The following is a 115,343-nucleotide window of genomic DNA, read 5'->3' on the forward strand; positions in this document are numbered from 1 at the left end:
GCCGTTTGTTGCTGGCGGATGTTTTTCAGCTCTTCCATCATTTCCGGCAGCGTGGTGATGGTGTTTTTCGTCAGTTGCTGGATGCTGTCCTGATGGCTTTGCCAGTATTCGGGCAGATAATCTTCGCTGCCCCAGGCCATAAAAATCTTGCCCATCGCCGAGCAGTACAGCGGCATATGCTGGCCGATATAGGCGCGGGTGCGCATCATCCCGGTGGTGGGTTCCAGCTTATAAATCAGGATCACATGGTCATCTTCGCGGCTGGAGAAATTGACCGTTTCTCCCACTTCTAAGTTCAGTTTTTCCAGATGCGGGGCCGCAACATGGATGATGTTGAGTGAGGAGAGCGCCTTCTGCCCGACTGAAATAAATTTGGTGGTTAAGCGATAGCTGCCGGGCGAAGGGGCCTGGGTGACATAACCACTGCTGTGTAACCCCTGCAACAGGCGGTGCACGGTACTCTTGTTCATGCCGGACAGCTCGGAAAGATGGGCCAGCGGGCATCCGTTGGGGTAATTGCTTAACAGTTCAATCAGTTGCAATCCACGAAACAGGCTCTGCGTCCCCAACGGCTTGTCACTCTTTTCTTCCTTTGCTTTATCCACTTTAACCACCATCCACGCTTCCTCTCAGTTTTCCTGCTCCGGTAAAAGAGCAGTCGCCAGATGTTAACTCAGACACTTCAGCCTGGGAATCCTTCGCCAGTTTTAGTGTGACTTTTCGCGAAAATCCACCCCGCAGGAAGTGAGTGATGCATCACAATTCCGCAACAGAAAATATAACTACCTGTTTATTAATGGATTATATCCCGCTCACTTCTTTGCTTTTCGTGCGCGTCAGGAATAGTATTTTTTGGAATCGTATTTCGCATGTTGAAATTTAGCGGTGTTTTCAGGTTGTCGCCGCTTTTGATGCTCACCAGGAGTTTGCAGGAGGCTGTAATGCAGCATAGCCCGGGAACACCGGTTCTTACTCTGAGCCATATCACCAAACGCTTTGGCGGCAATCCCGCCGTGAATGATGTCAGCCTGGCGGTTTATCCCGGCGAAGTCGTTGCCCTGCTGGGAGAAAACGGCGCCGGAAAATCCACCCTGATTAAAGTGCTGGCCGGTGTCTACAACCGTGATGAGGGAGATATCCGTTTTCACGATACCAGTATCGGCTCTGCCGCCAGCCTGAAAACGGCGACGCACCAGCCGATTGCGTTTATTCATCAGGATCTCGGTCTGATCGAATGGATGACGGTGGCGGAAAATATGGCGCTGGTGATGGGGTTTACCCGTCGTCTGGGGCTGATTGACTGGCGTGCCGTACGTGAACGTTCACGGGCCGCGCTGGAGGAAGTGGGCATCGTACTGGACCCGGATGCCCGCGTGTTCGAACTGTCGCGTACCGAAAAGTCACTGCTGGCGATTGCGCGTGCCGTGGCGGTCAATGCGGAAGTGCTGGTGCTCGATGAACCGACCGCCTCGTTACCTGCCAATGATGTGCGCCATCTGTTTGACGTGATTAACCGGCTGAAAAGCCGCAAGGTCGGCATGATCTACGTGACTCACCGCCTCGATGAAGTGATCGAAATTTCCGACCGTATCTGCGTGATGCGCGATGGCAAACATGTGGCGGAAGGCAACACCGCTGACTATCAACTGCATGATCTGGTGGAGATGATTGTCGGTGAAGCGCTGGAGGGCAACCAGCGGCAGCCGTTACCTGAGGCGCAAAAACCGGTGCTGGTGCTGGACCAACTGTGTATTGATGAAGTGGGGCCGGTCAGCTTCAGCCTGCAACCCGGCGAAATGCTGGCGCTGGCAGGTTTACGCGGAGCCGGGCAGGAGGAGATTGGCCGCCTGCTGTTTGGTTTGCGTCAGGCCACCGCAGGCAGCATCCACTTTCGCGATCAACCCTATCAGCCACAAACCCCGCAGCAGGCAATGGCGGCTGGCGTATCGCTGGTGGCAGGCGACCGTACCGGCGAAAGCCTGGTGATGTCGATGAGTGTGCGTGAAAACCTGTTTCTTAATCCCTGCGCCAGTGGCCATCGGCTGCTGTCACGCTACGGACGTCGCGCCGAAATCGGGGCCAGCTGGTGGAAGGTGCAGCTGTTCGATGTGCGGCCTAAAGACGTCAACCTGGATATCAGCGCCTTGTCCGGCGGCAATCAGCAGAAAGTGGTGATGGCGCGCTGGATGCACCTCAACGCCCCGTTATTGATTCTGGAAGATCCGACCGCTGGTGTGGATGTCGGTGCGCGGGAAGAGATCTATCACCTGCTAAATAAGGCGCTGGCTGATGGCATCGCGGTGCTGGTGATTTCCAATGACCTCGAAGAGATCGCCCATATCTGCAACCGCGCACTGGTGTTTAACCGTGGCCAGGTGGTGGGCGAATTAAAAAATGAACAGGTGACCTTTGCCGGTTTGCTGGAGCTGGCCTCTGCCAGCAGCGCTGCCCCATTAACCACCGTCTGAAAAGGAAGGCAGGAGAAAAATTATGTCGAAAACATCCGTAAAATCCACCGCGCTGGAGCAGCGGGTAAACCTGGCTCAGCATGGCTTTGCCCCCTGGTCGATGCAGATTATGACGCGCTATGGCCTGCTGTTGCTGTGCGTGCTGCTGACCCTGCTATTTTCCGTGCTGTCACCGTCGTTCGCCACCATGCTGACCTTACAGGCGATTCTTGCCAGTAAAGCCAAAATTGCCTTACTGGCACTGGCTGCCACGCTGCCGATGATCGTCGGCAAGATCGACCTTAACGTCGGTTTCGGCATTGTGCTGTGGCACATCCTCGCCATCACCTTACAGGTGGAATATGGCTTCTCGTGGCAGATGGCGGTGCTGACGGTGCTGGCGATCTCGGCGTTGTATGGCCTGCTTAACGGCATTCTGGTGGCGTTAGCGGATATCGATAGCTTTGTCGCTACCCTCGGTTCCGGCACCGTACTGTACGCGGTGGCGTTGTGGCACTCCGGTGGACGCCAGATTGTTGGCGATCTGCCCGATGCTTTCAGCGCGCTGCACCATACCGAGCTGTTCGGTATCCCGATTGGCGCGTTCTATGTGCTGGCTGTGGCAATCGTGCTGTGGCTGATCACCGAACATACCCCGCTGGGTCGTTGCATGTATGCGGTCGGCGGCAATCCCACGGCGGCGCGCCTGAACGGTATCGCGGTGAACAAATACATCATCGGCACCTTTATCGCCTCCAGCGTCCTCACCGGTTTCAGTGGCGTACTGATTGCTGCCGAACAGGGTGTCGGCCAGGCCAGCGTCGGGATGGATTATCTGTTGCCTGCGCTGGTGGGGGCGTTCCTCGGCAGTACCACCATCCGTCCGGGACGGGTGAACGTCTGGGGCACCGTGGTGGGTATTGCGATTCTCGCCATCGGTATTGCCGGTATTCAGCAGTTTGGCGGTGACTTCTGGGTCGAACCGTTGTTCAACGGGGCTACGCTGCTGCTGTCGATCACCCTTGCCGGTTACGCCCAGCGTCGCCGCATGTTGAACCAAAAAGCGGTGGTGCGCAGCCAAAGCGCGCCTGCCTCTGCACCTGACCATAAACAAAAAACCATCACACCAGGGAATTCATTATGAAAAATAAGGTATTGGGTCTGACATTTGCCGCCATGCTGGTGGCATCAGCGACCGCGCACGCAGACAGTTACCTCGACCAGGCGACCGCGGCAGTGGCAAAAGCCACCGCCAGCTCCAGCACCTGGGATGGGCCGACCACCGGACCAAAACTGCAGGCCAACAAGAAAATCATTTTTATCGCGTCCGACATGAAAAACGGCGGGGTGCAGGGAGTGCAGCAGGGATTAAGCGAGGCGGCTAAGGTGGCGGGCTGGAAGCTGGAAACCCTCGATGGCGGCGGCTCGGTCAAAGATCAGCTCGCGGCGCTGAATCAGGCGATTGCCCAGCGTCCGGACGGCATTGTGATTGGTGGCTGGAACCCGAACGTGGCGAAAATCCCGCTGAAAAAAGCCAGGGAACAAAAAATCGTGCTGATGGCGTGGCATGCCGAACCGCAACCGGGACCGATTGAGAAATACGGCGTGACGGACAATATCACCTCGGATTCCAACGAGGTTGCGCGCCTGGCGGCGCAGTATGCCGTGGTGCGTTCGGGAGGCAAGGCGCAGGTGCTGATCTTTACCGATTCGCTCTATCAAATCGCGCTGGATAAGGCCAACACCATGAAGCAGGAAATTGAAAAGTGCAGCGGTTGTAAGGTGGTTGAGTTTATCGATACGCCGCTGGCCGATACCGCCAACCGTATGCCGTCCATGACCTTCAGCCTGTTGCAGAAGTACGGCGATCATTTCCAGTATGCATTGTCGATCAATGATCTCTATTTCGACTTTATGGCACCGGCACTGAAAACCGCTGGCAAAGGCGGCAAAAATGCGCCGTTTAATATCTCGGCAGGAGACGGTTCCATTTCTGCCTTCCAGCGCATCCGCAATGACGACAGCCAGATTGCCACGGTAGCAGAACCGCTCAAGCTGCATGGCTGGCAATTGCTGGACGAATTTAACCGTGCCTTTGCCGGACAGCCGTCATCGGGTTATGTCACGCCAGCACATCTGATCACCAAAGAAAATATCGCCAATGACGGCGGGCCGCAGAACAACTATGACCCGGCCAATAACTACCAGGGTCATTACAAAGCCATCTGGGGCGTGCAGTAACGGAGGCCAACATCATGCAGGTCGAAAAACTCTGTTCTCCTGCCATCTGGGCCGAAGGCCCGGTGTGGCTGCCACAGCAGGATGCGGTGGTGTTTAGTGATGTGAAGGGCAACCGCATGTTCCGCTGGCAGCGCAACGGCGAACTCAGCCTGTGGCGTGCCAGCTCCAGCTATGCCAACGGCAACGCCCGCGATCAGGCGGGCCGGGTGGTGAGCTGTGAACATGGTCGTCGCGGCATCAGCCGTACTGAACATGACGGCAGCGTTACCATGCTGGTGGATCGGGTTGAAGGGAAGCGCTTCAACTCACCTAATGATGTGGTGGTGCGCTCGGATGGCACCATCTGGTTCACCGATCCGCCTTACGGCATCATCAACGATGAAGAGGGGTTTCACGCCCATAGCCAGGTGATTGGCTGCTATCTCTACTGCTTCGATCCGGCCAGTGGACAGCTCAGTATTGCCGCCAGCGATTTGCAACGCCCGAATGGTCTGGCGTTTTCCCCGGATGAAAGCCTGATGTATGTGGCCGATATGTCCATCGTGGATTTCCCGACACTGGGCCGCCGTCAGCTGCGGGTGTACCAGGTGGATGGCCGGGAACTGGTGGCGGGGAGGTTCTTTGCTGACGTGGCTCCGGGTTTCCCCGATGGCTTCTGTGTCGATAGTAATGGCGATATTTACTGTAGCTGCGCCGACGGGGTGATTATCTTCGACCGGCACGGTGAGACCATCGGCAAGATTCCGCTGCCGGAACGGGTATCGAACTGCACGCTCGGTGGCCCGGAAGGTAACGAACTGTATATCACCGCCACCACGTCGTTGTATCGGGTGCATATCCGGATGTAATGCGGCACGTTCCGTAGCGGCGCGATTTATCGCGCAATATCGTGCGCGATGTCCGAAAACCTGCGCGATAAATCGCGCCGCTACCAATATGTGCCAGTCTGTATGCGTCGGGTCATGTTCCCCCTTGATCCGGCTTCCCCACGCCTGAAGATCGGCCAGTTTGCGGGCGATCACAAAAGCAGATTAAATTTTTATTTCATTGATTTTTAAGTAAAAAATTCCCACCCATTTCTTTGACTCTCCACGGCTTTCCCCATACGATTTATTTGAAATGACATTCCAACATATGAAATTTAAAGCATAGCGCTGGGGAGTGAGTGCCGTATGAGAATCAGTTATCAGCAGTTGTATGAGGAATTCCTGCGTGTCCTGTTAAGCCGCAAGGTGCCACAGGATAAGGCCACCGACTGTGCGGCGATGTTTGCCGAAACCAGTCTCAACGGCGTCTATTCTCATGGCGTAAATCGGTTCCCGCGTTTTATTCAGCAGCTGGATGCCGGGCATATCGTGGCTGACGCCACGGCAAAAAAAGTGCTGTCGCTGGGGGCTATCGAGCAGTGGGATGCACAACGCGGCATCGGCAATATCACCGCTCGCAACATGATGGATCGCGCTATCGAGCTGGCCAGCGATCACGGCATTGGGCTGGTGGCGCTGCGCAACGCGAATCACTGGATGCGTGGCGGCAGCTACGGCTGGCAGGCGGCAGAGAAGGGGTTTGTCGGCATTTGCTGGACTAACTCGATTGCGGTGATGCCGCCGTGGGGCGCGAAAAACTGTGCTATCGGCACCAACCCGCTGATTGTCGCAGTGCCTGGCGAGCCGATCACCATGGTGGATATGTCCATGTCGATGTTTTCCTACGGCATGTTGGAGGTGAACCGTCTGGCGGGCAAAACCCTGCCGGTGGATGGCGGTTTCGACGATGAAGGCAACTACACCCGCGATCCTGGCACCATCGAAAACAACCGCCGCATCCTGCCGATGGGCTACTGGAAAGGCTCGGCGCTGTCCGTGGTGCTGGATATGCTCGCCACGTTGCTCTCCAACGGCGCATCCGTCACCGAAGTCACCGAAGACAACGGCGACGAATTTGGCATCTCGCAGGTGTTTATCGCCATCGATGTTGACCGCCTGATCGATGGCGAAACCCGCGACCACAAACTGCAACGCATTCGCGCGTCAATTACCGGCGCGGAACCTGCTGACAGCCAGCAGGCGGTGCGTTTGCCGGGCGAAAGATTCCCGGTGCTGCGGGCGGAAAACCAGCGCCTCGGCATCCCAGTGGATGAGCGTGTCTGGACACGCATCCAGGCGCTGTAACGGAGGAGCTACCGATGATTACCGGACATATCGCGAACACTGACGCCCGTCATTATCCACCGGCAATCGCCCAGGCGATTGCGTATCTCGCCAGTCACGATCTGGCAAACATCGCCGCCGGACGCTACGTAGACAGCGCCACCGGCTGGCAGGTGCAGGTGCTGGATCTGCAAACCGCCCCGGCGCAGGAAAACTACCCGGAAGCCCATCGCCACCATATTGATGTGCAATATCTGGTGTCGGGTGACGAGGTGATTGGCGTGGCGAATCAGCCTGCCAGTCTGAGCATCCATCAACCCTATGATGCAAACCGCGACATCATTTTTTATCAGCATGCGCCGGATGAAACCCTGATCCGCATGGTGCCCGGCACCTTTGCGGTGTTCTTCCCGCAGGATATTCACCGCCCTAACTGCGCGCCGCACCAGCCTGCGGCGATCCGCAAGGTGGTGGTGAAGATCCCGACTACCGCACTGGAGGGAACAGCATGAGCCTGACGTCTACCGCACTGACCCGTGAAGGCGTACCGTCGCTGCGCTGGCTGCGTATCATTCCGCCGATTCTGATCACCTGCATCATCTCGTATATGGATCGCGTCAATATTGCTTTTGCCATGCCGGGCGGGATGGATGCCGAGCTGGGCATCAGCGCCTCAATGGCAGGGCTGGCAGGCGGCATCTTCTTTATTGGTTATCTGTTCCTGCAAGTGCCGGGCGGCAAGCTGGCGGTGTACGGCAACGGCAAACGTTTTATTGGCTGGTCGCTGCTGGCCTGGGCGGTGATCTCGATTCTTACCGGGCTGGCGACCAGTCAGTATCAGCTGCTGGCGCTGCGCTTTGCCCTTGGCGTGGCGGAAGGCGGCATGCTGCCGGTGGTGTTGACGATGATCGGCAACTGGTTCCCGGATAAAGAGCGAGGCCGTGCCAATGCCATCGTCATTATGTTTGTGCCGATCGCCGGGATCATTACCGCGCCGCTGTCTGGCTGGATCATCACCAACTGGGACTGGCGCATGCTGTTCTTTGTTGAAGGGGTGCTGTCGGTATTCGTCATGGCACTGTGGCTGTTCACCATCAGCAACCGCCCGCAGGAAGCCAAATGGATCTCTCCGGCGGAGAAGCAGTACCTGATCAAGACCCTGCATGACGAACAGTTGATGATCAAAGGCCAGAATACCCGCAAAGCCTCGCTGAGCCGGGTGATGCGCGAGCCAGTGATGTGGCGACTGATTCTGGTGAATTTTTTCTATCAGACCGGGATCTACGGCTACACCCTGTGGCTGCCGACCATCCTCAAAGGGCTGACCAACGGCAATGCTGAGAAAGTGGGGATGCTGGCGATTCTGCCGTATGTCGGGGCGATTTTTGGCATGTTTCTGTTCTCATCGCTGTCCGATGCCAGCGGTCGCCGCAAGATCTTCGTGGCACTGCCGCTGGCGGGCTTTGCCCTGTGTATGGCGCTGTCAGTGCTGTTGCAGGCTCATGTCTGGTGGTCCTATGCCGCGCTGGTGGGTTGCGGGGTGTTTATCCAGTCGGCTGCCGGGGTGTTCTGGAGCATTCCGCCGCGTCTGTTTAATGCGGAAGTGGCGGGCGGCGCGCGTGGCCTGATCAATGCGCTGGGCAATCTCGGCGGTTTCTGTGGCCCGTATATGGTGGGCGTGTTGATTGCTGAGTACAGCAAGGATGCCGGGGTTTATAGCCTGGCGATCTCGCTGGCGATTGCTTCCGTGCTGGCATTGACGTTACCGGCACGCTGCGACTCCGTGAAGCGGGAGGCGGCATGAACAGCTGGTTAGGACTGGATTGCGGCGGCACCTTTATCAAGGCCGGGTTGTACGACGCGCAGGGCCGCGAACTGGCGGTGGCGCGGCAAAATTTGCCGGTGCTGGTGCCGGAACCGGGCAGAGCCGAACGCGATATGACCCAGCTGTGGCAGCAGGCGGCGGCGGTGATCCGCGAGGTACTGACGCAAAGCGGGCAGGATGCGGCGCAGGTGGCGGGTATCGGCATCTCCGCGCAGGGCAAAGGGCTGTTCCTGCTGGATAAGCAACATCAGCCACTCGGCAATGGCATCCTGTCATCCGACCGACGTGCGCTGGCGTTGGTGCAGCAGTGGCAACGTGACGGTATGCCGCAACAGCTTTATCCGCAGACGCGTCAGACGCTGTGGACCGGCCACCCGGTGTCGCTGCTGCGCTGGATTAAACAACATGAACCCCAGCGTTATGCCGCCATCGGCAGCGTGTTGATGGCGCATGATTACCTGCGTTTCTGTCTGACCGGGGAGCTGGCGTGTGAAGAGACCAACATCTCTGAATCCAATCTGTATGACATGCAGAGCGGTGGCTGGTCAGCGGCGCTGGCACAGACGTTAGCCATCGATGAAATCATCCCGGCGCTGCCGCCGATTATTGGTCCGACGCAGATTGCCGGTCATGTCACCGCCGGGGCGGCAGCGCTGACCGGCCTGCGTGCGGGCACGCCGGTGGTAGGTGGCTTGTTTGATGTGGTCTCCACCGCGGTCTGTGCCGGGTTGCATGATGAAACCCGGCTGAACGCGGTGATGGGCACCTGGTCAGTCACCAGTGGCATTACCGACCGCATCATCGATGAAGTGCATTACCCGTTTGTCTATGGCCGCTACGCCATTGATGACCAGTTCATCATCCATGACGCCAGCCCGACTTCGGCGGCGAACCTGGAATGGTTTTGTCAGCAATGGGGCATTGAGGATTACCAGCAGCTGAATAACTGGGTGGCGGAATTGCCCGCAGCCAGCAGTTCGTTGCTGTTCCTGCCGTTCCTGTATGGCTGCAACGCCGGGGCCGATCTGCACGGCAGTTTCTTTGGCATCCAGGCGGGCCATAGCCGGGCACATCTGGTGCAGGCGATCTATGAAGGGGTGGTGTTCTCGCACCTGACTCATCTCAACCGTATCCGCCAGCGTTTCCCGCGTGCCACCGCCCTGCGCCTGAGCGGCGGCCCGACCCGTTCCGCCCCCTGGATGCAAATGTTCGCCGACGCCAGCGGGATGCCGGTCGAAGTGCCGCAGATCGCCGAGAGCGGTTGTCTCGGTGCGGCGCTGGTGGCCCTGACCGGCACCGGTGCGTATGCCTCGCTGCAACAGGCGCAGCAGGCGCTTAACCCGGAAATTGTCACCTGGCAACCGGACAGTACCCGACACGCCCGTTATCTACAGAAATATCAACGTTATCAGCAGCTGGTGCAGGCTCTGGCGGCTGTACAAGGAGAGACCCCATGAGCCTTCCTTTGCTCCAGCTGGCGCTGGATCACACCGACCTCGATGCCGCACTCAGCACCGCGCAGCAGCTGCATCAGCAGGTCGATATCATCGAAGCCGGCACCATTTTATGTTTCAGCGCGGGCATTGAGGCGGTACGCCGTCTGCGTCAGCAGCATCCAGGCAAAACCCTGGTGGCCGATTTCAAAGTGGCGGATGCCGGGGCCACGCTGGCCCGCATGGCATTCGATGCCGGTGCTAACTGGATGACGGTAATTTGTGCCGCGCCGCTGGCGACCTTCGCCACCGCACTGGAGGTGGCGCGCGAGTATCAGGGCGATATCCAGATCGAGCTGTTTGGTCACTGGACGCTGGATGATGCGCGGCAGTGGCGCAGTCTCGGGCTGACGCAGGCTATTTACCACCGGGGCCGCGATGCGCAGGCCAGTGGTCAGCAGTGGAGCCAGCAGGATCTCGATGCGATGCAGGCGTTATCGGATATGGGGTTTGCGCTTTCCATTACCGGGGGGATCACCCCGGCCGAACTGCCGCAGTTTCGCAATATCGACGTAAAAGCGTTTATCGCCGGGCGCGCGCTGAGTGACAGTGTCACCGGTGTCGAGACCGCCAGCCAATTTCATCAGGCCATTGCCAACATCTGGGGAACACCATGAAACGCCAGCATCCACTGGGAATCTATGAGAAAGCGCTGCCCGCCCATCTGACCTGGCCGGAACGCCTCGCGTTGGCGAAAGCCTGCGGCTTCGACTTTGTCGAAATGTCGGTCGATGAGACCGATGAACGGCTGGCACGGCTGGACTGGAGCAAAGAGCAGCGTCTGTCGCTGGTTAACGCGATGATTGAAACCGGCGTCACCATTCCGTCGATGTGCCTGTCCGGGCATCGCCGCTTTCCGTTCGGCAGTCACGATGCGGCGACGCGTCAGCGTGCCGATGACCTGATGGATCGGGCGATCCAGTTGGCAAAGGATGTCGGCATTCGCACTATCCAGCTGGCGGGGTATGACGTCTACTACGAACCGCACGATGCCGGGACGGTGGAGCGCTTTGCCGCCGGGTTATCGCGCGCGGTGGAACGCGCGGCGGCGGCCCAGGTGATGCTGGCGGTGGAAATTATGGATACCGAATTTATCAACGCCATCAGCAAATGGAAGGTGTGGGAGCAGCAGCAGGCTTCGCCGTGGTTCTCGGTCTATCCCGATGTCGGCAACCTCAGCGCCTGGGGTAATGACGTCACCGCCGAACTGACGCTGGGCATTGATCGTATCGCCGCCATCCATCTGAAGGATACCCAGCCGGTAACCGCCGATTCGCCCGGCCAATTCCGTGATGTGCCATTTGGTCAGGGCTGCGTCGATTTTGTCAGCGTGTTCCGCACGCTCAAACAGCTGAACTATCGCGGTGCGTTTCTGATTGAGATGTGGACGGAAAAAGCCGAGGAGCCCGTGGCGGAGATCGTGCAGGCGCGGCGCTGGATTGAACAGAAAATGCAGGAAGGGGGATTATTATGAGCTTATCAACGTTGAAACAACAGGTGCTGGACGCCAATCTGGCGTTGCCGCGCCATCACCTCGTCACCTTTACCTGGGGCAATGTCAGCGCCATCGATCGCGCCAGTGGCCTGGTGGCGATCAAACCTTCCGGCGTGGAGTATGACGGTATGACGGTGGAGGACATCGTGGTGCTGGAACTGGAAAGCGGACGCATCGTTGAAGGTAGCAAGAAACCGTCGTCGGATACCGCCACCCATCTGGCGTTGTATCGTGCTTTTACTGATATCGGCGGCATTGTGCATACCCATTCACGCCATGCCACCATCTGGTCACAGGCCGGGCAGGACTTGCCCGCCTGGGGCACCACCCACGCCGACTACTTCTATGGCACCATTCCCTGTACTCGTTTGATGACCGAACAGGAAATCGTCAATCAGTACGAACACAACACCGGCGAGGTGATTATCGAAACTTTCCGTTCGCGCGGTATCAGCCCGACGGCGATCCCGGCAGTGCTGGTCAATGCTCATGGTCCCTTCGCCTGGGGTAAAGACGCGGAGAACGCGGTACACAACGCGGTGGTGCTGGAAGAGATTGCTTATATGGGGATTTTCTCGCGTCAGCTGACGCCGGGGATAAAAGATATGCCGCAGGATTTGCTGGATAAGCATTTTCTCAGGAAACATGGCGCTAACGCCTATTACGGGCAGTAAAACGGTACGGATTGGTAGAGGCGCGATTTATCGCGCCACTACTTGATTATTTCAGCCGATCCGCCGATCCACACACCAGAATTTTATCGCGTACTACTGCTTTCATCGCATCCATTCCCACCCGCAGATAATAGCGGGGATCATTACCTTGTGGATTCTCGCCAAACCAGTTCTTTACCGCACCGGCAAAGGCGATTTTCAGTTCAGTGGCGACATTGACTTTGCACACGCCCAGCCCGATGGCGCGGCGGACATAGTCATCCGGCACGTCGCTGGCACCGTGTAACACCAGCGGGATATCGACGCGCTGCTGAATTTTTGCCAGCCGGTCGAAGTCAATTTTCGGCGTTTGCGTATAAAGACCATGCGCGGTGCCGATCGCCACCGCCAGGCTGTCAACCCCGGTTTGTTCGACGAACTGCAGGGCTTCGTCGGGATCGGTGAGAAATGCGCTTTCATCACTGACCGCCATATCATCTTCTACGCCACCGAGGCGTCCCAGTTCCGCTTCGACGCTGCAATCGTGGCGATGACAGAAGTTCACCACTTCACGCGTCAGACGCACGTTGTCGGCAAAGGGCACATGGCTGCCGTCAATCATCGCACTGCGTACCCCGGCAGCGACTTTATTGCGGATGTCATCAAGGGTTTCATGATGGTCGAGGTGCAGCGCCAGCGGCAGGCCGTAACTGGTGGAGTAAGCCTCGCACAGGGCAAATATCTCCTTAAACGCAATATGTTTAAAGGTGCCCGGCGTGCCCGCCAGAATCACCGGCGATTGCATTTCCTTGCAAACATCAAGGATCGCCTGAATGGTTTCGGCGTTATGGATATTAAAGGCGGGCACGGCATAGCCGCGCGCCTGTGCATCCAGCAACAGATATTTGGTCGAGATGATGCCCATCAGTGTGCTTCCTTCTGTTGCTGCCACGGATGGATCACCACGCCCTGAACCACGCGATTCACCGTGCCGCTGGCGGAAGGGGTATCCGGGGTAATACCGGATTTCAGCGATGCCGTCAGCGCAAAGATCTGCGCATAGATCAGGAAGCAGAAGGCCAGCTCAATATCGTTTAGCGTCTGGGTGGTGGGTAAATAGAGATGCGGCCCCGCTGCAACCTCGGCAGCAGGCTGGCTGGTGATGGCGACCACGCGCAGGGCGATCTTTTCACGATGCAGCTCGGTCAGCAGGTCAAGGTCGTACTGACGAGTATAGGGATGGCCGGAGACGAACAGCACCACCAGGGTTTTATCATCAACCAGCGATTTAGGACCGTGGCGGAAGCCAACCGGCGATTCGTAGAAGGCGGCCAATTGTCCGGCGGTGAGTTCCAGCACCTTCAGCGCTGATTCGCGTGCCGCGCCCTGCAGGCTGCCACTGCCGAGATAGACCACCCGTTGCCAGTCAAGATCGCCAAAGGCTGACTGGCTGAAATCACCGTGGCTTTGAATGATCTTTTCGCAGCACTCGGCAACATGGCTGAAGCGCGGAGTATTGAACTGCTGCGGCGCAAAAATAGCCAGGCAACTCAGCATCATGGTGCTAATGCTGCTGGTCATGGCAAAACCACGGTCATGGGTTTCCGCTGGCATCAGACGCGCCCTGGCGTTGTCATGCTCACTGGCAAAACGATACAAATCACCGGTGGCGTTGCAGGTAATGATCAGATGGCGGCAGTCGGGCACAAACTGATTGGCAAGTTGTACCGCCGCTACGCTTTCCGGGCTGTTGCCGGAGCGGGCAAACGACACCAGCAGAAGGGGTTGATCGTCCGGGAAGTAGTCCATCGGATTGGTGACTAAATCGGTGGTGGGGATGGCGACCACATTGGTCCTGAGCTGACGCGCCAGATAAGGGGCGATGATATCGCCGATAAAGGCTGAGGATCCCGCACCCGTGAGGATAATCCGGCCATTGGGCTGGGCGTAGAAGGTAGCTAGCCAGTCATCCAGTTCGCCACGCTGCGCGTCGAGATGTTGCAGGGCGCTCATCCAGCTTGCCGGTTGCTGTCGAATCTCTTCCTCGGTCCAGGTTTGGGTTCCCGACATGTTGGCCGCAAGGGTTTCATTCATCACAATATCCTTAAGATTAAGCCGTTACTGAAAGCCAGTCCGATAGTTTCACTACCTTTCTTTTTGCTGTCGTTTGGTTATATAAACTGATAAGGCAATCTACAAGAAAGGAAATGAAACTTCAACATGAGAAAGAAAGAAAAGGAAAGGTGTGCGTCGTTACGCGATAAATCGCGTCGCAACAAATTCGTGCAGAGGTGTTGGATTTTATTCAGAAGAAAGGAAGATAACGGGCAGAAGAGAATGGCGAGGGATATTTAACGGAAAAAAACAAAGCGGTAATAATATTTACCGCATTAACCAGAAATAAACATCAACCAGCCGATGATGCTCACAGCGGACGTTAAAATATAGCCGACACCTTCACCTGTCATATAACGACGCATGGTCATATCTAACTGACCTACTTTAATTTTTTCACGCTGTTCGTCGTCAGTGGCGTTCAGGATAGTACGAAATGCCGCGATACCATTGGTGAGAAACAGCGAGCAAATAGCGGCAACAGTCAGGGTTAATACGTTATGCATGGTCATAGGCTTCAATCAGTTTGTCTGTCGAAGTTTTATTCTATGGCAAAAGCTGAAGCGCTTCAGTTCAAATTTAGCTATCAATGTTATTGATCAAATTTTATTTGAACATCGCGGGAAATCGCGCGATAAATCGCGCCGCTACGGCTCGGTGCGGTTATTGGCCTGGTCGGCATGAATGCCGCCCCTACATCTGTAGGGTGCGAATTTATTCGCACCAGGGATTGACGCTCAAGACGGTAGCTACCCTACCGCCACACCCTTAACCCATAGCTGCTGGGGATACAGCTGGTCATTCAGCGCCAGCAGATTGGCCTGTTTCCCCGGTGCGAGGGTGCCCAGCTGATGCGCTATGCCCAGCAGGCGCGCCGGATGCAGGCTGGCCATCTCAATCGCCTGTTGGCTGCTGACGCCGCCGTGGGCGACCATATTGCGTACCGCGGCATCCAGCGCCAGCGTGCTGCCAGCCAGACCCCCTTGCGCCGTGCGCACCACACCCGCCCGCATCTCCACATCGTGACCACAAATTGAGTACAGCCCATCGGGCATTCCGGCGGCTCGCATGGCGTCAGTAATCAGAATGATGCGTTGCTGCGCGCATTGGCAGGTGAGGCGCAGGACCGCCGGATGGACATGATGACCATCGGCGATCAGCTCCAGCCAGGCGCGCGCGTCGCTTAATCCCGCGCCCGTCATGCCCGGTTCGCGATGATGCAAACCGCGCATACCATTGAAGCAATGTACCAGGCCATCGGCACCGGCATCCAGCGCTGCCAGCGTCTGGTCATAACTGGCGGCGCTGTGCCCCAGCATCACGCGAACTCCCCGTGCTTTCAGATGACGAATGGCCGCCAGCGCCGCAGGTTTTTCCGGGGCCAGCGCTACCATGCGCAGCGTGCCTTGCGCCACCTCGATCAGTTGATCGATCTCGTTGATATCCAGCTCGCGGAACCATTCGGGCAGGTGTGCACCGCGATTTTCGGCGGTAAACCAGGGGCCTTCAAGGTAACTGCCCAGCAGCTGAGCACCGGACGGATGATGGCGATAAGCAGCGACGCGCCTTAACGCCTCGACGATTTCTGGCAGCGGGGCGGTGACGGTGGTTGCCAGCCAGGCACCGACTCCTTCGCCTGCCTTATGTTGTGCCAGCGTCAGCAACGCCGAGGGATCGTCATCCATCACATCCACGCCCGCACCGCCATGCACATGGGTATCGATATAGGCCGGGCACAGCAGCTCCGCATCCCGCCGCGTCTCGCCGGGGGCGATGGGCTGGATGGCAGTAATGATGCCATCTACCAGGTGCAGCTGCTGTTCATCGCGCCAGCCTTCCGCGCACAGTAAGCGCTGCGCCCGAATAATCTGTTCCATCTCTCCGGCTCCTTTAAGCAGGCTGGCAGGCGTAATGATACTGTTGCAGCACATCCTGAATATGATCGATTAACAATGCATGGGGAGTGGCAGGCAGCTGACCCTGGCGCACTTTGTTGTATTGCAGCGGCAGATACTGGCTGATCAGCGGCAACGGGAGTGGGGTATCCGCCAGATTGCGGATCAGCACCTTAAACGCATCGGCAATCTGCGCATCCGGCCAGTAGTAGCGCACCCGGTCCGAATAGCTAAAGCCGCGCGCCAGGCGGCGAGTGTAGCTATCGCCGTGATAATGACTTTGCCAGTAGCCGGGTTTGTCGAGCATCACATCCTCCAGCACGGTGCGCAGGTGGGAACAGGCTTTGGCACTCAGCAGTTCCTCTTCGATGCTGGCGAGGGAAAACAGCGCTTCGCGCAGGGCAAAGGTTAACGCCGGGCCGACTTTCAGAATGGCGAAATGGTCGATAACCAGCTGGCGCAGCGCTTCAGGGGTTTGATAGTCGGTGGAGTGGGCTTCGAACAGCGGCCGTCCGGCGGCTTCCGCCCACTGGCGCAGTTGCTGCGCTTTTTGTGGTTGATAATCAATGATGTGCGTATGGTCAAACTCTACGCCAGGCTGCACCACCAGACCGATAATGCGTGGCCATAGCTCAGACAACCCCTGTTGCTCAAAGGCATGGTGGTGCGCCAGTAGCGTGGCCTGCGCCGCTTCCGGGGTGGTGACGGCCAGTTCGGTCAGGGTTTCGTGAGCGCCACCGGGTACCGGGACTTCCGTGCCGATGACATACACCAGATCACGGCAGCCGAAATGCTGCTGGCAGGTTTCCTCGGCAATCGCTGCCAGTCGCGCGGCGCGTTGCGCCACAATGGCATCGGTCAGCGGCACCGGATCATCGGCACAGGACATGCTGCAATCGAGATGGATTTTCTTAAAGCCCGCCTGCACATAATGGGCAATTAACACCTCGGCATGTTGCATCGCCACCCCGGCAGCTTCCTTTTGCCAGCGATTAGGGCCGAGATGGTCGCCGCCGAGAATCAGCTGTTCACGCGGAAACTGGCAGGTATCCGCCAGCTGCCAGAGAAAATCACGAAAGTCTGCTGGCGTCATGCCGGTATAACCACCGGTCTGATCCACCTGGTTGGAGGTGGCTTCGACCAGCAGCGGTTGCTGGCGATCGCGGGCAAAGCACAGCGCGGCCTCCAGCACTAACGGGTGAGCAGAGCAAACGGAGAAGAGTCCATTTTGCTCTCCTTGCTGATGACGGGTGATAATTTCAGTCAGTAGTTTCACTTTCAGCTCCACAGGGTAAGATACCACCCATCAATCTTTCACAATCTTTCTTTTGTGTCGGGTGGCGATTGATGAAAACATAATGAAAGCTACCAGATGCGTAAAATGAAAGGCAAGAAAAAGATAACGCAAGGTTAAAAAGCGTTTTGTCCGTCACTCGTGGATGGCAAAGGTTGCATTTGCCCGAAAGAAAGGTGTTAATAGCCCAATCGAAATAAAACGAAAGCAATGAATGGCAGGCTAACCTTATGCAGCATTCTGATAATCCGATGGAAAAAAGCGTGGCGGCGACCAGCGAGCGCCGCGAGCAGATTATTCAAAAATTACGCCAGCAGGGTAGCGTGCAGGTGAATGATCTCGCTGCGCTTTACGGGGTTTCCACCGTCACCATTCGTAACGATCTGGCGTTTCTGGAAAAGCAGGGGATTGCGGTTCGCGTGTACGGTGGGGCGCTGATCTGTGATAACGGCCAGGGAACAGCGGAGCCTTCGGTGAAGGACAAAAGTTCGCTGAATATTTCGGCGAAACGCAGCATCGCCAGCGTGGCTGCCGAGCTGATTAAACCGGGCCATCGGGTGATCCTTGATTCCGGCACCACCACCTTTGAGATTGCCCGCCATATGCGCCAGCATCAGAATGTCATCGCCATGACCAACGGGATGAACGTTGCCAACGCCCTGGTGGAAGCGGAAGGGGTGGAAGTGCTGATGACCGGCGGCCATTTGCGCCGCCAGTCGCTGTCGTTTTATGGTGACCAGGCCGATCATTCGTTGCAGAACTACCATTTTGACCTGCTGTTTCTCGGCGTCGATGCCATCGATCTGGATCGCGGCATCAGCACCCATAACGAGGATGAAGCGCGCCTGAATCGTCGCATGTGCGAGGTGGCGGAACGCATCATTGTGGTCACCGACTCCAGCAAATTTAACCGTTCCAGCCTGCACAAAATCATCGATACCCAGCGTATCCATATGATCATCACCGACGACAGCATTCCGCAGAACAGCCTCGAAGGGCTGCGTCGGGCGGGGATTGAAGTGGTGCTGGTCAGCCAGTAAGCATTGCGGGCGCTGATACGCCCGCATCAAAACTCATGCGGTTTGCGCCGGAGTGAGCAACCGATCAAGTTTTTCCCATACCGGCGCTAAATCCACCAATTTGCGCTGCTCACGGGCTTCATCCATCGCCAGCGCCAGAATCCCGGCTTCAATCGCATCCTGCGGCGAAACCGGCAGCGGGCCGCCGTGCAGCACGTGGTCTATCACCTCACGCGCCATTTGTTCATCGGCACCATAATGCTGTGACAACGCGGTACGGGTAGCGTACTGCTTATCCACGGTTTTGTTGCCGCTCATGACATCGTGTACCCACAGGAAACCACGAATAAAATCGCCTTCCGCCTGGCCGCGCGACCCCATGATGCAGAAACGGCGGAATTGGTCCGGTGCGTTGATGTTGGTATGGAAATTCATCGCCACGCCGTTGGCGTATTCAACAATCGCCACCTGGTGGTCAACGATGTCGCCATCGCTGTCGAACACTTTATCGTCCCCCAGCCAGCCAGACGGCTTCTGGTGAAACAGCGTCATATCATCCACCCCGTGCTGGCGCGGATCATTTTCTGGCACAAAATTACGCCGCCCGCCAAAGCTGGCAACGCGCATCGGCCGGGAACCAATCAAGCTATTGTAGAGATCGAGATCATGGCAGCATTTTTCCAGCATAAAGCTGCCGGAATAGCGTGAATAGCGCCGCCAGTCGCGCATAAAAAAGGCCCCGTGGTACGGGTAGATATGTTCCGCGGCTTCTACCGAAACGATATGACCCAGCGCGCCGGACTGCCGTGCCTGCATCACATCGCGGTACATCGGCGCATAGCGCAGGACCAGGCCAATCAGCAGCTGTTCCTGACCATACTGCGCCAGCAATTCAGCCAACTGATAACTTTGTTCAAGGCTTGCCACCACCGGCTTTTCGCAAAACACTTTCACGCCCGCTTCCAGACCAACGCGGATATGCTCCAGATGCAGGTGATTGGGAGAGCCGATCATCAACAGATCGAGCTGATGCGCCGCCAGCAGCGCCTCGGGCGTGTCATAGACATCACCGGCTGCGATGCCATGCTGTTGCAGGGTCGCCAGCCCGGCCGGGGCCGGATCGACGTAACCCACGATGGTGAAGTCTGGCAACAGGCTACTGAACACATGCCCGAGATAACCGAGACGGAACCCTAATCCAATAATGCCTACTTTCATGAAGCTACTCTCCCGCGGTATTAGCGATCGGCGATGATGATTTCGACGCCCATTTTTTCCAGGGCGCGCACGTACTGCTCGGATATAGCACTGTCGGTGACCAGCCGGTGGATACGCTCCACCTCGCGGATCAAACAGAAACTGGTGCGACCAAACTTGCTGGAGTCGGCCACGGCAATGATCTCGCGTGAGACATCGCACATGGCGCGGTTAATCTGCGCCTCTCCCAACTGGGGCGTGGTAATGCCGGAGGTCAGGTCAAAACCATCGACACCGAGAAACAATTTGTCGAAGCGGTACTGACGGATATGCTGTTCCGCCGTCGGGCCGTCGATTGACCAGGAAGCGCTGCGCACGTTGCCGCCCAGCACCATCAAATGAATGTTTTCGCGGCTCGCCAGTTCATAAGCGATGTTGATGGCGTTGGTCATCACCACCAAATCCTTCTGTTTGTCCAGATGTCGGGTCATCAGGCTGGTCGTGGAACCGGAATCGATAATCACCGCTTCCCCGTCATTGATCAGTGCGGCAGCGGCTTTGGCGATGGCGAATTTCACGTCGCGATTGATTTTGCCTTTGTCTTCCAGCGGTCGATCAAAAACAAACTGACGATTCAGTTGTGCACCGCCATAGCCACGAATGGCACAGCCGCTTTTTTCCAGCCAGCGCAGGTCATTGCGGATAGTGACCGAACTGACGTTGTACAGGGCGCTGAGATCTTCCACCCGCACCACGCCCTCGCGCCTTAGCTGCTCAATAATCGATTCACGGCGTTGCTCGGTATTGATCATAAAGCTCCCTCCTGAACAGAGTTGAGTAGCGCTGCGCCACGCACGCCGCTGCTGTCGCCAAACACCGGTGGCAGAATCACCGCCGGTGGGCTGACGGCAAATAACCCTTCACGCATGGCATCCGGCAGGCGCGGATAGATTTCAGGAATATTGGACAACCCGCCGCCCAGTACAAAGGCGTCAATGTCCAGCATCATCTGTAACCCCGCCAGCGCACTGGCAAGAATCGCGATAAACATGCTAAACAGCTGCTGGGCCAGAGGGTCCTGTTGCCGGAAACTGACCATCAACGCGGGCAGATCGCGGGCCGGATGACCAAAATGCTGGCTTAGCGCCAGCAGACCGCGTCCGGAAACATAACGTTCGTAGCAATCCTTCAGGCCACAGTTACAGGCAAATGAGGGCAACTGATAGCGCTGAATCAGGCGCGCAGGTACCGGTAAATGCCCCCATTCGCCCGCCATGCCATGCTTACCGCTGAACAGTTGTTTATTCACCACCAATCCGCCGCCCGCGCCGGTGCCGATGATCACGCCAAACACCACCGAATAATCCAGCGTTTGCGGCGAATGCGCTTCGGATAGCGCAAAGCAGTGGCAATCATTGCCTATCGCCACTGGGCGGTTAAGCAGGGTTTCGATATCCCGCTTCAGGTTGCGGCCGGTAAGGCAGGGGACATTGGCCGAGAGCTGCTGCTGCGTGCGCGGATCGGTGATACCGGGCAAACCGATGCCTACTTTTCCTTTGCAGCCAAACTGCTGATCGGCCTCCAGGGTGAGCTCCACCAGGCAGTTGAGAAAGGCGGTGTAATCTTCACCGGGGGTTGCCACCCGCTGGCGAAACAGCTGCTGCATCCTGTCGTCATAGGCGGCGATTTCAATTTTTGTCCCGCCGATATCAAATCCGTAACGCATAGGGTTATCCTGGGATTAGAGGCTCGCCGGGCGCAGCACACGCCCATGGGTGATATCAAACAAATGAGCATGGTCCAGCGCCAGTTGCAGCCCGATGCGTTCGCCCGGTTGTGACGCCCAGCCAAGGGAAGAAGGGAAGCGCGCGACAAAGTGGCGGCCTGCCACATCGCAATGCACGATCTCTTCATTGCCCATATGTTCCACCGTCTGCACCGTTGCCGGTAACGCCCCCGGCGCATCCGCCGTGGTGATCAGCACATGCTCCGGGCGGATACCGAGGCAGATTTGCGCCTCAGTGTAGCCGTTCAGACGCGCCGCCACGCTGGCAGGCAGCACCAGCTTGCCGGCATCGTCAAATGACAACGCAGGCTGGCCGTTATTAGTAGTAATAGTTACATCATGCAGGTTCATAGCCGGGCTGCCGATAAATGCGGCCACGAATTTGTTTGCCGGCTGATGATAGAGGGTCACCGGCTTGTCCACCTGTTGAATCACGCCGCGATCCAGCACGCAGATGCGATCGCCCATGGTCATGGCTTCCACCTGATCGTGGGTGACATAAATCATGGTCGAGGGTAAGCCCTCCGCTTTGAGTTGCTGATGCAGATTGATCAGTTGCAGGCGCATCGAGACACGCAATTTTGCATCGAGATTGGATAGCGGTTCATCAAACAAAAACACGCGCGGACGACGCACAATCGCACGCCCCAGCGCCACACGCTGGCACTGCCCACCTGAAAGCTGTCCTGGTTTTCGCTCCAGCAAATGGCTGATCTCCAGGTTCTCTGCCGCTTCGCGTACCCGGCGATCAATCTCCTCGCGGGGCATTTTGCCGCTCAGGCTAAACGCCATGTTTTTATATACCGTCATATGCGGGTACAGCGCGTAGTTCTGGAACACCATCGCCACTTCCCGGTCTTTGGGTAACACCTGATTGACGCAGCGATTTTGAATCACGATTTCACCTTCGCTGATGCTTTCCAGCCCGGCAATCATGCGCAGCAAAGTTGATTTTGCGCAGCCCGATGGCCCGACAAACACCATGAATTCACCTTCCTGAATCGAAAGGTCAATACCGTGCAGCGCCTGGAAGCCGTTGGGATAAATTTTCTTCACATCATGTAGTTGAATGCCAGACATAGCTGCTTCCTCATGTTGGGGGGCAATTACCCTTTAACTCCGGCGCTGGCGATTCCCTGGATGAAATAGCGCTGGAAAAAGATGAATAACATCAGCATCGGCAGCACCGCCATCAGCGCGCCAGCCATCAGCATCGGATAGGGCACGCCCGCACGACTGGCGAGCGACGCCAGCCCCACCGGCAGGGTTAACTTATCGACGCTGGTATTAACGATTAATGGCCACATCAGGTTATTCCAGGCCCACAAGCCATTAATAATGATGCAGGCAATCAATCCCGGACGGATCAGCGGCAGCAGAATGCGCCAGAAAATCGCGAAATGGTTGTAGCCATCAAGCAATGCGGCTTCTTCCAGCTCGCGCGGCACGCCAAGGAAGAACTGCCGCAGCAGAAAGGTGGCGTAGATACTGAAAATGCCGGGCAGGATCAGACCACTCAGGGTGTTCACCAGGCCGAGTTTCTGCACGATAAGAAACTGCGGAATCAGGAAAGCCTGGGCGGGCACCATCAGAATCGACACACACAACATAAACACCGTGTCGCGGCCACGAAATGTCAGGCGCGAGAAGCCATAAGCGGCCATTGCCGCAATCAACATTTGCAGGGTGACGGTGAAAAAGGTGTAAAGAAACGAGTTGATATAAAAGGTGGTGAAGGGGATCTCAGTCAGAATACGGTGATAAGCCTGCAACGAAGGATGCTGAGGCAAAATCGCCAGCGGAATCTGGATGCTTTCCGGCTGGGTTTTCAGTGAGGTCAGCAACATCCAGATAAACGGCACCAGCGAGATAAGGCTGGCCAGCGTCATCAACGCGTACACCGTCAGACGGCGGATTTTTTCCTGATGCTGACGACGAAACCACGCCAGTTCTTCTGATTGGGGTAATGTGCTCATGGCGGGTTTCCTCAGGTAACCTTTATTTTTTTACCAATAAACATCTGCACCAGGCTGATCACCAGGGTCACGATAAACAGCATCACGGCGATGGCAGAGGCATAACCTTTTTCCTGTAAATAAAAGGCGTATTTATAGAACAGGAACGTCACCGTCATGGCGTCACTTTCAATCATCGAACGGTCGAACATTAAAAAGATCACGTCGAAGATTTGTATCACTTCAATGAAACTCATGATCGACACGAAAAATAATGTCGGCAACATCAGCGGTAATGTAATAAAGAAGAAGCGGCGCAGGGTGCCAATGCCGTCAATATCAGCGGCTTCATACACCTGACGGGGAATATTTTGTAACCCGGCCAGCAGGATAATGATTTTTAACGCCAGCGATGACCAGATAATAATGATAGACACGCTGAGGTGCACCACTTTGGGATCGGAGAGCCAATCAACCTGCGAAATGCCTATAAATCCCAGCATATGGTTAACCAGGCCAAAATCACCGTTAAACAGCCATTGCCACACCATCGCCACCGCCGCAGGCATGGTGATAGCGGGTAGAAACAGCAGGGTGCGGAACAGCGTCTTGCCACGAATCGGCTGGTTCAGGCCGATTGCCAGCAGCAGCGAAAGAGCAAGGCTGACCGGCACGCACACCACCACATAGAACAGGGTATTGAGCGTAGCGGTATAAAAATCATCATCTGTGAACAGGTCACGATAATTATCCAGACTGACCTCGGTCCAGTTCATAAACTGATTGAGATCGGTAAAGCTATAAAAAAATGTCTGGAGAAAAGGAATGAAATAAAACACCAGTAAGCCGATAACCAGCGGAGCGATCATTATCCAGCCCCAGAAACGCTCGGCTCGTTCCAGACTACTGACATTTTTTACCGTTTTCACACGCGGGATAACGGTAGCGGGGGAGATATTTTCCATCTTTATCGGCTCCGAAGCGGCGCAATTTATCGCGCGGGACCTGATAGCAGCGCGATAAATCGCGCTGCTACAGAATTATTTTTCCATCACACGGCTGATTTTCTTCACCGATTTATCCATTTCTTCTTTGGCATCTGCGCCCATAAAGATTTTCTTCAGGCTGCTGATCCACATATTTTGCCACTTCGGTGTATTGGTCCCGGCGGTGGGATAAGCGGTGGCGTGATCCAGCGCATTCAGATAGGCGGTGACGTCAACCTGCTTCACATTGGCAGCCCAGGCTGGCATCGCCTGTTTGTTGGCCGGAATGACCGCGGCTGCCAACTCCTCCTGCGATGATTTCTGCGCCATAAAGGAAACATAACGCCAGGCGGCATCTTTATGTTTACCGTTGGCGTACAAGGCAAAACCGAGGCTGTGTGCCACACCGGCTTCTTTATCGATGCGCGGCATTTCAATCACGCCAATATGATCGTTAATTTGTGGGTTGCTGGCGAAGGGTGCCGCCTGCCAGGAACCAGCGTATACCATCGCAGCACGGTTGGAGGTAAATACCGAGTCGGTTTTCAGCTCACTCATCTGATTGGCGGTCGGCAGCAGGCCCTCTTTCATCATTTGCTGCAATTGCTGATACACCCAGATCGCGTTATCGCTGGCGATATCGGTCGGCTGACCATTGGCTGGTACGATATGTACACCTTTCTGATACAGCAGGTTCAGGTAGCTTTCCTGGCCGTCATTGCTGAGATCCATATACAACGGGAAGGCGTCGCCTTTCAGTTTGGCTTTCAGCGCGGTGGCGGTGGTTTTCAGGTCATCCCAGGTCCAGCCTTTTTTCGGATAGCTGACACCGGCCTGATCAAACAGTTTTTTGTTGTACCAGACAGCAATCGCATCCACATCTCGCGGGATAGCCAGCTGGTTGCCATCAAACTGGTAGGCTTTCACTGAGCTGGCGACGATGTTGTTCAGATCGACCGATTTATCGTTCAGGTAGCCATTCAGCGGGGCCAGCACATGGTTCTGCGCATACTGGATAAAGTAGGGCATATTCACCCAAAAGATATCCGGTGCCACACCACCCGCGACGGCGGAATCCAGTTTGACGAAATATTGTGAAGCCGGTACCACTTCTATATCAATATTGATATCCGGGTTAGCCTTTTCGAATGACTGAGCAATTTTTTCTTCAGCAGGAAGTTGATTTCGATCCCAAATAGCGTAACGCAACGTTATTTTATCGGCCGCCTGGCTGAGTGCAGGAATTAAAAGTGCGACAGCTAATGTGATTCCGGAAATTACTGGCCTGATATGAGACTTATTGTTTTTTGCAAACAGCATGACACAACCCTCATCAATAAAAAGTATTTCGCTGGAAAGACCCGGTGTTGGTGAATGATTTTGTAAACCATCCGTAATCTGGCTGTCAACAACGAAAAAGTGTAAGTGTGAGTGGTGATTTTCCTTTCGATCTTTCGAAATCGAAAGGTTTTCGACAGGATTTTACGTATCATTTCGTCACACAAGTAGCGAAACGAAAGGGTGGGCGGGCGGTAATGATCTAATTAGCAAGGCTTTTTTCTGCGCAGGTTAGGATGATTCATGTGACATTAATAACGCTAATTAAAACTAAAGTCCTGACATTATTTCTGCCCGGCTTTCAGTGTTTGCAGGAAAATATTATGATTTGCGAGCTGCGTCATCTTATTTTCTTATTACCTTTTTTTTCTATTTTTTCTTTTCAGTATGCGTGCTATTAATTTGCCCAACTTCTGACGCTATAAGGGATGAACCATGACGTTACATCTGCGGCTGACTTCGTCGCTGGAAAAAATGTTCCACCAAAAAACAATTACCGATGTAAAGCAACTGACGGCAGCCAGCATTCTTTCCAATGAAACGTTTTCTTTCCAGGCGCAATATTTTCTGCCCTCGCAGGAACGTAAAACCCGTCGCACTTTGTCCTGGTCAGTGGAGAGTGAGTTGTTGCCGTGGTTGCAGTTGTATCAGGTAACGTCGGTGCCGGGGCATCTGGCGTGTTACAACACCGTAGATGAAAACTACCTGACCACCGAACCGGGTCTGTTTCCGGACTTGCTGATGCCGCTAACCACGCCAGAGCTGCAAATTACCTGCAATTATCAGGGGGCACTGTGGCTCTGCCTGACACCTCCGGCCAGCGGTTTGCCGCCGGGACAGCACAACATTACCCTGCGCTTGCAGGATAAAGAGGACAGCAGCCTGGTAAGCGAAAGCGCATTGACGCTGACGGTGTTACCTGATGCGCTGCCAGAGCAGCAGCTTTACCATACCGAATGGATCCATACCGATTGCCTGGCAAATTACTATCAGCTGCCGGTATTCAGTGAGGAGTACTGGCAGGCAGTGCGCAACTTTGTGCACAGCGCGGTGGCGCACGGCGTCAATATGATGCTGACCCCGCTGTTTACGCCGCCGCTCGATACCGCACCGGGCACAGTGCGCACTGAGGTGCAGCTGATTGATGTAGTGGATGATGGGCAAGGGGGTTACCGCTTTGGTTTTGAACGCCTGGCGCGCTGGGTGGCGTTATGCCGGGAAGAGGGGATACGTGACTTTGAAATCGCCCACTTTTTCACCCAATGGGGAGCTGCTCATGCGCCGCATGTGGCGGTGCAATTGCCGAATGGCAGCCGGGAAGCGCGTTTTGGCTGGCATACCGATGCGTTTGGCGAGCAATGGCGTCACTTTCTCACTGCCTTCCTGCCGCAGCTGACTGCCTGGTTTACTCAGCAGGGATTGCAGGATCGGGTGTGGTTCCATATTTCCGATGAACCGACCGATCAGCATCTGGCAAACTATCGTAAAGCCAGCGACCTGCTGCGCCCGTTAATCTCCGGCTATCGCACGCTGGATGCCTTGTCCGATTACGATTTCTATCGACTCGGCCTGGTGGAGAAACCCGTTACCGCCTCTGATCATCTGGAACCTTTTCTGGAGAATCAGGTACCCGGCCAGTGGACCTACTATTGCTGCGCCCAGTATCTGGACGTTGCCAACCGTTTTATGGCGCAGCCGTCGGTGCGCAACCGTATCCTTGGGGTTCAGCTGTGGTTGTATCGCATTGAAGGCTTTTTGCATTGGGGTTTTAACTTCTATAACAGCGAGCTGTCACGCGAAGCGATTGATCCCTTCGCCGTCACCGATGGCTTGCAGGCGTTTCCGGCAGGCGATCCTTTCCTGGTCTATCCCGGCAAAGGTTTCACCCCTTTGCCCTCGATTCGTCTGAAAGTGCTGCTGGAAGCGTTACAGGATCTGCGGGCGTTACAATTACTGGAAAGGTTGCAGGGGCGTGCAGCAGTAGAAGCCTTAGTGGATGAGATGATGGAAATGCGCATTACCTTTAAGGCCTGGCCTGCTGATGCGGAAAAATTGCTGCGGCTGCGTCACGAGGTAAACCGGCGCATTGCTAGCAACAAGGCATAACCTTACGGTTTAATGAACCGGGCGGTTTTGTTATGCTGCCCGTTCAGCCGCAAAGAGGATGTTATGCGCACACTTACCGATGAAAAAAGACAAGCCATTATGACCGCCGCCTCAGCCGTGTTTCAGGAACATGGCTACGAGCGGGCCTCAATGAATGAAGTTGCCCGCCGTGCCGGGGGGTCTAAGGCCACGTTATACAACTATTTTCCTTCCAAGGAAGCCCTGTTTGAGGCGGTGGTCAGGACTTACAGCACCCATTATCTGACCGAAGCCGCCGGGGAGATCCTCAACGACGATGGCAGCGAACTCAGCCTGGAAAGCAAACTCCATCGTTTTGGTAAAGGCATGCTGAGCGTGCTGATGACCGACAGCCAGGCACTGCAACTTTATCGCGTGGTGGTCGGTGAAGCCGGTCATTCGGATATCGGCGCGCTGTTTTATGAATCCGGCGTGCGGGAAAGTATGGAAATGCTCGCCAGCCTGATGAAAAACCATATGGAGCAAGGCGATCTGGCGGAAAATTGCCCGATGCTGCGCGCGCGCCAGTTTTCCGCGTTGCTGAAAGCCGAAGTGGATGAATTGCTGTTGAAAAAAGAGATGGATACTTTTTCTGAAAGCCGGGTCACCGAGATGGTGGCGGCGGCAGTGAACCTGTTTCTGGCCGGTGCCTGCCGCCGTACTGGCTCGTAGCGGCGCGATTTATCGCGCTATTATCAGCAGTGCCCCGGCCAAAAGCGCGCGATAAATCGCGCCGCTACATTAATTGAACTGTTACTGTAATTTTTTCAGCAGTTCCTCCGCGCCCTTATCAATGCCGGTTTCTGCGGCGCTGAGTGAGCCGAAGGTGGCTCCGATATTCATCGCATTGGGATATTGTTCCGCGACGTAGGCCAGCAGCAGTTCACCGGTTTCGGCATCATGAATTTCCACCGCATAGTTCACATAACCACTGAGCATGCCGCGCCCGCCGCGAATCGACTGGACGATATTATACGGCCCTCCGGCAAGATCGAATTTGGTGACGGTCCCGGCAAACTGCGTAGTGGTATCCGCACCGGTCAGCGTCAGTTTGAGACGTAGCGTATTCGGGGAAGGGGACGTGGCGCTCTGAAAGCGCGTGGTTAACTCCTTGCCAAACTTCTGTTGCATATAATCGGCAAGATGGCGGCGATCGGCTTGATCCATATCGTTAAACTGGCCGTCACTGCCCTGATAAAGGCTGACTGGCTCAATAATGATCTTGCCATATTTCTTCCAGTCCACTGGCGCACTGTAGCGATAAGGGATTCTGTCGTTGTCATCCCCGGCGTTGGGACTGAGACGGGAAGACGACTCCAGGCCGGTATACTTCACCGGCGCGGTGCTGGAACATCCGGTCACACCCGCCATCAGGACCAGAGCGGCTAACCCCGCATAAATCCCCTTCAATGATTTCTCCACAATCCGATCCTCTTAAAAAGTAAAAATGAGTATAAAAACGCCATAATTAAACTGTACGGTATAGTTATCTTGATTTATGCTGTTTCTGTCAAGCAGATGTTGCGGCAGGTTTCTGGGGGGGCGGGGGATGCACAGAACGATCATCAGCGGTGAAAACGGCATATGCCGAAATGAGGCAGATTTATTACTGGCCGGAAACATGGCGCTGCCTTTGCGTTACGCCAGCCTGCCGTTGGGTAAAAAATTGAATAGGCTAGGGCTGAGGCTGGCACTAGCATCGCGTTGCCCGCCAGAAGTAGAAGAACAGGTGATGTGGGTCGTCAATGGCGCGATGCTGAAGGGGGAACTGCGCTACCGCAGCCCGGATGTTATGGTCACGACATTTTTGCAGCTGCTTTATGAGTACCAGGTGAGCCGCGCGATGCCGTTACGTGCCGCCGTGCGCACCGCCGTGAAACGGTTTATGGCGGAAAATAGCGGGGTGATCCTGTAGCGGCGCGATTTATCGCGCGGGTTTAAGCAGACGTTGAAAATGCCTGAAAAGAGCGCGATAAATCGCGCCGCTACGTGTTCATGCATTTCAGAGGCCCTGGTGTTGGCTATTATCTTACTGGAAGGTCACGGTTTTTTTTGGTTTTTGGTCAACAGATAAAGAGAAAACATCCGGGCGGGCATAATGTCCGACCACATCAAAGTCATAACGGGCGCGAATCAGTTCATCGGTATCAATCTGCGCACACAGCAACCCTTCGCTGCCGCGTAACGGACCGGCCAGCACATCACCCAATGGGCCGATAATCACGCTGCCACCCTGAATCAACAGGCGCTGACTGTCCCAGCCGGGGATTTCAATACCGAGTTCTGCCGGTGACGGCTGAATCTGACAGGCACTGAGGACAAAGCAGCGTCCTTCATGGGCGATATGCCGCATTGAGGCCTGCCACACATCGCGTTCATCCACCGTTGGCGCGCACCAGATTTGCACCCCTTTGGCGTACATGGCGGTACGCAGCAGCGGCATATGATTTTCCCAGCAAATCGCGGCACCGATGCGCCCGGCTTGTGTGTCCAGCACTGGCAGGGTGGAACCGTCGCCCTGGCCCCAGATCAAACGTTCGGTGCCGGTTGGCATCAGTTTGCGATGTTTCGCTGCCAGTCCGGTTTCGGGTTCGAAAAATAACGCGCTGCAATATAAGGTGCTGCCTTCGCGTTCAATCACGCCAATCACTAACGCCGCCTGGGTTCTGCGCGACAGATCCGCCAGCGCCTCGGTTTCTTTGCCCGGCACATCAATGGCGTTGGCAAAGTATTCAGCCCAGGTTTCCCGTCCCTCCGGCAGGCGATACCCCAGTTGGGTGCCAAAGGTTTCCCCTTTGGGATAGCCGCCGAGCAGGGCTTCAGGCATCACCACCAGACGGGCACCGCTGGCGATGATTTGCTCTTCATAAGACAGAATCTTTTCTAAGGTTTGTGCTTTGCCTGCAGGGGCGGAACCCATTTGCAGCACTGCCACAGTTGAGGAGGCCATGGTTAATTACCTGTTGCCGAAGATAGGAACCACTGATACTCCCCGCTATAGTGATATGAATCAATCGCCATGGCCGCATATCTGATATGAACAACATGAATATCGAAGCACTCGATCTTAATCTCTTCAAAGTGTTTGAAGCCCTGTATGAAGAAGGCAGCGCCAGCAGAGCGGCGTTACGGCTGGGGATTACCCAGTCAGCGGTGAGTGCTGCGCTGGGCAGATTGCGCAAAATTTATGGCGACCATCTGTTTGACCGCACCGGGCGCGGTCTGCGCCCAAGTCGCCGCGCCGAGGAGTTAAAACCGATTGTCAGTGAAGCGCTGAATCGCTGTCGCCAGAGTCTTGCGCTGGCGCAGCTGGATCAGGCCGCGTTCGATGGCCGCAGCGTGGTGCTGGGCTGGTCTGATGATTATGAAATCGCGCTGGCGCGCCAGCTGATTAATCGCGTGGCGCAGGAATATCCGGGACTGCGGCTGATATTCCGGCAAATTCACAGCCGGATTGCCGCCGGGATGCTGATGAACCGCATGGTCGATTTGGCGGTTACCTCGGGAAGCGGCAGCTCGGCAGCGTTGAGTAAAGAGTTAGTGGGGGTGAATGACTACGCCTGCGTAGTGGATTTTATGCCGACCACGCCGGAACTGACTATCGATGAGTACACCACGCTGCAACATATTCTGATTTCATCAGGGGGTATGGTGGGGATTGTCGATGAAGCGCTGGCTGAACTGGGGCTGAAACGCACGGTTGAAGCTGCCGCGACGCATTTCTCCGCCGTACCCTGGCTGATCAAAGGTTCACGGTCAATTGTGACGCTGCCCAGCCACGCCGCCCGCGCGATGGCCGACATGTTCGATTTACACCTGTTACGCTGCCCGATTGAATTACCTGAGTATTCGGTAGAACTGGCCTGGCGAGCCGACAGTCTCAGGGACCCGGCAGTGGCCGGGGTGAGGAATATTTTGCGTGAGTTGCTGAAAGTGATGTGTAAGCCGTCACGTTAAAAACGTCGTGACGGGCTAAACGCCTCCATCGCAATGCTGCTGCGCTCGCCGTGCATCATTTCGGCCAGCAACATCCCGGTGGCCGGACCGAGAGTAAAACCCTGATGACCATGACCAAACGCGCACCACATGCCAGGCTGGCCCGGCACTGCACCGATCACCGGTTTCATATCCGGCATACAGGGACGGGCACCTTTCCAGGGCTCAGCTTCTACGGCAGCACCCAGCGGCACCAGCTGGCGCGCCACCTGTTCCACCGCCTTAAGCTGAACAGGGGTGGCAGGTGCATCAATATCGGCCAGTTCTGCTCCGGTGGTGATGCGTAAACCGCGCGCCATCGGCGCAATCAGATAGCCCCGTTCTTCATCCAGCATCCAGTGGCGTGGCGTAGCGCCTGCTACCGGCTGGAAATGCTGATGGTAGCCACGTTTCACAAACAACGGTGGACGATAGCCAAAATCACCGGTGAGCTGCGGACTCCAGGGACCGAGTGCCACCACCACCTGACGTGCCTGCAACCAGGCTCCGTTTTGCGTTTGCACCTGCCAGCCGCCGTCCGCCGTCGGGCGCAGCGTCTGGGCGTTGCCCTGATACCAGGCGGCTCCGCGCGCCAACAACAACGTCGCATAGGCTTTCACCAGCTCGCCGGGATCACGCACCGTCAGCGGGTCACTCCAGTAAACCGCACCGCTCAGCTGCGCGCGTAACGCCGGTTCAGCAGCCTGTAATTGGGCTGCATCCAGCTTGCGATGATTCACCCCCATCGCCAGCAATTTGTCGGCATCGGCAAAAGCCGCATCACGCGGTTTATCGCTGCGAAACAGCATCAACCAGCCACGCTCACCGAGCAAATGGCGGGCGTTGGCTGCATCCAGCAACGCTTCATGGGTATCGATCGATAAGGCGATCAACGAAGCATAGGCCGCTGCAATCGGCGCATAAGCCCGCGGTGCCGAATTGGCGTAGTAGCGCAACAGCGGTGAGATGAGGGAAGGGATTGCGCGCGGATGATAACGCACATCCAGTCGACGATTGCCCGCCACGCTGAGCAGCGTACTGACTTCACGCGGAAAGGCGTAAGGATTGACCGCCTCGCGCTGAATGATGCCCGCATTGCCATACGAGGTTTCTTCGCCAGGGGCGCGCCGGTCCAGCAGCGCGACATCATAACCGCGTTGTTGCAGATGCAGGGCACAGCTCACCCCAACCATCCCGGCCCCCAGCACTAACACATCATGCGCCATCGCTTTACTCCGCAGTGGGTTTTTGCGCGACCACGGTGATCTCCAGCAACGCCTCCTGCAACACCAGGCCTGCCAGTACCGTGGTTCTCACCGGTAACGGATCGCTGAACCATTTGGCATACGCCTGATTAAACGGGGCGAACAAATCGGCATCGGTGAGATACACGGTGCAGGAGAAGATATCTGCCAGGGTGCAACCCTGTTCGGCCAGCGTGGCCTGAATGGTCTGCATCACGCGTTCGGTCTGACGGCTGACTTCTGCCGCCAGCGTGCCATCTTCTTCAAACCCAATCACACCGGAGAGCCATACCTGATCACCGACCAGACGTACTTTGGAAAAAGGTAAATTCATGTTGTCCTCGTTTACTGACCTAAAGGAAGATAAAAATCCGCCATGCTGGCGATGGGTGGTGCGAGGCGCAGCGCGGCAATGTCCGGCTGCGGGCGTGCCAGTTGCGGATGCTGGCTAAATTTTTGCTCCAGCGCTTTTGCCACCCGCAGCACGCCAGTGTCGTCACCGCGCTTGCCGATGATCTGCAAACCAAACGGCATGCCCTGCGCATCCCGACCCAGGGGTAAGGAAAGGGAGGGCAGCCCGGCCAGCGAGGTGACATACGCCAGCGCCAGCCAGTGATAATAGGTTCGTGTCGGCTGGCCGTTGATTTCACGCGGATAAAGTTCGGTCCACGGACGTGGGCTGATGGTGACCGCCGGTGACACCATATAATCATAGTCGTGAAAAAACGCTTCCCAGCGCCGATACAGCTGGGTTTGTAAATCCAGTCCGCGTGCAATATCCAGCGCGCTGTAGCGCAAGCCTTCTTCAATATTCATGCGGACGTTTTCACCCACTGACTGCGGATTTTGCTGATACAGTTCACGCGTAGCAGTAAGGAACAACAGCGAGCGCAGGGTTTCGAAGGCTTCATTCGTTCCCTGACAATCCGGCGTCGCCTGTTCAGCGCTGGCGAACAGCGGGGCGATATGCTGCATTTTGCTGTGAAAGCAGTCCACCACACCTTGCTCGGTCGGGGCGAAGCCGAAGTCGTGGCTCCACGCCAGGCGTTGCGAGGAGAGGTCCATCGCAGCCAGAGGGAAGAACTCCTGCGGCTGGCGCAACTGGCGTCCCGGCACCACATGCGACAGCGGATCGCGCGCATCTTCTCCCTGCATCACGCTGAACATTAAGGCAGCGTCATCCACCGTGCGTCCCATCGGACCCAGGGTGGAAATTTGCAACCAGGCGCAGCCGCGTTTTTCTGCCGGGATAAGACCCGCCGTCGGGCGGAAACCGACCACGCCATTAAAAGCCGCCGGATTACGCAGCGAACCGCCGGTATCGGAACCGGTCGCCAGCGACACCATGCCGCAGGCCAGCGCCGCCGCAGATCCGCCGGAGGATCCTGCGGCGGAACGGGTGGTATCAAACGGGTTACCGGTGGTGCCATACACTGCGTTGCGGGAGTTTCCTCCGGCACCCCATTCCGGCACGTTGGTTTTGCCGACGATATTCGCGCCCGCCGCCCGCAACACCGCCACCAGCCGCTCATCCTGCTGTGGCACGTTGTTACGTTTTGCCACGCTGCCGTAAGTGGTCGGCAAGCCAGCGGCGTCGATCATATCCTTCACGCCGAGCGGTAAACCGTGTAACGGGCCGAGTGGTTCGCCGCGCAGCACCGCATTATCCTGCTGTTTGGCGACGGCGCGCGCCGCAGCAAAATCGCAGGCCACCAGCGCATTCACCGCCGGATTAACCTGTCCTATCCGGTTGATGCAGCTTTCCAGCAGCTCACTCGGGGCGATGCTCTTTTCTCCAATCAGACGGCGGGCTTCAGTCGCCGGGAGATCGCATAACCTATCCATCGCATCATCCTTCTTTGGTTAATATATTCAGGTTCGCACTGATGTGTAGCGGCGCGATTTATCGCGCAGGTTTTTTAGGTGCTCAATTCAAAAGATGCGCAATAAATTGCGCCGCTACGTCAGGTGCCTTAACTGAGCGGCATTACCGCCGCTGGGCCGGTTTTTTCCGTGCGGATGGTCAGGCTCATCAGGGTTGAGAACGCGGCGGCCCCCATCAGGAACAGGAACGCGGAGCCAAAGCTGAAGTGTTGCACCATCAGACCAATCGCCAGCGGGGCAATAAACCCTGCTGCCTGGCCGCCAAAGTTGATCACGCCAATACCCGAACCCACCATCCGTGGCGCGAGGATTTTGGTTGGCAGCGCCACCGCCACCGCCAGCACAAAGGATTTAAAGAAATAGGTGAATGCCTGTGCCACGATCACGCCAGTCAGCGTTTCCGCGCGGTACATACATCCGATGGAGATGGCGGTAAACAGGGCGCTGAACAGCAGCATCAGGTTTTCCCGGCCATTAAAGAATTTCATCATCACCCAGCCGCCGATGGCGGTCGCGATCCCGGCCATCAGATAGGGGATCGGCAGCAGCACGCCGACGGCTTTCAGGTCGAGGTGACGCTCGGTCATCAGATAAACCGGCATCCAGGAATCCAGCCCTTTGTTGATCAGGCTCAGGCCAAACCACACTGCCGCGATCTTCCACAGCAGCGGGTGTTTCATCACGCTTTTCACGTCCTGAAGATTAATACGTTGCCGCTGTTCATTGTCACTGGCTGGGGTGTTGCGCACCGTCAGGCTATATATCAGTACAAACACCAATCCCAAAATCCCAATTAGCATAAAGGTGTGACGCCAGTGGAAATGCAGCAGCAGTGGGGCAATTAACAGCGGGGCGATCATGCTACCGATATAATTCGACGACACCAGCAACGAGGTAATTTTGGGTTTTTGTTCCGTACGGTAATTTTCCGCCGCATTCTTAATGGCTGCCGAGGGGAACGCGCCTTCACCCAGACCGAACAACAGGCGGATCAATAACAATGACGCCAGCGACCATGCCAGGCCGGTCAGCAGGGTGAACAATGACCAGAAACCGATCGCCATAATCACCACTGACTTCGCGCCAAAGCGGTCGGCCAGCCAGCCACCCGGCAACTGCATCAGCCAGAAACCAAAATAGAACACGCTCAATACCAGGCCGAGTTCGGCGGGGCTGAGGTGCATTTCCGCCGTCAGCGCCGGTGCACCCATGCTCAGCACCACACGATCAATAAAGGCGATACACCAGGCGATATACAGCAAAATAACCACCCAATGCCGGTAAAACGATGAAGGTTGCATGGCAGTTCCTTATTAGCCGGAGGATTAAATTTCTCAGCAGAAATTCATCCTGCCATGCGCTCAGGGTTATCACCATTTCAACTTTTTCACGTTATCGATGCCAAAAAGGCAAAGATAACCTTGTGATAAGCCATTATTATTTCGCGCCGTCATAAACGACGAAAAAGGGATCGATTCAGATGTTAGGTAATAAGTGAATATTATGATGTGACGGCGGAAATAAACGGCGTGGACTCCATTTCGCGAATAAAATGGTCAATAAACGCCGTCACCGCTTTGGGTAAGCTGCGGCCCGCCAGCGTATTCAGTTCGATATTGATGCCGTGCAGATCCTGTCCCACCAGCGGCACGGCGCACAAATTATGTGCGCGAATATATTCGCGCACCGTCATTTCGGACGCCACCACCACCCCCTGTTCGTAGCGTACAAAGGCCAGCAGCGCGCTGATGGAGTTAGTGACAAATACCGGCGAAATGACGATCCCCTGACGGCTACAGCAGGCATCGAACAGGCGGCGCAACATAATTGGCCGTTCCGGCAGTCCGAGAGGATAGCCACTTAGCTGCGAAAGCTGTAAACCGCTGCGCCGGGCAAGCACATGATCGGGCGGCATCACCGCCACCAGCCGGGACTGCAAGCGCCAGGCGACATGGATATTTTCCTCGGGAATCTGGCTGAAAGTCAGCCCGAGGTCACTTTCCCCTTCGCGCAGCCGACGCACCACCTCTTCGGCATGGGTAACATGCAGGCGAAAATGGATATCGGGATAATGGCGACGGAAGGAGGCGATCATCATCGGTAAAAAATCGACGCTGAAGCCAGCTGAACTATCGATGCGGACTTCACCTTTACGCAGCCCGCTTAGTTCAGCCAGTTCATGCACCACCTTTTCACTTTCCAGCTGGGTGCGGATCGCCCAGGCCGCCAGCAACTCCCCGGCGGCGGTGGGGACCATTCCTTCCTTACGCCGTTCGAACAGGGTTTCCCCCAGCCGATCTTCCAGGCCGCTGATCTGACGACTGATAGCGGAGGCGGCAACATTCAGTTTTTGAGCCGCCAGGCTGAGTGAACCCGAGCGAACCACTTCCAGAAAGTAGCGGACGGCATTTTCCTGCAAATGGCGTGCTTTCATACTCAGCCTTTTTTAGCTTAATGGTGAATGATCTGGTCGAGAAAATTGCGCGCGCGCGGTGAGGCCGGAGTGGTGAAAAAGGTTTCGGTCTCGGCGTCTTCGATAATTTCCCCGGCATCCATAAAAATGATGCGGTCAGCAATCTTACGGGCAAAACCCAGTTCATGCGTGACACAACACATGGTCATGCCTTCAGCAGCCAGTTCCGCCATCACCGCCAGCACCTCCGCCACCATTTCAGGATCCAGTGCCGAGGTGGGTTCGTCAAACAACATCACTTTGGGGTTCATTGCCAGCGCACGGGCGATAGCGACACGTTGCTGCTGGCCACCGGACAACTGGGCCGGATATTTATGCCCGTGCCGTTCCATGCCCACACGTTGCAGCAGTTCCTGCGCTTTATCTAATGCCGCCGCACGCGGGCGTTTCAGGTTACGCATCTGCGGCACAATCAGGTTTTCCAGCACCGTCATATGTGGGAATAATTCAAAGGACTGAAACACCATACCCACCTGCTGACGCAGGGCGGTGAGATTGGTTTTCTTATCACTGAGCTTCATGCCATCCACATCAATTTCGCCGCGCTGAAACGGCTCCAGCGCATTGATGCATTTAATTAAGGTGGATTTCCCCGAGCCGGACGGGCCGCAAATCACCACCACTTCGCCTTTTTGAATATTCAGCGTGCAGTTTTTCAGCACCGGCAGCTGACCATAATATTTCGACAGATTATTAATGGCGATCATGCGTTTTTCTCCTGCAAAAGGGTAAGCAGACTATTGGCGACGATTTTGGTGGCGCGCTGTAAATCATCAAGATGCACACGCTCATCGGCGCGGTGCCCATTGGCCTCCAGGAAACTACGCGGTCCGGCACCGTACATAATGGTGGGAATGCCTGCGGCACTGTACAGACGGGCATCGGTATACAGCGGTAGCCCGACTAACGGGATCGGCTCCTGCAGGATTTCTTCTGCCTGCTGGCTGAAAATATTGGCCAGAGCGATGCTCGCGGCGGATGAGGTAAAAGGGCGCGCCAGCAAAATGCGTTTTACCTTGCAGGTAATGCCGGTCAGCTGCTGTTCGACGCTGGCAATCAGCGCGATTAATTCCTGTTCCACCGCCTCCGGGTTTTCCTCCGGGATAATGCGACGGTCGAGGCGAATAACCATATTATCGCCCACCACATTGGTATTAATGCCGCCCGACACCAGACCAATCACCAGCGTAGGGGAATCAATACCCGGAACCTGTGAGTGCGTTGCGGCCAGCGAGTCGCGATAGTGATACAGCGCGCTCATCACACGGTTCCCGGCTTCGATGGCATCTTGGCCGCTGGCAGGAAAAGCGGCGTGCGCCGATTTACCCTGCACGGCGATTTCCAGATGCAGACAACCATTATGCGCGGTGACGACAAAGTAACTTAGCGCAGCACAGACCACGTAATCCGGCTTGCTGATGCCATTCTCCAGCAGCCAGCCAGGTCCGGTCGCGCCACCGGTTTCTTCATCGTAAGTAATGTGCAGCTCGATGGTGCCATTTAGCCTGGCTTCGCTGTGGATCAGCGCCAGCAGCGCGTAAGCATAAGTGGTGATGTCTGATTTCGACACCGCAGCCCCACGACCATATAACCAGCCATCTTCGATTTCGGCCCCGTAAGGGTCTTTGCTCCAGCCGCCACCGGGTGGCACCACATCACCGTGCGCATTGAGCGCTACCGTTGGACCAGGTCCAAAGCGATGACGCACCACCAGGTTGGTCGCGCTGCGCATCCCGGCAGCCTGTACCACCTCATCCGGCACCGTGAAGGTTTCGACTTCCAGCCCCAGCGCGCGTAACTGCTGCGCGGTGACTAAAGCATGGGGCGTGCAATCACCTGGCGGGTTATCCGACGGGGTTTGCACCAGAATTTTCAGCATCTCAACCTGGTCGGGAAAATGGTGTTCAATCCATGTGGCGACACGTTGTTTACTCATTGACAGCAGTCCTGTGATTATCGAAACGGGAAATATGGTAAGGCGACAGATTGATCTCACTGCTGCCACGAAGAATAAGTTGCGCCAGGCTGCGGGCCACCACCGGCGACAGGGTATAACCATTGGAGGTCACGGCGTTGTAGAAACCGGGGATGCCGGGCACTTCGCCAATAATCGGCGCGCCGTCGATATTGATATTCATCCCGGCCCAGCTGCGCACCATATGCAGGCCACTCAGCGCGGGCAGCACTTTATTTGCCACCCATAAATTGCCTTCAATACTTTCGCGCGTGGGCTGATTCATGCGCATCGCCGGATTAAATTGCGCGCTCCAGCCTCCGCCAATTAATAAGCTGCCGTGTGCGGTCTGTTTCAGGCTGAGATGACGGCCCGCGTGTGCAATCAGATGATCCACCAGCGGCGCGGCACGTTCGGTGACGATCATCTGCAACGGCGCGCCTTTGACCGGCACGTTGATCCCCACCATTTCACCCACTTTGGCGGCCCAGGCACCGGCAGCATTGATCACCCGCTGCGCCTCAATCACGCCACGGCTGGTCTGCACCCGGTAGCCGCCGTGGGAGAGCCGCTCAATGGCCATCACATCGGTGCCGCGCTGGAAACGAGCGCCCTGCGCGCTCGCCAGCTGATTCACCACATAGGTGGCACGCAGTGGGTTGATTTTGCCTTCCATCGGGCAAAATTCAGCACCGATCAGCTGCGGGGAAAGGTTGGGGGACAGTTGCGCCAATTCACGCGCATCCAGCAAGCTGGCTTCGATACCGTAGCGGCGTTCCAGCAACATTTTCTGTTCGAGGAAACGCATTTCCTGCTCGGTTTCCGCCACCATCAGCCCGCCGGTGATCTTAATTTCCAGCGACTCACCGCTGGCGGCTTCCAGTTCCTGCCACAACCGGACCGAAACCGGCCCGAGTGGCAGCGTTTGTGCTGCCGGACCGCCGCCTTGTTCGGCTTTGGCACCAAAATCGAAGGACAGCAGTTGCACATGCAAGCTACCGGCGTTGGCCCCGGAAGCCTGTAAATTGATATCGTCGCGCTCCACCACCAGCACATCCGCACCGCCTTGTGCGAGGTAATAACCGAGGCAGTTGCCCATCACGCCGCCACCGATCACCAGGACGTCGGTCTTCTGCGCGGGCAAGGGCGCAGATTCCACCGGGCGCGCCAGATTAGGGGTGATGGCGGGTTTATGGCCGCCCCATTCCTGTTTCTCAAAGGTCAGCGCAGCAATCGGCACCGGACGCACCGGGAAGCGGGGCGCATAGAATCCGCTGGTTTGCTTTTGGCGTCCGGTCATCTCCGTCACCAGCTGCGCCACCATGCCGGAGCAGGTCCGGCCCTGACATAAGCCCATGCCGGTGCGCAGGTTACGCTTCAGCGCGGCCGGGGTATCCATGCCCGCGCTGATGGCGCTGCGCAAGCTGCCAAGGGTGATGTTTTCGCAGCGGCAAATCACCGTTTCGTCCGCCAGCGATTGCAGGCTCACCGGCGGAGCCTGATACACCTGCCACAACGCCTGTTGAAAATCTTCTGCTTTGGCGAGGCGTGTTTTCAACTGATGGATATCAATGCTCTCAGCCGTTTTGCCGAGCGCCTGGAGCGCACGGATGCCAGCCAGCTGACCGCGCGTCTGGGCAATCTGCGCGCCGCCGAGCCGGGCACCATCGCCGATGACATAAACGCCAGCGACGCTGGTTGCGCCGTCTGCATCGGTTTTAATTGTTGGGGTGCTGAACGGGGTGGCGGCAAGTTGCTGTTCGCAGCCCAGCGAACGAGCCAGATCGGTGGAGGGAATAAAGCCGTGGCCGAGACAGAGCACGTCGCACGCAATTTCGCGGCTTGAACCGGGAATGCGCTGCCCGTGCTGATCCACCGCCATAACGGTGATGCGTTCTAACCGATCCTGTCCGTGCGCCGCGATCACTTCATAACCCCAGCGCACCGCCACACGATTTTTTTTCAGGATCGACAGGTAATGACGCCCCTTGAACAACAGCTCGGGGGCAACTTTTGCCATGGTCAGGATCTGCCGCAGCAGTTTGATCCCCGGTTTAGCGGCACGTTCCAGCACCTCAACCACCTTGCCCTGGCTGGCGACCAGCTCGGCGGCAAACTGCAAATTCAATGGACCATTGCCGCTGACCACCACTCGCTCACCGGGAATGACCCGATACGCTTTCGCCAGCGTCTGGCCAGCGCCGGTAGTCATCACGCCGGGCAGGGTCCAGCCTGGAAAAGGCACCGGGCGCTCATAGGCACCGGTGGCGATGATCAGCTGTTGCGGGCGAATCAGCAGCGTTTGATCGCGCCAGATAACGCCAATTTCCTGGGCAGAAAAGGCCGCCCAGACCGTGGCCTGTTGCAGAATGTCGACCCCGGCAGCCTGGGTTTCTTTCAGCAGGGTGTCGCCATCGCGCCATTGCTGCGGCACTTTGCCATGCAGGGTGTGAGAAGGGGCCAGCGGTTTAAAAAACTGGCCGCCACTTTGCGGACGTTCATCGATCACCATGACCTTCGCACCCGCTCTGGCGGCGGTGCGTGCGGCGGAAAGCCCTGCCGGACCGGCACCCAGCACCAGCAGATCGCAGTCGCGTGTTTCAGGGGCAATGTTGTGTGGGGTTGGGGCGAGAGGTTGGGCCGGTGGTTGCGGGGCGCGCTGAGTCTGCACCTGCATACCGTCCTGCACCAGAGTCATGCAGCTGCGTTGCGATCCTTTGCCGTCCACCTGCACCACACACTCGTAGCAGGCCCCCATGCCGCACCATAACCCGCGTTTGTCACCCTGATCGGTCTCACGGATAGTCACGATATTTTGCCGCGCGAGTGCAGCCGCAATGGTTTCGTCAGGCAGGGCCTGCACGGCTTTGCCATCAAACCAGATGGTCAGAGTTTTGCTGGCAGGAATGATGTTGGGAGATTTGAGTTCCATAACGCTTGTGATCCGACAACGCTTGTGTATACATTATGTATACGGTATACAAACGGTATGCATCAAGCAATTTCTTAAGGAACTCAAAACATGGCGCAGTTTCGCGGTACTTATACGGTGTTAATTACTCCTTTCACCCAGGATGGTTTAGCAATTGACGTGCCAGCTCTGGAAAAATTGGTCGATTGGCAAATTGAGCAAGGTATTCATGGGCTTATCCCATTGGGCAGTACCGGTGAATTTTTATCGATGACCCGTGAGGAGCGCCAGCTGGTCACCGAAACGGTGATTCGCACCGCAAGAGGGCGTGTACCGGTGCTGATGGGAACCGGTGCAGAATGGACGCCGGAATGCGTGGAACTGAGTAAAGAAGCGGAAGCGATGGGTGCAGATGGCGTGATGATCATCCCGCCATTTTATAGCTGCCCGAACGAAGACGAATTGTTTGCCCATTACCGTGCGGTGGGCGAAGCGCTTTCCATCCCGATCATGATTTACAACAACCCGGCCACCGCCAATGTCGATTTGCTGCCGAAAACCGTGGCGCGTTTATCGGAGATCGACACCGTTAGCTATATCAAAGAATCCACGCTGGAAGTCACCCGTGTGCGCGACATCATCGAATTGTGCGGCGACCGCATGAATGTGTTCGCCGGTATTCTCGGCTACGAATCCTTCTGGCTCGGTGCCTGCGGTTGGGTGGCGGTGGCGTCGAATCTGCTGCCATCGCAATGCGCGCAAATGTTCGAGGCCGCCGTGGACCGTCTTGATCGTAATGAAGCTCTGGCGCTGTATCACAAAATTCTGCCGGTAGTGCGTGCGGTTGGCGGACCACATTATGTTGCCGCCAGCAAAGCGGGACTGTCGATGATGGGACTGGAGGTGGGCATCCCGCGTGCGCCGCGTCTGCCACTTGCCAGCGATTTGCACCAGGTTTTGCGCCATGAATTAGAAAAACTCGCAGTGCTGAACAGCTTTCAGCATTGATACCCGTCCTATTTTTGCTTATTCGGAGAATGTAAATGATGACCAAAAAAACGTTGATAGCAGCTGCATGTCTTCTTACGGGTAGCCTGTTTATGCAAGCCAGCTTCGCGGCCTGTACCCCGATTGAGGGTGCAAACCTGGTAACAGCGGGTGAGTTAAAGATGTCCACTAACCCGACCTTACCGCCACTGCAATATGTCGATGGTGAGGGCCAGTTAAAAGGCATGCGCATCGAGCTGGGCGAGGAAATTGCCAAACGTCTGTGCCTGAAACCGGACTACACCCGTATTGAATTCTCCGCAATGGTGCCGGGTTTGCAGGGCGGACGCTGGGACATGATCAACACCGGCATTTTCTTCACCCCGGCACGCGCCAAAATCATGTATCTGATCCCGTATGAAAGCCAGGCCATCAGCGTCTCCGTAGCCCCTGCCGACAGCGGCAAAATTGCCAAAGTTGAAGATCTGGCGGGTAAAAGTGTTGGTGTAGAAATCGGCGGTTTTGAAGAAACCACCATCCGCAAAATCAGCAAAGAGCTGGAAGCCAAAGGTCTCAAACCGGTTGATATTCATACCTTTGATAACTTCACCGTGGCATTCCAGGCATTACGCGCGCAGCAGGTGAGTGCGGTGATCAGCATCGACGCCGTCGCAGCGGATTATCAACACAAAGGGATGTTTAAGCAGGTGCTTTCTGGCATCGACCCGACACCGGTTGCTATTGCATTCAAAGACGCACATCTGGCGGACGCTACCGCGAAAGTGCTGAACCAGATGAATGCCGATGGCAGCTTACCGGCGCTGTTTAACAAGTATGGCGCGAAAATGATCTCCGGAACCTTTAGTGTTCAGGGTCCCCACTCGTAACTGTAGGAAAGCGAATTATGATTCAGGGCTGGAGCTGGGAAGGGTACTTCCATTATCTCACCAACTATTTCATTTTCATGGGGGCGGTGAATACCGTCCTGTTAACCCTGGCGGGAATGGCGGGCGGGCTGGTATTGGGAATATTACTTGCCTTTGCCAGACTCTCGCCCTGGGCATGGATTAAACAGATTGCGCGTACTTATATCTGGATTTTTCGTGGTACGCCGTTACTGGTGCAGCTGATTATTATCTACACCGGCCTGCCGCAGATAGGCATTCGCTTTAGCGTGATTGAAGCGGTGGTGATGGGGCTGGTATTGAATGAAGCGGCTTACCTGGCGGAAATCATTCGCGGTGGTGTGCAGGCTTTGCCGAAAGGGCAAATTAATGCGGCCAAAGCCCTGGGCTTTAACCAGCTGAATGTGGCGCGTTACGTGATTTTCCCGCAGACCATGCGTTTAATCCTGCCGTCGTTAGGCAACAGCTTTAATGGATTATTAAAAACCACGTCTATCGCTTCGGTGATTTCCATGGAGGAGTTACTGCGTCGTACTCAAATATTGATGCAGGAACAATTTATGGTGCTGGAACTGTTTATGGTGGCCGCCACCTATTATCTGCTCCTCACCACCTTGTGGGACTTTATCCAGCGCAAAATCGAACGTCACTACGCGAAAGCGTATCAAAACACCACCCACAGCAGTGAACCGGTCAAAACCAGCTTTAAGGAAGTTTCCAGTGCTTACACCCGGGAGACGCAACCATGAAATCCTTTGATCTGATTATTAAAAATGCCGATATCGTGACGGCTGCCGATCGTTATCATGGTGATATTGGCATCAATGATGGCCGTATCAGCGTCATCGCAGCAACACTCGATGAAACGCTGGCGCAGCAGGTGATCGATGCCAAAGGTCGCATGGTCACGCCGGGCGGTGTTGATGCCCATTGTCACCTCGACCAGCCTTCCACCGACGGTTCTGTCGGGGCGGATGATTTTATCAGCGGCACGCGTTCAGCTGCCTGTGGCGGCACTACCACCATTATTCCTTTTGCTATGCAATTCAAAGGGCAAAGCCTGCACGACGCGATCGCCGATTATCATCAGCGTGCGGAAGGGAAAGCCTGCATTGATTACGCATTTCACCTGATTGTTACCGACGCCAATGCCGCAGTGATTGAAGAGATTCCGCAGGTTATCCAGCAGGGCTACACGTCATTTAAGATCTACATGACCTATGACGCGTTAAAACTGACCGATCATCATATTTTAAATGTGCTGGAAGCGACGCGTGAAGCCGGGGCAATTGCCATGATCCACGCGGAAAATGATGACTGCATCAGTTGGTTAACCGAGCGGCTGAAAAAGCAGGGTAAAATCGCGCCGCGTTATCATGCGCTGGCCCATTCACCGATTGGCGAGCGTGAAGCCACGCACCGGGCGATTTCTCTGGCGGAACTGGTCGATGTGCCGATTTTGCTGGTCCATGTGTCCAGCCGTGCGGCGATTGAGCAGATTTACTGGGCGCGTGGTCAGGGCATCAATATCTTTTCTGAAACCTGTCCGCAATATCTGTTTCTCACCGCCGAGGATTTGGGGATCGATGACAGTTTCCACGGGGCGAAATGTATTTGTAGCCCGCCGCCACGCGATACCGACAGCCAGAATGCGGTGTGGAATGCGTTAGCGAACGGCACTTTTACCATTTTTTCCTCGGATCATTGCCCGTTTAACTTCGATGATCCGCAAGGTAAGAAGCTGCATGGCGATAACGCTTCGTTTGATCTGGTGCCTAATGGCATCGCCGGACTGGAAACACGTCTGCCGTTATTGATGAGTGAAGGGGTACTGAAGAAGCGGATTTCCGCCCAGCGCTTTGTCGATTTGACCGCCACCGCACCGGCGAAGCTCTATGGCCTGTATCCGCAAAAAGGTAGCATTGCGGTGGGCTCGGATGCCGATCTGGTGATCTGGGATACCGATATCGATAAAACCATCAGCAATCGCGATTTGCACACCAATGCCGATCACACGCCTTATGAAGGTAAACAGGTTCAGGCCTGGCCTGCCATCACCTTATCGCGCGGTGAAAAAGTCTGGGCGGAGGGTGAATATCAGGGAAGGGCGGGGAATGGTGCGTTTCTCACCTGTGCGGTGCCTTTCCCAATAAGCGGATAATCCGGTAAACTCATTAGCCATTTTACTTTTGGACACTGCGTGAAGATGACTGACTATCAGGATCACACCCTTGCTGCGATTATGGCTGCCAAGCCGTTGTATATGAAATCAGCCAGTCTGTCTGAGCAGGTTTATACGTTGCTGAAGGAGTTAATCCTTGAACGTAAAATTCCCGGAAGTAGTGAAATGCTGGAATCGCGGCTGGCGGAAGAGTTGCAGGTTTCCCGTACGCCAATGCGCGAGGCATTGGTGAGGCTGGCGGGTGAAAACCTGCTGGAACGACGCGGCGCACGTTCCTACACCGTGCGCACCATCGATATCAAAGAGTATCTTGATACCATGGCGCTGCGGGAAGTGCTGGAAGCGGAAGCGGTGGGTAAAGCGCTGGATAAAATCAGCGCCGCTACGCTGGATGACCTGCTTAAAGAGCTGCGTGAGTTGATTGATGCCGGTGAGGCGCAGGAACATCTTTTCTGGCGTTTCGATGAAAAGCTGCACAACACCATTGCCGAAGCCAGTGGCAACCTGGTGCTGGCACAGGTGTTAAAAGGTTTGCGCGTTAACGTGCGCCTGTTCCGTTTGCATAGCCCGCTGCATCGCCAGCAGGAAAATCATGCCGAGCATCTTGATTTGCTCAATGCGATGCGTGAAGGCGATCGGGAAAAAAGCCTGGCTTCCATTCGTAAACACATTATTAATTTGCGCAATGATGTGATTTCTTCGCTGTAAAAAATTTTCTTATCCTTATCTGGCGGCGCGATTTATCGCGCCGTTATCATTTCTAATCTGATATATCCCCTGAGTTTTTCCTGATTTCTAATTTTGAGCGTAATAAATATGCTAGCCTGAATCCCATTCGGACGATAAAAGTGAGGGATTATATGGAAACCGGTGTAGCTAACGTCAGTGGCAATAATGTTATTGTCCCCAGTGAAGTTGATAGTCATGAGCTTCATCAATTCCCGGTGAGCGGTGCTTCAAATAATACAGTTGAACCTCTTAGCCTGGTCGCCACCACAACGCCAAATATATCACCCAGCGATTGTTTTAAAAAAATAATTTCTTTTTTTTCTTCGCTTAACATTCTGCATATTGAAACACATAAAACACCATTTTTATCTACCATTCACTTACTGGAGGAATTTTATAAAAATAGCGAATCCTTCAGGATATGCTTTGAAAAAGTCTGTCAGAAAATAACCCATGCGGATTTTAAAACTAAAAAACATTTCGCTCAAATATTGCATGCGTTTAATGATTATCAAAAAGAGTTCAAAGATAACGCTACGAGTGTAGAATTGGCTTTATTCTGTACGATGCAAAAAATCATTTCCTATGGTTCAGGTTCGATTAATATCGAGCCGATTAAGCGCGCACTGGGCCAGAGTGATGATCAGGCCATTTTGCCGGTGCTAAAGGATTTGGACAGTCGCTGTCTGGATAACTTTCTGCGCGTCGAAACGAAAGATTATACGCCTGATGCCTACGCCAGCGGTATTTGCAATTCCCCATTGGATTTAACGCTGCTGGGAATTCAGGATTTGATTAAGAGTTATAATCCGGAAAATAAACCGGTGGTGTTGATTTTTGATTTTGATGACACCGTCAGCATTTCCAATCATCGATTTATGGGCTTATCGAACACGGAGTGGAATAACAGGGAGAACGATAGCACTGCATATGATAAAGAAGCTCACATACGGGATGTTTTTCTCTCAGTTTGCGCGGGGCGGGAGTATGTTGGATTTATTTCATCGCGTCCTTTTATTGATAGCGCATTAATGCGACTGGTTGATTTTTTAGAAACAAAAGAAATCGCCGGTGCGATATGGCAGGATGAATCTCAACGTGAGATGAAAATTAATTTTGATGGTACGGTCAAAAAAGATGTCACGACATTCCCGGATGGGAAGCCTCGTTGGTGGTGTTATAACGATAAAGTTTACCTGACATTCCATACGCCTAAGATTGAAATCATTAATGACATAGTGAATAAACTTGCCATGAAGCACGGCGTCAAACCGAGCGATTTCTTTGTCGCGTTTTGTGACGATGATGGAGGGAATCATGAAGTCGCGCGTAATGCCTTTAAACAGATGAAAAGCGACGGAGTTGAAAGTTATGAGCTTTTATCGGTGCAAACATGCCCGCATGAGATGGTCGAGGATGTGTATGTCTACCGGGAAGGCATGGAGAATGAATCCCAGGCTTGATCTGCAACGTATTCAGGCGTCGCTACGTGAAATCTGAGAAAAGAGCAGGGTAATGATGGTGGAGTTTTGCCGTAGCGGTGCCCCTGGTGCGAATAAATTCGCACCCTACAGATGTAGGGGCGGCATTGATGCCGACCAGGCCAATAACCGCGACGGGCGAGGTGCGGTCCGGGGCGTGTGCGGATACCTTATTTAACATAATATACATTGTAGGTACTTTTATGGCAGCTAAGCTCAAATGTCCAATCTGAGCTTAGCGACGCCATAACCCCGGCTATAAAAGCCAATTACCAGCTGACGGGCTTCAGCTGCATTCCATGGTTACCCCGGTAATCCGGTGATACCGGCGATATCCAGTTAGCCAGCAACTCAGCCTGCGGTTTGTAGATTTCAACGCCCAGCGGACGGCAAACTTTCAGCGTATCTTCCGCTTCGTCGCCCCACATCGGCAATGACAGATCGCCACCCGGACAGGTCGATAACGCACACAGCAGGTCAATCTCAGCGAAGAACTCCAGATAATCGCCCTTTTTCGCCGGACAAGCTTTCATAAAGTATTGGTCATCGTCGTTCAGGCCGGTGCACTGGAAGACATTCATCACATCGTGAACATCAAACTCAGTCAGACCATACGGCTGCACGGCACGCACCAGGTTGGAATGGCAATGGAAATCGAAATCTTCACCGGTCAGCAGCTTGTTGACGTAAGGATCGCAACGCGTTCCCAGCAAATCATGGACACGCCCACCATCGCTGTCGATACCATAATCCGCCAGCGAATCGGCAGTAATGGTCGCCATTGGCCGGATAAACGGTAAATTGGACCACAGGCGATCGTAAGTCGAAAGATGCGCGCGTTGCAGCTGACGTGTGCGGGACACCCACATTCTCTCGCGCGGATCGCGGCGGTTCCAGATGTTCAAATCCCCAACCTGCGGACCTTCTGGCGTGGTAATACGGAACAAATGCCCGGCTGGCACTTCCCAGGCAAAACCGGTACGAATCGGGATCAAATGGGAGGCGGTAAGCTCACGCGGTCCCTCGGCAAGTGCCTGATAAAACTGGCGATCAACATCTAATGCAGAGCCGGATGTGCTCTGGTACGCGGCAGGATAATTCGACATCAGTATGATTCTCCATGAGAAATAGGATGACTAAAAGTGGTGGTCAGCTGGCGCTCGGAATAGTCGAGGTAATCAATCAGCGCCTGGCATGCGGCGGCGGTTTGATGCTCGCCCAGCAATGTCAGGATCTGACGATCGCGGGCAATCCACGGCAGCTGAAAATCACGCTCGCCAGCACCGCTGCAAAACAGCAGACGTAACTGCGCCAGCAAGACGCTGAAAAAATCGTTGAATCTGGAGCAACCCAACATCTGTACGATGCTTTGATGAAAACGCAGGCTATGGGTACCCACGCTGCGCCACTGTTCTTCGGCTGCGGCCTGGGCAGCCTTGTCCAGATGCTGCGCCATGCGCGTCAGATGAAAGTCACTGACTGGGCTGTTCACGGTCAGCGCCAGCACTTCCAGATGGCGGCGCGCTTTGAAAATATCGCGCACATCACGCTTATCCAGCTGACGCACAAACACCCCGCGATTCTGGTGATAATTCACCAACCCTTCGCCGTGTAAGAAACGCAGCGCTTCCCGCAGCGTATTGCGGGAACTGTCACATAACGCCGCCAGTTCGATTTCGCCCAGCGCCTGCCCGGCTACCAGGTTGCCGCTGATAATATTTTCCCGCAGCAGAATCGATATGCGTTCGAAAGCAGGCAAGCCAGATAAATCAATATGCTCTGGTATTTCAATGGTTAAGGTGCGGGTTTCCCCGGCTGATCCTTTCATATGCTGACCTCAGGCCGTGGCCATATCATCGATAAAGCGCGAAATCCGGTGATCGCGCATCTGGCGAATCTCTGCCGGTGAGGCATCGATCTGAATACGCCCCTGCTCCATAAACACCACCCGGTCGGAAATAGCGAAAGCAAACTTCATCTCATGGGTGACGATCAACATGGTGATCCCCTCCTCTGCCAGCTTTTCAATCACCTGCAGAACTTCGCTGACGCGTTCGGGATCAAGTGCCGATGTCGGTTCATCAAACAGCACCACCGCAGGCTTCATGACCAGCGTACGGGCAATGGCCACGCGTTGTTGCTGACCACCGGATAGCTGATGCGGATATTTGGTGGCATGTTCCAGCATCCCCACTTTATCCAGCATTGCCAGGCTGCGTTGATGCAGATCCTCACGGCTGTCCAGATTGTGCAGACGCGGTGCCAGCAGCAAATTCTCCAGCACCGTTTTATGCGGGAACAGATTAAAACCCTGGAACACCATGCCGAGCCGGGTAATCTGCGAACGGTAAGGTAAGGCATTCTCACGCTGTCCCGCCTCGATAAACGCCTGACCCAGCAGCTCTACGCTGCCCTGGTCGAGTTTCTCAAGCCCGTTCACCGTACGGATAAGCGTCGTTTTGCCGGAGCCGGAAGGACCAATAATCGAGATCACCTCGCCAGGTTTCACGCTGAGGTTGATATCGCGCAGCACCGGTTTATCGTTAAACGCTTTGCTGATGCCACGCAATTGCAGAATCGGTTTGGCCGAGGCGCTGTGGCTTTTGCGCGTCAGTGCCTGGGGGGCCGGTAAACTGGCGCGTGCCTGTTCGGCATCAAACGCGGCCGGAGTCCGATTTTGTACATCCCAGCGGCGTTCGAGCCAGCCAAACAGACGCTCAAACACAGTGACGATCAGCACGTAGTAACAGGCCACCGCCAGCATGGTTTCCATCACCTTGAAGTTGTCGGTGTACAGACGCTCGCCCACCATCAAAATCTCGGACAGGGAAATCACCGACACCAGCGAGGTCATCTTCACGATGGTAATAAATTCATTCACCAGGGTGGGCAGCGAGATGCGCAACGCCTGCGGAATAATGATGCTGAGGCGGATCTGGGTGGTGTTTAATCCTAACGCCCTTCCCGCTTCAAACTGCCCGCGCTGGACTGATAACAAACCACCGCGATGAATCTCCGCAATATAGGCGGTCTCACTGATGATCAGGGCCAGCAGGCCAGCGGCAAACGGGTTGGACAGTACGCTGCTGGTCGCCGGAAAAATCTGTGGCAGGTTAAAGATAAAAATCAGCAGCACCAGCAACGGCAGGCTGCGAAACAGCCAGATATAACAGCCAGCAACATTGCGCAGCAGCGCATGGCGCGACTGTTTTGCCAGCGCCACACCCAGTCCCAGAACGATCCCTCCCAGCCAGGTCAGCACGCTGAGTTGCACCACCAGCCAACTGGCCCGCCAGAAGTCCGCGTAATGAAATAAACTTATCAGGTAAGGCCAGTCAAATTGCATGCTTCCTCCAGGGAGATCCGTTATTTACAGCGTGCCAGCCAATGCTTTGGTGATTTCATCCGCGTCCGGCATTTGCAGGTTGTACTTTTGCAACAGCGCACGATAGCTGCCATCACTCACCTTCTGCGCGAATGAGGTTTTCAGTTCGTTCAGCAGCTGCGGGTTGTCCTTATTCACCGCCAGGCCGACCACCACCGGATAAATCATCTGATGTGAAGAGATTTTCAGGCGCTGCCCGGTCTTTTCGACTGTCGCTTTGGCCACTGCGGCATCTTCATATTGCGCATCCACCGCTGACGACAGCAGCGCCTGCGTGGCTTCCGGTGAAGTCGGGAACTCGCGTACCGAAATGGCACCCAGCCCTTTCGGCTGGCAATAGTCCGTTGACACTTTATTCAGACGCGCAATCCAGGCACCGCCTTTGATCGAAGCGACGCGTTTGCCGCACAGATCTTCCGGCTTTTCAGGCGCAAAGCTGGAACTGGCGGTGACCAGCAAAGAACCCCCGGTTTTCATATACGGCAGAAAATCCACCTGCTGTGCCCGCTCTGGCGTGACATACAGTGTTGAGGCGACAACGTCGAACTTATCGCTTTTTAAGCCGAGGATCAGGCTGGCAAAGCGGGTGTCCTTCACCACCGGTTTCAGTTTCAGCGGCGCGGCGATCAGGTCAATAAACTCAGCATCAAACCCGGCGGGTTTATCCTGTTTTAAGAAGTTATACGGCGGATACGTCAGGTCCGAGCCAATGGTCAGGCTGCCAGGCACAAGGGTGGCAGCCTGCGCGACGCTGAAGAACACAGGTGCTGCAAGACAGGCCATGCGTAACATCGTTTTCATAGTGGAAAGCCTCTGGTGTTGTTTGTTCAACAATGTATAAGCATTAAGTGTGCCAATATTATGTTTTGTGATTTTTCAGTGGATCAAATGCAGCCAGGGAGGATCTTGTTACGATGGATTGAACCAGAATGGGGCAAAAAAAACGGGCGATGCACCAGCATCGCCCGCTCGGGGAAGGAAAGGATCAGGTTATTTGCCGGCAAATTCCGCAAAGGCCACCAACTGGCGCGCGAGGAAACGTTTGGTGTCCTCATCAACCAGCACGCCATCCACCACCTTATGGCCGACATCGCCAATCATTGCTTCCGGCTTATTCAGCACTTTGGCATCGAAATAAGCGAGGATCTGTCGCAGATGCAGCTGCGCGCGCACCCCACCTAACTTACCCGGCGAGGCAGACTGAATCAGCACCGGCTTTCCGGCCAGCGGTTGCGGATTGACACGAGAAAGCCAGTCGAGGGCATTCTTCAGCAAGCCCGGAATGGAATGGTTATATTCCGGGGTGATGATCACCAGGCCATCAGCCCCGGCGATATGTTCTGCCATGGCGACCACGGCCGCAGGGAAACCCTCCAGTTCCGTGTCCATGCTGTAATGCGGGAATTCCCCCGGCGATCCCAGAGCGGTAAACACCACGCCCTCGGGAGCCAGTTCCGGTAATGTGCTGGCAATCGCCGCATTGACCGATCCGCTACGCAGGCTACAGGTCAGGGTGACAAACTTCAGAGGGTGATTATTCATGGTTCGCTCGCTATGTAATGGGGAAATCTAAGCGATTATCAGCAAGAATTGAAAAAAAGTAAGTTATACAGAAGGATAGCTATACCAAGATATAATTGATCCTTTTGCTGAAAGTCACATCCACGCCCTATTACATCATTCAAATTATCTGAACGACTCCGCCAGAGATCAGGTATTTAGTTCCCCCTGCCATGTGCTTACAATTTATGCAATCGAAGCATACGCTTCCCCGACATTGAGCGACACAGGAAATGATCATGAAATATATCAACATTTTTGCCACCAGCATGACGCTGCTATTCCTCTCATTCTCAAGCTTTGCCCAGGCACACGGCACGCCGCTGGATGCTGCCCAGGCCCGCGTAGTGATGCAGTCTAAAGAGGCTGGCGCATCATATAAAATCGACAGCGCACGATATGTGAACCACATCGAGCCTGCTGCTGAACTGATCAGCTTCACCCTCGAATAACCCCCGCCATACGCCGTCGTTTCTGCGTGCCTGCGACTATACTGTTGCGGGGGTTAACACCCTCAGTGCCGCTACTCATCAGCTCAAAACAATCCTTAACTGATAGGAGTCTGTTCTATGGCTTTTGTAACGACGAAAGATGGCGTGAATATCTTCTTCAAAGACTGGGGACCTAAAGAAGCTCAACCGATTGTCTTCCATCACGGCTGGCCATTAAGTGCCGATGACTGGGACAATCAGATGTTGTTCTTTCTGGCAGAAGGATTCCGGGTTATCGCGATTGACCGCCGCGGTCATGGCCGCTCGGATCAGGTCAGTGAAGGACATGATATGGACCATTACGCCGCAGATGCCTCAGCAGTAGCTGAACATCTTGACCTGCATAATGCGGTGCATATCGGACATTCCACCGGTGGCGGCCAGGTCGCACGTTATGTCGCCCAATATGGCCAGCCTCAGGGCCGCGTCGCCAAAGCGGTGCTGATTAGCGCGGTACCGCCGCTGATGTTGAAGACACCGGGTAATCCCGAGGGTACACCATTAGAGGTGTTTGATGGTTTCCGTGCTGCGCTGGCGGCGAATCGCGCGCAGTTCTATCTCGATGTGGCTACGGGGCCGTTCTATGGCTTCAACCGCGAAGGCGCGCAGATTTCCCAGGGCACGATTCAGAACTGGTGGCGTCAGGGCATGATCGGCAGTGCCAAAGCGCATTACGAAGGTATCAAAGCCTTCTCGGAAACCGATCAGACGGAAGATTTAAAGGCGATTACCGTCCCGACGCTGGTGCTGCAGGGCGATGACGATCAGGTGGTGCCCTATAAAGTGGCCGCACTGCTGCAGGATGAACTGCTGCAGGACAGCACATTGAAAATTTATCCCGGCTTTCCCCACGGGATGCACACCACCCATGCTGATGTGATCAACGCCGATTTACTTGCCTTTATCCGTGCCTGATTGACCTTCTCTTCTAAACCAGTCCGTTCCGGGCTGGTTTACCCTTCCCAACCCTTCTGTCATTTTGTGATGCAGTTCATGGACTTAAGGCGGGAGCGAGTTTCTCTATGTTCGTGACAGCAAATTTTATCTTTGGTCGATCTCATTCCGCTAACGTAGCGCCATAACGCATGCAGTGGAGGAAATGAGATGGATAAGCTGTTGTATGGTGTGGCCTATTATCGCGAATATTTGCCTGAGGAACGGCTGGATGAAGACATCAGTCTGATGAAGGCTGCCGGTATCAATGTGGTGCGCATTGCCGAAAGCACCTGGAGTACCTTCGAACGTCACGATGGGGAGTTTGATTTCTCCAGCGTGCTCACCGTGCTGGACCGCATGCATGCCAGCCAGATTGCGGTGATTATCGGCACCCCCACCTACGCGATACCGGGCTGGCTGGCAAAGAAACACCCATCCGTGATGGCGACCACGCCCCAGGGCGTGAACAAATATGGTCATCGCCAGAAGATGGATATTACCAGCCCCATCTATCTGCGTTACGCCGAACGGATTATCCGCGAATTATTACGCGCCACGGCGCAGCACCCCGCAGTGATGGGTTTTCAAATCGACAACGAAACCAAGTATTACGATACCTGCGGTGCGCATGTACAGCGTGATTTTGTGCGGCATTTGCAGCAGCGGTTTGCTGGCGATCTTGACCGCCTCAATGCGGAGTTCGGGCTGGATTACTGGAGCAACCGTATCGACGCCTGGGAGGACTTCCCGCCGCTGGAGAGCACCATCAATGCCAGTCTCGGCGCAGCTTTCCAGCAATATCAGCGTCAGCTGGTTGAACAATTTCTGGCCTGGCAGGCTGAACTTGTCAGCGAATACCGGCGGCCAGAACAGTTCATCACCCATAACTTCGATTTTGAATGGCGTACCTGGTCTTATGGGCTGCGTGGCGAGGTCGATCATTTCGCCGCTTCTGCCGCACTCGATATTACCGGCGTCGATATCTATCATCCCAGCCAGCACCAGCTGACCGGTGCTGAAATCGCCTTCGCCGGAGATATCGCCCGCACCACCAAAGATAACAATTATCTGGTGCTGGAAACCCAGGCGCAGGCCTTCAAAAACTGGACCCCTTATCCCGGCCAGCTGCGTCTACAGGCGTTCAGTCATATTGCCTCGGGTGCGGCGATGATCGGTTACTGGCACTGGCATTCTCTCCACAACGCCTATGAAACCTACTGGAAGGGTTTGCTCAGCCATGATCTGCAACCCAACCCGATTTACCATGAGGCACAACAGATTGGTCAGGCGCTGGCCCAGCTGTCGCCGCAACTGGCGGGATTAAAGAAACAGAACCAGGTGGCGCTGCTGGTCAGCAATGCCTGCCTGACCGCCATTGACTGGCACCCATATCAGGGGCACCAGTTTGGCCGTCACAAAGAGCATCAGTACAACGATCTGTTCCGCAGCTATTATGATGCCCTTTACCGGCTGAATATCGAGGTGGATATTCTCACCGTTGACGACCCGCGCATCAGCCGTTATCAGTTGCTGATCGCGCCACTGATGTACGCCGTATCTGATGACGTGCTGCAACGATTGAACCGATTCGTGGCTGACGGCGGTCATGTGCTGTATTCGTTTAAGTCAGGTTTTGCCAATCAGCATCTGAAAGTGCGTCATGAACGCCAGCCGGGCGTGATTCGCGAAGCGATTGGGGCCAGCTATCAATTGTTTGTCGAACCGCACGACGTCACCTTGCAGTCGGATGTGCTGGACCTGCCTCCGCAGGCCACCCAGGTTGAACACTGGATGGAACTACTGGAAACAGAGAACCCGAATGCGGAAATCTGGGCGCGTTATCAGCATCCTTACTGGGGCAAATATGCCGCTATCGTTCACAATCGATTTGGCCGTGGCAGCGCCACCTATATCGGATGCTGCATCAGCGAGGGTGCGCTGGAGAGCGTGTTATGTACGCTGCGCCAGCGACTGGGATTGGCCGATGACGCTGAGGGTCACCGCTTCCCGGTGGTGGTTAAACGCGCCACCAATCGCGCCGGTAACACCGTGCTGTTTTATCTCAACTTTAGCAGCCAGCCGCAACAGGTCACCTTGTCATGCGCGCGCGGGCGGGAATTGTTGCGCCAGCGGCACTGGCAACGCGGTGAGACGCTCACGCTGGCCGACTGGGATGTCGCGATTGTTGAACTGGAGGACGCACAATGAAAACCGCTACCCCGACGGATGACCTGCAACGCATTGGCCTCGCTGAACGCCTGGCCTTTGGCATCGGCGATTATGGCACCAACCTGACTTACACCCTGATGGTGACCTTCCTCGCCTATTTTTATACCGATGTCGTCGGAATCTCCGCCCTGCTGATTGGCTCGCTGATGTTCTTCGCCCGGGTGCTGGATGGGGTGATCTGTATCTTTGTCGGTATCCGCATCGATAAAACCCGTTCGCGTCTCGGCAAAGCGCGGCCCTGGGTGCTGTGGACGGCGCTGCCTTTTGGTCTGTCGGCCTTTTTGATGGCGACGGTGCCGGATGTCAGCGATAGCCTGAAGGTGACTTATGTGTGTATCACCTACCTGCTGGCAAACATTTGTTTTACCGCCAATAACATCGCCTATGGCTCATTACTTGCGCTGATCACCCGTGATGCGTATCAACGTGGCATCCTGAGTGTGTTCCGCAAGGGGCTATCGACCTGTGGTTCGCTGACAGTCGGCGTGTTCACCCTGCCGCTGGTCGCGCACTTCGGCAACAGCAGTACCTCCTGGATCATCGTGTTTGCCATCTTTGGCTTCTTTACCGCGCTCTGTCTGTTCCTGACGGCGTTGGGCACGCGTGAACGCGTCCAGCCGGTGCGCAGTGACAACAGCCAGCGCATCAATGCGCGTCAGGTGATGAGTTCCATGCTGGCGAACCGTTACTGGCTGATGATCTTTTTCTATCTGCTGATTACCTTTACCAGCCTGACCGCGCTCTCCGCCGTGGGGGTATATTATTCGAAATACATTCTGCGCGATGTCTCCCTGATTGCTTATATCAGCATGGCGCAATACATCCCCGGCCTACTGACCCTGATGATCATTCCGCTGTTGCTGAAAAAACTGGGTAAGCGACGTCTGGCGATGCTGGGCTTACTGGTCTGCTCGGTCGCCTATCTGATTCCGTTGCTAAATAAACAGGATGCGCTGTTTGTGATCATCGCCACTGCCGTGCGCAGCGTCGGCTTCTGTGGCATTGGGGCCACCATGTTTGCCTTGCTGGCCGATACCATCGACTACGGCGAATGGCGTACCGGGCTACGTATTGAGGGTATTTTGTTTAGTGCCGGTACCCTCGGGCAGACGCTGGGCATGGGGTTAGGTACCGCCAGTGTCGGCTGGATCCTCGGGGCGGCCGGATTTGTCAGCGGCGGCAACGCCGTACAATCACCGGCGGTGCTGAATACTATCGAGTTTATGTTTATCTTTTTCCCGCTCTTGCTGGCGCTACTCAACTTCGGGCTGCTTTATTTCTACAAACTGGATGATTTCTATCACCAGGTGGCACAGGACCTGGCAGCGGGCCGCTACCAGCAAACTAACCCGGTTATGACGCCGGTGGTTCAGGAGCCGCTGCAACACTAAAGTTGCGCCACGCCGCAAAAGCGCCCTCTGCTCAGCGATTCTGACGGAGGGCGTCGTTATACTTCCCGCACCCTACTTCGCAGGAATGATGCAGATGGTTGAGTTGAGCGACGCCGACATGATGAATTTCTCCCCGCTGGTGAAAAGTTTCACCTTTAACGCCTTTATGGTGTCGGGATATACGCCAATCAGCCCCGGTAGCAAGCTCGACTTCTTTATTCACCGACCCCAGGGGATGAAAGGTTATCTGCTCAATATCACGCTCAAAGGTGAAGGCATTATTCATCACGCTGACGGAGAATTCCGTTGCCAGCAGGGAGAAATGCTGTTGTTTCCGCCTGGCGTGTTGCATCACTACGGTCGCGCTAAAGAAAGCCCCGCCTGGGACCATTTGTGGATTTATTTTGTGCCGCGCCCCTACTGGATTGACTGGTTACACTGGGATCGTAACCTGGGGCAGATAGGCCGTATGGCATGCGGCGATACCCCACTGTTCCAGCATATGGTGCAACTGTTTAAAGAGGTTATTCACTGGAATGCCGCTGCTGAACCGCTGGCAGAAGCGATAGCAATGAACACGCTGGAGCGCATTATTCTGGATGCATTCCAGCGGCAACCCACCAGCAATCGTCATAACCGCGACCCACGTATCCAGACGGTCTGTCATTACATCAATGACCACCTGGCCGAAGAGACGCGCGTGGAACAATTGGCGCAGATGACGTTCTTATCCCCTTCCCGACTGGCGCATCTGTTCAAGCGTGAGATGGGACATACCATTTATGGCTGGCGTGAACGCCAGCGCGTTTCACGCGCCTGTGATTTGTTACAGCAAACTCAGTTGCCGATTGCCCAGGTCGCCCACGCAGTCGGGTACGGTGATCCCCTCTACTTCTCGCGCATATTTAGCCAGCACCGCACACTGAGCCCACGCGAATATCGCAAAAAGTTTGAACGTATACCGCTCTTTTAATTGGTCGATTGAATTCCGATCAATAATTAACCATTCGGGTCAATAAGTTATGCCTTATCTTCACACTGCAACATTCGCTGATGATAATCAGACTTATTGTGATAACATCCGGCGTTATGCTAACACCCCTACATCTTTACGCAGGTTGAACCTGTGTCTTTTCGCAGTATATTGGATATTAAGCACAACGTTTAAACATCCGTGAAATTCAGGTTGAGAAGAGTCCTTCTATGAATCACTTAGTTTATGTTGTAGATGATGACGAATCGGTAAGATCTGCCCTGAGTAATCTGCTCAGTTCAGAAGATTATGACGTTATGGTTTTTTCCACCGCTCAGGCATTTCTTGATCACACCTTCAACGCCGTTCCCAGTTGTCTGATTCTGGATATTAATATGCCCGGTGCGGATGGCTTTGCGGTAGCAAATACCTTAAATGCACGCGGTTATGTTATTCCTACCATTTTCCTCACCGGGTTCGGCACCATTCCTGTTACCGTTAAAGCGATGAAAACCGGTGCCTGTGAATTCCTGACCAAACCGGTCGATCCGGAGCGGATATTACAGGCGGTGGCAGAAGCGCTGTTGATTGCGGAAGAAAACCTGGTTTCCTCACAGGAAAAATATGACATGACCGTCCGCCATCAGTCACTGACCCCGCGTGAAAGCGAAGTCATGATGCTGGCAATCAGCGGCCTGCTGAACAAGCAGATTGCGGCGGAGATGGGCATCAGTGAAATTACCGCCAAAGTGCATAAACGCCGGGTGATGGAAAAAATGAATGTTCGTTCCCTTTCCGATCTGGTGCGTGCTGCCGAACGGCTGAATATTCTCAGCACGCGTCGTCGTTAAGGATTAGCACTGGCTGGCGGCTCGACGGGTAAGGTAAACCAGAAGCGGCTGCCATAGTCAGCCCGGTTTTCCCCGCGCAATTCGCCGCAGTGCTTTTTAATGATGCCCTGGCTTATCGTCAACCCCATTCCCATCCCTTCTTTTTTAGTGGTATAGAACGAATCAAAGATATGTTCCCGCACCTCATCCGGGATACCCGATCCGCTATCCAGCACTTCAAAGCGAATGGTGTCGGGGGTGGGATTGGAGGTTGCCAGCGTCAGAATGAGCGAACGCTGGTCAATGCCGGTCATGGCATCGATAGCATTCACCACCAGGTTCAGTAGCACCTGCTGAATCTGGATGCGGTCACAATACACTTCAGCACAGTCGGCATGCAGCTTCAGTTCCAGCGAGATCCATTTTCGTTCAATCTCGGCGCGCGACAGCGCCAGAATATCGCGCGCAATCAAATGCAGGTTCGCTTTAGCAAAAACCGAGTCATGTTTGCGGGTTAATGCCTGCAGACCCCGGATAATATCGCCTGCGCGTTTACCTTCCTGCAAAATTTCATCAAGGCTAAAACAGGCATTCTCGATATGCCGGGGTTCGCGTTTCAGCCAGCGCTGGCTGGCACCGGCATGAGCGACGATCGACATTAATGGCTGATTGATTTCGTGCGCGATCGAGGCGGTTAACTGCCCGACGGTGGTAGCACGTGATACCCGGGCGAGATCGGCCTGCGCCATACGTGCCGCATCCTCTGCCCGGCGTTGTACGGTAATGTCGGAAATGGTGCCAAAGTATTCTTTCACTTCCGGCCAGTTCTCCACCGGATCACCAATCCCTTTGATGTAACGATATTCGCCATTTGGCCGGATGATGCGAAATTCCGCCTGCATACTGATGCCGTTCTGCACGCTGTCGCGTACCAGGTCATTAATACATTGAAAATCATCAGGGTGCACAACCGTCATGAAATCCGCCATCGACCAGCTTTGTTGCTGCTCGGGCAGACCGAGAATACGCATATACTCATCCGACACGGACAGCCGGTCCTGCCCGATATCCCAGCTCCAGGTGCCGGTATGGCTGATTTTCTCCCCCATCATCAGGGAGGTCTGGCTGGCGCGCAGCTGTTTCTCCACGCGTCTGCGGTGAATGTTTTCCTCAAGCAATTCGGCATACAAGCGTGCGGTCTCAATGGATACCGCAGCCTGCGCGCTGAGGGTTTTGACGATATGTGATTGCTCGGCGGTGAACACATCCGGCATCAGCCGGTTTTCCAGATATAACACCCCGACCATATTGGCCTGCTTGAACATCGGCACACACATCACCGCTGCGCCGGAGGAAACCAGATACGGGTCCTGACTAAAGGGGCTGAAATCCTCCGGTTTACCGGTACGAATCTCCTGTCCGGTGCGGATTACCGCGGAAAGCACCGACAGCGGCAAATCAGTAGCGGCTGGCCGTTCTTTGACGATCCTGACTTTTACGCCATCGGCATTGGCTTCGGCCCAGGCTTCCGTTTCCGGGATGTTGCCGTCGAGCACGCGAATCAGCAGGCAACGCTGCGCCCCGGCGCGTTCCAGCAGCATCCGCATCAGAATATGGATCAGACGGTCAAGATTGATCTCTTCCGTCAGGGCGCGTACCGCCGTCACCACACTTTCGAGGTCACGAATGGATTCGTCTTCAAAGGGGATGGTGGTGAACGCGTTACTTTGTTTTTGCGTCGCCAGTTGTGGATAGCGCTGTTCCAGCTGTCGCACCTTGGCCTGTGCGCCCCAGTTTTCCCAGCCGCTGATCGCCCCTTTTAAATAGGCATCGGCGGGCACGTCGAGTTTCCAGCCTTTGGCGCAATACCCCGCCAGCTCGTAAGCCAGTGCGTTGATGTGCTGATAGCCAGCCTTACGTGACAAATTGATTGCCACCTCATACTGGCTGAGCGCCTCGCCCACCTCTCCACGCAGACGGGCAAGTTCTGCAGCGATCAGCGCGGCTTTATCGGCAAACAGCTCGGGATTAAGCACCGACCATTGGACAATTTTGTCAAAATGGTCGTGGGCCTGCTGGCGTACTTTGGCGGTCGCCTGCCCGGCAGACAGCGGCACCGTCAGGCTCAGTGCACTAAAGAAATGCAAATCCAGCAGATAGATATAGCCAGGCACGGCGCTTATCAGCTGCGTCGCCTCGGCAAAACAGGGCAAGGCCAGGGCATATTCACCGGCATAAAAATGCGCCATGCCGCGATACAAAGATGACCAGAACAGCACCATCGCTTTCGGACCGGACACCGGCCCTGGCTCGCTGCCGGTAAGCTGTGTCGGATAGAGATCGACCCCGCTGAATTTGGTATGGCTGCTGCCGCGCAGGTGGATGACAAAATGCTTCTGCATCAGCAGCACGTTTTCGACATCGGGATAAAAAGATTTTTGCGTAAAGGCCAGGCCACGTTCGATGGTGGTCTGTACCGACTCCAGATGATCACCGCGTGTCAGGTAGTTCATCACCTGATGACGCAACGACAGGCAGGCAAAGGATTTATCGCCGTGCGCCAGCGCGACATTAAAGCTCTTTTTCGCGTAATCGATGGCGAAGGCCAGCGGCTGCGTCCAGATCCCCACCTGATCGAGCGGCAACAAGGTGCGCGCTTTAAAACGCACAAAGTTGTGCTTTTCAGCCAGCTGCGTGGCTAGCATGCCGCATTTGAAACCGTAGTGGTATTCCTGGTAGCGATCGGTGATCAGCACGCTAAACCACGACAGCCCAAATACCGATGCACCACTGATACCGTGATCCAGCGTCATATCCAGCATTTTGCACACCAGCAGCAGATGCAATTGCGGGCAATCATACGAGGAGGCAAAAATGGTACTGGCCATCAGGTTCAGTACCGACTCTTTCTCGCGGTTCGCCATCAGCGGCAACGTCCCAATGGTGACGGACGGATCCGGCCCCAGGCGCGCTTTCAGTGCGTACCAGGCCGCGTTGCACTCATCCTCATCCGGATAGCGATTGAAATGCACACCGAACACCGCCAGCCAGGCCAGCGCGGTTTCCAGTGCCAGATAGTTGTCTGACTGGCGCATATGGATCTCAGCCGACAGGCAAGCTGCCGCCGATTTCTCCGTCAGGCTGCCCGGCATCCCCAGCAGCACCGTGCACTGGGATTGCGCTGCGCTGAGATTGCCTTGCAGGAACTGGCATTCGGCCTCTTCGAAACCGAGCAAAAAATGGTCAGAGGTGGGTTGTTGCTGATTCAATGCGCGTGCCGTTTGCAGATAACGTAACGCCGACGCGTAATCGCCAGCGCGTTTGGCGCGCTGCGCCGCCGTAAGGCTGAGGCGAAAATAATTGCGACTTTGTGCCGGGGTCATCGGCACATCCGCCGCCATCGCAATATGGTGCACCGCGCGAAACAGCGTTTCGTTGCCATCGGCGCGCGGTGCGCACTCCGCCAGCAGACAGGCGGCCTGTTGATGGATCCGTAACTTTTGCTTAAAACCAATCAGCAAAAAGGCCGCATCATGGACGCGATCGTGGGTAAAAGTGTATTCATCATTGACGATGGTAATAAACTTCGCGGCAATGGCGGGTCGCAGCCGCTCCTGAATTTTACGCTGACCAGCGCCGAGAATCTGGCTGAGCAACGCCAGTTGGCCATTCCCCCCCAGACAGGCCAGGCTGCCGAGCAGTTGTCGGGTCGCTTCAGGCATGCGCTCCAGCTGGCGTACCACCAGGCTGGCGACATTATCGGTATACTGGCGCGCCTGCAACGCGCTCTGGTCGTAGTGCCATTTCAGCGGATCTTTGGTGTAAAAAATCAGCCCGTCATCGATGGCCTGTTTAAAAAACTCTTGCAGGAACAGCGGATTGCCGCCGGTTTTCTCATGGATCAACTGGGCCAGCTCGCTGGTGCCGCTGGTGCGGGTATGCAGCATACCCGCCAGCCAGCGGGCGACCATTTTGACGTTAAGCGGCTGTGGCGTCAGTTGGGTGATGCGCGCTGCAGCGCCCTGGATGCGAGCCAGAAAACCGGCCACCTGTCGGCAAGGCATCGATTCCGCATCACGATGCGCGATCACCAGTAAAAATGGCAGATGCTCATTACGCTGAAACACCTTCTCCAGCAGTTGCAGGCTGGCCTGATCGGCCCAGTGCACATCATCAATCAACATCACCAGCGGTTTACCGGAAGAGGCAAACGCCTTGATTAACGCCCCGGCCATCTGGTGAAAACGTTCGCGCGCATCGATTAACGGCTCGGTGCTGACCACAGGTTGCGAAATATCCAGCAGCTGGCGCAGTTCCGGCACCAGTTCGATTGCCAGCTCGACGTCATTGCCCAGCGCCCGTGCCAGGCGCGCGCGCCACACCTGTACATCCGCCGCGGGCAGGCCGAGCAGATATAACGTCAGGGTGCGAAAGGCGGCGCTCAGCGCGGAATATGGCACCTGGGGGGAATGTTGATCGGCTTTGCCGACCGTCAACAAAATGGGCTTGTGCTGCATCTTTTTCAGCGCGGAGGCAATGATGGCAGACTTGCCGGATCCCGGCGCGCCGCCGATCATCACCAGATGATGGGTGCCGCTGTGCTGCGCCTCCTCCAGCGCGTTCAGTAATTCTCGTGCCTGCGGATGGCCGGTAAACAGCGTTTCAACACGATAATTTGTCGTGAAACGCTCCTGCAAACCCAGGGTAAAAGGGGCGATGGTGCCCTCTTCCGTCAGTGTCGCCTTGCAGCGCCGCAGATCGGCCAACAAGCCATCAATGGTTTGATAGCCATCAGCGGGCGATTTTGCCAGCAGACGCAGGATGATGGCCGACAGCATTGCCGGGACATCCGGGCGAATCGATGCTGGTGGACGTGGCGCGGTCGCCAGATGATGGTGGATCCATTCAGTCTGCCCCGCCTGGGGTGAACCAAACGGCAGCCTGCCGGTGAGCATTTCGTACAGTACCACGCCCAGACTGTAGAGATCGCTGAGGTTGCTGACCGGATAAGGCGTGCGGCCGGTATGTTCCGGCGACATGTAGGCCAGGGTGCCGCCCGATGCGCGCAGCGAATTTTTCAGCTGAGAATCGACGGTGACGGAGGCCAGCCCAAAGCCACCCAAACGGTAGGAACCGTCGTTGTTCAGGAACAGATGAGCGGGTTTGATATCGCCGTGCACAATCCCCTGATGATGGGCCTGACTCAACGGCAGACACAGCTGAATAGCATTGCGTAAATAATCCGCGATCTGCTCCGGCGGTACGCCGATGATCCCCGCCAGCGTACGATAAGGAAACTGCGGATACACCAGCGCATAGTGACCCTGGTAACGGGTAAAACCCGCCGGTTTCACCGCCCAGCGTGGGGCCAGATGCGGAGCCAGCGCCAGCTCGTTTTTTAATAGCTGTGTCGCCTGAAATGCCACCTCGTCACTGGCGGCAGTGGCGATCAGCACGGTTTCACCGCTGACAAATCGCCCCATTAACCAGGCAATGCTGCCATCCTGCGCCAGCGGGGTTAGCACTATCTCTTCCGGCAGGATGATCTTCGCGTCGTCGTTACCTTCCTGCGGGACAGAGATAATACCCATTATGGTGTTTCCCCCTGCGACAGTTCGCTACGGATAATGGTCAGGAGCGTATCAACATCAATGGGTTTTCGCAAAAAGGTCACCGCACCCAGCGCAATCGCATACCACTGCACGGATTCTTCCTGATCGGCAGAGATGAAAATCACGGGCAGAGCCACGGATTGCTGTTTCAGGACTGAGTAAAGTTCAAAACCGCTCATTCCTTTCAATCTGACGTCGATGATCAGCATAACCGCGCCGATTAATGCTGACTCGTTTTGGAGGAGTTCTTCGCCCGATTCATACAGGCTGGTGGTGTATCCGTCAGAATGCAGTAAATTGCTCAGGCCATTACGGACTGAGCGTTCATCATCAACGATAACAATGTGCTGTGGTAGCGTCATGCTGTAATCCTCTGATAATCCTCACGCGCACGTGAGGATATTCCTTAGGGTCCCTTTTCTCCACCCGATGGTGGCGTGCCACTGATTTTGGGCACACATTCATGGCGGAACCAGGCCAGGGTTACCGGTTGGCGACGGATCAGGCGTTGCGCCAGCGGGACCAGTTGCTCCCCCACCAGCATGCCAAATAATCCCAGCAACGCGATCACTGGCGGCGCAGGGGAATTGACATCTATCAGACCATAAATCACGCCCGCCAGCATACCCACTACCAGCGAAATAACATATGACTTCAGCATGGTCAGGATCTCTTATCGACGTGGCTGGCGACCGCAGCGGTCTGCGGCACGGGCTTCACCAGATGAATCAGCTGCCCGCCAATAATCATGCCCAGCAAACCGATGAGCGCGATTGCCGGTGGTGCGGGTGAACGGACCCGGAGCAGCGCATAGAACAGGCCAACCAGTACGCCTGCCCCCAGAGAAATGAGCAAAGGATTCATCATGATCCTCCTGAGACCGGCACATCAGGGTGCCGGTCATCGCAAGGGAATTAACGTGCCGGAACCGGCGCCAGGGTGCGATGTTCGCTTTCCTGACGTGATGGCGCTTTGTGCACCATGGTGTAAGCGTAATCAACGCCGATGCCGTAGGCACCAGAATGCTCTTTGGCAATCTTCATGACAGCGTCATAGGTATCACGATGCGCCCAGTCACGCTGCCACTCCAGCATCACCTGCTGCCAGGTTACCGGGATCACGCCCGCCTGGATCATGCGCTGCATGGCATAGTCATGGGCTTCTTTGGAGGTACCGCCAGAGGCATCCGCCACCATATAGATTTCATAGCCGCCTTCCAGCATGGCGCACAGGGCGAAGCTGTTGTTACACACTTCGGTCCACAGGCCGGAAACCACCACTTTTTTCTTCCCGTTAGCGGCCAGCGCGTCACGGACTTTCTGATCGTCCCATGAGTTCATGGAAGTACGTTCCAGGATATCCAGCCCCGGGAACACGTCCAGCAGTTCAGGGTAGGTATAGCCAGAGAAACTCTCGGTTTCGACCGTGGTGATGATGGTCGGAATGTTAAATACCTTCGCCGCTTTCGCCAGCGCAACCGTGTTATTTTTCAGCACCTGACGATCGATTGACTGCACGCCAAACGCCATCTGCGGTTGCTGATCGATAAAGATAATCTGGCTGTTATGCGGGGTCAGAACTTCAAGCTTAGAGTTGGACATGAATGTACCCATTGAGGTTAGTAACTGGATTTCCGCGAACATAAATACGGAGCAAAAGTGGCAGTCACCGGTTGGTCACTGTCAGATCTGAGTGTAGGGGGCATTACATGACCGGACTATTATCTCTGTGTATAAGTATACGAACGTATAGGTATCCCTTTGTATAACTAGACGGCCTTTCTCCCCGCTTACCATAATCCTGAGCTGATGGTGCTCTGCCGCCCTGCGTCAGCGCGCATTTCCCGTCCTGCTATTCGGACATCTCAGTTCAGGAGGATCTATGGTGACGCTCGGTAAAGCAGAGCTGATTTTACTCAACGGCAAATTCCACACCGTTGACCGCGCCAACCCGGTGGCTGTCGCCGTGGCGATTCGTGAAGGTAAATTTCTGGCCGTCGGTAGCCAGGCCGAAGTGATGGAGCATCATTGCGAAGGCACTAAAGTCATTGACCTTAAGGGGCATACTGCCATTCCTGGTCTGAATGACTCCCACCTGCACCTGATCCGTGGCGGCCTCAACTACAACCTGGAACTGCGCTGGGAAGGCGTGCCCTCACTGGCTGATGCGCTGCGTATGTTAAAAGAGCAGGCGCTGCGTACCCCGTCGCCGCAGTGGGTGCGCGTGGTCGGCGGCTGGACTGAATTTCAGTTTGCCGAACGCCGGATGCCAACGCTGGAAGAGATCAACGACGCGGCACCGGACACCCCGGTGTTTATTCTGCATCTCTACGATCGCGCCCTGCTCAACCGCGCCGCACTGAAAGTGGTGGGATACACCAAAGACACACCCAACCCGCCAGGGGGTGAAATCCAGCGCGACAGCAACGGCAACCCAACCGGGATGCTGATTGCCCGTCCCAACGCGATGATCCTGTACGCCACGCTGGCAAAAGGACCGAAACTGCCGCTGGAATTGCAGATCAACTCCACCCGTCAGTTTATGCGTGAATTGAACCGTCTCGGCCTGACCAGTGCCATCGATGCGGGCGGCGGCTTCCAGAATTATCCTGACGATTATGAAGTCATTGCCGAGCTGCACAGCAAAAAGCAGATGACGGTGCGCATCGCCTATAACCTGTTTACCCAGCGTCCCGGCCATGAACTGGAAGATTTCGAAAAATGGACCGATATGCTGACGCCCGGCCAGGGCAGTGATTATTTCCGCCATAACGGTGCCGGTGAAATGCTGGTGTTCTCGGCGGCAGACTTTGAAGACTTCCTTGAACCACGTCCGGACCTCGCCCCAGGGATGGAAGATGAGCTGGAGCGCGTGGTACGTCATCTGGTGGAACATCGCTGGCCGTTCCGTCTGCACGCCACCTATAACGAATCCATCAGCCGCATGCTGGATGTGTTTGAAAAAGTGGATCGCGATATTCCGTTTAACGGCCTGCATTGGTTCTTCGACCATGCGGAAACCGTGACGCAGAAAAATATCGACCGTATTAAAGCCCTCGGTGGCGGCATTGCGGTGCAGCATCGTATGGCGTTCCAGGGCGAATATTTTGCCGAACGTTATGGCATCGAAGCCACCCGCCACACCCCGCCGGTGGCGCGTATGCTCGAAACCGGCGTACCGGTGGGTCTGGGTACTGACGCCACCCGCGTGGCCAGCTACAACCCATGGACCGCGCTCTACTGGCTGGTGTCCGGCCGTACCGTGGGCGGCATGCAGATGTATGACGTCAATGCCCGCCTCGATCGTGACACCGCGCTGATGTTGTGGACCCAGGGCAGCGCCTGGTTCTCCAGTGAGCAAGGCAAAAAAGGACAGATCAAAGTCGGCCAGCTGGCTGATATGGCGGTGCTGAGTAAGGATTTCTTTAGCGTGCCGGAAGAGGAAATCAAAGGTATTGAGTCAGTGCTGACGGTGGTGGATGGCAACGTGGTGTATGCCGCCGGATCCTTCAGTTCAGAAGCCCCACCCACGCTGCCGGTGTTACCGGAATGGTCACCGGTGGTGAAGGTGCCGGGTCATTACCGCAGTGCGCCACCGGATGCTATGACGCGCGTCGGTATGATGCCGCAGGCGCATCATTGCAGCGGCCCCTGTGGGGTCCACAGCCACCAGCATGATATTGCGCGTGGTGCCAATGTTCCGGTAGCCGAAGATAACGCCTTCTGGGGCGCGCTCGGTTGCAGCTGCTTTGCGTTTTAACATCATGAAGACTTCATCGTTTTTCTCAATCCCGCCCCGGATCGATCTGGGGCTGTTTTTCCTGCGTCTGACTGGCAGCCTGTTGCTGCTGCATGTCCATGGCTTACCGAAGGTGTTTCATTTCCAGGAAGAACTGACGCGTATCGAAGACCCGTTCGGTATGGGGCCGTATATGAGCCTGATCCCGGCGATCGTGGCGGAAGTGATCTGCCCGATCCTGATCATCCTTGGCTGGTGGTCGCGGCTGGCCTGTCTGCCGATTATCGGCGTATTACTGGTGGCGATGCTGGCGGTTCATCCGGACTGGTCCATCGCCGACGGCCAGTTTGGCTGGTTGCTGCTGATTATCTTTACCACGCTGGCGCTGACCGGGCCGGGTGCGTGGCGCATCGGCGTCAAGCCAAAGCAGGAGCTGCGCCATGGCACAGGTTAATGATATTCACAGCGCCGGAGCCGAACTCCCCAGCGAAGTACCGGTACAAGCCGCTTCACCGTGGCAGCCCCTGAGACAACCGGTTTTCCGTATGCTGTGGCTGGCGACGGTGGTGTCCAACATCGGTTCATGGATGAACGATGTGGGCGTCAACTGGAGCATGCTGACGCTCAGCAGCGATCCCCTGCTGGTGGCGCTGGTACAAGCCTCCAGTAGCCTGCCGATGTTTTTGTTCGCGCTGCCATCCGGGGTGATGGCCGATATTGTCGATCGCCGTAAATATCTGCTGTTTTCGCAGCTGTGGGTCTTTATCGCCGCCAGCGGCCTGACGCTGCTTTCCTGGGCCGGTTTAGTGACGCCTGCCGTGCTGCTGGTGGCCGCCTTTCTGCTGAGCACCGGCGCAGCCATGAGTTCACCGCCCTTCCAGGCCATCGTGCCTGATCTGGTCAGCAAAAATGAGCTGGGACCGGCCATCGCCCTCAACTCGCTTGGCATCAATATCAGTCGCGCCATTGGTCCGGCGCTGGGTGGTCTGATCCTGTCATTTGCCGGTCCGTGGATGGTGTTTCTGCTCAATGCGCTGTCGGTGCTCGGGGTTGCCTGGGTGCTGTATCGCTGGCAGGCGGCTCCCAGCATCCAGCGGCTGCCACCGGAACACTTTTTCCCGGCAGTGCGGGTGGGATTGCGTTATGTCCATGCAGCACCGGTGTTCCGCAATGTGCTGGTGCGCACCTGCGCCTTCTTCCTGTTTGGCAGCGCCGGATGGGCCTTATTACCGCTGGTGGCACGGCGGGAGCTGGGACTCGGCCCGGGCGGCTACGGCATTATGCTGGCCTGCATCGGCCTCGGGGCTATCTGTGGCGCGGTGTTACTGCCGGGATTGCGCAAAAAATTCAGCGCCGACCGCCTGATGGTGCTGGCCAGCCTGATGTTTGGCCTGACCATGCTGGCACTGGCGTTTATCCGTCATTTCTGGTGGCTGAATGCCTGCGAATTCTTCACCGGATTCGCCTGGATTGCGGTGCTCTCCACCCTCAATCTTGGTGCGCAGCGTAGCGCCGCCAAATGGGTCAAGGCCCGTGCGCTGGCGGTGTATCTCACGGCATTCTTCGGTTCCATGACCGTAGGCAGCGCCGTATGGGGGCAACTGGCGACCCATTTCTCGATCCCGATTTCGCTGTCGATTGCCGCCGTGGGAATGTTTTTATCCTGCGCTACCGTTTGGCGCTGGCGGCTCGATCAGGACCCCGATTTAAATCTTGAGATCCTGAATGACAGCGATAGCAGCCCGGTGCCCGAGGTCCATCACAATCGTGGTCCGGTGATGGTGAGCTACGAATATCGTATCCGCAGCGAAGACGCCCATGATTTTACCGTCTGCATGCAGGATATGCGGCGCGTTCGGCGTCGTGGCGGCGCGATCAACTGGTCCATTTATGAGGACGTGCTGCAACCCGGCATTTTCGTCGAAACCTTTGTGGTGGGGTCCTGGATGGAACATCTGCGCGAAAAGGAACGCTACACCATGAACGACCGCAAGATTCAGAGCCGGGTCTACGCCTTCCATCAGGGCGAAAACATGCCCGAAGTTCGCTATCTGGTGGCTCCGGCCTGACGCAGGCCACCCTGGCATATCAATCAACTCAATCAACAAGAGGTCCATGCAATGAGCACTTTCAGAACCACAGACGGTACGCAGATTTATTTTAAAGATTGGGGTACAGGTAAGCCGGTGCTGTTCAGCCACGGCTGGCCGCTGGATGGGGATATGTGGGATAGCCAGATGAACTTTCTGGCGGAACGTGGCTATCGTGTTATTGCGTTCGACCGTCGTGGATTTGGCCGCTCAGAGCAGCCGTGGCAGGGATATGATTATGATACCTTCGCCTCTGACATTAATGATCTGATCAACTGCCTCGGTCTGGAAGAGGTTACGCTGGTTGGCTTCTCTATGGGCGGTGGCGACGTCACCCGCTATATCGCCAACTATGGCACCGCACGCGTTGCTGGCCTGGTGCTGCTGGGCGCGGTGACGCCGATCTTCGGTAAAGCCGAAGATTATCCGCAGGGTGTGGATTTATCGGTGTTTGCCGGTATCCGTGACGGGCTGAGAAAAGACCGCGCGCAGTTTATCAGTGATTTCGCCGCGCCTTTCTATGGCACCAACGCGGGTCAGACCGTTTCCGACGGCGTGCTGACGCAGACGCTGAATATCGCCCTGCTGGCGTCATTGAAAGGGACGCTGGATTGCGTCACCGCGTTTTCTGAAACTGATTTCCGTCCGGATATGCAGAAGATTGACGTGCCGACGCTGGTCATTCACGGCAGCAACGATCAGGTCGTCCCCTTTGCCACCACCGGCAAAGTTGCGGCTGAGATGATTAAGGGTGCAGAACTGAAGGTGTACGAGAATGGCCCGCATGGTTTCGCGGTGACCCATCAGGACCAGCTGAACGAAGATTTGCTGGCGTTTCTGCAACGCTAGTCACAATGCCAGGGGCGAATAAATTCGCCCCCTACGTGTAGGGTCGGCATTGATGCCGACCTGGTCAATGGTTACCGGGTTGGATGATTCACTTCAAGCGGACGCAAATCAAACACTAACACCTCGGCCTCATCGCCTTCGCTGAAGGTCAGAGTTTTTTCATTGCGCACCCGCGCACCATCTCCGGCTTTAAATTTCACGCCATTCACCGTGATGCTGCCGCGTGCCACATGGATATACGCATAACGATCATCATCCAGCGTCAGGGTCTGCTGCTCACCTGCACTGAAGAGTCCGGCGTAGATACGCACATCCTGACGAATGCTGAGTGACCCTTCATCACCTTCCGGAGAGACGATCAGACGCAGATTGCCGCGTTTGTCACTCTCAGGCACCGAGATTTGCTGATAGCCCGGCGGTGAGTTCTTCTCAGACGGCACCACCCAGATTTGCAGGAAGTGAACGCCATCCTCGCTGGAGTGGTTAAACTCGCTGTGCGTCACGCCGCTGCCGGCACTCATCAGTTGTACGTCACCGGGGACAATCACCGAACCCGTTCCCATCGAGTCTTTATGCTCCAGCGCGCCTTCCAGCACATAGGAAATAATCTCCATGTTGCTGTGCGGATGTGCACCAAAACCACGCGCTTTCGCCACCTGATCATCGTTGATGACTAACAGGTCGGAGAAACCTACCTGTTTCGGATCCCAATAGTTGGCAAACGAGAAAGTATGGTGTGAATGTAACCAGCCGTGTGCACCGACACCACGTTGTTCTGACAGGCGTTGTTCAATCATGATCTGCTCCTCAATTCTCTGTGTTAACCGGGTAAAGGAGTGATGTCCCCTTCGTTGAACACAGATTAGGGTAAACAGATTTGCCAAACAATGACGTGAAATTGCAATCAGTGTAACGAATAAGTGGACAATAAGATCAATAAAAAGCGCGATAAATCGCGCCGCTACAGATCGGCGGCGCAACGTATCACGCTATAAATGACTTAAAGGCTGGAAAACTTATGCAGTACGCGAACCAGCTGGGTCACAAAGCCGTATTCGTTGTCGTACCAGGAGACGGTTTTCACCAGCTGGATATCACCGGCTTCGCTGATTTCGGTCTGGGTTGCATCGAAAATCGAACCAAAGGGCACGCCAATTACGTCGGAGGAAACAATCGGATCGTCGGTATATTTAAACGACTCATTGTTTTCACAGGCTTTTTGCAGCGCGGCGTTAATCTCATCCACCGTGACTTTTTTATCCAGCACCGATACCAGCTCGGTGACAGAACCGGTTTTCACCGGCACGCGCTGCGCATGCCCTTTCAGCTTGCCAGACAACGCCGGAATCACCAGGCCGATGGCTTTCGCTGCGCCCGTGGTATGAGGAATGACGTTTTCCGCTGCCGCACGTGAGGCGCGGAAATCTTTACCACGCGGCCCATCGACCAGCGCCTGGGTGCCGGTGTAGGCATGGACGGTGGTCATGGTGCCGACTTTAATGCCAAAGCTGTCGTTAAGCGCTTTCGCCATTGGCGCCAGACAGTTGGTGGTGCAGGAAGCCACCGAAATGATGGTATCAGTTGCGTCCAGGGTGTCATCGTTGACGTTAAACACGATGGTTTTCATGTCACCGGCCGGGGCAGAAATCAGCACTTTTTTCGCGCCAGCATCAATGTGTGCCTGGGCTTTGTCCGCGGAGGTATAGAAGCCGGTACATTCAATCACCACATCCACACCGAGCTGACCCCATGGGATGTTCTTCGCTTCTTTCTCGGCAAATACCTGAATACTTTTGCCATCAACCACCAGGTTGTTGCCTTCAGCACTGACTGATACCGGGAAAGCACCGTAGTTGGAATCGTACTTCAGCAGATAAGCCAGCATTTCTGGCGAAGTGAGATCATTGATAGCAACAATTTCAACCGCTTCTTTTTGCTCAAGAATACGACGCAGAACCAGGCGACCAATGCGACCAAAGCCGTTAATACCGATTTTTTTCATGATAGAAGTCCTTGCCATGGGTGAAGAGGAATTCAATAACAACCGGGAAAGATGACAATTAAATTAACTCAACTGCCGCCATCTCCCCCACGCATTCTGTGCGCAAAATTTCCGCAATGAAAAACGCCAGCGTGGATGCTGGCGTCGGCGGATTAATTGAGGTGCAGTTTTATTTCTGCGCCTGCTTGTTGCAGCGCGGTGCGTACCGTTGGCTCCTGGCTCAGGGCATTCAGTAAGCCATAGTCATGGATCATGCCGTTGTAACGGGTGACGGTGACGGGCACGCCTGCTGCGTCCAGCTTACGTCCAAACGCTTCACCTTCATCGCGCAGCACATCCAGTTCGGCGGTTTGAATCAGCGTCGGCGGCAGGCCACGCAACTGTTCAGTGGTGGCGCGTAACGGCGAGGCCAGAATATTGTTGCGATCTTTTTCACTCGGCGCATAGCTATCCCAGAACCACTTCATCATGTTTTTGGTCAGGAAGTGGCCATCCGCGAACTGCTGGTAAGAAGCATCATCAAAGCTGGCGTTGGTGACCGGCCACAGCATGACGTCATAACGAATTGCCGGGGTGTGGAATTGTTTGGCCTGTAACGCCACTGCCGCCACCATATTGCCTCCGACGCTGTTGCCGACCAGTGCCAGCCGGCTGCCATCGACGCCAATCTCTGCGCCGTGCTGCGCGACCCATTTGGTGGCTTCATAAGCCTGAGTGATGGCGACCGGGAAATGCGCTTCCGGCGATGGTGTGTAATTGACAAACACTGCGGCCGCGCCCGATGCATTCACCAGATCGCGCACCAGGCGCTCATGCGTCTGATAATCGCCCAACACCCAGCCACCGCCGTGGAAAAACATAAACACCGGCAATACGCCCTGCGCATGCTCAGGTTTCACGATGGTCAGCGTCAGCGGCTGGCCCAGTACCTGAATAACTTTTTCACTCACCTGGGCGGCGGGCAGTTTGACGCCCTTCTGCGCGCCAATCAGTACCTGGCGTGCCGCTGCCGGTGACAGTTGCTCAATCGGTTTGCCGTTACCGCTGTTCAGCACTTTAAGAAAGGCCGCGACACCCGCAGTCGGAGCGGGAACATTATCTTCGCTTGCGGCAAATGCCGTACTCACCTGACTCGCCAGTAATAAAGCACCCATCACCATCTTCAATTTCATTGTCTTTTCCTTTTCAAATGTTACGTTAAATAACGCAATGGTTTTTCGTTTATTTGTTTTTTAACAGTTCTGCCGTCAGGTAGAAGAATGCGTTTTTGTCATTGGCATATTGCCCCCTGATTTCACCTGGGGTGGCATGAATATATTTTTTAAAAATACGGGTGAAGGTTTGCTGGCTGGTGAAACCATTTTCGATCGCAATTTCCAGCAGAGTTTTCTGGCTGTGAATAATGGAAAACGTCGACTTGATGACTCTGCGCAGACGGATATATTCGCCGAGGTTATACCCGGTTACGTCGCGGAAGATACGCTGGAAATGCCAGTGCCCATAACCACTTTTCCCGGTTACGGTACTGACACGAATGTTTTCGTCATACAGGTTATCTTCAATCCAGTGGATAATGTCATCCACCACCGAATAAATAATCTTTTCATGCACCGGATAAGAGGTGGGCAGAAATGTCTTCTCAGCCGTCGTCGTGTTCATATAACACCCTGCCTTGCAGATATTGAATAACAATATCAATCAGCTGTGGTGTAAAAGAAAGTTATACAAACGGATAGGTATACGAATGGATAATTGATTTTTATTTTTGGCCGCCCCTGAGGGCGACCGTGCGCATTACATCATCTGGGGTTCGCGAATCGCATTACCACGGGCAAAACGGCTCAGGCTATAGGGAGACAAATCGGTATAGGGCTGATCGTTCATCACCAGCTGTGAACACAACTTCCCGGCCCCCGGACCAATGCCAAAACCATGGCCACTAAAGCCAGAGGCGACGATCAGACCCGGCATCTGCGGGATTTCGTCAATCACCGGCACCAGGTCCGGGGTGGTATCAATCCAGCCACCCCAGGCATGATCGACGGAAATGCCCTGTAATTCAGGGAATTCATGCACCATTTTGGCAATCGCTTCGCGCAGAATTTGCTTGTCCGCCGCCGGATCCAGCACACGGATCTTTTCAAACGGCGAGATAGCGTCCATCGACCAGGATCCTGCCGCTTCCGGACCGGAAAAGAACGAGCTGTTGATGCGGATTTTCAGCTTTTTGGCGATTTTGCTGCGGTACATGGGATAAAAGCGGGTGGCATAACGCAGGTTCTGCGGTGCCAGGTCCAGTTGCCCGCGCCCGGATATCGCCACGGTATAAGATCCATCCAGACGCCGACGCATCGCCAGTCCGGGCACACTCAGACAGCCCGGAGTCACTTCAGCCGCCACCGTGGTCTTAAATGCCGTGCCCAGAATATTGGCGCTCGGCAGCTCAATGCCGTAACGCGTGCAGAAGCGTGAACTCCAGGCCCCGCCGCAGCAGATGACCCGGCTGGTTTTGACCAGGCCGCGCTCGGTCCATACACCGGTGACACGCCCGCCACTGATGTCCAGCCCGCGCACGGCACAGCGCTGCTGAATATTAGCTCCGCGCTGCTGCGCCCCGATCGCCAGCGCAGGCACCGCCTGTGAAGGTTCAGCACGACCATCACTGGGCGACCACACACCACCCAGCCACGCTGTTTTGCCACCAATACGTTCCTGCGCTTCTTTTGCCGACAGCAGCTGGCTGTGAAAACCAATATTTTTCGCCTGTTTACCCCAGCTTTCCCACTTTGCCAGGTCTGCGGCTGCGGTGGTGCCATACAGGATCCCGGTACGGCGGAAACCCAAATCCCTGCCGATTTCATCACCCAGCTCAGACCAGCGTTGCAGGCTGTACATCGCCATCGGCAGCTCGTAAAGATCGCGGTTTTGTTGTCGCACCCAGCCCCAGTTGCGGCTGGATTGTTCGCAGGCCATCACCCCTTTTTCAAACAGCGCCACTGATACGCCGCGCTTCGCCAGTTCATAGGCGACCGAGGTACCGATAATCCCACCGCCAATCACTACCACGTCAGCCTGTTCAGGGAAGGCTGGGCTGTCAGGCACTGCATCAATCTTTACGCGCATAAATCGTCCTCACGTCTCAGGCATTGCAAGAAGTGGTTTCATCATAAAAACACTAAGCGGATCGGGTAAATAAGGCGGGAAAGCCGCGCACTGGCGATAGCCCATTTTCTCGTACAGCCGGATAGCCGCCTGTTGCTGATTCCCGGTTTCCAGCCGGGCCACCTCACAGCCTTGCTGCACGGCGACGGTCTCAAGGTGTTGCACAATCGCCTCACCCAGCTGGTGACCGCGCCACGTCGGGCGGACATAGATACGTTTTAATTCTGCACCCCCGTCGCCCTGCAACAAAATCGCCCCGCATCCCACCGGATGATCAGCGGCATCGGTGACCATCAGGCAATGCAGCACGCCATCCTCAACCGTGGTGAGATCCAGACAGTGGTTACTTTCCGCCGGATAAAGCACGCTCTGGAAAGCATCCAGTTCAGCTATTAGCAGTTGTAAATCGGTATTTTGCGGGTGGGTGGTTTTGATAGTAAACATCCTTGCGATCCTTCTGTTCCGGCAGGTTATGTATTTATCGTTCCACACTACTTTTATCGCGAGGAGAATTACCAGGGTAAGACTTCTTTCGTATAGATGCGTCGCGGTGCGATGTATCACCCCGCGACGCTATGCAGCTATCAGGCTGCACCACCTGCCAGTTTATTTAAGGCGATCACTTCAGAATGCTCGACCAGCGGCGGCAGTTCGCCAAACAACTTCACAATATGCGGTGCATTAAGATGTTGTTCCAGCAGCGCCTGGCTTTGCCACTCTTCTGTCCAGATAAAGCGGCGCGGGTTCTGGCTGTCGCGATTAAGCTGGTAAGTGATACAACCCGGCTCTTTTAATGTTTCTTCAATCACGCCACGAAATAGTTTCTCAGCCTGATCTTCACTGCCTGGTTTAATCGTAAATATTGCTACAACAGGAACTGTCATATTCCACTCCAATATTAAAAATAATAAGCAACAATACGTTAGCGCAGCCCGTGCGGGCTGTCAGTCTGAAATTGTGCGCTGGCTTTTTTATTTTCATCCGTACTGACGGTAGCTTTTTAGGGTCATATTTGTTTGCCGATTAATTTCCGATACTGAATAAACTCAGTTTTACTGGCTATCTGATCATATAACTTGCGTGCTGTGGCATTAGATTCCTGGGTGGTCCAGTAAACGCGCGAGCAACCCGCCGCTTCCGCTTGCTGATAAACCGCGAGTATCAGCGCCTTACCAACTCCTTTACCCCGAGCTTCCTCACTGACAAACAAATCCTGCAGGTAACAATAATCCCCTGATGTCCAGGTGGAACGATGGGTCAGATAATGCGCCAAACCAATTAGTTTCCCATCCTCTTCTGCTACCAGGCAGTTCAATGTTTCAGTCTCCACACGAAAGCGGCGCCAGGTCAGCTCAGTGGCGACGTCGCTGATGTCTGCCTTATAGAAACGCTGATAGCCCTTCCACAACTTCAGCCATGAGCGGTAATCACTTGTCTGCAACGCACGTAACTGCATAGTAAATCCCTGCCTTTTATCCTATTGATTAACTTATCTACAGTCAGGTTATCATGGATTTATACCATTTATTTACCAGCGTCATTCGCGTTACCGACCAGGGGAGTAAACGCCAATTAAGTGAACAACTTCACAACTGCGACATGGCGTCTGCTCGCTTAGGCGCAGCGGGAATTACAATGATGTCCTTATCTCGCGGTTTTTCAGGAGGAAACACGTCATGTTCGTCACCAATAAAGTTCGCATGAATCGCCTGTTTCAACACGGCAAATGTCTCGATGTGGCTATCGATCACGGCATTGCCAATGAACCCGATTTTCTTATTGGCCTGGAAAATATTGCTGGCGTGATGCGCAACCTGATTGCTGCTCAGCCGGATGCCATTCAGGTCAATTACGGCCAGGCCGATTTATTGCAACGCGAAGTGGGACACAAACCGGCGCTGGTGATGCGTACTGACGTCGGCAACGCCTATAACGCCGCCCGTCATCGCGAAATGTGGGCGGTGCTGCACAATCCGGAAGAACCGATTCTCGCCGCATTACAGATGGATGCCGCCGCCGTGGTGGTGAATCTGTATCTGATCCCTGATGAACCCGGCATCTTCCGCATGTGCGTGGAGAATATTGGCCGCCTGCGCCAGGCCTGCGATCGTTACGCGATGCCGCTGATGATTGAACCGCTGGTGATGGCCCCTGCGGGACAGGGTGCCGCGTACGGTTCGATCGGTGACGTGGAGAAAATCGTGCCGCTGGTACGCCTGGCGCGCGAGCTGGGTGCCGATATCGTCAAAGCCGATCCGACGGAGAACGTGGAAGACTTTCATCGCGTGGTGGAAGCGGCGCGCTGCCCAACGCTGGTACGCGGTGGCGGCAAAGGCGAACTGGGTGCGGTACTGCAAAAAAGTGCGGCGCTGATGGCGCAAGGTGCCAGCGGCATGGTGTATGGCCGCAACGTTTACCAGCACGATAATCCGTCACGCGTGGTGAAAGCGCTGATGGCGATTATTCATCAGGGAGCCAGCGGCCCGGATGCGCTGGAAATTTATCAGCAAGGTTAAGGGTTTGCACCACGGGTGAATACAGGTATAAACAATGTTCAACCCTCACCAGGATCAACATCGTGCAAATCACCCAGTTACCGTTTGGCATTACCCAGTGGGACAAAATCGAGCCGGAAACGCATCACGGCGAGCGCGGTTTTGCGCTGTGGCGTACGCAGCGTTTTAATGATATTCGCGTACGGATGGTGGAGTATTCGCCAGGTTATCTGGCCGATCACTGGTGCCTGAAAGGGCATATTTTGTTGTGTCTTGAAGGTGAGATGCTGACCGAGCTGGACGATGGCCGCTGCTTTACCCTGACACCGGGCGTCAGCTACCAGGTGGCCGATAACGCCGAAGCGCATCGTTCATCAACGGAAACCGGCGCGAAGTTATTTATTGTCGATTAAGCAATCGCGCCCTGTCTGAGCGGCGCGATTGAGGGCGTTTACTGATGCTTTGCCATGGCGTAAGCGGCCGTTAAATCCAGGCGTTGCCAGAAGGACTGATCCGCAGTGGAACCTGATAACGGATAACCTGCTGGCAGTGCCGATTTCACCATCAGCGCACGACGTTGCGCGTCAGACAACTGTGGTAACGCCGCTTTCAGCAGCACCTCAGCCCCTGCGGGTACGGTCACCGCCACATTTTTACCTGCGGCTTTCGGCAGGTTGTAGCTCATGGTAAAGCGATAGAACTGCTTCATCTGCGGCGAAGTGTAAGGGTCGTTCTGGCCGCCACTGCGTGCGCACTCTGCCAGCGAGGTGCCACACTCTTTCTCCAGCGCCGCACGCAGCTGATCGCGCGCCTCACTGAACAGCGCCTGGTAGCGCGTGTCGTTCAGGTAATTGGCAACGTTACGTTCAGCCACCATACGTGAACCCATCACATCCAGCGGGTAATGCACACCCAGCACCAGACGCGAATAACCATAACGCGCGCCACGGGTGACCAGCGCTTCAAAGCGCTCCGGCACCATTTCAGCCATTAGCAAAGCGTCGGTGTAACCGGTGTTGGTATGGCCACTCGGGAAAGAACCGCCATCGGCGCTATACGGTTGATTATCTTTCACTACCGTATCATCCGGCACCAGATGGATGGTGTTGCCTTCATGCAGGAACGGGCGCGGATAGTTGAAATGCTTTTTCGCTGCGCCGGTACTGACTTCGCTGGCCTTAATCAGTGCAGCCGCTTTGCCCAGTTCGCCCTTGTCATAGGCAGCCAGAAACGCTTTGCCCAAACGTGGACCCATGGCATCGGCGAGGAAATAAAGGTGGTTAATGCCTTCCGCATCGGCCAGCGCCTGATGACGCGTGCCCTGGGTGGCATTCAGGTTGATATTGGTGACAGTAGCGCGGTTGGCATCCAGCACGCTGGCTGGCAGAGCGCTAAAACCCGACAGCAGTGCGATACCCGCCTGCTGATTGGCCTTGGTCTGGAAATCGTAACCTTTACTTTTCAGCCATGCGTAGTCAGCTTGCGTTGGCGACTGTTTGGCTTTTTCCAGCAGATTACGCGTCAGTGCGGGGTTGTTACCCTGTAACGCGGCGCGTTCGGCTTGCAACATCTGCTGTTCAAGATCGTTATAACCTGCGTGAGCAGAACCGGTTGAAGTCTGGCTGGCGAGCGCGGCGGCGTCCGGCAGTGAGATCGCATGCGCCTGCTGCGCCAGCAGCAAAACGGTGGCCATCAGTGTGTAGCGGGTTTTCATTATTTTCCCCTGTTATCAGAACATTACCTTGCCGGGGAAACACGCTAGCACCCTGATGTGACAGTTTTATTTCATTTAACGGCACTGACTGGAACAGTTTTGTACGCAAATTTGTGCCAGCGAACCACATGCGCTGTCTTTATTGTTGTTGCATTGCGATTGCTGGATATAACAGTTTTGCTGGCAGGCAGAAACATCACATTTCGCTGCGGCGGGTGTCAGTTGCGGTAGCGGCGTTTTTTGCTGCGGCTGCCAGCTGGTTTGTGCTGCGACGCCAAGGCTGGTCAGCAGCAGCAACAGGATAGTCCACTTCATCGCCTTACCCTCGTGTGGTTGGTCAGAATCAGTATGGCACACGGCATATGGCACCGATCCGTAGCGGCGCGATTTATCGCGCAATGTTGAGTTCGGAGCCGAAAAAAGCGCGATAAATCGCGCCGCTACACTATGTGGATAATGAAACTATTGATTCACCCCTTACCTGGTTATGCATCATATTGGTGCATGACAATGAACCATTATTGTGCGCACCATGCATTTCGGCCTGGGTAAAGTTGATTTAAATCAATAAATATCAACCCATTAAGCCCGTTATTTTGCATCCCCCTTCGTTGGTACAAAAGTTGCAAGCCTAATCCGTATTGCAAAGGAGACGGTTATGAAAGCGATTGTGATTGGTGCCGGCATCGGCGGAATGAGCGCGGCGATTGCGCTGGAGAAAGAAGGTTTTAGTACGGTGGTGTTCGAAGCGGTGAAAGAGATGAAACCGGTCGGCGCGGCCATTTCCATCTGGCCCAATGGCGTGAAGTGCCTGAATGCCCTCGGCATGAAAGAATCGCTGCGTGCGCTGGGCGGCAATATGGCGTTTATGGCCTACAACGATGCCCACAGCGGTAGCACCCTGACCCGCTTCAGCATGTCACCGCTGGTACAGCAGGTGGGCGAATATCCCTATCCGGTCGCCCGTGCGGAACTTCAGGCGATGCTGATTGATACCTATGGCCGCTCACGCATCAACTTTGGTAAGCGCGTGACTCAGGTGGAACAAACTGCGTCAGGCGTTACTGCCTGGTTTGATGATGGTAGCCAGCAAAGCGCCGATTTTCTTATCGCGGCTGACGGTACCCACTCGGTTATCCGTCATTATGTGCTGGGTGAAAACGTTGAACGCCGCTATGCCGGTTACGTTAACTGGAATGGCCTGGTGACCATCGATGAAAACATCGCCCCGGCGGACCAGTGGACCACATTTGTCGGTGAAGGCAAGCGCGTCTCGCTGATGCCCGTCAGCGACAACCGTTTCTACTTCTTCTTTGATGTCCCGCTGCCGAAGGGATTAGCGGAGGATCGCAGCACGCTGAAAAGCGATCTGCAAGGTTACTTTACGGGCTGGGCCGAGCCGGTGCAGCGTCTGATCGACACCATCAACCCGGACACCACCAATCGCGTAGAAATCCACGATATCGAACCCTTCAGCCAGTTTGTTAAAGGTCGAGTAGCGTTGCTGGGTGATGCGGCGCACAGCACCACGCCGGATATCGGTCAGGGGGGATGCGCGGCAATGGAAGACGCCATTGTGCTGGCGCAGACGCTGGCGTCGCATTCGCTGGGGATAGAAGATGCGTTACTGCGTTATCAGGCGCGTCGCGTGGAACGTACCAAAGATTTAGTGTTGAAGGCGCGTAAGCGTTGTGATGTCACGCACGCGAAGGACGCGGCAATCACTGCGGCCTGGTATCAGGAGCTGAAAAATGAAACCGGCGAGCGGGTGCTGGCCGGTATGTGCGACACCATCGAAGGTGGCCCGCTGGGCTAAATTCACCCTTAGCGAGTAGCGGTGCAAAATATTGCGCCGCTAGCTTTAATATTTTGCCAGTTCTGACAGCCCTCCCACCTGTTCAAATGTATCGCGGTTACCAATGCGATTATGATGCGACAGATTGAGCGCAGACAATGGCAGTTCTTTTAATACCTTATTACCCGCTACACCGGTGTTATATTTCTGCACCTCAGCGTTACCCCCGCTAACCAGCACCTTCTGGAATAATTTCTTATCATATTCACTGAGAGGATTTCCGGGTTTGCTTAATGGTCGTCCCTGATGCTGGCTCACGACCTCCCTTTTTATTTCCGCATCCAGCATGCCCGTTCTGTCTTTGCCGCTTTTGCAGTTGTACGCGGGCACAGCACCAATTTCGTATGCCAACATGGCCATGCGCTGTGCGGCTTTATAGGGCTCGCCCCCATCATAATGGTGTGATTTTTTATTATAAATTTCTTTAAGTTGCTGACACAGCTCTATCACCTTTTCCCGATTTTCAGGATGCGTTTTCAGGTATTCACCCACCATCCCGCCGGGAGGTGCAGACGGATCAAGGTTCTGCCCTAATAACTGATTGAATGCCGCCGCGTTATATTTATCTGATGCTGACTGCCCCAGACCCGCCTTTAAAGATGCTTCGTTAACACCGAAGTTAAATGCCGCCACCTTAAGTCTCACTTTGACCTGATGCAATTCACCATCGCTCCCCCTGACCATTAAAGTAACCGGATTCTGTTTGCTTAGCGTTTGCCAGGCATGCATTTGGTCATCCAGCATTTTTCTTTCATTACCGACAGAACCCGGTGTAACCAGAGACGTGGAAACGATTTGCAGTTCGACTTCCTCTCCCGCTAACGCTTTATTAAGCAAATCCGGTTTTGCATATAAAGCGGCCGTTGTCACTTCTTGTGCTTTCGCTACCGAACCGGTTTTGCGGGTCGCTTCATCTTCTACACCATAGGGGGAAAGTATACCGTGGCGAACGCCCTTAAATAAGGTTTTGGCTTTTCCTTCTTCATCGGCCACCGTAATTTCCGACATCCATAAATTGGTCGCGTGCTGGGTATCTTTGCTTGAGCCACTGCAAACACCTTTATTCTGGTAAGATTCGGCAAAAATATCGTCTTCCCCGACCTTCATTTGCCCTGCTGGCGTTAACCTGCTGGTGTACTCCTGATTATTATGGCTGAACTGCGTTTGTACTACATCCCAATGTTGGTTATTGCGCAGCTCAATCGAGGCATGCTTAAACTCCTCACGCATCATGTCTTCCACCTCACTCAATGGGCGTGGTGAATTATTTTTCGCAATGAATGCCTGCGCAAGCTGGGTAATTAATGCTTTCTGATATTTTTTGCAATTATCAATTTCCTGTTGTGTCGCCATCCTGACGTCATCGTGCGATGAATTTAACTGGCCGGGCACGGATGATAAAGCATCCTTGTCGAGCTGATATTTTTCCACAACACGTTCGGCCGCATTATGTTGCGCTTGCTGGAATTCTTTCAGCGCATTTAGCGAGCGGGTGGATGTTGCTGCTGTGATTTCAGGCCCGGCGATGTCGGCGCTCTCTGCCGGTAATGCCTGAGACGGTGTAACCTCATCCTGGTTTGTCATCGAGGTGCTGGCGTATATGGCCCCAGCCTGCACACCTTCGCGTATACCCGCCGCCGCCAGCGTGATGCCACTGCTCACCACCATATCTGCCGCAAGGTGATTGCGGGCCTGTTCCATGGCATAGCTGAGACCATACTTGCTGATATCATGCATCGCGCCCAATCCGTTGGCGGCAAGCCTGGCAATCTCCGGTGACGTGGTCAGTGCCGCCGACATCGCAGCATGTTTGAGCGTTTCCATTCTGTTCTGGCCAATGATGCCAGAAGGTAAAGGAACGCCAGGCATCGACGTGAGTTTCAGATGGCCTTCGCGCTGTATACCCGCTGCAACGAGGGTTCCTACTGACAAAGCCGCCCGCGTACGACTGAGGAAGCTGCCCAGAAACCCGCCCGGTAAACCAAAATCGACGGCCTGACCGAGCAGCGAACGTAGCACGCCACTGACCGTCGATTTCGCCATTCCGGCGATGCCCTTATCTGAAATCAGCGTTGCCCATTGCAGCCCCGGTTGAGCCAGCACCGTCCGATAATCACGTGGGAGTTGCAGCGTACCGTCATTTTTTTGCTGGTGCGCTTTTTTAATGAGTTCGCTAAACGCCTCGCGATCAAATTCCCTGGTGTCAATCTCTGCGGCGAACTCATCTGCCAGTTTATCTACCAGCGCATCCTTTTCTGCCGGACTTAAATCCGTCCTCTTATCCAGCTCTTGATGCAGCGCCAGGACGAGGTAGATCGCCACGCGCTGCAAAGGTCCATAGATAACCGGGTCCTGGTGGGTGATTTCACGCAGCGTACCTGCGGCGGTACGGGCTGAGGTTTCTACCTGCTGTAAAATTTCCGCGCACGGCAAGCCGATTTCGGTTTTTGTTAACCGGTCCTGGGAAAATGTCAGTGACGCTGCGTTGTTGGCCGCCTTTCGGGCTTGATTAAATACTTTCCTGAAGCCTTCCCGACATTGGGCGTTATCCACACGAAACTTCCGCAAAGCATGAATTTTCTTTTCCTGACGTTTGATTTCCTCAGGCAGCACGAGAATATCTTTTTCCATCACACTTAATTGTGTCTGTGCACGTGAGAATTCCTCTCTGCTGGTGACCTCCAGTGCGGCCAGCCTTTTGTCTGTCTGCTGAAAACGGTGCTCAACCAGTGAAAATGCTTTCTTCAGCTCATCTTTAGCGGTGACCAGCGCATTGACACTTTCCGTACGCCGATCACTCACATTCCCCAGCGGGTCTGCCCCTTTTTTATGCGCCTGCATATCCGCCACTTTATCCGCCATTTTGGCGGTACCGGCCAACGTCTGAGCTTGCAGCTCAAACCAGTGCAGTGACGTCAGCAGCGGATCACTTTCGGACTCCAGCATGTCCGTCAGTTTTTTTCTTTCAAATGACGGTAGTCCGATCTTGTCAGTCAGGCCTTTTGTGCTGTGTGCCGTTTTTTTTACCAGGCTTTGCAGCGTCATCGCCACCTCTTTAAGCTGCGTCAGCGTATCTTCTTTGATACCGACGGAGGCCATGTGAGGGGATTGATTGCGCAACAGGCTAAAGGCCAGACCGATCTCTGTGCACCCGCGTTTGATTTCCTCCGACTGGATGTCGTCACGCGCCTGCATGAATTTCTTCATGGCTCCGTCGAACACGTCGCGCTGTGTTTTGGGCTTGTCTGCTCCGTCTGAAGTGACGCCCTGACCTTCCAGCGCTCTGTACATCGCAATTGCAGCAGCGGCGGCCGTTTTTAAATCTTTCAATCCGGCCGGTGCTGGAGAGTGGCTAAGCTTTGCGTCGATGGTCTTCAGGCGGGAACTCAAATCGCCACAGAATGCCTGTAACTTGCTGACAGCATCACGCACCTTGCCCTCGGGTAAATCTGCGCTGGCCCGTGTAAGTCCCTTTGTGGCCTCCTGAATGTAAAGCCGCTCCCGATACACGCCCTTTTCGAGATTGACCTCGTGCGTCTTCAGGCTGCTCATCACGTCAGTGATCGGGTCATTCTTACTACCAGGAATGGTGACTTTTTGCAGTGCCGCGCGTACCCGGCCTGATTTGTCAGGGTACGCCCCCCCGATAGCCTCATTTCTTTTATTCTTCACCACATCCAGCGCGTTTTTCACTTTATGCCGGACATTTTTCAGTTTTTCGGGCAGGCCGAGAACGTCATGTCCGCTGCTGGCCTGTCTGACTTCCTTCAGGGTGTTAATCGTGTCTTTCAATCCGCTGGAGAGATCTTTCAGTGCTTCGCAGGCGTCGAGGCGCAGCTGTTTAGTCTCTGGCGACAACTGTTTTGACTTAGCAGGATTCACCTGCATCGCCTCCGCACTGTCCTTCATCACCTCAACCGCTGCCGCCAGCACTTTGCGCTCATCCGGACAGGCCAGTTTTCTTTTTAGCTTTTGCAACCCGCCCAGTTCTTTCTGCTCTGCCGGGGACAACATCTGCGGCTTCTCTGCCAGAGCAGCCAGCCGCGCCTCCTGAGCGTCCTCCAGATTTTCCAGCCCCGCAAGCTGGCTCTCCAGGCTCGCAACCTCAGCCTTTAGCAGTGGGCCTTGATCATCAATATTTACCCAATTGGTGCCTTTTTCTTTAATGAATTCATTGGCCGTGGCAAGCGTGGTGGTGCTGACTTCCTCATCCAGTAGCTGCCGGAACAACGCGGTGTCGCTGGTCTGCTCGCTGCCAGGTCCAGTTACCTTGCTCATAAATACTGCGGTGGCGTGGTGAAGATCTTGTGCGTTATCTGACAGGGTGGCGTTTTGCGTTTCAGCCCCGCAGCGAAAGCTGTCGAGCAGGGTGCGAAATTCCGCTGGCTTCTCATTCAGGAAGGGTTCGTCAATCTCTCCAGCGTTATTAACAAAACCGCCTTCCCTGAGGAGGCTAGACAAGCCAGGACTCACTTTAAGGTATTCATTCAATAACCGTACGGGATCCCCGGACAGATCAGGCATTTCCTTAATGACCTTAAGCGCCTCGGAGATAATAAAATCGCAGCCCACGTCTGCCAATGGAACAGAGTCAGCAGGTCTGTCCATATAAACCGTTGATGGATTCGTGATGGAATTAGAAAATGTAACGTTCATGCTGATTTGGCTCCTGGCCTGAATGCGTTTAATTAGCCGGGAGTGTATCGGGGGGCGCTGGGGGGGACTTACGGATTGTGTCGATTCCTTCTGTTTTCTTTATCATTAACGGGCCACTGACCAGTGACCCGTTAATTGATGGTTATTCCCCTTCCAGCCCGCGGTTCTTCAGCATTGGGCCGATTTCTGGCGCTTTGCCGCGCCAGGCCAGCCACAGGTACTGCAAATCGGTGCTGTTGCCGCGTGACAGGATGTGTTCACGGAAGTGCTGGCCATTTTCCCGCGTTAAGCCGCCCCGCTCCTCAAACGCCTGATAGCCATCATCGGCCAGCATCTGCGTCCAGATATAGGCGTAATAACCCGCAGCATAGCCGCCGCCCCAGATATGGCGGAAATAGCTGGAACGGTAGCGCGGTGGCACGGTTGCCAGGGCAATATTCTCTGCTGCCAGCGCCTGCAATTCAAAATGGCTGACATCTTCGGGATTGTCATGGGTGGTCAACGAGTGCCATTGCATATCCAGCAATGCCGCTGCCAGCAGCTCCGTCATGTCGTAACCTTTGTTGAATTTCGCCGCGCGAACCATTTTCTCGCGCAGTTCAGCAGGCATTGGCTCGCCGCTCTGATAGTGGCAGGCATAATTGGCGAACACCTGCGGATTGCTGGCCCAGTGTTCGTTAATCTGCGACGGGAATTCGACAAAATCACGCGGCGTGGCGGTGCCAGAAAGGGTGACATAGCGCTGTGAGGCGAACAGACCATGCAGCGCATGACCAAATTCATGGAACAGGGTGATGACTTCATCCCAGCTCAGTAACGCGGGCTGGCCTGCCGCCGGTTTGGTGTAATTACAGACGTTGTAAATGACGGGTTTGCTGCCCAGCAGTGTCGATTGATCGACAAAGTTGCTCATCCATGCGCCGCCGCTTTTGTTATCACGCTTAAAGAAATCGGTGTAGAACAGCGCCAGCGGCGTATCGTCCGCATCGAAAATCTCATACACGCGGACATCGGGATGATAAACCGGCAAATCATGGCGCTCGCTAAAGCGAATGCCGAACAATTGGCTGGCTGACCAGAACACCCCTTTTTCCAGCACGTTTTCCAGCGCGAAGTACGGGCGAATCTGGCTTTCATCCAGCGCGTATTTGTCTTTACGTACCTGCTCAGCGTAGAAGCTCCAGTCCCAGGCGCGCAGCGGAAAACTATGGTGCGACAGCTCAATGGCCTGCTGAATCTCTGCCGCTTCCCGCTCGGCCCGTCCACGGGCGGCAGGCACGATATTGCGCATAAAACTCAACGCCGCTTCCGGGGTTTTTGCCATCTGGTCCTGCAAACCCCACTCGGCGTAGGTTTTGAAGCCCAGCAGAGTAGCCCGTTGCGCGCGCAGCTTTGCCATGCGCAGTACCAGCGCGCGGGTGTCGTTTTCATCGCCCAGCTCACAACGCGTCAGCGAACGCTGGAACAGCACCTCGCGTGTTGCACGTACGCTTAACGCTTGCAGCACCGGTTGCTGGGTGGTGTTTTGCAACGGAATTAACCATTCCCCCGACAGACCGCGGGCTTCGGCCGCCGCTTTGGCATGCGCCAGTTCCTCATCGCTGAGTCCGGCCAGCGCCGCCGGATTGCTGACGGTATACGCCCCCGTTTTGGTGGCGGCCAGCAGCCGATTACCAAACTTTGTACCGAGCGTGGCCAGCTCCTGATTACAGGCACGCAGCTGGTCTTTGTCAGCGTCATTCAGGCTGGCACCCGCCAGCTGAAAATGTTGCCAGACCACTTCCACCAGTCGCATCGCTTCAGCATCCGGGCATTGCGTACCGCGATGCTGATAAACGCTGTCGAGACGGGCAAACAGCTGGCTGTTCAGCGTGATTTCATCGTTCAGCGCCGTCAGCTGCGGGGTGATGATTTCATCCACTTCCTGCAGCAGTTCGCTGGTATTGGCGGAGGTCATGGCGCCAAACACCAGATTGACCCGGTTCAGCAGTTGCCCGCTGCGTTCCAGTGCTTCATAGGTATTTTCAAAGGTAGCTGGCTCTGGGTTGCTGGCGATCGCCGCGACCTGCTGGCGTTTCTCTGCAATACCGGCTTCCAGCGCCGGAAGAAAATCGGCTTCCTGAATAAGGTCAAACGGTGGGGTCTGGTACGGCAAGGTGCTGGCGGTGAAAAAAGGATTCGTTCTTGAATTCATTATCGCTCCTGATCATCAGCAACGCCGGAACAGGGTCCGGCGGGATGTCTCTATCCTGGCAGTTTCGCGCCGTCTCAACAACTCATCGTCTGACGCTGATAAACGCTAATGATCTCTCCTGCCACCGCCACGGCAATTTCTGCTGGCAGCTTGCCCTTCACATCCGGTAAGCCGATCGGGCAACGCAGGCGGGCCAGGGTATCCGCTGCGATTCCTTTCCCCTCCAGCCGATAACGAAAACGCTGCGCTTTGGTTTCCGAGCCAATCACCCCGGCATAACAGAAATCGCCCCGACGCAGAATGGCTTCGCTTAACGCCAGATCAAGCGGGTGATGATGGGTCATCACCACAAAATAGCTGCCTGGCCGTGCTTCGGCCACGCCATCCACTGGTTCCTCCAGCTGTCGCACCGTAACGCCATCCGGCACCGTGCGGAATTGCGCCGCACGGCTATCGATCCAGGTGATGTGACAGGGTAACGTTGACAGTAGCTGCACCAGTGCCTGACCGACATGCCCGGCACCGTAAACCTGAATTTCTGGCTGCCGTTGCATCAGCGGTTCAAACAAAATCGTTGCCATGCCGCCACAACACTGCCCCAGCCGCGCACCCAGCGCAAATTCCTCGCTATGCGGCGTAGCACGCTGCTGTTGCAACATCTCCCGCGCCTGGGCGATGCATTGATATTCCAGATGACCGCCGCCAATGGTGAGAAAACTGTCGCTGGCGGTGACCACCATTTTGCTGCCGCTGTCACGCGGCACCGAACCGCGCTCGCTGAGCACGGTCACCAGCACACAGCTCTGCCGTTTTTCCCGCAGGCTATGCAGCACGCTAATCCAGTCGTGGTAGATCATCATCCGCTCCAGAGAGGCGCTGGACGCCCCAGAAAACCCGTTCCGGTGTGGCAGGCGCATCCAGCAGTGGATGATGACGATAATCTGCCACACTGGCGACCGCATCCTGCAACGCGCACCACACGGCAATCCCCAGCATAAACGGCGGTTCGCCGACGGCTTTGGAGTGAAACACCGTCTGCTGTGGATTTTTGCGATTCTCCACCAGGGTGACGCGCAGATCCGCCGGGACATCACTGATAGCCGGGATTTTGTAGCTGGCCGGACCATCCGTCAGCAGTTTACCCTGATCGTTCCACACCAGTTCCTCACAGGTCAGCCAGCCCATGCCCTGCACAAATCCGCCTTCCACCTGGCCGATATCAATCGCCGGATTCAGGGAGGCACCCACATCATGCAGGATATCGGCACGCAACAGGCGGTACTCGCCGGTGAAGGTATCCACCAGCACTTCGCAGCAGGCCGCGCCATAGGCGAAGTAGTAAAACGGCGTGCCGCGCCCGGCGTTGCGGTCGTAATGAATGCCCGGTACGCGATAGTAGCCGGTGGCAGAAAGCGGCACCTGATTCAGCCATGCCTGCTGGCAGACCTGGGCGAAGGTAAAATGCTGCTCTCCGACCCGGACGATGCCGTTGCTGAAATGCACCCGCTCCGGCCCGCACTGATGCAGTTTGCACAGCATTTCCGTTAAGCGATTGCGCAACGTCTGCGCCGCATCCTGGGCGGCTTTACCGTTCAGGTCGGTCCCACTGGAGGCGGCCGTCGGTGAGGTGTTGGGCACTTTACCGGTATCGGTGGCGGTGATCTGGATTTGGCTGATGTCGATTTGCAGCACCTCAGCGACGATCTGCGCCACTTTGGTATTCAGCCCCTGGCCCATTTCGGTGCCACCGTGGTTCAGCTGCACCGTGCCGTCGGTGTAAATCAAAATCAACGCCCCGGCCTGATTGAGGAAGCTGGAGGTGAATGAGATGCCAAATTTCACTGGCGTCAGCGCCAGCCCGCGTTTCATCACCCGATTGGCCGCATTGAACGCCTGAATTTCGCTGCGCCGCGCCGCGTAGTCGCTACTGTCTTCCAGCTGCGCGGTGATCTCGTCCAGCAGATTATCTTCCACCTGCTGGTAATAATGGGTGACGTTGCGATCCTGCTTACCGTAGTAGTTACGTTTGCGCAGTTCCAGCGGGTCGAGCTGCAACTCACGCGCGATGTGGTCCATGATTTGCTCAATCGCCACCATGCCCTGCGGACCACCAAAACCACGATAGGCGGTATTTGACGCGATGTGGGTACGGCAGCGGTAACCAGTGATCAGCGCATCGCCGAGGTAATAAGCATTATCAGCATGGAACATGGCTCGATCGACTATCGATCCACTAAGATCAAGCGAATATCCACAATTTCCTGCCAGATCGATCTTCACCCCACAAAAACGTCCCTCGTCATCGAAGCCGACGTCGTAACGCACATAAAAGGGATGACGCTTGCCGGTGATACGCATGTCATCACGTCGGGCGAGACGCATTTTTGCTGCCCGCCTGGTCTGGCGCGCCACAATCGCACACAGGCAGGCCACCCCTGCCGCCTGCGTTTCTTTACCGCCAAAGCCCCCACCCATGCGGCGCATATCGATGGTGACATTGTTCATGCTGATCCCCATCACTTCTGCTACCAGCTTCTGCACTTCGGTGGGGTTTTGTGTGGAGGAGAATACCTGCAAATTGGCATCCTCACCGGGGATCACCAGTGACGTCTGGGTTTCGAGGTAAAAATGTTCCTGCCCACCGATATGAAAACTGCCCTGAATACGGTGTGGCGCACGCGCCAGTGCGGCATCCGCATCACCGCGCTGATGGACGTGCGGCTGCTGAACAAAATATCCCTGCTCCAGCGCCTCACAGACATCAAGGATCGCCGGTAACGGTTCATATTCGACGATAGCCGCCGCCACTCCGGCGCGTGCCGCTTCCGGGGACTCGGCGGCGACGGCGATCACCACCTGACCAAGATATTCCACTTTATCCTGCGCCAGCAGCGGATCACCGGGTTCCAGCGGACCAACATCGTTGATGCCCGGCACATCACGCCAGGTCAAAACACTGACCACGCCTGGCACTGCGTAGCAGGGCTGCACATCGAGGCGGGTGATGCGCGCATGGGCGTGCGGGCTGAGTAACGGGCAAAGATGCAGCAAACCGGGCAATTCTGGTTTGTCATCGATATACATCGCTTCGCCGGAAACGTGTTTATCGGCGCTTTCGTGTTTACGGCTGCGTCCGACGCCAGTCTGGATACCGGCGTCAAACTGCGTCTTTAACAGCGTTTCATTCAATTGCGGGCGGTTATGAGACATAGCGCGTTACCTCTGCAATGGTCAGTTCACCGCTGGACTGCGCGTAGTAACGCCGCAGCAAATTACGCGCCACTTGCAGGCGATAAGCCGCGCTGGCGCGGAAGTCGCTCAGTGGCTGGAAATCATGGCTCAGGGCAGCACAGGCAGTTTCAATGGTGGTCAGATTAAAAGGCGCACCGGCGAGCGTAGCCTCAGCATGTAATGCACGTTTGGGTGTCGCCGCCATGCCACCAAAGGCCATACGCACACGCTGCACCGTACCGTTTTCCAGTTGGATATTGATGGCGGCAAAGATGGCGGAAATATCGTCATCCAGGCGTTTTGACACTTTCCAGGCAACAAAGTCAGGTGACACTGTCACGCGAGGAATGATGATGGTGCGGATAAACTCGCCCGGTTGTAACACCGTCTGACGATAACCGGTGAAAAACTGATCAAGCTCCACTTCACGACAATGCTCCCCCTGCTGTAATTCCAGCCGGGCGCTGAGCGCCAGCAGCATTGGCGCGGCATCGCCAATCGGTGAGGCATTACCGATATTGCCACCCAGCGTGCCCTGATTGCGGATTTGCAGCGAGGCGAAACGCTCCAGCATGGCACTGAATGCCGGAATGCGCGACGCCAGAAACTGATAACAGTGATGCAGTGATGCCCCCGCGCCGAGACGCCAGCTTTCATCATCCTCAAGGCAGGTCTTCAGCTCCGCTACCTGCTCCAGCGCGATTAACAGCGGGATACGCTGATACTGCTGGGTGATTTGTAAGCTGAGATCGGTGCCTCCTGCCAGCAGACGTGCTTCAGGATGCTGCTGATACAGCGCCGCCAGCTGTGCCATCGTTTTGGGGACAAAACAGCGGCTATCATTGGCGTCCAGCACCTGCACTTCATTGCTGCTCAGCGCCTGTAAGCGCTGCACCAGGCTGGCCTCGCTCTGGCTGAAGTTATCACTGGCTGGCTGTTCGCAGGCCTGCTGCGCCGCATCCATAATCGGTCGGTAGCCGGTGCAGCGACACAGATTCCCCGCCAGGGCCTGCTCCGCCTGATGCCGGTCCCAGCCGTCACTGTTTTTCTGTAAGGTAAATAACGACATGACAAATCCCGGCGTGCAGTAGCCGCACTGTGAACCGTGGCAATCAACCATCGCCTGCTGCACCGGGTGCAGATCGTTCCCCTGGCGCAAATCCTCCACGGTGATCAACTGTTTTCCCTGCAAGCTGCTGACCAGCGTCAGGCAGCTGTTCACCGTTTCATAGTGCATGCGGCCATCGACTACTTTGCCCAGCGTCACGGTACAGGCACCACAGTCGCCTGAGGCGCAGCCTTCTTTGGTGCCGCGTCGTTGCTGGTGATTGCGCAGATAATTCAGCACGGTGAGATTGGGATCGAGGGTATGCTCGGTCACCAGACGGTTATTAAGCAGAAATTGAATCATGCGGCCTTCACCCCGCTTTCACGTTGCCAGACGGGCTGACCATTCACCCAGGTCTGGGCGATGTTGCGATCGTCACCCAGCGTCATCAGTACAAACAATTTTTCCCAGATATCTTTGCTGTTGGCATAGCGCAGTTGCTGCAATGCCGATACGGCTGGGTCGAGTACCACGAAATCTGCCTCTTTACCGGGATTGAAATTGCCGATGGCATGATCAAGATCGAGCGCATGCGCCCCACCCAGCGTTGCGTGGTAGAAGGCTTCACAGGCGCTGAGTTTGTAGCGTTGCAGCTGGCCGACTTTATAGGCTTCGCCCAGCGTCTGGAGCAGATTGAAGGTGGTGCCAGCGCCGACATCGGTGCCGATGCCCATGCGCACCCCCTGTTGCCAGCAGCGTTTGATGTTAAATAATCCGCTGCCGAGAAACAGGTTGGAGGTCGGACAGAAGGCTATTGACGAATCGGTATCGTGCAGACACTGCCATTCATGGTCTTCCAGATGCAAACAGTGGGCAAACACGCTGCGTTTACCGGTGAGCTGGTGTTGGTGATAGACATCAAGATAGCCTTCGTGCTCCGGGAATAACTCTTTCACCCAGGCAATTTCCTGCGGATTTTCGCTCAGGTGGGTATGCAGCCAGGTATCGGGAAATTCCGCACGCAGCTGGCTCACTTTTTCCAGCAACTGGGGCGATGATGTGGGGGCAAAACGTGGCGTCAGCGCGTAGCTTAACCGCCCGCGATTGTGCCAGCGCTGAATCAGGTCACGGGTTTGCTGGTAGCTGTCCTGCGGCGTTTCCGTCAGATAAGCCGGTGCGTTGCGATCCATCATCACCTTTCCGGCGATCAGGCGCATATTGAGTTGCTCCGCAGCGCTGAATAAGGCATCGACCGATTGTGGATGCACCGTTCCGAACACCAGCGCGGTAGTGGTGCCATTCGCCAGCAGCTGGTGCAGAAAAAATGCCGACATCTGTGCGGCGTGATCGGGACAGTGATACTGGCTTTCTACCGGAAAGGTGTATTGATTCAGCCATTCCAGCAACTGCTCACCAAATGCGCCGATCATCTCGGTCTGTGGATAATGGATATGGGTGTCGATAAAACCCGGCACGATCAATTTGCCACGCAGGTCGATCAGGCTGGCGGGATTAATGTGTGTCTGCGCAGTTTCCCAGCTTTCCAGGCTCACGACTTTGCCGTCGCGCAGCGTCAGTACCCCATCTTCGAGGTAACGTGCCTGATCGGCAATGGTGTCAGGCTGGCTAGCCAGGCCGGTAAAGTCAAAAAAGCTGGCCCGCAGCGTGGTTTCGGATGCAAAAGGCATAAAATGTTCCTTAATTGAGAAAGCACCCGGCTTTCTCTTTGTTATGGCAGGTGACGGCCTTTTATGTAGTTTGCAAACAACATGCCAACGCAAATTTGTTATTTTTTTACTTTATATACAACTAGTTATGTTTATTTCTCTGTTTTTGGGTTGCGAATCACAGGCAACCGAATGCGCAACCGGTTGCCTGGGGTGGCAATCGGTTGCGATTTAACAACTGGCATTTTTGGTGCGATTGGCGGGAGAGTGACGCGTGTCATTATGGTGCAGGCCTGCGCCATGATTGTGCATGACAAATTCAGTCATCGCTTTTTATCGGCAGAAAATCCGGCTTAAATTTAAAGAAAGGATTGGGTGCATTGAGGCCAGCCGCAACAACAAAGAGTGGCGGGGATCACTCCCCGCCGGTTGCTCTTACCTGGGTTCGTAATCCATGACAGCAGCAACCTCCATGTAGCCGGTGCGGATTCGTACCTCGCAGAGGTCTTTCCTCGTTACCAATATGGCGGCTATCACCGCCCCTAATATGATGGTGGCGATCAGGATCGCCTTATGCTGCTTCATGGTTGCTTCTCCTTGCCTTTCAGCACGTAAGAGGCTACCTTTATGTTGTCTGGCATGAAGGGGCCTCGGGTTGATTTAATCTTAATCACTCGGGGCTTTTCTTCTTCCTGCCTTTAACAAATGCTTAAGGCAGAAAGCCTCAAGCACCCGCCGCGATTCTATGCCAACCCTCTGACTTAACCAAAGTTTTTAGATACCCCGCTTCGGAAATCCGTACTTTTATCTCAATTTTGCGATCCAGACCCGACATCCTTATGGTTTATGATGTTTATGGTTCATGATCCGGAGAGCCAGGTTGTCGTGCTGAATACGGTGCTGACAATTCAGTTTTGTCTCCTGTATGCCCCCTAAGATTTTGAGGTGGATTAATTTAATTTAAATCAATAGATTAATCATGACGTGCAATTATTTAAGGAACAGTGAGATGATTATTTTTGTTACCGGTGCGACCGCCGGTTTTGGTCAAAGTATCACCCGCCGCTTCATTGCTACCGGTCATAAAGTGATCGCCAGCGGACGCCGTGCTGAGCGCCTGCAGGCACTGAAAGACGAGCTGGGTGACAATCTGTATACCGTTCAGCTGGACGTGCGTAACCGCGCGGCCATCGAGGAGGCTATCGCCGCCCTGCCTGCTGAATGGCGCAATATTGATGTGCTGGTTAACAATGCCGGTCTGGCGTTAGGCGTAGAGCCAGCACACAAGGCCAATATTGAAGACTGGGAAAATATGATCGACACCAACAACAAAGGTTTGGTGTACATGACGCGCGCGTTGTTACCAGCCATGGTGGAACGCAACGTCGGTCATATTATCAATATCGGCTCAATTGCCGGTAGCTGGCCGTATCTGGGTGGCAACGTTTATGGTGCGACCAAAGCTTTCGTACGTCAGTTCAGCCTGAATCTGCGTACCGATTTGCATGGCACCGCGCTGCGTGTTACCGATATCGAACCAGGTCTGGTGGGCGGTACCGAGTTTTCCAATGTCCGTTTTAAAGGCGACGACGGCAAGGCAGACAAGGTGTATGAAGGCACCACCGCACTGACAGCCGAAGATGTCACCGAAGCGGTGTATTGGGTCGCGACGTTGCCGAAGCACGTCAACATCAATACCCTGGAGATGATGCCAGTCACGCAAACGCTGGCCGGTCTGAAGGTACATAAAGAATAACGTGTAGCGGCGCGATTTATCGCGTCGCTACGCTTCACTGCCCCAACCCGCCACAATAATCAGCATGCCACTTAAGGCTATCAGGCCGCCTGCCCAGTCCCACGGGCTGAGCTTTACCCCATCGACCACCCGCAGCCAGATCAGCGCCGTCATCACATATACGCCACCGTAGGCGGCATACACGCGTCCACTCGCCGCCGGATGCAACGTCAGCAACCAGACAAATAGCATCAGGCTGAGCGCCGCCGGTAGTAGCAGCCATGCCGTCGCCCCCTTCTTCAGCCATAGCCACGGCAAAAAGCAGCCAACAATTTCAGCGAGGGCAGTGAAAAAAAACAACAGTGCGGTTTTCACCAGCATAAAAAGTCTCTCAGAAGTCTCAACAAATGCCTCACCGCTGGTGAGTAAAGAAGCAGCGATGATATACTAGCGGCCATTGTTGTTACAGCCACCATCGCGGCTGTGCTGGCGTTAACTGAAGGAAAAGATGATGAAAAAACTGTTTCCCGCACTACTGGCTGCGGCACTGACCTCCAGCGTACTGCTGACTGCCCCCCTGGCTTCCGCGCAGACCGATAAACTGATCATTGAAAACGGCAACAGCGCTGCCAGCAATGAGGCGGCACGTCAGAGTAAGGAACAATGGAATGACACCCGTAACCTGCGCAACAAGGTAAACACCCGCGTCGAAAAAGAGTTCGACAAAGCTGACAAAGCGTTTGATACCCGTGACTCCTGCGAAAAAAGCTATAACGTCAACGCTTACTGGGAACCCACCACCCTGCGCTGCCTCGATCGTCGTACTGGCCGCCCGATCGCACCATAAACCGCTGATGCTGCTATAGTCATCAAGGGAATAAAAACCAAAGGAGTGTGTGATGAATAAACGTGTAGCCGTTATCGTGCTGTCTCTGCTGGCATTACCGATGCTGGCGCAGGCCTCCTGTGAAAGCGTAAAAGCAGACATCAGCAAAAAAATCATCAGTAACGGCGTAGCCGAGTCAGATTTTACTCTGGATATCGTGCCGAACGATCAGGCCGACCAGGCCGGTGGGCAGGTTGTGGGCCATTGCGAAAACGACAGCCAGAAAATTGTCTACAAAAAGCTGAACCACGACGCTGACAGCAACGAACCCAATGCTGCGGGCAGCTCACAGGATTCATCTTCACAGTAAACATACCCTGTAGCGGCGCGGCTGTTCACGCCGCTACTCATTCTCCGGTCGCTGATGCGGCATCAGCCACGCAATCCACAGCGTCAGGCTGGCAATCAGCAGCGCCACCACAAACACCCAATGCAACGAACTGGCAATCTGGGCTATCCACTCCTGCAATGTTCCGTGTGGCAATGCCTGGCGGCTTTCATGCGACATGATCTTTTGCATCGGATCGCTGGCCTGCGGCAGCCGAAGCATCAGGTTATAATTCAGCACCGCCCCCATCAGCGCCGTCCCAATCGCCGAACCCAGCATCCTGCTAAACATAATCGACGCGGTACAAATGCCGCGAATCTCGTAATGCGCATGGTTTTGTACCGAAACCAGGAAGGTGGTGCTGGTCATCCCCATGCCGGTGCCGATGACAAAAGCGGTGAGTCCAGCCTGCATAATGCTGCTGTCGGCGCGCAACAGCAGCAATAGCGCGCTACCGGCAATTAACAATAGCGCCCCCAACTGGGCGGTAAAGCGGTAAGAGGTCATCAGCATCAGGCGCCCACTCAGGGTGCTGGCGAGCGGCCAGCCAATCGACATCATCGCCAGCGCACTGCCCGCCTGTAACGGTGTGCCACCGGTAATGCCCTGAATCCAGGTGGGCAGGAAAGCGCTGATCCCCATCATCGCTGCCCCGATAATCAGATTGCCCGCATTGCCCGCCACAATTAACCGGCTGCGCCAGATGGCCAGCGGGAACAAGGGTGCCGCCGCGCGTTGCTCATGGCGTTTGAGGAACATCGCGGCGATAAACGCCATTACCACGAACAGCAGCAACCAGTAGCCAAGAACCTCGGCCTGCAACAAGGCGATCAGTAACGCGCTGACGCTGAGCATCAGCCAGGCACAGCCAGTGATGTTTAGCGCGCAGCTTTGCTGCTGTTCACGAGCGGGAAGGAATCGCGCCAGCAGCAGCATAGAGATCAACCCAATCGGCACGTTGACCCAGAAAATCACCGCCCAACTGAAGTGCTGCACCAGCCAGGCGCCGCTCAGCGGGCCGAGTATTGCCGCGACGCCCCAGACGCTGGAGAGCCAGCCCTGCACACTGGCGCGTTCACGCGGCGAGTAGATGTCCGCGACGATGGTGGTGGTCAGCGGCATGATGGCTCCCGCCCCCAGCCCCTGAAAAGCGCGGAACAGAATCAGCCACGTCATGCTATGGGCAAAGCCACACAGCACCGAACCGATCAGGAACAGCGAAACGCCAACAAAAAATAGCGTTTTCCGGCCCCACATATCTGCCAGCCGCCCGTAAAGCGGCACCGTCACCGCCTGGGTGAGCAGATAAATGGAGAAAACCCAGCCAAACTGCGAGAAGCCGCCCAGATCGGCAATGATGGTGGGCATCGCCGTCGCCACAATGGTGACCTCAATTGCCGCCATAAACATAGCCAGCATGCAGGCTACGAGGATCCAGTGACGGTTTCCCGTTTGTATTTCTGCGCTCTCAGTCATTTTTTTACCTTCCTTTGTCTCAAGGCTAGACGAAATTTGCCGTCGTCAATTTCCTCTGCGTGCGCCCTGTTGTGACATTGTCACAAAATTCGATGAATTTTTTTTATTGTCATAAATTGCCTTATTTGATGCGGGCTGAACCCGTTTTTCCCCTTTTTCTATCTGTCTGATTTTCCCCTGAAAACTGGCATGTTTCGTTTTGGGTTGCTATAGGTCTAAAACCCCTTTCCCGGTTTTCACTGGAAAAGTGACATTAAGTAGTCGTTTTATCTGCAATCTTAATTTTTTTAACGTTTTTATGATTCAGGGAGAAGCACGCTATGCAAAACGCATCGCTTGCCCGACGAGCCGGGTTGGCAGTGCTTGCCATTGTGGTGGTGGTTGGGCTGCTGGTCTGGGGACTTGGGTTGGATACGCTGCGCGCCCGCCGGGTGGATTTAATCTACCTTGGGCAACAGCATCTGTTTTTGGTGTTCTGGTCGATGTTCTTCGCGCTGCTGGTCGGCATTCCCAGCGGCATTTTGCTAAGCCGTCCGTTTGCCCGGCGCTGGGCCGAGTACGTGATGCAGATTTTCAACGTCGGCAACACATTGCCGCCGCTGGCTGTGCTGGCACTGGCGATGGTGATTGTCGGCATCGGCGATCGTCCGGCGTTAATTGCGCTGTTCCTCGCCTCTCTGCTGCCTATCGTGCGGAATACCTTTGCTGGACTGAGCGCGGTGCCCCCCTCGTTGCTCGAAGCCGCCAACGGTATTGGCATGACCAAATTTCAGCGTTTACGCCAGGTGGAAATCCCCAATGCGCTGCCGGTGATCCTCGCCGGGGTACGGATTGCGACTGCCATCAATGTTGGTACTGCGCCGCTGGCTTTTTTGATTGGTGCCAGCAGCTACGGCGAGCTGATTTTTCCGGGCATCTATCTCAACGATTTCCCAACGCTGATCCTCGGTGCAGCGGCAACCGCCCTGTTCGCGCTGATCCTCGATATGCTGCTTGCCGCAGTGGGACGCATCCTCAGCCCGCACTCAGCGGCATAACCACAGGAGTCTTGTGATGGCCACTGCCAACCTGCTGGCGCGCTGGGCAAAACGCACCGCGCTGGCGCTGACCGCAACCCTGGCACTCAGCCAGGCCGCTGCGGCCGCCACCCCAATTGTGATGGCGACTAAAAGTTTTACCGAGCAGCACATCCTTTCCGCCATGACGGTGATGTGGCTGCAAAAGAAAGGTTTTCAGGTGATCCCAAAAACCAATATCGCCACCACCATTGGACGTAACGCGATGATCAACAAACAGATTGATATGACCTGGGAATATACCGGGACGTCGCTGATCATCTTTAACCACATCAATAAGCCGATGTCGTCACAGCAGGCTTATCAAACGGTGAAAGACCTCGACGGTAAGCTGGGGCTGATCTGGTTGGACCCGGCACCCATGAACAATACCTACGCCTTCGCCATGAAACGCGAACGTGCTGACAAGGAAGGGATCAGCACCATGTCGCAGCTGGTGGCAAAGCTGGAGCAGATTCGTCAGACCGACCCGGATCATAACTGGAAGCTGGGGCTGGACCTGGAGTTTGCCGGGCGTTCTGATGGCCTCAAGCCGTTACAGAAGGCCTATAACATGCCGCTTGACCGCCCACAGATTCGGCAGATGGACCCCGGTCTGGTGTACAACGCGGTGCTGGAAGGTTTTGTTGATGCTGGCCTGATCTATACCACTGACGGACGTGTAAAAGGCTTTGATCTCAAGGTGCTGGAGGATGATAAGCACTTCTTCCCAAGTTACAACGTCACGCCGGTGGTGCGTAAAGATGTGCTGGAGAGCCATCCGGGGCTGGCAGCGGCGCTAAATCAGTTGTCACCGTTGATCACGGACGAGGCGATCACCGAAATGAATAAACGCGTCGATATCGATCACCAGTCTCCTGAACAGGTGGCACGTGATTTCCTTCAATCCAAAAACATGCTGTAAGGAGGCGCTATGGATACCCTGCATTACATCATGGATAACTGGGACACCCTGCTGGCCCTGACCTGGCAGCATACCTGGTTGGTGCTGGTGGCAGTGGGTTTTGCCATTGTCGTTGGTGTGCCGCTCGGCATTTTGATTGTGCGCTTTAAATGGCTGGCGACGCCGGTATTGGGTATTGCCACCATTGTGCTGACTATTCCGACCATCGCGCTGTTTGGCCTGATGATTCCGCTGTTTTCGCTGATCGGTCAGGGTATTGGTGCCCTGCCTGCCATCACCGCCGTGTTTCTTTATTCACTGCTGCCAATTGTGCGTAACACCCACACCGCACTAGAGAACTTACCACCGGGGCTGCGTGAAGCAGGACGTGGTATCGGCATGACCTTCTGGCAGCGTCTGCGCTGGGTCGAGATCCCCATGGCATTGCCGGTGATTTTTGGTGGTATCCGCACCGCCGTGGTGATGAACGTCGGTGTGATGGCGATTGCCGCGGTGATCGGTGCGGGTGGTTTGGGCCTGCAACTGCTGGATGGCATCAGCGGCAGCGATGTCCGTATGTTGATTGCCGGTGCGTTGATGATTTGTGTGCTGGCTATTGTGCTTGACTGGCTGCTGCATCGTTTGCAGTCGGCGCTGACTCCTAAGGGGATTCGATAATGATAAAACTGGAAAACCTGACGAAAACCTTTACCCAGAAAAACGGCACCCGCTTCAATGCCGTTGATAACGTCAGCCTGGAGGTTCCCGCCGGGGAAATGTGTGTGCTGCTCGGTCCTTCTGGCTGCGGCAAAACCACCACGCTGAAAATGATAAACCGACTGATTCCCGCGACCAGTGGCAGAATTTTGATCAATGGTGAAGACACCAGCATGCAGGATACCGTGACGCTACGCCGTAATATCGGCTATGTGATCCAGCAGATTGGTTTGTTCCCCAATATGACGATTGAAGAGAACATCACCGTGGTGCCTCGTATGCTGGGCTGGGATAAAAAACGTTGCCGTGAACGCGCGACCGAGCTGATGAGCATGGTGGCGCTGGATCCGACAAAATTCCTGCATCGCTACCCACGCGAGATGTCCGGTGGTCAGCAGCAGAGGATCGGCGTGATCCGCGCGCTGGCGGCGGATCCACCGGTACTGCTGATGGATGAACCTTTCGGTGCCGTTGACCCGATTAACCGCGAGGTGATCCAGAATGAATTCCTCGACATGCAACGGCAGTTGAAGAAGACGGTGATGCTGGTCAGCCACGATATCGACGAGGCATTGAAGCTCGGTGACCGCATTGCGGTGTTTGGACAGGGCAAAATTGTGCAGTGCGCCAGCCCGGATGAATTGCTGGCGAAACCGGCGAATGATTTTGTCGGTTCGTTTGTCGGCCAGGACCGGACCCTGAAACGTTTGTTGCTGGTGCAGGCGGGTGACGTCACCGATCAGCAGCCAACCATTACCGTGCAGCGCAGCACCCCGCTACAGGAAGCCTTCGCCACCATGGACGATAACGATATGCGCTCGGTAACGGTGGTGGATAATGATGGTAAGCCGCTGGGGTTTGTGAAACGCCGCGAAGCTCGCGGGGCCAATGGACGCTGTGAAGAAATGCTGCATACCTTTACCGTCACCGGCAAAGCCGAAGAGAACCTGCGTGTCGTCCTGTCCAAATTGTATGAACACAATTTGGTATGGATGCCGATTGTCGATGAGGATGGTCGCTACAGCGGGGAAATTTCGCAGGATTATATTGCGGACTACCTGAGTTCGGGCCGGACACGTCGGCGGTTGAATCCTTAACTGACGATCCGTAGCGGCGCGATTTATCGCACAATCCGGTGCACGATGCGGGAAAACCCGCGCGATTTATCGCGCAATCCCCTGCGCGCTGCGGGAAAAACCCGCGCGATAAATCGCGCCGCTACGTCAGTGTTTAATGGGAGTCCTCTGCGGCGGCTGTCGTCAGTGCAGCGTTGCTCTGCTCTGATGGCAGCATCACGTTAAGCACAATCGCCAGGATGCCGCCGGTGGTCACCGCATGGCCAAACAAATTGGTGATGATCATCGGGAATTGTTTCAGCACATCCGGCACCGCTTCTACACCCAGACCCAGACCAAATGACACTGCCACAATCAGCATTTCACGCCGTCCCAGTGGCGTCTGCGTCATCACGCGGATCCCCGCAGCGACTACGCTACCGAACATCACCAGCGTTGCCCCACCCAATACCGGCGGCGGAATTTGCTGCAACAGATTACCAATCACCGGGAACACGCCCAGCAACACCAGCATCAGACCAATCACCATGCCGACATAACGGCTGGCGACACCGGTCATCTGAATCACACCGTTATTCTGCGCGAAGGTGGTGTTCGGGAAAGCAGAGAACATCGCGGCCAGCACGCAGCTGATGCCATCCGCCAGGATGCCGCCCTGCAAACGACGCTGGAAGCCCTCTCCCTCAATCGGCTGGCGCGACAGCAGGCAGTTGGCAGTGAGATCCCCTACCGCTTCGATAACGCTAATCACAGAAACCAGCGCAATCGGCACAAAGATCGCCCAGTCGAAGTTGAAGCCAAAGCGGAAAAAGCCCGGCATCACCAGCCAGCTGGTGGTTGCCATCGGTTTCAGTTGGAGATGGCCGGTCAGCGCGGCAGCAATACAACCTACGGCGATGCCCGCCACCACTGCAATCAGTCGTGCCCAGCGGTTACGTGAACGGTTGAGTGCCACAATCACCAGCAACGTCAGTGCACCCAGCGCCAGGTTCCACGGCGCGCCGAAATCAGCCGCGTTATGACCACCGGCCCAGTCAGTGATGCTGACTTTTATCAGGCTGATGCCAATCAGGGTGATCACGGTGCCGGTCACCACGGGTGTTAACACTTTACGTAACGGCGCGATACAGCGGCTGATCAGCATCGGGATCAGGGCGGCGATCAGGTTGCAACCAAAGATCATCGCCATGATCTCTTCCGGCGATCCGCCGCGTGCTTTCACCATCAGGCCGCCAGACAGGATCACGCCGAGGAAGGCAAAACTGGTGCCTTGCAGGCAGATCATCCCCGCGCCAATGCCCATAAAACGCCGCGCCTGGATAAAGGTACCCAGACCGGAGACCAGTAACGACATGCTAATCAGATAAGGAATATAAGCCTGTAATCCCAGTACCGAACCAATAATCAGCGGCGGCGTGATGATCCCCACTACGCTGGCCAACACATGTTGCAGTGCGGCAAAAAATGCGGGGACTGGGCCTATGCGTGCTTCCAGCCCGTACAGCAAACCTTTTTCATCTGAGTGCGACATAACGGTGCTCCGGCAGTAAATTCATCAGGTCAGCTGATGCATGAATCACGCCAGAGCAATAAGTTTCAGTGATATTTTTGGCAGGGTGTTGAATTTGAAGGGGATTAATTTGGCAAAAAAGGCGGCCGAATCTGCAACCTTAGATTCAGCCACTCCGCATTTGCCACTTTTCGTTTCATCACGCTGCGGGTTTTGCACTGTCGTTGTGCGCCAGGCGGTTATCCAGCAGCGAAAGATCGAGATAGCCACTCAACTCGCGCTGTTCTGCACGCGGCAGATAAGGCAACTCACCCAATAACGGTGCGGCTAGCTTTTCACTCAGCACATCAATGATTTCAGCATAATGTGCCAGCCCAGGGTTGATGCGATTGGCAACCCAACCCACCAGCGGCAAGCCATCCTGTGCTATGGCCTCGGCAGTCAGTAAAGCATGGCTGATGCATCCTTCTTTAATCCCAACCACCAGAATCACCGGCAATTGCTCCTGTTTTACCCAGCTTGAGAGCGGTTGCAGATCATTCATCAGGCAGCGCCAGCCACCCGTACCCTCAACCACTACATGCGGGGCGCGCTCCTGCAAGGCAGCCAGCCCTTTACTGAGCAGCGGATAATCAATTTGATGGGTGGGACTGGTGCTGATTTCATCCTCTTCCAAAGTAATAGGATTGATCGAAGCATATGGTAATACCAGGCCAGAAGCCTGCTGCAATAACAGCGCATCCTTGTTACGCAAACCCTCAGGGGTCTGTTTTGCGCTTTTAGCAATGGGCTTATAACCCACGGCGCACTGACCTGCCTGTGCAAAGCACTGCAGCAGCGCGCGGGAAACCACGGTTTTGCCCACCGCGGTGTCGGTACCGGTGATAAAGAGTGTTTTCACCCTTCCTCCTAACATTTAGCGATGTGAACCAGAGGTGACGAAGGGGCAGTGTAAGTAAATGTCGTACCTGACAGATTGCGTTAGCGCAAACTTAGGGCGAGCTAATCAACCCTGGAGCAGTTTTACCAGCAAATGACCGGAATAAAGGGCATCTTTGATTAACGCCGCAGCGCCTAATGTGCCGGGTTCGTTAAACGCGGTGGGGGCCAGTTGGATTTCGTCGCTGTAAGCGGGCAAAGCCTGCTGGCGAATGGTGCTGCTGACAGCAGGAAACAGGACGTCAGCGGCCTGATTGAGGGGGGAACCGATAAGTATTTGGCGTGGATTGAAGATATTAACCATCATTGCCAGCATGCGGCCAATATGATGTCCGACCCCGGCAATCACATCGGTCGCCAGACGATCGCCCTGCTGTGCCGCCTGACACAGGGTTTCAATCGTTAGCGGGGCCGCGTGCAGGCGGCTCTCCGGCTGGGTCGGCAGGCGCAATTTCGCCAGGTTAAGCAAACTGCCAATGCTGGCGACGGTTTCCAGGCAGCCATGATTGCCGCAGTAACACTGCTGACCATAAGGATCAATTTGCGTGTGACCAATTTCCACCAGCGCCCGCCCGCTCTTGTGCAGCAGTTGTCCACCGGTAATCACCCCGGCTCCCACGGTTTCATCAATCACAATCTGAATCACGTCCTGCGCCCCGCGTGATGCGCCAAACAGCGATTCAGCCAGAGTCCAGGCGGAAATATCATGCTGCACGAAAACCGGCACACCGCTGCGCTGCGACAGGGTCTCGCCCAGCGGCATATCCTCAATATCGTAACCGGGGATACGGTGCACAACACCGGATGCAGCGTTAATCAGGCCCGGCAGCGTAATGGCGATAGCCGTCAGGCGCTCCAGCTTTTTCTGATGTCGGATAAAAAAGGCATCGATCAGTTCCAGCAGCTCCTGCAACAACGGCTTGTCCGGGCCGACGATCAACGGCAGACGCTCCTCCTGCAAGGCTCGGCTGCTGAGGTCGCGTAATGTCAGGGTGATGTGACCAGGCTGAATACGCACCGCCAGATAGTGCCAGGCCAGGGTATCCAGCAGCAGGCCGATAGCCGGACGTCCACGGCTGCCCGCTTCCTGAAACTCGGTTTCCTGAACCAGATGCGCATCCAGCATTTCACGGACGATTTTGGTAATGCTGGCAGGCGCCAGCTGGGCGCGTTTGGAAAGTTCTATACGCGAAATCGGGCCGAAATGATCGATCAGTCGGTAAACCACGCCTGCATTGGTCTGCTTTATCTGGTCAATGTGGCCAGGTTGACTGTCCTGATTCACGCCCTGCTCCCGGTTATTTTCGCGCTTCTAAATAAATAGCAACTATGGTGCGGCAGAATGGCGGATAGCGCCAAATATTTGATTAGATATGTGATTTATCGCACATAAAGCCTGGTGTTTTTCTCACCCACTGGATTAAGTTTCGGCGTTGCGCTGTAAAAGCATCATCATATTCGCCATCTGCGCGCTGGGTTCGCGGGTGGCTGACCACACCAGCCATACCTCCGAAAGCGCATCGCTTTCATGCAGCGGTAGCCAGACCACATCAGCCAGCCGTGCACGGCGAAACGACGCGGGTAATATCGACACCCCCAGCCCGGTCGCTACCAGCCCGAGAATCGTCATCGCCTCACCGACTTCCTGGGTGACGAAAGGTTTGATCTGGTAACGATGCAGTAAGGCAAGAATCTCACCATATAGGGCAGTGCCGCCCTGGGGATCAAAGAAAACAAAGGGTTCATTGGCCAGTGCCTGGATGGAGATGGACTCGGCATCGGCCAGCGGATGCGCCCAATGCACCACCGCACAGAGCGGCTCACGCAGCAACAATTGATGCTGCAAATCAGCGGGCAACGGTGTATTGCGCATCACACCCAGATCGAGACGTCCTTCATGCAACGGTGCCAGCTGCTGCCGGGTGTTGATCTCCTGCATCTGGATATGGACTTCCGGCCAGCGCTGACGGAAATGGTAGAGCGCATCAGAAACCAGCCCGGTAAAAGGCGCGGATGAGGTAAAACCGATGCGCAGCTCCCCTTCCTGACCATTATGTAACCTGACGGCACGGCTGGCGGCCTGTTCGACCTGCAGCATGATCCCGCGCGCATCCAGTAAAAACTGCTGCCCGGCGGCGGTCAGTTGCACGCTGCGATTGGTACGGGTAAACAGCTGCGCACCAATCTCCTGTTCCAGCTGCTGGATCTGCTGGCTGAGCGGCGGCTGTGAAATATTCAGGCGCTGAGCAGCACGGCCAAAATGCAACTCTTCTGCCACGGCAATGAAATAGCGCAGATGACGCAGTTCGATATTCATACTTTAAACGTCTCATTCGAGATTATTAATATATTGTACAACCTATTCATACTTTCCTACGATATCAATACCTTCATAATCTTAAGGATTTTCCGTGAGTCGCTCTTCTCAGGCTGTGACACTCGATGAGGACGAAGTGTCCGTTGTGCCTGCCTCAGTTCCCGCATCAGCAACATGGATTGAACGTGGTTCGCCGCAATTTATGCGTGTCACCCTTGCCCTGTTCTCTGCTGGCCTTGCCACCTTTGCCCTGCTTTATTGCGTCCAGCCAATTCTGCCCGTGCTTTCCCAGCAGTTTGGCGTATCGCCAGCGGCCAGTAGCATCTCGCTGTCGCTTTCGACTGCCCTGATGGCACTGGGATTGCTGGTCACCGGCCCGCTGTCGGATGCTATTGGTCGCAAATCGGTGATGGTCACCGCGTTGATGCTGGCGGCCATCTGTACCGTCATTTCTGCCATGATGACCAGCTGGCACGGCATCCTGCTGATGCGGGCGTTGATTGGTTTATCGCTCAGTGGTGTGGCTGCGGTGGGGATGACTTACCTGAGCGAAGAGATTCATCCACGCGTGATTGCCTTCTCGATGGGGCTGTATATCAGCGGTAACTCGATTGGCGGGATGAGCGGACGTTTGCTGACCGGGGTGCTGACCGATTTGTTCTCATGGCGCATTGCCATTGGGGTGATTGGCTGCTTTTCGCTAGCTTCCGCGTTGATGTTCTGGAAAATCCTGCCTGCTTCGCGTCATTTTCGCCCGGCTTCTCTGCGTCCACACAACCTGCTGATCAATTTCCGGCTGCACTGGCGAGATAAGGGCTTGCCGCTGTTGTTCGCCGAAGGTTTTCTGCTGATGGGCGCATTTGTCACCCTGTTCAACTACATTGGCTACCGTCTGTTAAGTGCCCCGTGGTTTCTCAGCCAGGCAGTGGTGGGATTGCTTTCTGTGGTCTATCTGACTGGCTCCTGGAGTTCGCCTAAAGCCGGTGCCATGACCAGTCGCTTTGGACGCGGTCCGGTGATGATCGCGGCCACCGCTATCATGCTGTGCGGATTATTGCTGACAGCGTTCAATACGCTGTGGATTATCCTGCCCGGGATGATGCTGTTTACCGCAGGTTTCTTTGCCGCTCACTCGGTTGCCAGCGGCTGGATTGGTCCGCGCGCGCGTCGTGCGAAAGGTCAGGCATCATCCCTCTATCTCTTCAGCTACTACGCGGGTTCCAGTGTTGCCGGTACCTTAGGTGGCGTGTTCTGGCACAGCTTTGGCTGGAGCGGCGTCACGCTGTTTATCAGCATGCTGCTGGTGCTGGCTTTACTGGTCGGCTGGCGTTTGCAGTGCCGTAAACTGTAGTAGCCTGCATCTTTATAACGAGGTCATTGCGCCCCGTTTTCCCACGCAAAAAACACTTCCTGATAAACCTTTAGTCCCAATCAAAACAAAATATCAATTGCTAGCTATAATTTGTTCTATTCCAACTATTGTTAGACTTTTTTTTTCACAGCAACGAGGAAGTCAGATGGGACTCTATTATTATGTCGATAAACACGCAGGCTTTAACGATAATCATGTGGTACATGCCACCGGTTGTCCCTTCCTTCCTCCTGACGCGGCACGGCGTTTTCTTGGCACTTTTTATACCGCGAACGCCGCGATTCAACAGGCGCGAAAATTTTTCCCCAGCGCCATGGGCTGCGAACATTGCTGTCCGGTTTTGGTAAAAAAAAACCTGACCACTCAGAATAACGTGGCGCTAAAACACATGGTGTGACTCTGATAATCCCGGCCTGGATCCCGTCGCAGCGGTGCGCCATTTTGTTAAGCTTTCCTGTGGCATTCCGCTATGTTAAACACACATAAATTTGCTTGTGGTTGGATCGTTGATGCGGGAAAAATTCGCGAAGTCACAAATCGCCCTGCACTGGTTAACTGTGCTATTGATCGCCATTGCTTACACCACCATCGAACTGCGGGGCCTGGTGCCGCGTGGTTCGTTGCTGCGTAATCTGATGATCGTGACGCACTTTAGCTGCGGGGTCTCGGTATGGGTGCTGATGCTGGCGCGTGGTGTGTTACGCCATCGTCACGTTTCGCCGGATATTCTGCCGCCACCGGCACGCTGGCAACAGGGTTTAGCCCACCTGATGCATCTTCTGCTGTACGCGCTGTTTCTGGTATTACCTATCCTGGGAGTCACCTCGAAGTATCTGAATGGGCGTCCCTGGGAATTATTCGGCATGGTGATGCCCGTTAGTGCGACGCCTGATTTTGATCTCGCCGATAGCCTGATTAGCTGGCACGAGACCCTCGCACCACTCGGTTACTGGTTAATCGGCCTGCATGCGGCCGCCGCATTACTGCACCATTACGTATTCAAGGACAACACGCTGTTGCGCATCATGCCAGCACGCAAACGCGGCTGATAACCTCAGGCTATTGACTTTGGCGTTGGCGATAAAAAATATTCAGCAATAAAACGCCCTTAGAAGGTTTCCCTCCGCGTTTTAATCCATCACAATAGGCACAAATTGTGATGGATGTCACTTTACATGGGTGCCTTTCGCCCTTCATTTGCTGCTGACTGATCTGAAATTAATGCAATCAACAACCGTCTCCCGTAAAACGGCCTGGCTACGCGTGGTGCTGCTGGCCATTGCCGCTTTTGTCTTTAATACCACCGAATTTGTGCCGGTTGGCTTATTGTCAGATATCGCCGCCAGCTACTCGATGAAAACAGCGGATGTCGGCATCATGCTGACCATCTATGCCTGGGTAGTGGCGCTGTTATCGCTGCCGCTGATGCTACTGACGCGTAACATTGAGCGTCGTCTGCTGCTATCGATCCTGTTTGTGCTGTTTATCGCCAGCCATGTGCTTTCGTCTGTGGCCTGGGATTTCACCTCACTGGTGCTCTCCCGTATCGGTATCGCCCTCGCCCATGCGGTGTTCTGGTCGATTACCGCGTCACTGGCGATACGCGTTGCTCCGGCGGGTAAAAAGACCCAGGCGCTGAGTATGCTGGCCACCGGCACCGCGCTGGCGATGGTACTGGGCGTGCCGATTGGCCGCGTGGTGGGTCAGTATCTGGGCTGGCGCACCACCTTCGGTATGATTGGCTTATCCGCTTTGGTACTGCTGGTGCTACTGGCGCGTATTCTGCCGCGTCTGCCAAGTGAACATACCGGATCGCTCAGCAGCGTACCGATGCTGTTTCGCCGACCAGCACTGGTCAGTATGTATGTGCTGGTGACATTGGTGGTGACCGCCCATTACACCGCCTACAGCTATATCGAACCCTTTATGCAGGTGGTGGCGAATTCCGGGGAAAACTTCACCACCTTGTTACTGCTGTTGTTCGGCTCTGCGGGGATTATCGGTAGCGTGCTGTTCAGTACCCTCGGCAATAAATATCCTTCCGCCCTGCTGATTGCGGCCATCGCTGTGATTACCTTGTGCATGGGTTTGCTGATTTTTGCCGCCGTGCGTCCGGCAGCCATTTCCACGCTCTGTATCTTCTGGGGTATGGCCATGATGATGATCGGGCTGGCGATGCAGGTACGCGTGTTGTCGCTGGCACCGGATGCCACCGATGTGGCGATGTCGCTGATGTCCGGTATTTATAACATCGGCATTGGTGCCGGAGCGCTACTGGGGAACCAGGTCAGCCTGCATTTAAACATGGCGGATGTGGGTAATGTGGGCGGATTAATTGGTCTGGTCGCGTTGTTCTGGTGTATCTACATCTTCCGTCGTTATCCGCAATTGCGTTCGAACGGGTAGGCAAGAAAGGGCTTCAGATACGCTGTTATCTGAAGCCAGCCCCTTCTTATTTATAGATTTCTGCGGTGCCATGCAGGTTGTTGTTGCCAGAGGTCGAAGTGATGCGGAAAGACTTTGCTCCGGCAGCACTCGCCTTCTCCGCCAGTTGATTCTCCAGCGATGTCAAATCCGTACTACCTGATGCGCTTACCACGCCAATTTGTTGTTGGTTCACTGGCGCTTCGCTCACCAGATCAGCAGCCATGGTACCAAACGCGATTGATGACAGGGCCACAGCGGCCAGGGTCAGTTTAATGCTTTTCATGATTTGTCTCTCTTAGCAGATGAAATTAGGGTCAGTCGCCATTAAATTAACAACCGTTAAGTAAATGCTAGATCCAAAGCCGTATGCGCGTCAACTATTTTATTAACGCTCGTTATTTTAATGGGGAGTGGCGTGAGTATGGGCTTTGGCGTCGATCTGCACTTGACGGATCAGGCGGTTTTTCCGATCAAAAGCACAAACGGGCAAAGTGTGGACATCACTTTACCCGCTGCCCTTGCATATTAATTTAATGATCGGTAATTTAATGATATGTTTTCGCCGTTGTGAGGATGTATGAGCCAGATTAGTGAACCGGTCATCCGCAAAAGTCGTGGCAGACCCAAAGTCTTTGATCGCGATGATGCACTGGATAAAGCGTTGATGCTGTTCTGGGCACATGGTTATGAAGGTACCTCGCTGGCAGATTTAGTGAGCGCGACCGGTGCGAAAGCCCCCACGCTCTACGCTGAGTTTGAAAACAAAGAAGGTCTGTTTAAGGCCGCCATGCAGCGTTATATCGAACGGTTTAGTGCACAACGTAATGCCGTGCTGAATGATGCAGCGCTGGATGTGAAGTCAGCGATTGAGGCGTATTTCCGCGCCACCGCTGCCTGCTTCACCGAGTGTGACAAACCGGCCGGTTGTTTTTTCATTTGTACTTCCAGCGCCCTTTCCGCTAGTTCTGAAGAGGTGGCACGCATGCTGGAGCAGCAGCACCATGCGCAGGAGCACGCGTTACAGCAGTTCCTGGCCGCCCGTCAGCAACAGGGTGAGTTGCCTGCCTGTAGCAATACCACTACGCTTGCCAGCTTTCTCGCCTGCGTACTCCAGGGGATGTCAGTACGCGCCCGTGAAGGTGCCAGTCGGGAAGATTTAGAGCAAATCGTTGATACACAAATGGCAATTTGGCCTGCTCTGGCGGGATATTGTTCAGTAAGGACGTGACGGCGTGAGTGTTCACGCCGCCACGGGTTTATGGCAGGAAAAACATCGGTTTTAATGCTGCGCTAATCGGGCTGTTATCGGCGTTGGATGGCATCAAATCTCTCATTGATGCCCACCAGCGCTGGCAGACTTCGGTTTGTGCCACAGCCTGCCAGCGTGCTTCTGATTCAATCTCAACGCTGGCAAACAGCAAATGGCGTTCCGTATCCAGCCAGATAGCGTAATTATGCGCCCCATGCGCTTTGAGGGTCTCAGCCAGTTCCGGCCAGATGGGCGAATGACGGCGCAGATATTCCTCATGGCGATCCGCATGCACCTGCATCACAAAGGCTCTACGCAACATTGGCCCGCTCCACCTGCAACGCCGACTGCCAGGGGGTGACACCAAAGCGTTCACCCAGCGCGATCAGTTGTTCCGTGGTGATACTCTGGCGAATGCCGCCCATCGACAGCGCTTTGACCACCACTTCCGAGGATTTTTCCGCCGTATCAATCAGACCAAAGGTCTCATCCAGCGTCGGCCCCGC

107 protein-coding genes (2 of these 107 running past the window's edge) are annotated in these 115,343 nt (G+C 55.1%); 48 read left to right on the top strand and 59 right to left on the bottom strand.

What is annotated here, in order from left to right; all coding sequences use genetic code 11:
• Positions 1 to 617, bottom strand: the 5' portion of a protein-coding gene (locus HA50_RS09630) for an IclR family transcriptional regulator (protein WP_084874699.1). Its footprint begins 196 nt before the window's first position; 617 of the gene's 813 nt are visible here — the first part of the coding sequence; the start codon lies at positions 615 to 617; its stop codon lies beyond the left edge, outside the window.
• Positions 618 to 941: 324 nt separating this feature from the next.
• Between HA50_RS09630 and HA50_RS09635 the strand changes: the two genes are divergently transcribed.
• From HA50_RS09635 to araD, 11 genes are all read left to right on the top strand, one after another.
• Positions 942 to 2,468 (top strand): sugar ABC transporter ATP-binding protein, encoded by a 1,527-nt coding sequence (locus HA50_RS09635; protein ID WP_084874701.1) that lies wholly within the window; start codon positions 942 to 944, stop codon positions 2,466 to 2,468.
• Between the two features lie 22 nt (positions 2,469 to 2,490).
• Entirely contained in the window at positions 2,491 to 3,591 is a 1,101-nt protein-coding gene (locus HA50_RS09640) for an ABC transporter permease (RefSeq protein ID WP_084874704.1), read from the top strand.
• Complete coding sequence (locus HA50_RS09645) at positions 3,588 to 4,688, top strand: ABC transporter substrate-binding protein (RefSeq protein ID WP_084874705.1); 1,101 nt, start codon at positions 3,588 to 3,590, stop codon at positions 4,686 to 4,688. Before HA50_RS09640 ends, HA50_RS09645 begins: the two co-directional genes overlap by 4 nt.
• Before the next feature lie 14 nt (positions 4,689 to 4,702).
• A complete protein-coding gene (locus HA50_RS09650; RefSeq protein ID WP_084874706.1) occupies positions 4,703 to 5,536 on the top strand; it encodes an SMP-30/gluconolactonase/LRE family protein in 834 nt (277 codons plus the stop codon).
• A gap of 324 nt (positions 5,537 to 5,860) precedes the next feature.
• Complete coding sequence (yiaK, locus tag HA50_RS09655; RefSeq protein WP_084874707.1) at positions 5,861 to 6,859, top strand: 3-dehydro-L-gulonate 2-dehydrogenase; 999 nt, start codon at positions 5,861 to 5,863, stop codon at positions 6,857 to 6,859.
• Positions 6,860 to 6,873: 14 nt separating this feature from the next.
• Complete coding sequence (locus HA50_RS09660) at positions 6,874 to 7,350, top strand: NanQ anomerase/TabA/YiaL family protein (protein ID WP_084874709.1); 477 nt, start codon at positions 6,874 to 6,876, stop codon at positions 7,348 to 7,350.
• Positions 7,347 to 8,642: an MFS transporter gene (locus HA50_RS09665; RefSeq protein WP_084874712.1), complete on the top strand. Its 1,296-nt coding sequence runs from the start codon at positions 7,347 to 7,349 to the stop codon at positions 8,640 to 8,642. Before HA50_RS09660 ends, HA50_RS09665 begins: the two co-directional genes overlap by 4 nt.
• Positions 8,639 to 10,120: an FGGY-family carbohydrate kinase gene (locus tag HA50_RS09670; protein ID WP_084874715.1), complete on the top strand. Its 1,482-nt coding sequence runs from the start codon at positions 8,639 to 8,641 to the stop codon at positions 10,118 to 10,120. The genes HA50_RS09665 and HA50_RS09670 overlap by 4 nt, the downstream gene beginning before the upstream one ends.
• Positions 10,117 to 10,773, top strand: coding sequence for a 3-keto-L-gulonate-6-phosphate decarboxylase UlaD (ulaD, locus tag HA50_RS09675; protein ID WP_084874718.1), 657 nt, complete (start codon positions 10,117 to 10,119; stop codon positions 10,771 to 10,773). The genes HA50_RS09670 and ulaD overlap by 4 nt, the downstream gene beginning before the upstream one ends.
• Positions 10,770 to 11,630 carry an L-ribulose-5-phosphate 3-epimerase gene (locus tag HA50_RS09680; protein ID WP_084874720.1) on the top strand — a complete coding sequence of 287 codons (861 nt, stop codon included), beginning with the start codon at positions 10,770 to 10,772 and terminating at the stop codon, positions 11,628 to 11,630. The genes ulaD and HA50_RS09680 overlap by 4 nt, the downstream gene beginning before the upstream one ends.
• Positions 11,627 to 12,325, top strand: a complete 699-nt coding sequence (araD, locus tag HA50_RS09685; RefSeq protein WP_084874722.1) for an L-ribulose-5-phosphate 4-epimerase — start codon at positions 11,627 to 11,629, stop codon at positions 12,323 to 12,325. The genes HA50_RS09680 and araD overlap by 4 nt, the downstream gene beginning before the upstream one ends.
• A 46-nt stretch (positions 12,326 to 12,371) precedes the next feature.
• Here araD and kbaY read toward each other — a convergent pair whose 3' ends face one another.
• From kbaY to kbaZ, 5 genes are all read right to left on the bottom strand, one after another.
• Complete coding sequence (kbaY, locus tag HA50_RS09690; RefSeq protein ID WP_084874724.1) at positions 12,372 to 13,229, bottom strand: tagatose-bisphosphate aldolase subunit KbaY; 858 nt, start codon at positions 13,227 to 13,229, stop codon at positions 12,372 to 12,374.
• The gene (locus tag HA50_RS09695) at positions 13,229 to 14,398 is read right to left on the bottom strand and encodes an SIS domain-containing protein (RefSeq protein ID WP_084874727.1); all 1,170 of its coding nucleotides are present in this window, start codon (positions 14,396 to 14,398) and stop codon (positions 13,229 to 13,231) included. Before HA50_RS09695 ends, kbaY begins: the two co-directional genes overlap by 1 nt.
• A gap of 296 nt (positions 14,399 to 14,694) precedes the next feature.
• Positions 14,695 to 14,931, bottom strand: coding sequence for a hypothetical protein (locus HA50_RS09700; RefSeq protein WP_084874729.1), 237 nt, complete (start codon positions 14,929 to 14,931; stop codon positions 14,695 to 14,697).
• Between the two features lie 237 nt (positions 14,932 to 15,168).
• On the bottom strand, positions 15,169 to 16,296 hold the full coding sequence (gene nagA / locus HA50_RS09705; RefSeq protein ID WP_084874732.1) for an N-acetylglucosamine-6-phosphate deacetylase: 1,128 nt from the start codon (positions 16,294 to 16,296) through the stop codon (positions 15,169 to 15,171).
• Between the two features lie 13 nt (positions 16,297 to 16,309).
• Positions 16,310 to 17,590, bottom strand: coding sequence for a tagatose-bisphosphate aldolase subunit KbaZ (gene kbaZ, locus HA50_RS09710; RefSeq protein ID WP_084878451.1), 1,281 nt, complete (start codon positions 17,588 to 17,590; stop codon positions 16,310 to 16,312).
• A gap of 248 nt (positions 17,591 to 17,838) precedes the next feature.
• On the opposite strand from kbaZ, the gene HA50_RS09715 reads away from it, so the two are divergent.
• Complete coding sequence (locus HA50_RS09715) at positions 17,839 to 18,648, top strand: DeoR family transcriptional regulator (protein WP_084874734.1); 810 nt, start codon at positions 17,839 to 17,841, stop codon at positions 18,646 to 18,648.
• 33 nt (positions 18,649 to 18,681) lie between these two features.
• Here the strand turns inward: HA50_RS09715 and HA50_RS09720 are convergent, their stop codons facing one another.
• The 7 genes from HA50_RS09720 to HA50_RS09750 form a co-directional block, all read right to left on the bottom strand.
• Complete coding sequence (locus HA50_RS09720) at positions 18,682 to 19,845, bottom strand: Gfo/Idh/MocA family protein (protein ID WP_084874736.1); 1,164 nt, start codon at positions 19,843 to 19,845, stop codon at positions 18,682 to 18,684.
• Between the two features lie 20 nt (positions 19,846 to 19,865).
• The gene (agaR, locus tag HA50_RS09725) at positions 19,866 to 20,636 is read right to left on the bottom strand and encodes a transcriptional repressor AgaR (RefSeq protein WP_084874739.1); all 771 of its coding nucleotides are present in this window, start codon (positions 20,634 to 20,636) and stop codon (positions 19,866 to 19,868) included.
• Positions 20,633 to 21,550 carry an ROK family protein gene (locus tag HA50_RS09730; RefSeq protein WP_084874742.1) on the bottom strand — a complete coding sequence of 306 codons (918 nt, stop codon included), beginning with the start codon at positions 21,548 to 21,550 and terminating at the stop codon, positions 20,633 to 20,635. Before HA50_RS09730 ends, agaR begins: the two co-directional genes overlap by 4 nt.
• Positions 21,551 to 21,565: 15 nt before the next feature.
• Complete coding sequence (locus HA50_RS09735) at positions 21,566 to 22,690, bottom strand: ABC transporter ATP-binding protein (RefSeq protein WP_084874744.1); 1,125 nt, start codon at positions 22,688 to 22,690, stop codon at positions 21,566 to 21,568.
• A 26-nt stretch (positions 22,691 to 22,716) separates the two neighbouring features.
• Positions 22,717 to 23,499: a carbohydrate ABC transporter permease gene (locus tag HA50_RS09740; RefSeq protein ID WP_084878453.1), complete on the bottom strand. Its 783-nt coding sequence runs from the start codon at positions 23,497 to 23,499 to the stop codon at positions 22,717 to 22,719.
• Positions 23,500 to 23,597: 98 nt separating this feature from the next.
• Complete coding sequence (locus HA50_RS09745) at positions 23,598 to 24,530, bottom strand: carbohydrate ABC transporter permease (RefSeq protein ID WP_084874747.1); 933 nt, start codon at positions 24,528 to 24,530, stop codon at positions 23,598 to 23,600.
• Positions 24,531 to 24,605: 75 nt separating this feature from the next.
• On the bottom strand, positions 24,606 to 25,871 hold the full coding sequence (locus tag HA50_RS09750) for an ABC transporter substrate-binding protein (protein WP_084874749.1): 1,266 nt from the start codon (positions 25,869 to 25,871) through the stop codon (positions 24,606 to 24,608).
• Positions 25,872 to 26,324: 453 nt separating this feature from the next.
• On the opposite strand from HA50_RS09750, the gene HA50_RS09755 reads away from it, so the two are divergent.
• Together HA50_RS09755 and HA50_RS09760 are read left to right on the top strand one after the other, a co-directional pair.
• Positions 26,325 to 27,995 (top strand): DUF4091 domain-containing protein, encoded by a 1,671-nt coding sequence (locus tag HA50_RS09755; protein ID WP_084874752.1) that lies wholly within the window; start codon positions 26,325 to 26,327, stop codon positions 27,993 to 27,995.
• Between the two features lie 63 nt (positions 27,996 to 28,058).
• Positions 28,059 to 28,685 (top strand): TetR/AcrR family transcriptional regulator, encoded by a 627-nt coding sequence (locus tag HA50_RS09760; RefSeq protein ID WP_084878455.1) that lies wholly within the window; start codon positions 28,059 to 28,061, stop codon positions 28,683 to 28,685.
• 81 nt (positions 28,686 to 28,766) lie between these two features.
• On the opposite strand, the gene HA50_RS09765 is transcribed toward HA50_RS09760, so the two are convergent.
• On the bottom strand, positions 28,767 to 29,384 hold the full coding sequence (locus HA50_RS09765) for a DUF3313 domain-containing protein (protein ID WP_084878458.1): 618 nt from the start codon (positions 29,382 to 29,384) through the stop codon (positions 28,767 to 28,769).
• Between the two features lie 178 nt (positions 29,385 to 29,562).
• Here HA50_RS09765 and HA50_RS09775 point away from each other — a divergent pair, with 178 nt between their 5' ends.
• Positions 29,563 to 29,928 (top strand): hypothetical protein, encoded by a 366-nt coding sequence (locus tag HA50_RS09775; protein ID WP_139810916.1) that lies wholly within the window; start codon positions 29,563 to 29,565, stop codon positions 29,926 to 29,928.
• A 114-nt stretch (positions 29,929 to 30,042) separates the two neighbouring features.
• Here HA50_RS09775 and HA50_RS09780 read toward each other — a convergent pair whose 3' ends face one another.
• The gene (locus HA50_RS09780) at positions 30,043 to 30,963 is read right to left on the bottom strand and encodes a carbon-nitrogen hydrolase family protein (protein ID WP_084874758.1); all 921 of its coding nucleotides are present in this window, start codon (positions 30,961 to 30,963) and stop codon (positions 30,043 to 30,045) included.
• An 86-nt stretch (positions 30,964 to 31,049) separates the two neighbouring features.
• On the opposite strand from HA50_RS09780, the gene HA50_RS09785 reads away from it, so the two are divergent.
• A complete protein-coding gene (locus tag HA50_RS09785) occupies positions 31,050 to 31,970 on the top strand; it encodes a LysR family transcriptional regulator (RefSeq protein ID WP_084874761.1) in 921 nt (306 codons plus the stop codon).
• Here the strand turns inward: HA50_RS09785 and HA50_RS09790 are convergent.
• From HA50_RS09790 to HA50_RS09825, 8 genes are all read right to left on the bottom strand, one after another.
• Positions 31,967 to 33,214 (bottom strand): NAD(P)/FAD-dependent oxidoreductase, encoded by a 1,248-nt coding sequence (locus HA50_RS09790; protein ID WP_084874764.1) that lies wholly within the window; start codon positions 33,212 to 33,214, stop codon positions 31,967 to 31,969. The two genes, HA50_RS09785 and HA50_RS09790, sit on opposite strands and share 4 nt — an antisense overlap.
• A gap of 4 nt (positions 33,215 to 33,218) precedes the next feature.
• The gene (locus tag HA50_RS09795; RefSeq protein ID WP_084874769.1) at positions 33,219 to 33,566 is read right to left on the bottom strand and encodes a RidA family protein; all 348 of its coding nucleotides are present in this window, start codon (positions 33,564 to 33,566) and stop codon (positions 33,219 to 33,221) included.
• An 11-nt stretch (positions 33,567 to 33,577) separates the two neighbouring features.
• Entirely contained in the window at positions 33,578 to 35,077 is a 1,500-nt protein-coding gene (locus HA50_RS09800; protein ID WP_084874771.1) for an amidase, read from the bottom strand.
• Positions 35,078 to 35,205: 128 nt separating this feature from the next.
• Positions 35,206 to 36,417 carry an MFS transporter gene (locus tag HA50_RS09805; protein ID WP_084874773.1) on the bottom strand — a complete coding sequence of 404 codons (1,212 nt, stop codon included), beginning with the start codon at positions 36,415 to 36,417 and terminating at the stop codon, positions 35,206 to 35,208.
• Positions 36,418 to 36,617: 200 nt separating this feature from the next.
• Positions 36,618 to 37,550 (bottom strand): LysR family transcriptional regulator, encoded by a 933-nt coding sequence (locus HA50_RS09810; RefSeq protein ID WP_084874775.1) that lies wholly within the window; start codon positions 37,548 to 37,550, stop codon positions 36,618 to 36,620.
• Positions 37,551 to 37,567: 17 nt separating this feature from the next.
• Entirely contained in the window at positions 37,568 to 38,296 is a 729-nt protein-coding gene (locus HA50_RS09815; RefSeq protein ID WP_084874777.1) for an amino acid ABC transporter ATP-binding protein, read from the bottom strand.
• Positions 38,293 to 39,525 carry a M20/M25/M40 family metallo-hydrolase gene (locus HA50_RS09820; RefSeq protein ID WP_084874780.1) on the bottom strand — a complete coding sequence of 411 codons (1,233 nt, stop codon included), beginning with the start codon at positions 39,523 to 39,525 and terminating at the stop codon, positions 38,293 to 38,295. Before HA50_RS09820 ends, HA50_RS09815 begins: the two co-directional genes overlap by 4 nt.
• A complete protein-coding gene (locus tag HA50_RS09825) occupies positions 39,518 to 42,475 on the bottom strand; it encodes an FAD-dependent oxidoreductase (RefSeq protein WP_084874786.1) in 2,958 nt (985 codons plus the stop codon). The genes HA50_RS09820 and HA50_RS09825 overlap by 8 nt, the downstream gene beginning before the upstream one ends.
• A 90-nt stretch (positions 42,476 to 42,565) precedes the next feature.
• On the opposite strand from HA50_RS09825, the gene HA50_RS09830 reads away from it, so the two are divergent.
• From HA50_RS09830 to HA50_RS09855, 6 genes are all read left to right on the top strand, one after another.
• Positions 42,566 to 43,462, top strand: coding sequence for a dihydrodipicolinate synthase family protein (locus HA50_RS09830; RefSeq protein ID WP_084874788.1), 897 nt, complete (start codon positions 42,566 to 42,568; stop codon positions 43,460 to 43,462).
• A gap of 35 nt (positions 43,463 to 43,497) precedes the next feature.
• The gene (locus HA50_RS09835) at positions 43,498 to 44,328 is read left to right on the top strand and encodes an ABC transporter substrate-binding protein (RefSeq protein WP_084874790.1); all 831 of its coding nucleotides are present in this window, start codon (positions 43,498 to 43,500) and stop codon (positions 44,326 to 44,328) included.
• 17 nt (positions 44,329 to 44,345) lie between these two features.
• Positions 44,346 to 45,095 (top strand): amino acid ABC transporter permease, encoded by a 750-nt coding sequence (locus tag HA50_RS09840; protein ID WP_084874792.1) that lies wholly within the window; start codon positions 44,346 to 44,348, stop codon positions 45,093 to 45,095.
• Entirely contained in the window at positions 45,092 to 46,507 is a 1,416-nt protein-coding gene (gene hydA, locus HA50_RS09845) for a dihydropyrimidinase (protein ID WP_084874795.1), read from the top strand. Before HA50_RS09840 ends, hydA begins: the two co-directional genes overlap by 4 nt.
• A gap of 45 nt (positions 46,508 to 46,552) precedes the next feature.
• Positions 46,553 to 47,236, top strand: coding sequence for a GntR family transcriptional regulator (locus tag HA50_RS09850; RefSeq protein ID WP_084874797.1), 684 nt, complete (start codon positions 46,553 to 46,555; stop codon positions 47,234 to 47,236).
• A 152-nt stretch (positions 47,237 to 47,388) separates the two neighbouring features.
• Positions 47,389 to 48,720: a hypothetical protein gene (locus tag HA50_RS09855; RefSeq protein WP_084874799.1), complete on the top strand. Its 1,332-nt coding sequence runs from the start codon at positions 47,389 to 47,391 to the stop codon at positions 48,718 to 48,720.
• A gap of 287 nt (positions 48,721 to 49,007) precedes the next feature.
• Here HA50_RS09855 and HA50_RS09860 read toward each other — a convergent pair whose 3' ends face one another.
• From HA50_RS09860 to HA50_RS09880, 5 genes are all read right to left on the bottom strand, one after another.
• Positions 49,008 to 49,844, bottom strand: a complete 837-nt coding sequence (locus HA50_RS09860) for an urea carboxylase-associated family protein (protein WP_084874801.1) — start codon at positions 49,842 to 49,844, stop codon at positions 49,008 to 49,010.
• The gene (locus HA50_RS09865) at positions 49,844 to 50,566 is read right to left on the bottom strand and encodes a GntR family transcriptional regulator (RefSeq protein ID WP_084874803.1); all 723 of its coding nucleotides are present in this window, start codon (positions 50,564 to 50,566) and stop codon (positions 49,844 to 49,846) included. Before HA50_RS09865 ends, HA50_RS09860 begins: the two co-directional genes overlap by 1 nt.
• A 9-nt stretch (positions 50,567 to 50,575) precedes the next feature.
• Entirely contained in the window at positions 50,576 to 52,084 is a 1,509-nt protein-coding gene (locus HA50_RS09870; protein WP_084874805.1) for an amino acid ABC transporter permease/ATP-binding protein, read from the bottom strand.
• 24 nt (positions 52,085 to 52,108) lie between these two features.
• Positions 52,109 to 52,924: an ABC transporter substrate-binding protein gene (locus HA50_RS09875; protein WP_084874807.1), complete on the bottom strand. Its 816-nt coding sequence runs from the start codon at positions 52,922 to 52,924 to the stop codon at positions 52,109 to 52,111.
• 189 nt (positions 52,925 to 53,113) lie between these two features.
• Entirely contained in the window at positions 53,114 to 53,665 is a 552-nt protein-coding gene (locus HA50_RS09880; RefSeq protein ID WP_084874809.1) for an NADPH-dependent FMN reductase, read from the bottom strand.
• A 257-nt stretch (positions 53,666 to 53,922) separates the two neighbouring features.
• On the opposite strand from HA50_RS09880, the gene HA50_RS09885 reads away from it, so the two are divergent.
• The 6 genes from HA50_RS09885 (at position 53,923) to HA50_RS09910 (ending at position 60,554) form a co-directional block, all read left to right on the top strand.
• Positions 53,923 to 54,135 (top strand): hypothetical protein, encoded by a 213-nt coding sequence (locus HA50_RS09885; protein WP_084874811.1) that lies wholly within the window; start codon positions 53,923 to 53,925, stop codon positions 54,133 to 54,135.
• 117 nt (positions 54,136 to 54,252) lie between these two features.
• Positions 54,253 to 55,089, top strand: a complete 837-nt coding sequence (locus tag HA50_RS09890) for an alpha/beta fold hydrolase (RefSeq protein ID WP_084874813.1) — start codon at positions 54,253 to 54,255, stop codon at positions 55,087 to 55,089.
• Positions 55,090 to 55,278: 189 nt separating this feature from the next.
• Entirely contained in the window at positions 55,279 to 57,318 is a 2,040-nt protein-coding gene (locus HA50_RS09895; protein ID WP_084874815.1) for a beta-galactosidase, read from the top strand.
• Positions 57,315 to 58,730 carry an MFS transporter gene (locus tag HA50_RS09900; protein ID WP_084874817.1) on the top strand — a complete coding sequence of 472 codons (1,416 nt, stop codon included), beginning with the start codon at positions 57,315 to 57,317 and terminating at the stop codon, positions 58,728 to 58,730. The genes HA50_RS09895 and HA50_RS09900 overlap by 4 nt, the downstream gene beginning before the upstream one ends.
• A 94-nt stretch (positions 58,731 to 58,824) precedes the next feature.
• Positions 58,825 to 59,703, top strand: a complete 879-nt coding sequence (gene araC / locus HA50_RS09905) for an arabinose operon transcriptional regulator AraC (protein WP_084878460.1) — start codon at positions 58,825 to 58,827, stop codon at positions 59,701 to 59,703.
• Between the two features lie 230 nt (positions 59,704 to 59,933).
• Positions 59,934 to 60,554 carry a response regulator transcription factor gene (locus HA50_RS09910; protein ID WP_084874819.1) on the top strand — a complete coding sequence of 207 codons (621 nt, stop codon included), beginning with the start codon at positions 59,934 to 59,936 and terminating at the stop codon, positions 60,552 to 60,554.
• Here HA50_RS09910 and HA50_RS09915 read toward each other — a convergent pair.
• The 5 genes from HA50_RS09915 to HA50_RS09935 are packed head-to-tail and all read right to left on the bottom strand — an operon-like array spanning position 60,551 to position 67,746.
• Positions 60,551 to 66,124: an ATP-binding sensor histidine kinase gene (locus HA50_RS09915; protein ID WP_084874822.1), complete on the bottom strand. Its 5,574-nt coding sequence runs from the start codon at positions 66,122 to 66,124 to the stop codon at positions 60,551 to 60,553. The two genes, HA50_RS09910 and HA50_RS09915, sit on opposite strands and share 4 nt — an antisense overlap.
• Positions 66,124 to 66,507 carry a response regulator transcription factor gene (locus HA50_RS09920; RefSeq protein WP_084874824.1) on the bottom strand — a complete coding sequence of 128 codons (384 nt, stop codon included), beginning with the start codon at positions 66,505 to 66,507 and terminating at the stop codon, positions 66,124 to 66,126. Before HA50_RS09920 ends, HA50_RS09915 begins: the two co-directional genes overlap by 1 nt.
• Positions 66,508 to 66,551: 44 nt before the next feature.
• Positions 66,552 to 66,806 carry a XapX domain-containing protein gene (locus HA50_RS09925; protein ID WP_084874826.1) on the bottom strand — a complete coding sequence of 85 codons (255 nt, stop codon included), beginning with the start codon at positions 66,804 to 66,806 and terminating at the stop codon, positions 66,552 to 66,554.
• A 2-nt stretch (positions 66,807 to 66,808) separates the two neighbouring features.
• Positions 66,809 to 67,009 carry a DUF1427 family protein gene (locus HA50_RS09930; protein WP_084874828.1) on the bottom strand — a complete coding sequence of 67 codons (201 nt, stop codon included), beginning with the start codon at positions 67,007 to 67,009 and terminating at the stop codon, positions 66,809 to 66,811.
• A 50-nt stretch (positions 67,010 to 67,059) separates the two neighbouring features.
• Positions 67,060 to 67,746, bottom strand: coding sequence for a hydrolase (locus tag HA50_RS09935; protein WP_084874831.1), 687 nt, complete (start codon positions 67,744 to 67,746; stop codon positions 67,060 to 67,062).
• 280 nt (positions 67,747 to 68,026) lie between these two features.
• Here HA50_RS09935 and HA50_RS09940 point away from each other — a divergent pair, with 280 nt between their 5' ends.
• From HA50_RS09940 to HA50_RS09955, 4 genes are read left to right on the top strand one after another with little or no spacing between them, the layout of a single operon-like run.
• Positions 68,027 to 69,904 carry an amidohydrolase gene (locus HA50_RS09940; RefSeq protein WP_084874833.1) on the top strand — a complete coding sequence of 626 codons (1,878 nt, stop codon included), beginning with the start codon at positions 68,027 to 68,029 and terminating at the stop codon, positions 69,902 to 69,904.
• A gap of 4 nt (positions 69,905 to 69,908) precedes the next feature.
• Entirely contained in the window at positions 69,909 to 70,337 is a 429-nt protein-coding gene (locus tag HA50_RS09945) for a DoxX family protein (protein WP_084878462.1), read from the top strand.
• Positions 70,324 to 71,952, top strand: coding sequence for an MFS transporter (locus tag HA50_RS09950; RefSeq protein WP_084874835.1), 1,629 nt, complete (start codon positions 70,324 to 70,326; stop codon positions 71,950 to 71,952). Before HA50_RS09945 ends, HA50_RS09950 begins: the two co-directional genes overlap by 14 nt.
• Before the next feature lie 51 nt (positions 71,953 to 72,003).
• On the top strand, positions 72,004 to 72,822 hold the full coding sequence (locus tag HA50_RS09955) for an alpha/beta fold hydrolase (protein ID WP_084874838.1): 819 nt from the start codon (positions 72,004 to 72,006) through the stop codon (positions 72,820 to 72,822).
• A gap of 71 nt (positions 72,823 to 72,893) precedes the next feature.
• Here HA50_RS09955 and HA50_RS09960 read toward each other — a convergent pair whose 3' ends face one another.
• The 8 genes from HA50_RS09960 to HA50_RS09995 form a co-directional block, all read right to left on the bottom strand.
• A complete protein-coding gene (locus tag HA50_RS09960; RefSeq protein WP_084874840.1) occupies positions 72,894 to 73,619 on the bottom strand; it encodes a pirin family protein in 726 nt (241 codons plus the stop codon).
• Between the two features lie 203 nt (positions 73,620 to 73,822).
• Entirely contained in the window at positions 73,823 to 74,824 is a 1,002-nt protein-coding gene (gene gap, locus HA50_RS09965) for a type I glyceraldehyde-3-phosphate dehydrogenase (RefSeq protein ID WP_084874842.1), read from the bottom strand.
• 152 nt (positions 74,825 to 74,976) lie between these two features.
• A complete protein-coding gene (locus HA50_RS09970; protein WP_084874844.1) occupies positions 74,977 to 75,996 on the bottom strand; it encodes an alpha/beta hydrolase in 1,020 nt (339 codons plus the stop codon).
• A 49-nt stretch (positions 75,997 to 76,045) separates the two neighbouring features.
• Entirely contained in the window at positions 76,046 to 76,483 is a 438-nt protein-coding gene (locus HA50_RS09975; protein WP_084874846.1) for a helix-turn-helix domain-containing protein, read from the bottom strand.
• Between the two features lie 135 nt (positions 76,484 to 76,618).
• Positions 76,619 to 77,947: an NAD(P)/FAD-dependent oxidoreductase gene (locus HA50_RS09980; protein WP_084874848.1), complete on the bottom strand. Its 1,329-nt coding sequence runs from the start codon at positions 77,945 to 77,947 to the stop codon at positions 76,619 to 76,621.
• 9 nt (positions 77,948 to 77,956) lie between these two features.
• Positions 77,957 to 78,430 (bottom strand): GNAT family N-acetyltransferase, encoded by a 474-nt coding sequence (locus tag HA50_RS09985; RefSeq protein WP_084874850.1) that lies wholly within the window; start codon positions 78,428 to 78,430, stop codon positions 77,957 to 77,959.
• Positions 78,431 to 78,570: 140 nt separating this feature from the next.
• On the bottom strand, positions 78,571 to 78,870 hold the full coding sequence (locus HA50_RS09990) for a putative quinol monooxygenase (protein WP_084874852.1): 300 nt from the start codon (positions 78,868 to 78,870) through the stop codon (positions 78,571 to 78,573).
• 122 nt (positions 78,871 to 78,992) lie between these two features.
• A complete protein-coding gene (locus HA50_RS09995) occupies positions 78,993 to 79,442 on the bottom strand; it encodes a GNAT family N-acetyltransferase (RefSeq protein WP_084874854.1) in 450 nt (149 codons plus the stop codon).
• 220 nt (positions 79,443 to 79,662) lie between these two features.
• Between HA50_RS09995 and HA50_RS10000 the strand changes: the two genes are divergently transcribed.
• Positions 79,663 to 80,502: a class I fructose-bisphosphate aldolase gene (locus tag HA50_RS10000; protein ID WP_084874856.1), complete on the top strand. Its 840-nt coding sequence runs from the start codon at positions 79,663 to 79,665 to the stop codon at positions 80,500 to 80,502.
• 62 nt (positions 80,503 to 80,564) lie between these two features.
• Positions 80,565 to 80,894, top strand: a complete 330-nt coding sequence (locus tag HA50_RS10005; protein WP_084874858.1) for a DHCW motif cupin fold protein — start codon at positions 80,565 to 80,567, stop codon at positions 80,892 to 80,894.
• A 38-nt stretch (positions 80,895 to 80,932) separates the two neighbouring features.
• Here the strand turns inward: HA50_RS10005 and HA50_RS10010 are convergent, their stop codons facing one another.
• Both HA50_RS10010 and HA50_RS10015 read right to left on the bottom strand, forming a co-directional pair.
• The gene (locus tag HA50_RS10010) at positions 80,933 to 82,195 is read right to left on the bottom strand and encodes an acid phosphatase (protein ID WP_084874860.1); all 1,263 of its coding nucleotides are present in this window, start codon (positions 82,193 to 82,195) and stop codon (positions 80,933 to 80,935) included.
• Positions 82,196 to 82,270: 75 nt separating this feature from the next.
• A complete protein-coding gene (locus tag HA50_RS10015) occupies positions 82,271 to 82,510 on the bottom strand; it encodes a hypothetical protein (RefSeq protein ID WP_084874862.1) in 240 nt (79 codons plus the stop codon).
• Positions 82,511 to 82,853: 343 nt separating this feature from the next.
• Between HA50_RS10015 and hpxO the strand changes: the two genes are divergently transcribed.
• On the top strand, positions 82,854 to 84,011 hold the full coding sequence (hpxO, locus tag HA50_RS10020; RefSeq protein WP_084874864.1) for an FAD-dependent urate hydroxylase HpxO: 1,158 nt from the start codon (positions 82,854 to 82,856) through the stop codon (positions 84,009 to 84,011).
• Between the two features lie 45 nt (positions 84,012 to 84,056).
• Here hpxO and HA50_RS31680 read toward each other — a convergent pair whose 3' ends face one another.
• From HA50_RS31680 to guaD, 6 genes are all read right to left on the bottom strand, one after another.
• Positions 84,057 to 88,511, bottom strand: a complete 4,455-nt coding sequence (locus HA50_RS31680; RefSeq protein WP_244193571.1) for an inositol phosphate phosphatase SopB — start codon at positions 88,509 to 88,511, stop codon at positions 84,057 to 84,059.
• A gap of 337 nt (positions 88,512 to 88,848) precedes the next feature.
• Positions 88,849 to 90,900, bottom strand: coding sequence for a peptidyl-dipeptidase Dcp (dcp, locus tag HA50_RS10030; RefSeq protein WP_084874866.1), 2,052 nt, complete (start codon positions 90,898 to 90,900; stop codon positions 88,849 to 88,851).
• Positions 90,901 to 90,974: 74 nt separating this feature from the next.
• Positions 90,975 to 91,757: a xanthine dehydrogenase accessory protein XdhC gene (gene xdhC, locus HA50_RS10035; RefSeq protein ID WP_084874868.1), complete on the bottom strand. Its 783-nt coding sequence runs from the start codon at positions 91,755 to 91,757 to the stop codon at positions 90,975 to 90,977.
• Positions 91,735 to 94,110, bottom strand: a complete 2,376-nt coding sequence (gene xdhB, locus HA50_RS10040; protein WP_084874870.1) for a xanthine dehydrogenase molybdopterin binding subunit — start codon at positions 94,108 to 94,110, stop codon at positions 91,735 to 91,737. Before xdhB ends, xdhC begins: the two co-directional genes overlap by 23 nt.
• Positions 94,100 to 95,542 carry a xanthine dehydrogenase small subunit gene (gene xdhA / locus HA50_RS10045; protein WP_084874872.1) on the bottom strand — a complete coding sequence of 481 codons (1,443 nt, stop codon included), beginning with the start codon at positions 95,540 to 95,542 and terminating at the stop codon, positions 94,100 to 94,102. Before xdhA ends, xdhB begins: the two co-directional genes overlap by 11 nt.
• On the bottom strand, positions 95,539 to 96,867 hold the full coding sequence (gene guaD / locus HA50_RS10050) for a guanine deaminase (RefSeq protein ID WP_084874874.1): 1,329 nt from the start codon (positions 96,865 to 96,867) through the stop codon (positions 95,539 to 95,541). Before guaD ends, xdhA begins: the two co-directional genes overlap by 4 nt.
• An 81-nt stretch (positions 96,868 to 96,948) precedes the next feature.
• Here guaD and HA50_RS31030 point away from each other — a divergent pair, with 81 nt between their 5' ends.
• Entirely contained in the window at positions 96,949 to 97,203 is a 255-nt protein-coding gene (locus HA50_RS31030) for a hypothetical protein (RefSeq protein ID WP_139810917.1), read from the top strand.
• A 78-nt stretch (positions 97,204 to 97,281) separates the two neighbouring features.
• On the opposite strand, the gene HA50_RS10055 is transcribed toward HA50_RS31030, so the two are convergent.
• Positions 97,282 to 97,431, bottom strand: coding sequence for a Hok/Gef family protein (locus HA50_RS10055; RefSeq protein WP_084874876.1), 150 nt, complete (start codon positions 97,429 to 97,431; stop codon positions 97,282 to 97,284).
• 424 nt (positions 97,432 to 97,855) lie between these two features.
• Here HA50_RS10055 and ydfG point away from each other — a divergent pair, with 424 nt between their 5' ends.
• Positions 97,856 to 98,602: a bifunctional NADP-dependent 3-hydroxy acid dehydrogenase/3-hydroxypropionate dehydrogenase YdfG gene (gene ydfG / locus HA50_RS10060; protein ID WP_084874878.1), complete on the top strand. Its 747-nt coding sequence runs from the start codon at positions 97,856 to 97,858 to the stop codon at positions 98,600 to 98,602.
• Between the two features lie 27 nt (positions 98,603 to 98,629).
• On the opposite strand, the gene HA50_RS10065 is transcribed toward ydfG, so the two are convergent.
• A complete protein-coding gene (locus HA50_RS10065; protein ID WP_167379257.1) occupies positions 98,630 to 98,959 on the bottom strand; it encodes a YnfA family protein in 330 nt (109 codons plus the stop codon).
• 133 nt (positions 98,960 to 99,092) lie between these two features.
• Here HA50_RS10065 and HA50_RS10070 point away from each other — a divergent pair, with 133 nt between their 5' ends.
• Both HA50_RS10070 and HA50_RS10075 read left to right on the top strand, forming a co-directional pair.
• Positions 99,093 to 99,428: a DUF1283 family protein gene (locus HA50_RS10070; protein ID WP_084874882.1), complete on the top strand. Its 336-nt coding sequence runs from the start codon at positions 99,093 to 99,095 to the stop codon at positions 99,426 to 99,428.
• Positions 99,429 to 99,480: 52 nt separating this feature from the next.
• Complete coding sequence (locus HA50_RS10075; RefSeq protein WP_084874884.1) at positions 99,481 to 99,777, top strand: DUF1161 domain-containing protein; 297 nt, start codon at positions 99,481 to 99,483, stop codon at positions 99,775 to 99,777.
• 33 nt (positions 99,778 to 99,810) lie between these two features.
• Here HA50_RS10075 and HA50_RS10080 read toward each other — a convergent pair whose 3' ends face one another.
• On the bottom strand, positions 99,811 to 101,271 hold the full coding sequence (locus HA50_RS10080) for an MDR family MFS transporter (protein WP_084874886.1): 1,461 nt from the start codon (positions 101,269 to 101,271) through the stop codon (positions 99,811 to 99,813).
• Positions 101,272 to 101,591: 320 nt separating this feature from the next.
• Between HA50_RS10080 and HA50_RS10085 the strand changes: the two genes are divergently transcribed.
• Genes HA50_RS10085 through osmV form a run of 4 tightly spaced genes read left to right on the top strand, consistent with a single transcriptional unit; the run spans position 101,592 to position 105,044 of the window.
• Positions 101,592 to 102,308 (top strand): ABC transporter permease, encoded by a 717-nt coding sequence (locus tag HA50_RS10085; protein ID WP_084874888.1) that lies wholly within the window; start codon positions 101,592 to 101,594, stop codon positions 102,306 to 102,308.
• A gap of 16 nt (positions 102,309 to 102,324) precedes the next feature.
• Entirely contained in the window at positions 102,325 to 103,251 is a 927-nt protein-coding gene (locus tag HA50_RS10090) for a glycine betaine ABC transporter substrate-binding protein (RefSeq protein WP_084874890.1), read from the top strand.
• A gap of 9 nt (positions 103,252 to 103,260) precedes the next feature.
• Positions 103,261 to 103,908: an osmoprotectant ABC transporter permease OsmW gene (gene osmW / locus HA50_RS10095; protein ID WP_084874892.1), complete on the top strand. Its 648-nt coding sequence runs from the start codon at positions 103,261 to 103,263 to the stop codon at positions 103,906 to 103,908.
• Complete coding sequence (osmV, locus tag HA50_RS10100) at positions 103,908 to 105,044, top strand: osmoprotectant ABC transporter ATP-binding protein OsmV (RefSeq protein WP_084874894.1); 1,137 nt, start codon at positions 103,908 to 103,910, stop codon at positions 105,042 to 105,044. The genes osmW and osmV overlap by 1 nt, the downstream gene beginning before the upstream one ends.
• Positions 105,045 to 105,177: 133 nt before the next feature.
• Here the strand turns inward: osmV and HA50_RS10105 are convergent, their stop codons facing one another.
• From HA50_RS10105 to HA50_RS10120, 4 genes are all read right to left on the bottom strand, one after another.
• Positions 105,178 to 106,554, bottom strand: a complete 1,377-nt coding sequence (locus tag HA50_RS10105; protein WP_084874896.1) for a nucleobase:cation symporter-2 family protein — start codon at positions 106,552 to 106,554, stop codon at positions 105,178 to 105,180.
• A 178-nt stretch (positions 106,555 to 106,732) separates the two neighbouring features.
• Positions 106,733 to 107,449, bottom strand: a complete 717-nt coding sequence (gene bioD, locus HA50_RS10110; protein ID WP_084874898.1) for a dethiobiotin synthase — start codon at positions 107,447 to 107,449, stop codon at positions 106,733 to 106,735.
• A 90-nt stretch (positions 107,450 to 107,539) separates the two neighbouring features.
• A complete protein-coding gene (gene mlc, locus HA50_RS10115) occupies positions 107,540 to 108,757 on the bottom strand; it encodes a sugar metabolism global transcriptional regulator Mlc (RefSeq protein WP_084874900.1) in 1,218 nt (405 codons plus the stop codon).
• Positions 108,758 to 108,892: 135 nt separating this feature from the next.
• The gene (locus tag HA50_RS10120) at positions 108,893 to 109,789 is read right to left on the bottom strand and encodes a LysR family transcriptional regulator (protein WP_084874902.1); all 897 of its coding nucleotides are present in this window, start codon (positions 109,787 to 109,789) and stop codon (positions 108,893 to 108,895) included.
• 94 nt (positions 109,790 to 109,883) lie between these two features.
• Here HA50_RS10120 and HA50_RS10125 point away from each other — a divergent pair, with 94 nt between their 5' ends.
• The 4 genes from HA50_RS10125 to HA50_RS10140 all read left to right on the top strand — a co-directional run bounded on the left by HA50_RS10125 (position 109,884) and on the right by HA50_RS10140 (position 113,567).
• Positions 109,884 to 111,140 carry an MFS transporter gene (locus HA50_RS10125; RefSeq protein ID WP_084874905.1) on the top strand — a complete coding sequence of 419 codons (1,257 nt, stop codon included), beginning with the start codon at positions 109,884 to 109,886 and terminating at the stop codon, positions 111,138 to 111,140.
• 166 nt (positions 111,141 to 111,306) lie between these two features.
• Positions 111,307 to 111,558 (top strand): hypothetical protein, encoded by a 252-nt coding sequence (locus tag HA50_RS10130; protein WP_084874907.1) that lies wholly within the window; start codon positions 111,307 to 111,309, stop codon positions 111,556 to 111,558.
• Positions 111,559 to 111,670: 112 nt separating this feature from the next.
• Entirely contained in the window at positions 111,671 to 112,210 is a 540-nt protein-coding gene (gene cybB / locus HA50_RS10135) for a cytochrome b561 (RefSeq protein WP_084874909.1), read from the top strand.
• Between the two features lie 172 nt (positions 112,211 to 112,382).
• Positions 112,383 to 113,567: a sugar transporter gene (locus HA50_RS10140; protein ID WP_084878466.1), complete on the top strand. Its 1,185-nt coding sequence runs from the start codon at positions 112,383 to 112,385 to the stop codon at positions 113,565 to 113,567.
• 46 nt (positions 113,568 to 113,613) lie between these two features.
• Here HA50_RS10140 and bhsA read toward each other — a convergent pair whose 3' ends face one another.
• Positions 113,614 to 113,871 (bottom strand): multiple stress resistance protein BhsA, encoded by a 258-nt coding sequence (gene bhsA, locus HA50_RS10145; protein WP_084874912.1) that lies wholly within the window; start codon positions 113,869 to 113,871, stop codon positions 113,614 to 113,616.
• 294 nt (positions 113,872 to 114,165) lie between these two features.
• On the opposite strand from bhsA, the gene HA50_RS10150 reads away from it, so the two are divergent.
• Positions 114,166 to 114,816: a TetR/AcrR family transcriptional regulator gene (locus tag HA50_RS10150; RefSeq protein ID WP_084874914.1), complete on the top strand. Its 651-nt coding sequence runs from the start codon at positions 114,166 to 114,168 to the stop codon at positions 114,814 to 114,816.
• A gap of 28 nt (positions 114,817 to 114,844) precedes the next feature.
• Here the strand turns inward: HA50_RS10150 and rhaM are convergent, their stop codons facing one another.
• On the bottom strand, positions 114,845 to 115,159 hold the full coding sequence (gene rhaM / locus HA50_RS10155; RefSeq protein WP_084874917.1) for an L-rhamnose mutarotase: 315 nt from the start codon (positions 115,157 to 115,159) through the stop codon (positions 114,845 to 114,847).
• Positions 115,149 to 115,343: the end of a rhamnulose-1-phosphate aldolase gene (rhaD, locus tag HA50_RS10160; protein WP_084874920.1), read on the bottom strand. The gene runs 648 nt beyond the window's last position; only the last 195 of its 843 coding nucleotides appear in the window; its start codon lies beyond the right edge, outside the window; its stop codon occupies positions 115,149 to 115,151. The genes rhaM and rhaD overlap by 11 nt, the downstream gene beginning before the upstream one ends.

The sequence above is a fragment of the Pantoea cypripedii genome, from assembly GCF_002095535.1.
GTDB classification, from domain to species: Bacteria; Pseudomonadota; Gammaproteobacteria; order Enterobacterales; family Enterobacteriaceae; genus Pantoea; species Pantoea cypripedii.

What these genes read in the sequence shown, in the direction of transcription:
- HA50_RS09720 (WP_084874736.1), bottom strand. Translation starts at nt 19,845, where the DNA reads ATGAAAGTAGGCATTATTGGATTAGGGTTCCGTCTCGGTTATCTCGGG.
- agaR (WP_084874739.1), bottom strand. Translation starts at nt 20,636, where the DNA reads ATGATCAATACCGAGCAACGCCGTGAATCGATTATTGAGCAGCTAAGG.
- HA50_RS09830 (WP_084874788.1), top strand. Translation starts at nt 42,566, where the DNA reads ATGGCGCAGTTTCGCGGTACTTATACGGTGTTAATTACTCCTTTCACC.
- araC (WP_084878460.1), top strand. Translation starts at nt 58,825, where the DNA reads ATGGTTGAGTTGAGCGACGCCGACATGATGAATTTCTCCCCGCTGGTG.
- HA50_RS09795 (WP_084874769.1), bottom strand. Translation starts at nt 33,566, where the DNA reads ATGAATTTACCTTTTTCCAAAGTACGTCTGGTCGGTGATCAGGTATGG.
- nagA (WP_084874732.1), bottom strand. Translation starts at nt 16,296, where the DNA reads ATGGAACAGATTATTCGGGCGCAGCGCTTACTGTGCGCGGAAGGCTGG.
- HA50_RS10120 (WP_084874902.1), bottom strand. Translation starts at nt 109,789, where the DNA reads ATGAATATCGAACTGCGTCATCTGCGCTATTTCATTGCCGTGGCAGAA.
- yiaK (WP_084874707.1), top strand. Translation starts at nt 5,861, where the DNA reads ATGAGAATCAGTTATCAGCAGTTGTATGAGGAATTCCTGCGTGTCCTG.
- HA50_RS10055 (WP_084874876.1), bottom strand. Translation starts at nt 97,431, where the DNA reads ATGAAGCAGCATAAGGCGATCCTGATCGCCACCATCATATTAGGGGCG.
- HA50_RS09810 (WP_084874775.1), bottom strand. Translation starts at nt 37,550, where the DNA reads ATGAAAGCACGCCATTTGCAGGAAAATGCCGTCCGCTACTTTCTGGAA.
- HA50_RS09820 (WP_084874780.1), bottom strand. Translation starts at nt 39,525, where the DNA reads ATGAGTAAACAACGTGTCGCCACATGGATTGAACACCATTTTCCCGAC.
- HA50_RS09815 (WP_084874777.1), bottom strand. Translation starts at nt 38,296, where the DNA reads ATGATCGCCATTAATAATCTGTCGAAATATTATGGTCAGCTGCCGGTG.
- HA50_RS10075 (WP_084874884.1), top strand. Translation starts at nt 99,481, where the DNA reads ATGAATAAACGTGTAGCCGTTATCGTGCTGTCTCTGCTGGCATTACCG.
- HA50_RS09670 (WP_084874715.1), top strand. Translation starts at nt 8,639, where the DNA reads ATGAACAGCTGGTTAGGACTGGATTGCGGCGGCACCTTTATCAAGGCC.
- ulaD (WP_084874718.1), top strand. Translation starts at nt 10,117, where the DNA reads ATGAGCCTTCCTTTGCTCCAGCTGGCGCTGGATCACACCGACCTCGAT.
- bioD (WP_084874898.1), bottom strand. Translation starts at nt 107,449, where the DNA reads ATGTTAGGAGGAAGGGTGAAAACACTCTTTATCACCGGTACCGACACC.
- HA50_RS09990 (WP_084874852.1), bottom strand. Translation starts at nt 78,870, where the DNA reads ATGACAGTTCCTGTTGTAGCAATATTTACGATTAAACCAGGCAGTGAA.
- HA50_RS09920 (WP_084874824.1), bottom strand. Translation starts at nt 66,507, where the DNA reads ATGACGCTACCACAGCACATTGTTATCGTTGATGATGAACGCTCAGTC.
- xdhC (WP_084874868.1), bottom strand. Translation starts at nt 91,757, where the DNA reads ATGATCTACCACGACTGGATTAGCGTGCTGCATAGCCTGCGGGAAAAA.
- HA50_RS10000 (WP_084874856.1), top strand. Translation starts at nt 79,663, where the DNA reads ATGTTCGTCACCAATAAAGTTCGCATGAATCGCCTGTTTCAACACGGC.
- HA50_RS09700 (WP_084874729.1), bottom strand. Translation starts at nt 14,931, where the DNA reads ATGACCATGCATAACGTATTAACCCTGACTGTTGCCGCTATTTGCTCG.
- HA50_RS09850 (WP_084874797.1), top strand. Translation starts at nt 46,553, where the DNA reads ATGACTGACTATCAGGATCACACCCTTGCTGCGATTATGGCTGCCAAG.
- ydfG (WP_084874878.1), top strand. Translation starts at nt 97,856, where the DNA reads ATGATTATTTTTGTTACCGGTGCGACCGCCGGTTTTGGTCAAAGTATC.
- HA50_RS09825 (WP_084874786.1), bottom strand. Translation starts at nt 42,475, where the DNA reads ATGGAACTCAAATCTCCCAACATCATTCCTGCCAGCAAAACTCTGACC.
- HA50_RS09935 (WP_084874831.1), bottom strand. Translation starts at nt 67,746, where the DNA reads ATGTCCAACTCTAAGCTTGAAGTTCTGACCCCGCATAACAGCCAGATT.
- osmW (WP_084874892.1), top strand. Translation starts at nt 103,261, where the DNA reads ATGGATACCCTGCATTACATCATGGATAACTGGGACACCCTGCTGGCC.
- HA50_RS09800 (WP_084874771.1), bottom strand. Translation starts at nt 35,077, where the DNA reads ATGGATAGGTTATGCGATCTCCCGGCGACTGAAGCCCGCCGTCTGATT.
- HA50_RS09880 (WP_084874809.1), bottom strand. Translation starts at nt 53,665, where the DNA reads ATGAATAATCACCCTCTGAAGTTTGTCACCCTGACCTGTAGCCTGCGT.
- HA50_RS09645 (WP_084874705.1), top strand. Translation starts at nt 3,588, where the DNA reads ATGAAAAATAAGGTATTGGGTCTGACATTTGCCGCCATGCTGGTGGCA.
- HA50_RS10010 (WP_084874860.1), bottom strand. Translation starts at nt 82,195, where the DNA reads ATGAAAACCCGCTACACACTGATGGCCACCGTTTTGCTGCTGGCGCAG.
- dcp (WP_084874866.1), bottom strand. Translation starts at nt 90,900, where the DNA reads ATGAATTCAAGAACGAATCCTTTTTTCACCGCCAGCACCTTGCCGTAC.
- HA50_RS09735 (WP_084874744.1), bottom strand. Translation starts at nt 22,690, where the DNA reads ATGTCTGGCATTCAACTACATGATGTGAAGAAAATTTATCCCAACGGC.
- HA50_RS09860 (WP_084874801.1), bottom strand. Translation starts at nt 49,844, where the DNA reads ATGTCGAATTATCCTGCCGCGTACCAGAGCACATCCGGCTCTGCATTA.
- HA50_RS09715 (WP_084874734.1), top strand. Translation starts at nt 17,839, where the DNA reads ATGCAGCATTCTGATAATCCGATGGAAAAAAGCGTGGCGGCGACCAGC.
- HA50_RS09985 (WP_084874850.1), bottom strand. Translation starts at nt 78,430, where the DNA reads ATGTTTACTATCAAAACCACCCACCCGCAAAATACCGATTTACAACTG.
- HA50_RS09730 (WP_084874742.1), bottom strand. Translation starts at nt 21,550, where the DNA reads ATGCGTTACGGATTTGATATCGGCGGGACAAAAATTGAAATCGCCGCC.
- HA50_RS10150 (WP_084874914.1), top strand. Translation starts at nt 114,166, where the DNA reads ATGAGCCAGATTAGTGAACCGGTCATCCGCAAAAGTCGTGGCAGACCC.
- HA50_RS09930 (WP_084874828.1), bottom strand. Translation starts at nt 67,009, where the DNA reads ATGAATCCTTTGCTCATTTCTCTGGGGGCAGGCGTACTGGTTGGCCTG.
- HA50_RS09680 (WP_084874720.1), top strand. Translation starts at nt 10,770, where the DNA reads ATGAAACGCCAGCATCCACTGGGAATCTATGAGAAAGCGCTGCCCGCC.
- HA50_RS09885 (WP_084874811.1), top strand. Translation starts at nt 53,923, where the DNA reads ATGAAATATATCAACATTTTTGCCACCAGCATGACGCTGCTATTCCTC.
- HA50_RS09980 (WP_084874848.1), bottom strand. Translation starts at nt 77,947, where the DNA reads ATGCGCGTAAAGATTGATGCAGTGCCTGACAGCCCAGCCTTCCCTGAA.
- HA50_RS09940 (WP_084874833.1), top strand. Translation starts at nt 68,027, where the DNA reads ATGGTGACGCTCGGTAAAGCAGAGCTGATTTTACTCAACGGCAAATTC.
- HA50_RS09945 (WP_084878462.1), top strand. Translation starts at nt 69,909, where the DNA reads ATGAAGACTTCATCGTTTTTCTCAATCCCGCCCCGGATCGATCTGGGG.
- bhsA (WP_084874912.1), bottom strand. Translation starts at nt 113,871, where the DNA reads ATGAAAAGCATTAAACTGACCCTGGCCGCTGTGGCCCTGTCATCAATC.
- guaD (WP_084874874.1), bottom strand. Translation starts at nt 96,867, where the DNA reads ATGCCTTTTGCATCCGAAACCACGCTGCGGGCCAGCTTTTTTGACTTT.
- HA50_RS09785 (WP_084874761.1), top strand. Translation starts at nt 31,050, where the DNA reads ATGAACAACATGAATATCGAAGCACTCGATCTTAATCTCTTCAAAGTG.
- HA50_RS10105 (WP_084874896.1), bottom strand. Translation starts at nt 106,554, where the DNA reads ATGTCGCACTCAGATGAAAAAGGTTTGCTGTACGGGCTGGAAGCACGC.
- HA50_RS09640 (WP_084874704.1), top strand. Translation starts at nt 2,491, where the DNA reads ATGTCGAAAACATCCGTAAAATCCACCGCGCTGGAGCAGCGGGTAAAC.
- HA50_RS09875 (WP_084874807.1), bottom strand. Translation starts at nt 52,924, where the DNA reads ATGAAAACGATGTTACGCATGGCCTGTCTTGCAGCACCTGTGTTCTTC.
- HA50_RS10140 (WP_084878466.1), top strand. Translation starts at nt 112,383, where the DNA reads ATGCAATCAACAACCGTCTCCCGTAAAACGGCCTGGCTACGCGTGGTG.
- HA50_RS09775 (WP_139810916.1), top strand. Translation starts at nt 29,563, where the DNA reads ATGCACAGAACGATCATCAGCGGTGAAAACGGCATATGCCGAAATGAG.
- HA50_RS09665 (WP_084874712.1), top strand. Translation starts at nt 7,347, where the DNA reads ATGAGCCTGACGTCTACCGCACTGACCCGTGAAGGCGTACCGTCGCTG.
- HA50_RS09740 (WP_084878453.1), bottom strand. Translation starts at nt 23,499, where the DNA reads ATGACGCTGGCCAGCCTTATCTCGCTGGTGCCGTTTATCTGGATGTTG.
- HA50_RS09695 (WP_084874727.1), bottom strand. Translation starts at nt 14,398, where the DNA reads ATGAATGAAACCCTTGCGGCCAACATGTCGGGAACCCAAACCTGGACC.
- cybB (WP_084874909.1), top strand. Translation starts at nt 111,671, where the DNA reads ATGCGGGAAAAATTCGCGAAGTCACAAATCGCCCTGCACTGGTTAACT.
- HA50_RS09750 (WP_084874749.1), bottom strand. Translation starts at nt 25,871, where the DNA reads ATGCTGTTTGCAAAAAACAATAAGTCTCATATCAGGCCAGTAATTTCC.
- HA50_RS09805 (WP_084874773.1), bottom strand. Translation starts at nt 36,417, where the DNA reads ATGCAACCTTCATCGTTTTACCGGCATTGGGTGGTTATTTTGCTGTAT.
- HA50_RS09890 (WP_084874813.1), top strand. Translation starts at nt 54,253, where the DNA reads ATGGCTTTTGTAACGACGAAAGATGGCGTGAATATCTTCTTCAAAGAC.
- HA50_RS10130 (WP_084874907.1), top strand. Translation starts at nt 111,307, where the DNA reads ATGGGACTCTATTATTATGTCGATAAACACGCAGGCTTTAACGATAAT.
- HA50_RS09950 (WP_084874835.1), top strand. Translation starts at nt 70,324, where the DNA reads ATGGCACAGGTTAATGATATTCACAGCGCCGGAGCCGAACTCCCCAGC.
- HA50_RS09970 (WP_084874844.1), bottom strand. Translation starts at nt 75,996, where the DNA reads ATGAAATTGAAGATGGTGATGGGTGCTTTATTACTGGCGAGTCAGGTG.
- hydA (WP_084874795.1), top strand. Translation starts at nt 45,092, where the DNA reads ATGAAATCCTTTGATCTGATTATTAAAAATGCCGATATCGTGACGGCT.
- HA50_RS09910 (WP_084874819.1), top strand. Translation starts at nt 59,934, where the DNA reads ATGAATCACTTAGTTTATGTTGTAGATGATGACGAATCGGTAAGATCT.
- HA50_RS09995 (WP_084874854.1), bottom strand. Translation starts at nt 79,442, where the DNA reads ATGCAGTTACGTGCGTTGCAGACAAGTGATTACCGCTCATGGCTGAAG.
- HA50_RS09660 (WP_084874709.1), top strand. Translation starts at nt 6,874, where the DNA reads ATGATTACCGGACATATCGCGAACACTGACGCCCGTCATTATCCACCG.
- kbaY (WP_084874724.1), bottom strand. Translation starts at nt 13,229, where the DNA reads ATGGGCATCATCTCGACCAAATATCTGTTGCTGGATGCACAGGCGCGC.
- HA50_RS09915 (WP_084874822.1), bottom strand. Translation starts at nt 66,124, where the DNA reads ATGGGTATTATCTCTGTCCCGCAGGAAGGTAACGACGACGCGAAGATC.
- hpxO (WP_084874864.1), top strand. Translation starts at nt 82,854, where the DNA reads ATGAAAGCGATTGTGATTGGTGCCGGCATCGGCGGAATGAGCGCGGCG.
- HA50_RS09900 (WP_084874817.1), top strand. Translation starts at nt 57,315, where the DNA reads ATGAAAACCGCTACCCCGACGGATGACCTGCAACGCATTGGCCTCGCT.
- HA50_RS31030 (WP_139810917.1), top strand. Translation starts at nt 96,949, where the DNA reads ATGCCAACGCAAATTTGTTATTTTTTTACTTTATATACAACTAGTTAT.
- HA50_RS09865 (WP_084874803.1), bottom strand. Translation starts at nt 50,566, where the DNA reads ATGAAAGGATCAGCCGGGGAAACCCGCACCTTAACCATTGAAATACCA.
- HA50_RS09840 (WP_084874792.1), top strand. Translation starts at nt 44,346, where the DNA reads ATGATTCAGGGCTGGAGCTGGGAAGGGTACTTCCATTATCTCACCAAC.
- HA50_RS09955 (WP_084874838.1), top strand. Translation starts at nt 72,004, where the DNA reads ATGAGCACTTTCAGAACCACAGACGGTACGCAGATTTATTTTAAAGAT.
- HA50_RS09960 (WP_084874840.1), bottom strand. Translation starts at nt 73,619, where the DNA reads ATGATTGAACAACGCCTGTCAGAACAACGTGGTGTCGGTGCACACGGC.
- xdhB (WP_084874870.1), bottom strand. Translation starts at nt 94,110, where the DNA reads ATGTCTCATAACCGCCCGCAATTGAATGAAACGCTGTTAAAGACGCAG.
- gap (WP_084874842.1), bottom strand. Translation starts at nt 74,824, where the DNA reads ATGAAAAAAATCGGTATTAACGGCTTTGGTCGCATTGGTCGCCTGGTT.
- HA50_RS09975 (WP_084874846.1), bottom strand. Translation starts at nt 76,483, where the DNA reads ATGAACACGACGACGGCTGAGAAGACATTTCTGCCCACCTCTTATCCG.
- rhaM (WP_084874917.1), bottom strand. Translation starts at nt 115,159, where the DNA reads ATGTTGCGTAGAGCCTTTGTGATGCAGGTGCATGCGGATCGCCATGAG.
- HA50_RS10090 (WP_084874890.1), top strand. Translation starts at nt 102,325, where the DNA reads ATGGCCACTGCCAACCTGCTGGCGCGCTGGGCAAAACGCACCGCGCTG.
- HA50_RS09635 (WP_084874701.1), top strand. Translation starts at nt 942, where the DNA reads ATGCAGCATAGCCCGGGAACACCGGTTCTTACTCTGAGCCATATCACC.
- araD (WP_084874722.1), top strand. Translation starts at nt 11,627, where the DNA reads ATGAGCTTATCAACGTTGAAACAACAGGTGCTGGACGCCAATCTGGCG.
- HA50_RS09650 (WP_084874706.1), top strand. Translation starts at nt 4,703, where the DNA reads ATGCAGGTCGAAAAACTCTGTTCTCCTGCCATCTGGGCCGAAGGCCCG.
- HA50_RS09925 (WP_084874826.1), bottom strand. Translation starts at nt 66,806, where the DNA reads ATGCTGAAGTCATATGTTATTTCGCTGGTAGTGGGTATGCTGGCGGGC.
- HA50_RS09835 (WP_084874790.1), top strand. Translation starts at nt 43,498, where the DNA reads ATGATGACCAAAAAAACGTTGATAGCAGCTGCATGTCTTCTTACGGGT.
- HA50_RS09765 (WP_084878458.1), bottom strand. Translation starts at nt 29,384, where the DNA reads ATGGCGGGTGTGACCGGATGTTCCAGCACCGCGCCGGTGAAGTATACC.
- HA50_RS09790 (WP_084874764.1), bottom strand. Translation starts at nt 33,214, where the DNA reads ATGGCGCATGATGTGTTAGTGCTGGGGGCCGGGATGGTTGGGGTGAGC.
- osmV (WP_084874894.1), top strand. Translation starts at nt 103,908, where the DNA reads ATGATAAAACTGGAAAACCTGACGAAAACCTTTACCCAGAAAAACGGC.
- HA50_RS09745 (WP_084874747.1), bottom strand. Translation starts at nt 24,530, where the DNA reads ATGGAAAATATCTCCCCCGCTACCGTTATCCCGCGTGTGAAAACGGTA.
- HA50_RS10085 (WP_084874888.1), top strand. Translation starts at nt 101,592, where the DNA reads ATGCAAAACGCATCGCTTGCCCGACGAGCCGGGTTGGCAGTGCTTGCC.
- HA50_RS09760 (WP_084878455.1), top strand. Translation starts at nt 28,059, where the DNA reads ATGCGCACACTTACCGATGAAAAAAGACAAGCCATTATGACCGCCGCC.
- HA50_RS10070 (WP_084874882.1), top strand. Translation starts at nt 99,093, where the DNA reads ATGAAAAAACTGTTTCCCGCACTACTGGCTGCGGCACTGACCTCCAGC.
- HA50_RS09870 (WP_084874805.1), bottom strand. Translation starts at nt 52,084, where the DNA reads ATGCAATTTGACTGGCCTTACCTGATAAGTTTATTTCATTACGCGGAC.
- HA50_RS09780 (WP_084874758.1), bottom strand. Translation starts at nt 30,963, where the DNA reads ATGGCCTCCTCAACTGTGGCAGTGCTGCAAATGGGTTCCGCCCCTGCA.
- HA50_RS09895 (WP_084874815.1), top strand. Translation starts at nt 55,279, where the DNA reads ATGGATAAGCTGTTGTATGGTGTGGCCTATTATCGCGAATATTTGCCT.
- xdhA (WP_084874872.1), bottom strand. Translation starts at nt 95,542, where the DNA reads ATGATTCAATTTCTGCTTAATAACCGTCTGGTGACCGAGCATACCCTC.
- HA50_RS09855 (WP_084874799.1), top strand. Translation starts at nt 47,389, where the DNA reads ATGGAAACCGGTGTAGCTAACGTCAGTGGCAATAATGTTATTGTCCCC.
- HA50_RS09755 (WP_084874752.1), top strand. Translation starts at nt 26,325, where the DNA reads ATGACGTTACATCTGCGGCTGACTTCGTCGCTGGAAAAAATGTTCCAC.
- HA50_RS10015 (WP_084874862.1), bottom strand. Translation starts at nt 82,510, where the DNA reads ATGAAGTGGACTATCCTGTTGCTGCTGCTGACCAGCCTTGGCGTCGCA.
- HA50_RS10080 (WP_084874886.1), bottom strand. Translation starts at nt 101,271, where the DNA reads ATGACTGAGAGCGCAGAAATACAAACGGGAAACCGTCACTGGATCCTC.